Origin of the sequence: Allobosea psychrotolerans (assembly GCF_002917105.1) — a bacterium.
In the GTDB taxonomy this organism is placed as follows: Bacteria; Pseudomonadota; Alphaproteobacteria; order Rhizobiales; family Beijerinckiaceae; genus Allobosea; species Allobosea psychrotolerans.
Map to the genome: position 1 here is coordinate 56,012 of NZ_PQFZ01000007.1, position 81,652 is coordinate 137,663.

Annotated in this window: 73 protein-coding genes and 1 pseudogene; 34 read left to right on the forward strand and 40 right to left on the reverse strand. The window is 66.3% G+C overall.

Annotated elements, in window-relative coordinates; all coding sequences use genetic code 11:
* Positions 1-117: 117 nt before the first annotated feature.
* Positions 118-612, forward strand: coding sequence for an outer membrane protein assembly factor BamE (locus CYD53_RS13815; protein WP_103718674.1), 495 nt, complete (start codon positions 118-120; stop codon positions 610-612).
* Positions 613-690: 78 nt separating this feature from the next.
* Here CYD53_RS13815 and CYD53_RS13820 read toward each other — a convergent pair whose 3' ends face one another.
* The 14 genes from CYD53_RS13820 to CYD53_RS13885 form a co-directional block, all read right to left on the reverse strand.
* Complete coding sequence (locus CYD53_RS13820) at positions 691-1,617, reverse strand: DMT family transporter (protein ID WP_103718675.1); 927 nt, start codon at positions 1,615-1,617, stop codon at positions 691-693.
* Between the two features lie 202 nt (positions 1,618-1,819).
* A complete protein-coding gene (locus tag CYD53_RS13825; protein ID WP_103718676.1) occupies positions 1,820-3,976 on the reverse strand; it encodes a sodium-translocating pyrophosphatase in 2,157 nt (718 codons plus the stop codon).
* Between the two features lie 241 nt (positions 3,977-4,217).
* Positions 4,218-5,015 carry a (S)-ureidoglycine aminohydrolase gene (gene allE, locus CYD53_RS13830; protein ID WP_103718856.1) on the reverse strand — a complete coding sequence of 266 codons (798 nt, stop codon included), beginning with the start codon at positions 5,013-5,015 and terminating at the stop codon, positions 4,218-4,220.
* An 86-nt stretch (positions 5,016-5,101) separates the two neighbouring features.
* Positions 5,102-6,307 carry an MFS transporter gene (locus CYD53_RS13835; RefSeq protein WP_103718677.1) on the reverse strand — a complete coding sequence of 402 codons (1,206 nt, stop codon included), beginning with the start codon at positions 6,305-6,307 and terminating at the stop codon, positions 5,102-5,104.
* Between the two features lie 43 nt (positions 6,308-6,350).
* Positions 6,351-7,346, reverse strand: coding sequence for a thiamine-phosphate kinase (gene thiL / locus CYD53_RS13840; RefSeq protein ID WP_103718678.1), 996 nt, complete (start codon positions 7,344-7,346; stop codon positions 6,351-6,353).
* Positions 7,347-7,353: 7 nt separating this feature from the next.
* Positions 7,354-7,821 carry a transcription antitermination factor NusB gene (gene nusB, locus CYD53_RS13845; protein ID WP_103718679.1) on the reverse strand — a complete coding sequence of 156 codons (468 nt, stop codon included), beginning with the start codon at positions 7,819-7,821 and terminating at the stop codon, positions 7,354-7,356.
* Positions 7,818-8,327: a 6,7-dimethyl-8-ribityllumazine synthase gene (gene ribH / locus CYD53_RS13850; RefSeq protein WP_092164617.1), complete on the reverse strand. Its 510-nt coding sequence runs from the start codon at positions 8,325-8,327 to the stop codon at positions 7,818-7,820. Before ribH ends, nusB begins: the two co-directional genes overlap by 4 nt.
* A gap of 185 nt (positions 8,328-8,512) precedes the next feature.
* Complete coding sequence (locus CYD53_RS13855; RefSeq protein ID WP_103718680.1) at positions 8,513-9,160, reverse strand: riboflavin synthase; 648 nt, start codon at positions 9,158-9,160, stop codon at positions 8,513-8,515.
* Positions 9,160-10,293 (reverse strand): bifunctional diaminohydroxyphosphoribosylaminopyrimidine deaminase/5-amino-6-(5-phosphoribosylamino)uracil reductase RibD, encoded by a 1,134-nt coding sequence (gene ribD / locus CYD53_RS13860; protein ID WP_103718681.1) that lies wholly within the window; start codon positions 10,291-10,293, stop codon positions 9,160-9,162. Before ribD ends, CYD53_RS13855 begins: the two co-directional genes overlap by 1 nt.
* A complete protein-coding gene (gene nrdR / locus CYD53_RS13865; RefSeq protein WP_069691116.1) occupies positions 10,286-10,783 on the reverse strand; it encodes a transcriptional regulator NrdR in 498 nt (165 codons plus the stop codon). The genes ribD and nrdR overlap by 8 nt, the downstream gene beginning before the upstream one ends.
* Positions 10,784-10,792: 9 nt before the next feature.
* A complete protein-coding gene (locus tag CYD53_RS13870; protein ID WP_103718682.1) occupies positions 10,793-11,263 on the reverse strand; it encodes a PIN domain-containing protein in 471 nt (156 codons plus the stop codon).
* A complete protein-coding gene (locus tag CYD53_RS13875) occupies positions 11,263-11,484 on the reverse strand; it encodes a hypothetical protein (RefSeq protein ID WP_146055918.1) in 222 nt (73 codons plus the stop codon). Before CYD53_RS13875 ends, CYD53_RS13870 begins: the two co-directional genes overlap by 1 nt.
* 93 nt (positions 11,485-11,577) lie before the next feature.
* Positions 11,578-12,876, reverse strand: a complete 1,299-nt coding sequence (gene glyA / locus CYD53_RS13880; protein ID WP_103718684.1) for a serine hydroxymethyltransferase — start codon at positions 12,874-12,876, stop codon at positions 11,578-11,580.
* Positions 12,877-13,012: 136 nt separating this feature from the next.
* Entirely contained in the window at positions 13,013-13,468 is a 456-nt protein-coding gene (locus tag CYD53_RS13885) for a helix-turn-helix domain-containing protein (RefSeq protein WP_103718685.1), read from the reverse strand.
* A 69-nt stretch (positions 13,469-13,537) separates the two neighbouring features.
* On the opposite strand from CYD53_RS13885, the gene CYD53_RS13890 reads away from it, so the two are divergent.
* Together CYD53_RS13890 and nhaA are read left to right on the forward strand one after the other, a co-directional pair.
* Entirely contained in the window at positions 13,538-14,794 is a 1,257-nt protein-coding gene (locus CYD53_RS13890) for an MFS transporter (protein ID WP_103718686.1), read from the forward strand.
* Positions 14,795-14,930: 136 nt separating this feature from the next.
* Positions 14,931-16,130 (forward strand): Na+/H+ antiporter NhaA, encoded by a 1,200-nt coding sequence (nhaA, locus tag CYD53_RS13895; RefSeq protein WP_103718687.1) that lies wholly within the window; start codon positions 14,931-14,933, stop codon positions 16,128-16,130.
* A gap of 315 nt (positions 16,131-16,445) precedes the next feature.
* Here nhaA and CYD53_RS13900 read toward each other — a convergent pair whose 3' ends face one another.
* From CYD53_RS13900 to CYD53_RS13915, 4 genes are all read right to left on the reverse strand, one after another.
* Positions 16,446-17,687 carry a L,D-transpeptidase family protein gene (locus CYD53_RS13900; RefSeq protein ID WP_103718688.1) on the reverse strand — a complete coding sequence of 414 codons (1,242 nt, stop codon included), beginning with the start codon at positions 17,685-17,687 and terminating at the stop codon, positions 16,446-16,448.
* Positions 17,688-18,024: 337 nt separating this feature from the next.
* Positions 18,025-18,537 (reverse strand): transcriptional regulator LdtR, encoded by a 513-nt coding sequence (gene ldtR, locus CYD53_RS13905; RefSeq protein ID WP_103718689.1) that lies wholly within the window; start codon positions 18,535-18,537, stop codon positions 18,025-18,027.
* A 265-nt stretch (positions 18,538-18,802) separates the two neighbouring features.
* Complete coding sequence (locus tag CYD53_RS13910; RefSeq protein WP_103718690.1) at positions 18,803-19,246, reverse strand: DUF6163 family protein; 444 nt, start codon at positions 19,244-19,246, stop codon at positions 18,803-18,805.
* 2 nt (positions 19,247-19,248) lie between these two features.
* A complete protein-coding gene (locus CYD53_RS13915; protein WP_103718691.1) occupies positions 19,249-20,304 on the reverse strand; it encodes an enoyl-CoA hydratase/isomerase family protein in 1,056 nt (351 codons plus the stop codon).
* A gap of 182 nt (positions 20,305-20,486) precedes the next feature.
* On the opposite strand from CYD53_RS13915, the gene hemB reads away from it, so the two are divergent.
* The 4 genes from hemB (at position 20,487) to CYD53_RS13935 (ending at position 24,961) form a co-directional block, all read left to right on the forward strand.
* Entirely contained in the window at positions 20,487-21,551 is a 1,065-nt protein-coding gene (gene hemB, locus CYD53_RS13920; RefSeq protein WP_103718692.1) for a porphobilinogen synthase, read from the forward strand.
* 241 nt (positions 21,552-21,792) lie between these two features.
* Complete coding sequence (locus CYD53_RS13925) at positions 21,793-23,142, forward strand: branched-chain amino acid ABC transporter permease (RefSeq protein ID WP_103718693.1); 1,350 nt, start codon at positions 21,793-21,795, stop codon at positions 23,140-23,142.
* Positions 23,143-23,155: 13 nt separating this feature from the next.
* Entirely contained in the window at positions 23,156-24,418 is a 1,263-nt protein-coding gene (locus CYD53_RS13930) for a threonine ammonia-lyase (RefSeq protein ID WP_103718694.1), read from the forward strand.
* Between the two features lie 69 nt (positions 24,419-24,487).
* Entirely contained in the window at positions 24,488-24,961 is a 474-nt protein-coding gene (locus tag CYD53_RS13935; protein ID WP_103718695.1) for an RDD family protein, read from the forward strand.
* A 122-nt stretch (positions 24,962-25,083) separates the two neighbouring features.
* On the opposite strand, the gene CYD53_RS13940 is transcribed toward CYD53_RS13935, so the two are convergent.
* Positions 25,084-25,914 carry a class I SAM-dependent methyltransferase gene (locus tag CYD53_RS13940; protein ID WP_103718696.1) on the reverse strand — a complete coding sequence of 277 codons (831 nt, stop codon included), beginning with the start codon at positions 25,912-25,914 and terminating at the stop codon, positions 25,084-25,086.
* 264 nt (positions 25,915-26,178) lie between these two features.
* Here CYD53_RS13940 and CYD53_RS13945 point away from each other — a divergent pair, with 264 nt between their 5' ends.
* The 9 genes from CYD53_RS13945 to CYD53_RS13985 all read left to right on the forward strand — a co-directional run bounded on the left by CYD53_RS13945 (position 26,179) and on the right by CYD53_RS13985 (position 34,464).
* Entirely contained in the window at positions 26,179-26,925 is a 747-nt protein-coding gene (locus tag CYD53_RS13945) for an arginyltransferase (protein ID WP_103718697.1), read from the forward strand.
* A gap of 203 nt (positions 26,926-27,128) precedes the next feature.
* Positions 27,129-27,776 (forward strand): RraA family protein, encoded by a 648-nt coding sequence (locus CYD53_RS13950; RefSeq protein WP_103718698.1) that lies wholly within the window; start codon positions 27,129-27,131, stop codon positions 27,774-27,776.
* Entirely contained in the window at positions 27,776-28,126 is a 351-nt protein-coding gene (locus CYD53_RS13955; protein WP_103718699.1) for a UxaA family hydrolase, read from the forward strand. The genes CYD53_RS13950 and CYD53_RS13955 overlap by 1 nt, the downstream gene beginning before the upstream one ends.
* Positions 28,123-29,322 carry a UxaA family hydrolase gene (locus tag CYD53_RS13960; protein ID WP_103718700.1) on the forward strand — a complete coding sequence of 400 codons (1,200 nt, stop codon included), beginning with the start codon at positions 28,123-28,125 and terminating at the stop codon, positions 29,320-29,322. Before CYD53_RS13955 ends, CYD53_RS13960 begins: the two co-directional genes overlap by 4 nt.
* 196 nt (positions 29,323-29,518) lie before the next feature.
* A complete protein-coding gene (locus CYD53_RS13965) occupies positions 29,519-30,598 on the forward strand; it encodes a DUF2336 domain-containing protein (RefSeq protein WP_103718701.1) in 1,080 nt (359 codons plus the stop codon).
* A gap of 213 nt (positions 30,599-30,811) precedes the next feature.
* Positions 30,812-31,186 carry a hypothetical protein gene (locus CYD53_RS13970; RefSeq protein ID WP_146055919.1) on the forward strand — a complete coding sequence of 125 codons (375 nt, stop codon included), beginning with the start codon at positions 30,812-30,814 and terminating at the stop codon, positions 31,184-31,186.
* A gap of 35 nt (positions 31,187-31,221) precedes the next feature.
* The gene (locus CYD53_RS13975; protein WP_103718703.1) at positions 31,222-32,574 is read left to right on the forward strand and encodes a PepSY-associated TM helix domain-containing protein; all 1,353 of its coding nucleotides are present in this window, start codon (positions 31,222-31,224) and stop codon (positions 32,572-32,574) included.
* A 167-nt stretch (positions 32,575-32,741) separates the two neighbouring features.
* Complete coding sequence (locus tag CYD53_RS13980; RefSeq protein ID WP_103718704.1) at positions 32,742-33,767, forward strand: DUF2336 domain-containing protein; 1,026 nt, start codon at positions 32,742-32,744, stop codon at positions 33,765-33,767.
* Between the two features lie 91 nt (positions 33,768-33,858).
* Complete coding sequence (locus tag CYD53_RS13985; protein WP_146055920.1) at positions 33,859-34,464, forward strand: outer membrane protein; 606 nt, start codon at positions 33,859-33,861, stop codon at positions 34,462-34,464.
* A 321-nt stretch (positions 34,465-34,785) separates the two neighbouring features.
* On the opposite strand, the gene parC is transcribed toward CYD53_RS13985, so the two are convergent.
* A complete protein-coding gene (gene parC / locus CYD53_RS13990; RefSeq protein ID WP_103718706.1) occupies positions 34,786-37,032 on the reverse strand; it encodes a DNA topoisomerase IV subunit A in 2,247 nt (748 codons plus the stop codon).
* A gap of 237 nt (positions 37,033-37,269) precedes the next feature.
* Positions 37,270-37,998 (reverse strand): DNA repair protein RecO, encoded by a 729-nt coding sequence (gene recO / locus CYD53_RS13995; RefSeq protein WP_103718707.1) that lies wholly within the window; start codon positions 37,996-37,998, stop codon positions 37,270-37,272.
* Positions 37,999-38,194: 196 nt separating this feature from the next.
* Between recO and CYD53_RS14000 the strand changes: the two genes are divergently transcribed.
* Positions 38,195-38,953, forward strand: coding sequence for an SDR family oxidoreductase (locus CYD53_RS14000; protein WP_103718708.1), 759 nt, complete (start codon positions 38,195-38,197; stop codon positions 38,951-38,953).
* Between the two features lie 84 nt (positions 38,954-39,037).
* Here CYD53_RS14000 and CYD53_RS14005 read toward each other — a convergent pair whose 3' ends face one another.
* The 3 genes from CYD53_RS14005 to CYD53_RS14015 form a co-directional block, all read right to left on the reverse strand.
* Positions 39,038-41,263: a RelA/SpoT family protein gene (locus tag CYD53_RS14005; protein WP_103718857.1), complete on the reverse strand. Its 2,226-nt coding sequence runs from the start codon at positions 41,261-41,263 to the stop codon at positions 39,038-39,040.
* Positions 41,264-41,549: 286 nt separating this feature from the next.
* Entirely contained in the window at positions 41,550-41,942 is a 393-nt protein-coding gene (gene rpoZ / locus CYD53_RS14010) for a DNA-directed RNA polymerase subunit omega (RefSeq protein ID WP_103718709.1), read from the reverse strand.
* Positions 41,943-42,055: 113 nt separating this feature from the next.
* The gene (locus CYD53_RS14015; protein ID WP_245928228.1) at positions 42,056-43,765 is read right to left on the reverse strand and encodes an ATP-binding protein; all 1,710 of its coding nucleotides are present in this window, start codon (positions 43,763-43,765) and stop codon (positions 42,056-42,058) included.
* 235 nt (positions 43,766-44,000) lie between these two features.
* Here CYD53_RS14015 and CYD53_RS14020 point away from each other — a divergent pair, with 235 nt between their 5' ends.
* The 4 genes and pseudogenes from CYD53_RS14020 to CYD53_RS31010 all read left to right on the forward strand — a co-directional run.
* Positions 44,001-44,753 carry a pyridoxine 5'-phosphate synthase gene (locus CYD53_RS14020; RefSeq protein ID WP_103718710.1) on the forward strand — a complete coding sequence of 251 codons (753 nt, stop codon included), beginning with the start codon at positions 44,001-44,003 and terminating at the stop codon, positions 44,751-44,753.
* A gap of 62 nt (positions 44,754-44,815) precedes the next feature.
* On the forward strand, positions 44,816-46,078 hold the full coding sequence (locus CYD53_RS14025) for a 3-phosphoshikimate 1-carboxyvinyltransferase (protein ID WP_103718711.1): 1,263 nt from the start codon (positions 44,816-44,818) through the stop codon (positions 46,076-46,078).
* A gap of 135 nt (positions 46,079-46,213) precedes the next feature.
* Entirely contained in the window at positions 46,214-46,627 is a 414-nt protein-coding gene (gene acpS / locus CYD53_RS14030; RefSeq protein ID WP_103718712.1) for a holo-ACP synthase, read from the forward strand.
* Between the two features lie 24 nt (positions 46,628-46,651).
* Positions 46,652-46,744: pseudogene (locus CYD53_RS31010) on the forward strand (hypothetical protein); the annotation flags it as partial.
* 240 nt (positions 46,745-46,984) lie between these two features.
* Here the strand turns inward: CYD53_RS31010 and aqpZ are convergent.
* Complete coding sequence (gene aqpZ, locus CYD53_RS14035; RefSeq protein ID WP_103718713.1) at positions 46,985-47,677, reverse strand: aquaporin Z; 693 nt, start codon at positions 47,675-47,677, stop codon at positions 46,985-46,987.
* A gap of 187 nt (positions 47,678-47,864) precedes the next feature.
* Between aqpZ and CYD53_RS14040 the strand changes: the two genes are divergently transcribed.
* The 4 genes from CYD53_RS14040 (at position 47,865) to era (ending at position 51,677) form a co-directional block, all read left to right on the forward strand.
* Positions 47,865-49,001: a mechanosensitive ion channel family protein gene (locus CYD53_RS14040; RefSeq protein WP_103718714.1), complete on the forward strand. Its 1,137-nt coding sequence runs from the start codon at positions 47,865-47,867 to the stop codon at positions 48,999-49,001.
* Positions 49,002-49,247: 246 nt separating this feature from the next.
* Positions 49,248-50,012 (forward strand): signal peptidase I, encoded by a 765-nt coding sequence (gene lepB / locus CYD53_RS14045; RefSeq protein ID WP_245928245.1) that lies wholly within the window; start codon positions 49,248-49,250, stop codon positions 50,010-50,012.
* On the forward strand, positions 49,982-50,740 hold the full coding sequence (gene rnc / locus CYD53_RS14050) for a ribonuclease III (RefSeq protein ID WP_245928229.1): 759 nt from the start codon (positions 49,982-49,984) through the stop codon (positions 50,738-50,740). The genes lepB and rnc overlap by 31 nt, the downstream gene beginning before the upstream one ends.
* A complete protein-coding gene (gene era, locus CYD53_RS14055) occupies positions 50,733-51,677 on the forward strand; it encodes a GTPase Era (protein ID WP_103718717.1) in 945 nt (314 codons plus the stop codon). Before rnc ends, era begins: the two co-directional genes overlap by 8 nt.
* A 37-nt stretch (positions 51,678-51,714) precedes the next feature.
* Here the strand turns inward: era and CYD53_RS14060 are convergent, their stop codons facing one another.
* Complete coding sequence (locus CYD53_RS14060) at positions 51,715-52,554, reverse strand: LysR family transcriptional regulator (RefSeq protein WP_103718718.1); 840 nt, start codon at positions 52,552-52,554, stop codon at positions 51,715-51,717.
* 113 nt (positions 52,555-52,667) lie between these two features.
* Between CYD53_RS14060 and CYD53_RS14065 the strand changes: the two genes are divergently transcribed.
* The 3 genes from CYD53_RS14065 to CYD53_RS14075 all read left to right on the forward strand — a co-directional run bounded on the left by CYD53_RS14065 (position 52,668) and on the right by CYD53_RS14075 (position 54,478).
* Positions 52,668-53,048, forward strand: coding sequence for a tautomerase family protein (locus tag CYD53_RS14065; RefSeq protein WP_103718719.1), 381 nt, complete (start codon positions 52,668-52,670; stop codon positions 53,046-53,048).
* 77 nt (positions 53,049-53,125) lie between these two features.
* Positions 53,126-53,710, forward strand: coding sequence for an orotate phosphoribosyltransferase (gene pyrE, locus CYD53_RS14070; RefSeq protein ID WP_103718720.1), 585 nt, complete (start codon positions 53,126-53,128; stop codon positions 53,708-53,710).
* A 141-nt stretch (positions 53,711-53,851) separates the two neighbouring features.
* Positions 53,852-54,478 (forward strand): LabA-like NYN domain-containing protein, encoded by a 627-nt coding sequence (locus tag CYD53_RS14075; RefSeq protein ID WP_103718721.1) that lies wholly within the window; start codon positions 53,852-53,854, stop codon positions 54,476-54,478.
* 152 nt (positions 54,479-54,630) lie between these two features.
* On the opposite strand, the gene smpB is transcribed toward CYD53_RS14075, so the two are convergent.
* Positions 54,631-55,104, reverse strand: coding sequence for an SsrA-binding protein SmpB (smpB, locus tag CYD53_RS14080; protein ID WP_103718722.1), 474 nt, complete (start codon positions 55,102-55,104; stop codon positions 54,631-54,633).
* 88 nt (positions 55,105-55,192) lie between these two features.
* Positions 55,193-56,086 carry a 4-hydroxy-tetrahydrodipicolinate synthase gene (dapA, locus tag CYD53_RS14085; RefSeq protein ID WP_103718723.1) on the reverse strand — a complete coding sequence of 298 codons (894 nt, stop codon included), beginning with the start codon at positions 56,084-56,086 and terminating at the stop codon, positions 55,193-55,195.
* A 171-nt stretch (positions 56,087-56,257) separates the two neighbouring features.
* On the opposite strand from dapA, the gene CYD53_RS14090 reads away from it, so the two are divergent.
* On the forward strand, positions 56,258-58,354 hold the full coding sequence (locus CYD53_RS14090; RefSeq protein ID WP_103718724.1) for a lytic transglycosylase domain-containing protein: 2,097 nt from the start codon (positions 56,258-56,260) through the stop codon (positions 58,352-58,354).
* 111 nt (positions 58,355-58,465) lie between these two features.
* Here the strand turns inward: CYD53_RS14090 and CYD53_RS14095 are convergent, their stop codons facing one another.
* Complete coding sequence (locus CYD53_RS14095; protein WP_103718725.1) at positions 58,466-59,182, reverse strand: class I SAM-dependent methyltransferase; 717 nt, start codon at positions 59,180-59,182, stop codon at positions 58,466-58,468.
* Between the two features lie 146 nt (positions 59,183-59,328).
* Here CYD53_RS14095 and CYD53_RS14100 point away from each other — a divergent pair, with 146 nt between their 5' ends.
* A complete protein-coding gene (locus tag CYD53_RS14100) occupies positions 59,329-60,222 on the forward strand; it encodes an alpha/beta fold hydrolase (protein WP_103718726.1) in 894 nt (297 codons plus the stop codon).
* 6 nt (positions 60,223-60,228) lie between these two features.
* On the opposite strand, the gene CYD53_RS30290 is transcribed toward CYD53_RS14100, so the two are convergent.
* From CYD53_RS30290 to CYD53_RS14130, 6 genes are all read right to left on the reverse strand, one after another.
* Complete coding sequence (locus CYD53_RS30290) at positions 60,229-61,416, reverse strand: hypothetical protein (RefSeq protein WP_181011865.1); 1,188 nt, start codon at positions 61,414-61,416, stop codon at positions 60,229-60,231.
* Positions 61,417-61,431: 15 nt separating this feature from the next.
* Complete coding sequence (locus tag CYD53_RS14110) at positions 61,432-63,816, reverse strand: OmpA family protein (RefSeq protein ID WP_146055921.1); 2,385 nt, start codon at positions 63,814-63,816, stop codon at positions 61,432-61,434.
* A gap of 296 nt (positions 63,817-64,112) precedes the next feature.
* Positions 64,113-65,504 (reverse strand): porin, encoded by a 1,392-nt coding sequence (locus tag CYD53_RS14115; protein WP_103718728.1) that lies wholly within the window; start codon positions 65,502-65,504, stop codon positions 64,113-64,115.
* Positions 65,505-66,223: 719 nt separating this feature from the next.
* Entirely contained in the window at positions 66,224-70,564 is a 4,341-nt protein-coding gene (locus tag CYD53_RS14120; protein WP_210202341.1) for a translocation/assembly module TamB domain-containing protein, read from the reverse strand.
* Positions 70,565-70,713: 149 nt separating this feature from the next.
* Positions 70,714-72,705, reverse strand: coding sequence for an autotransporter assembly complex protein TamA (locus tag CYD53_RS14125; protein WP_181011867.1), 1,992 nt, complete (start codon positions 72,703-72,705; stop codon positions 70,714-70,716).
* Between the two features lie 259 nt (positions 72,706-72,964).
* Positions 72,965-73,717, reverse strand: coding sequence for a hypothetical protein (locus tag CYD53_RS14130; protein ID WP_103718731.1), 753 nt, complete (start codon positions 73,715-73,717; stop codon positions 72,965-72,967).
* 196 nt (positions 73,718-73,913) lie between these two features.
* Here CYD53_RS14130 and CYD53_RS14135 point away from each other — a divergent pair, with 196 nt between their 5' ends.
* Entirely contained in the window at positions 73,914-74,267 is a 354-nt protein-coding gene (locus tag CYD53_RS14135; protein ID WP_103718859.1) for a VOC family protein, read from the forward strand.
* A gap of 106 nt (positions 74,268-74,373) precedes the next feature.
* Positions 74,374-74,508, forward strand: a complete 135-nt coding sequence (locus CYD53_RS30885) for a hypothetical protein (RefSeq protein ID WP_281261263.1) — start codon at positions 74,374-74,376, stop codon at positions 74,506-74,508.
* A 208-nt stretch (positions 74,509-74,716) separates the two neighbouring features.
* Here CYD53_RS30885 and CYD53_RS14140 read toward each other — a convergent pair whose 3' ends face one another.
* The 5 genes from CYD53_RS14140 to CYD53_RS14160 form a co-directional block, all read right to left on the reverse strand.
* Entirely contained in the window at positions 74,717-75,268 is a 552-nt protein-coding gene (locus CYD53_RS14140; protein WP_103718732.1) for an O-acetyl-ADP-ribose deacetylase, read from the reverse strand.
* 36 nt (positions 75,269-75,304) lie between these two features.
* Positions 75,305-76,816 carry a tripartite tricarboxylate transporter permease gene (locus CYD53_RS14145; protein ID WP_103718733.1) on the reverse strand — a complete coding sequence of 504 codons (1,512 nt, stop codon included), beginning with the start codon at positions 76,814-76,816 and terminating at the stop codon, positions 75,305-75,307.
* Positions 76,817-76,848: 32 nt separating this feature from the next.
* Entirely contained in the window at positions 76,849-77,337 is a 489-nt protein-coding gene (locus tag CYD53_RS14150) for a tripartite tricarboxylate transporter TctB family protein (RefSeq protein ID WP_245928230.1), read from the reverse strand.
* 134 nt (positions 77,338-77,471) lie between these two features.
* Positions 77,472-78,467: a Bug family tripartite tricarboxylate transporter substrate binding protein gene (locus tag CYD53_RS14155; protein WP_103718734.1), complete on the reverse strand. Its 996-nt coding sequence runs from the start codon at positions 78,465-78,467 to the stop codon at positions 77,472-77,474.
* 119 nt (positions 78,468-78,586) lie between these two features.
* Entirely contained in the window at positions 78,587-79,624 is a 1,038-nt protein-coding gene (locus CYD53_RS14160; protein ID WP_103718735.1) for a 4-hydroxythreonine-4-phosphate dehydrogenase PdxA, read from the reverse strand.
* A 260-nt stretch (positions 79,625-79,884) separates the two neighbouring features.
* Here CYD53_RS14160 and CYD53_RS14165 point away from each other — a divergent pair, with 260 nt between their 5' ends.
* Both CYD53_RS14165 and CYD53_RS30295 read left to right on the forward strand, forming a co-directional pair.
* The gene (locus tag CYD53_RS14165) at positions 79,885-81,369 is read left to right on the forward strand and encodes a flagellar biosynthesis protein FlgA (protein ID WP_245928231.1); all 1,485 of its coding nucleotides are present in this window, start codon (positions 79,885-79,887) and stop codon (positions 81,367-81,369) included.
* On the forward strand, positions 81,366-81,652 hold a 287-nt coding region (locus CYD53_RS30295), incomplete at its 3' end, for a GntR family transcriptional regulator (protein ID WP_181011873.1). The genes CYD53_RS14165 and CYD53_RS30295, both read left to right, overlap by 4 nt.

Below are 81,652 nucleotides of genomic sequence, written 5' to 3' on the forward strand. Positions count from 1 at the left end.
TCCCAAGCGGGTCCTTGCCTTGCCAAAGCCATGCTCGGGCGTTACGCCAAGCCTTACCCATTTGACAAGCGGCTTGGGCCCTTCGCCCTTGACGCCACGGCCTGGATTTGAGTCCCAATGACCCTCACCAACCGCCGCGCCGCCCTGCTCGGCATCCTCGCGACATCGTCCCTGGCGTTGGCGGGCTGCGGCCCGGATGCCGGCGGCTTCAGGCTCCCGACCTCTGCGGGCCTCAATGAGGAATATAGCCGCGGCTTCGTCATGGACGACGCACTCATCGCCCAGATCAAACCGGGCATGGACGTGCAGGCCGTGCTGACGACCCTCGGAACGCCCTCGACCACCTCCACGGTCGGCAATCGGACCTTCTACTACATCAGCCAGACGGTGCGCCGGCGCTTCCAGTTCCAGGATCTGAGCGTGATCGACCAGAAGGTGCTGGCGATCTATTTCAACAAGGCGTTCAAGGTCGAGCGCGTCGCCAATTACGGTCTCCAGGACGGCGTGCCCTTCGACTTCATCAGCCGCACCACCCCGACCGGCGGCGAGGAGCAGAGCTTCCTGCGCAACCTCTTCAAGGGCGTCACCAAGTTCACGCCATTTGGTGCATGACCGTCCAGCACGGTCTGGCGAAACACAAAACCCGCGGCCCTCGCCGCGGGTTTTTCTTTGAGCGAGGGCTCGCTGTGCTCAGGCCCGCGCCGCCGGCTTTCGCTCGGGCAGAGTCATCGCGGCGACGCCGAGCACGACCAAAGCGAGCCCGGCCCAGGCTGTCGGGCTCAGGCTCTCGCCGAGGAACAGGATGCCGATGGCGACCCCGATCGGCACGCGCAGATAGGACACGGCCGTGGTCCCGACCGCGCCGAGCGTGCGGATCAGGCGGAAATAGATCGCGAAAGCGAGCGCCGTCGAGAATACCGCAAGCGCAAGCAATGCCATCAGCGAGTCCCGGGAGGGCGCCAGCGTCCAGGGCCGGTCGATGACAAGCGCGAATGGCAGCAGCACGGCAGCGCCCATCAGCATCGAGCCGGCGGCGGGCAGGAGCGGGTCCATGCCGCCGAAATTCCGGCCAAACAGCGCAGCGCAGGCGTAACACACTGTCGCCAGCACGATCGCCAATTGCGGCACGACGGCGCTGCCCAGCCCGGCAAAGGCCTGGACGCCGACGATCAGGCTGATCCCGGCCACGCCTGCCAGAACGCCGAGCGCCTTGCGCGCATCAGGGCGCTTGCCCGGCGCCAGCGCCAAGCCGATCAGGAAAACGAAGACGGGCGTGGTTCCGTTCAGGATCGAGGCGAGGCCGGCATCGACACTGCGCTCGGCCCAGGCGATCAGCGTGAAGGGCACGACGCTGTTGAGGCAGGCCTGCACCAGGAAACGCCGCCAGCTCGCGATATCGCGCGGCAGCGTCACGCCGCGCCAGCGGATGATGACGAGCAGGATCGCACCCGCAATCAGCGTGCGCGCCGCGATCAGGGTCAGGGGTGGGATCGTCTCCACGCCGATCTTGATGAAGCTGTAGGAGCCACCCCAGAGCGTGGCGAGAACCAGCAGCAAAGCGAGCTCGGTGGCGCGGTTCGCCTCGGCAGCAGGGGTGGTCAGGGCTTGTGTCGTCATGGCGCTCTCCTTGGTTGGAGGGACCATGTCACAGCCGGCATCCCAGAACTTGCAGGAACACTACGGTTGCGGCCGTAGCCTCGCAGGTCGATTCAAGGGATCCGCATCTTGATTCAACCGATGGCTGCAAGCCTTTGCCGGACAATGAAAAACCCCGCGGATCGGTCCGCGGGGTCGATCTCATTGCGTAACATGCAGCCGCTCAGGAATGCGCCAGGATCGCCAGCAGCAGCAATGCGATGATGTTGGTGATCTTGATCGCCGGGTTCACGGCGGGGCCCGCCGTGTCCTTGTAGGGGTCGCCGACGGTGTCGCCGGTCACCGAGGCCTTGTGCGCCTCGGAGCCCTTCATGTGACGCACGCCGTCCTTGTCGACGAAGCCGTCCTCGAAGGACTTCTTGGCGTTGTCCCAGGCGCCGCCGCCCGAGGTCATCGAGATGGCCACAAAAATGCCGGTGACGATGACGCCCATCAGCATGGCGCCGACGGAGGCAAACGCCTGGTTCTTTCCGGCGATGGCGTTGATGACGAAATAGGTCACGATCGGCGCCAGCACCGGCAGCAGCGAGGGCACGATCATTTCCTTGATCGCGGCCTTGGTCAGCATGTCGACGGCCCGGCCGTAATCGGGCCGCTCGGTGCCGTCCATGATGCCGGGCTTCTCCTTGAACTGACGCCTGACCTCCTCGACCACCGAGCCGGCGGCGCGGCCGACCGCGGTCATGCCCATGCCGGCGAAGAGGAAGGGAATCAGGCCGCCGAGCAGCAGGCCGACGACCACATAGGGGTTCGACAGCGAGAAATCGACGGTGACGCCTTTGAAGTACTGGAATGTCGTCGAGCCCGCCTTGTTGGCCTCGCCGATGAAGAAGTTGAGGTCGGAGGTGTAGGCGGCAAACAGCACCAGGGCGCCGAGGCCGGCGGAGCCGATCGCATAGCCCTTGGTGATCGCTTTGGTGGTGTTGCCGACAGCATCGAGCGCGTCGGTGGAGTGGCGCACCTCCTTGGGCAGGCCCGCCATTTCGGCGATGCCGCCGGCATTGTCGGTGACCGGGCCGAAGGCATCGAGCGCCACGACCACGCCCGCCAGGGCGAGCATGGCCGTGGTGGCGATGGCGATGCCGAACAAGCCGGCCAGGCCATAGGCGACGATGATGCCGGCGATGATCACGATGGTCGGCAGCGCGGTCGATTCCAGCGAGACCGCAAGGCCCTGGATGACGTTGGTGCCGTGGCCGGTCACCGAGGCCTGGGCGATCGAGACGACCGGGCGCTTGCCGGTGCCGGTGTAGTATTCGGTGATGACGACGATGAGCAGCGTCACCGCGAGGCCGACCAGCGCGCAGGCGAAGAGGCCGCCGGAGGTGAAGGTGACGCCCTGCACCGTGGTGAAGGAGGCCGAGAAGCCACCGAACATCAGATAGTTGACCGCCGCAATCGCGCCGATCGAGAGCACGCCGGCGGCGATGAAGCCCTTGTAGAGCGCGCCCATGATCGACTGGTTGGCGCCGAGCTTGACGAAGAAGGTGCCGATGATCGAGGTGACGATGCAGGCGGCGCCGATCGCCATCGGGTAGAGCATCATCGTGCCGAGCGTGGCCTGGCCGGCGAAGAAGATGGCGGCGAGAACCATGGTGGCGACCAGCGTCACCGCATAGGTCTCGAACAGGTCTGCCGCCATGCCGGCGCAGTCCCCGACATTGTCGCCGACATTGTCGGCAATGGTGGCGGGGTTGCGCGGATCGTCCTCGGGGATTCCAGCCTCGACCTTGCCGACGAGATCGGCGCCGACATCGGCGCCCTTGGTGAAGATGCCGCCGCCGAGACGAGCGAAGATCGAAATCAGCGAGGCGCCGAAACCGAGCGCGACGAGCGAGTCGATGACGGTGCGGCTGGATGGGGTGAAGCCAAGGAACGAGGTCAGGACGCCGTAATAGACCGCGACGCCGAGCAGCGCGAGGCCCGCCACCAGCATGCCGGTGACGGCGCCCGCCTTGAAGGCGACATCGAGACCGTCGCCCAGCGACTGCATCGCCGCCTGCGCCGTGCGGACATTGGCCCGGACGGAGACGTTCATGCCGATGAAGCCGGCGAGGCCCGAAAGCACCGCGCCGATCAGGAAGCCGATCGCGACCCATTGTCCGAGCAGATAGGCGAGCGCCGCGAAGAGCACGGCGCCGACGAGCGCGATGGTCATGTATTGGCGCTTGAGATAGGCCTGCGCGCCCTCGGCCACCGCAGCGGAAATCTCCTGCATGCGCTGGTTGCCGGCGTCGCGCTTCATCACGTCGCCATAGGCCCAGACGCCATATGCGATCGACAGCGCACTTAAGACTATGATTGTAAGCAGAGCTGACATTGGTTTCCTGACCTTGAGCTTCTCGACCCGCGGAGAGGCTTTGCGCTCCCCTTAACGTTCTTGGACGCCTGACTCATGAAAATGCGGGCCCGCGAAAATCGCGCCCGCATGCGCCTCGTCAGTGTCAGCCAAATTTGTGCCAAGTTTCGAACAGAATCGCAAACACGGCGATAGGACTTTGGTCAGGTTCGACCGTGACGAAGCAAAGATAGGGAACGGCCATGCTTCGACGGCCTTTCCCTCACAGCGCGACGTCGCGGTTGACGTTCTTGTAGAGCAGGTAGCAGGCGTCGCCGAAGCCGGCCGGGTAGAATTGCTGCGGGCAGTAACCGCCCATCCAGATGAAGTCCTGCGCCCAGATCTCGTGCCACTCCGTGCCGAGGAAATAGAGCCCCTGCCCTTCCAGCATGTAGAGCCCGTGTTCCATCACATGGGTCTCGACATCGGGGAAGCATGTGCCCGGCTTGAACCACATCAGGTTCATCTCGAAGTCGAAGCGCATGTCGCCATAGGGCAGCAGGAACTGGAAGCCGCGCCCCTCGAGCCCGGTATGGTTGGTGACCGGCACGGCGTCGTGATGCGAGATGATCGGCTCCGGCGCCGGCAGGTCGATCGCTTCATAGCGCTTGCGCAAGGCCAGCACGCGCGCCGGCTCCGGCCCCTCATTCCGCAACGAGAAGGCCGTGCCGGCCGGGACATAGGCGAAGCCGCCTAGTGTCAGCGCCTGGGCGGGCCCGCTCTCGACCGCAAACCGCGCCTGCCCGGACAGGACATAGTAGAAATGCTGGATACCGTCCTCGCGGAAGGGCTGGCGCGTGCCGCCGCCGGGCTCGATCTCCAGCACATATTGCGCGAAGCGCGCACCCATGACGGGGGCGGTCAGGATGCGGCCGATGGTGCGCTCGAATTGCGGCAGGCGGCTGACCAGCACGCCCTCGGGCGGCATGAAGGCATAGTTCGGACGGACCACACCGCGATTTTGGCCGATCGCTCCGGGAGGAATATGACCGGCGGCGACGGGAAACTGGTGGGGGCGCATCATTCTTCTCCAAATCGACAGCTGTCGCGCAACTGCGAGGATCTGACGGGCAAGGATCTGACCGGCAAGGATCAGACCCGCATGGATCAGGCCGGCACAGCCCGGCGCGACAGCCCCTGCCAGGTGACCAGCACCAGCGCGATCGCGACCGGCGGGAAGACGAGCCAGTTGACGCTGTCCCAACCACCGGCGTTGAGCAGGCCGCCCGACGAGAAGGAGGCGATCGCGACTGAGCCGAAGACCAGGAAGTCGTTGGCAGCCTGGACCTTCACCCGTTCCTCCGGCCGGTAGCAGTCGGTGACCAGCGCAGTCGCGCCGATGAAGCCGAAATTCCAGCCGAGACCAAGCAGGATCAGCGCGAGCCAGAAATGCGCGACGCTCAGGCCGGTCAGCCCGACGATCGCGGCCAGCGCCGTCAGCAGGAGCCCGATCGCGGTGATCTTCTCCTTGCCGAAGCGCGCGATCAGCCGGCCGGTAAAGAAGCTCGGCCCGAACATCGAGAGCACATGCCACTGGATGCCGAGTGCGGCATCGCCGACCGAGTGGCCGCAGGCGACCATGGCGAGCGGCGCCGCCGTCATCACGAAGCTCATCAGGCCGTAGGCGACGAGCGCGGCCGTGACCGAGGCGATGAAGCGCGGCTGGCGCATGATCTCACCGAGCGGGCGGCCGCCGGTCCTGGCGGCGGCGACGACAGGCGGTGCGCGCAGCCGCATCACCACCAGCATGGCGAGCAGCGCCAGACAGCCCTGCGCCAGGAAACTCGCGGCGAATGGTGCTGATGGCGTCAGGTCGCGCGTCCAATAGACCGATTGCGGGCCGATGACGCCCGCCGCGATACCGCCGACCATCACCCAGGAGATGGCGCGCGGCTTGAAGCTGTCGCTCGCCGTGTCGGCGGCGGCGAAGCGGTAGCTCTGGACGAAGGAGCCGTAGAGACCGCAGGTGAAGGTGCCCAAGCAGAACAGCCAGAACAGGCGTTCGGTCGCCCCTGCAGCCGCAAGGCTTCCACCCGTCGCGCCGATCAGCGTGCCGATGAGGTAGCCGCCGCGCCGGCCGAGCCGGCGCATCAGCATGGCGGCTGGAATGACGCCGGTTGCGATGCCGAGCTGCAACAGGCTGACCGGCACGGTGGCGAAGGTCTTGTCGGCGACGAGGCTTGCCCCGACGATGCCGCCCAGCGAGACCACGATCGCCGGATTGGCGCCACCGAGCGCCTGCGCGCAGGCCAGCACCAGGGTATTGCGCTTGGCGAGAGCATCGCCGTCGCTGAGGGGAACGTGCTGGTTCATCGATGCGCCGCCCTGACCGAGGCGGCGCTTGCAACGGCCGCCCTTAAAAATGAACGAAGGAGCCCTGCGCGAAGCTTCGCGCCCTGCCCTTTTCGCGATAGTTCACCGCGCCTTCGTCCGTCACCCGGCCGATCGCGACGAGCGCGACGCCCGCAGCCTCAGCCGCAACGATCAGGGAAAGATATTCTCTTTCAGAAGCAGTGCAGAGAATTTCGTAATCGTCCCCGCCCGTCCACGCCAGTTCCACCAGAGCGGGATCGGCCATGATCGCGGCGCGGGCCGCAGCCGAGAGCGGGATCGTGTCGAGATCGATCTCGGCGCCTGCTTTCGAGGCTTTGAGCAGCTTGGCGAGGTCGCCGACGAGCCCATCGGACACATCCATCGCGGCCGAAGCATGGCGCTGCAGCGCTGCAGCCAGCGCCAGCCGCGGTTGCGGATGCAGATAGCGGTCCGCGAGAAAATGGCGATCCTGCTCGCTGAGGCGGGCAACCCAGGCAGGCTTGCCTGGACCATGAACCTTTAGCCCGAGCGCCCCGTCACCGATCGTGCCGGAGACCAGGATGACGTCTCCAGGCCTGGCGCCCGAGCGCGGCACCATCCGGCCGGCGGGAACGCTGCCGAAGGCGGTGATCGAGAGGATCAAGGGACCAGGCGTCGAGACCGTATCGCCGCCGATGAGCGGGCAAGCCCCCTCTCCCGCGATCAGGGCGAGCCCCTGCGCGAAGTCCGCGAGCCAGGCCTCGGTCCAGCCATGCGGCAAAACCAGGCTCAGCACGAAGCCTTCGGGCCTGGCGCCCTTGGCTGCGAGGTCGGACAGGTTCACGGCGAGTGCCTTGCGCGCGATCGAGGCCGCGCGGTCGTCGGCGAAGAAATGCACGCCGGCGACCAACGCGTCGGTCGTCACCACCGTCTCATAGCCGCGCGCCGGCCTGAGCAATCCGGCATCGTCGACGAGGCCGAGCCCGCCCGCCCCCGCGATGGGCGCGAAATAGCGGGCGATCAATTCGAATTCGCCGGGGCGTTCGGGTGCGCCGGCCATTGCGGGCTCAGGCCGTCGCCGTGTCGAATTCGTCGGCGCGGAAGTCGCGGGCCATCTTGTCGAGCACGGCGTTGATCATGCCGATCTCCTCGCCCTCATAGAAGGCGCGCGCGACAGCGACATATTCCGAGATCACGGCGCGCGCCGGCACATCCTTGCGGAAGGCGAGCTCATAGGCGCCGGCGCGCAGCACGGCGCGCACCACCGCCTCGACGCGCTTCAGCGGCCAGCCGGCGGCAAGCACATCGTCGACCGAGCGATCGACCAGCCGCTGCTCGCGGACCACGCCGCCGAGCAGATCGCGGAAGAAGGCGAGCTCGGCCTTGGGCAATTCGATCTCCTCGACCTCCTTGCCGATCCAGAAGGCCTCGAACTCGGCCATGGCCTCGATCACGCCGCGCCCGCCAATCTCCATCTCGTAGAGCGCCTGCACGACGGAAAGCCGCGCGCCGCGTCGCATCTCGGCCCGGCTCATTTGGATTGCTCCGCCAGGGAGCGCTTGTAGCGCAGCACGGCAAGCGCGGCTTCCGCCGCTCCGCCGCCCTTGTCCATCTCGGAGCGGTTGGCGCGCGCCCAGGCCTGCGCCTCGTTCTCGACGGTCAGGATGCCGTTGCCGAGCGGCAGGGCGAAGGCCACGGAGATGTCCATCAAGGCACGCGAGCTTTCGCCGGCGACGATGTCGTAATGGCCGGTCTCGCCGCGAATGACGGTGCCCAGCGCCACGACCGCCTCATAGGGGTCGACGGCTTCATCGGCTGCGCGCAGGCCGATGATGATGGCGGAGGGAATTTCGAGCGCGCCCGGCACGGTGACGACATCGACGCGGCAATCGGCCTTGTCGAGCACGGCAAGGGCGCCTTCGAGCAATTCGTCTGCGAGCTTGTCGTAGAAGCGCGCCTCGATCACGAGCACGCGCGCACCGTCCAGCGAGACGGCAGGAGTTGCGGCCTTGTCGGCCGAGATTTGCCGGGGTCCGGCCATGGTTCTTGATCCTCTTGAAGGCGAAGAGCGCCTGGCGCGAAACGCCCGAAGCACTCACAGCCCCCAACCTGAGGAGCCGTTTCGTCAGAAAGGGCGTCTCGAAGGATGGTCCAGTACGCTCTGGAACATCCTGCGAGACGCCGCTGCGCGGCTCCTCAGGATGAGGGCTGTATTGAGACCGGCTCTTAGCCCTGCGGGCGCGCCTCTGCAAGCCGCGCGGCATAGCGCGCCATCAGATCGACCTCGAGATGGATGGGGTCGCCCGCCTTGCGCTGCCCCCAGGTGGTGACGCTGAAGGAGTGGGGAATCAGCAGCACGGTGAAGACATCGTCCTCGACGCTGTTGACGGTGAGCGAGGTGCCGTCGAGGCAGATCGAGCCCTTGGTCGCGATGAAGGGCGCGAGCCCCTGCGGCGCGCGGATATGGAAACGCGCGGTCGCGCCCCATTGTTCGTCGGGATCGGCCTCGATCGGGTCGATCTTCAGGATCGTGGCGACGCCATCGACATGGCCGGTGACGAGGTGGCCGCCGAGCTCGTCGCCGACCTTGAGCGAGCGCTCGAGATTGATCCGCGTGCCCGGCGCCCAGTTGCCGACCAGCGTCTTGGAGAGCGTCTCCGCCGCAGCCTCGACCTGGAAGATGCAGCCGGGCTCGCCGTCGCTGCGCGGCCGCAGGCCCGTGACCGTCAGGCAGACGCCGGCGCAGGCGATCGAAGCACCGATCTCGATGCCTCCAGCATCATAGGGGCAGGCGATGGCAAGCCGTTTCAGGCTGGGGCCCTTGGCCTCGGCTTCCACGACGGTGCCGATGGCGGTGACGATGCCGGTGAACATCAGAAAACCCTCGCGAAATGCTCGAAATGGTCGTGGCCGATCAGGCCGCTATCGACAAGGCGATAGAGATCGGGATTTGCCAGCATTGCCGCAAGGGCCGGGCGCACGGCGACAATGCCGGGGTGGCCCAGCGATTTCGGAGAGGTCGAAACGATGACCTCATCGGCAAAACCGGCAAGGGCGAGTTTCTCGCCGATGGTCGGCCCACCCTCGGAAAAGACGCGGTTGATGCCGCGCGCTCCCAGCAGCTGGAGCATCTCAGCCAGATCGAGATGGCCGTCAGCACTGGCCGAGACGCGCATGACCTCGACCCCGGCCGCGACCAGCGCCTGCTCACGCTCGACGGGGGCGGCCTCCGTCGCCACGACCCAGACCGGCACCTCGCCCACTGTGGCGACGAGCTGGGAGGACAGCGGCAGCCGAAGCTGCGAATCCAGCACGACCCTGATCGGCGAGCGTCCGGCCATGCCGGGCAGGCGCACGGTCAGCAGCGGATCGTCGATGAGCACCGAGCCGATGCCGAGCATGATCGCGTCGTAATGCGCCCGCTGGAGATGAACCCAGGCCGACGCCGCAGGACAGGACACAGCGATGCGCGTGCCCGCCGCCCCGCCGGCATAGCCATCCCTGGTGCGGGCGACCTTGAACGTCACCATGGGGCGTCCCTGCGTCACCCGCAGCACATAGCCGCGATGGGTCCGTTGAGCCTCGGCCTCCAGCACGTCCGTGGTGACGCTGATGCCCGCTGTCCGCAGCAATGCGAAACCAAGCCCGCGAAAACGCGGATTGGGATCGGCCATGGCTGCCACGACGCGCTTTACGCCGGCCAGGATCGTACGCTCGACGCAAGGCGTCGCGGCGCGGATGGTGCGATGCGAACAGGGTTCGAGCGTGACATAGAGCGTGCCGCCCGCCGCGGCGTTCGGCCCGGCGCGGTCGAAGGCATTCGCCTCGCCATGCGGCCGGCCGCCGGGCTGGGTGTGGCCGCGGGCCACGATCACGGGACCATCCGCGGTATCCTGCGTGACGATGGCGCCGACGCAAGGATTGGTCGCTGTCGTGCCCTGCCCGCGCGCGCCGAAATCCAGCGCCTGACGCATGAAGGCGCGGTCGATCGCAGCCTGGTCAGTCATCGTTGCGGGCAGGCGGCGGCGCGCTCGCGCCGTCCTCGTCATCGGCGCTGAGCTGGCCCAGGATTTCCTCGAAATCGCGGGCCTCACGGAAATTGCGATAGACCGAGGCGAAGCGGACATAGGCGACGTCGTCGAGCGATTTCAGTCCTTCCATCACCAGTTCGCCGACGGTCGAGCTCGGGATTTCGCCCTCGCCGGAGCTTTCGAGCTGGCGCACGATGCCGTTGACCATGCGCTCGATCCGCTCCGGCGCGACCGGACGCTTGCGCAGCGCGACCTCGATCGAGGTCTGCAATTTGTCACGGTCGAAGGCGGTGCGCCGGCCCGAACGCTTGACCACGACGAGCTCGCGCAGTTGCACGCGCTCGAAGGTGGTGAAGCGCCCGCCGCAATCGGGGCAGACGCGACGACGGCGAATCGAGGCGTGATCGTCGGTGGGACGGGAGTCCTTCACCTGCGTGTCGAGAGAGCCGCAATAGGGACAGCGCATGGCGTGCTTTCAAATCGGTTGAGCGTCGGAGGCGGTCGCCTCTTCGCTCAGGGCTACGGCGAGATTGGCGCTCGACCATGAAGGCCAACCCGTACCGGCGAAATCGCGGTCATGCGACCAGATATCGGCATCATAGGTCCAGGCCAGCGCGAGGACATGAGCGTCGTTCACCCCGCCATTCCGCGAGGCGACAGCTTGTCGAAGGCTCTGCTCAGCCGGTGCCAAACTATCGTCATAGCGAACCGTCTCGACCACCTCGATTGATTCGAGAACCTCATCCGCGATCTCAATCAGGACGGGCGCGTGGGGGTCGAGCCGCGACAACACATGCCTGACTTCCAGCGAGGCCTCCGAGGATATGATCAGCGCGCGCTGGGCACTGACGCGCTCGAATAACGGCCGCGACTGGAAGCCCAGCACCGCGCTCAAGATGATGTTCGCGTCAACGACGAGCGTTTCCGAGGGCCCGCGAAGTCGCATCAATCGTCACGTTCGCCGAGAAAGCGCTCGAGCCGCAGCTTTGTCTCGGGAGAAAGCGCCGCATGATAGTCGTCGCTGCGCTTCAACGCTGCGGCGATCCGCGTTGTATCCGGCTTTCTGACCGGCACCAGAAGTCCGACCGTAGCCGAGCCGCTCTTGATCGAAACCGGATACGGCAAGGCCTGGATGGCCCCCGCCGACATCTTCTGAAGCTCGCGCATCGTCACGCTCTGACGGCTCATATCGGACTCCTTGCCGACATGTATGTAACCCCGTAGGGCGGCAATATCAAACCGCTCGACGAGACGCGATCTTCAATAGATCGGGAAGCGCGCCGTCAGCTCGTGCGCCTTTGCCTTGACGGCCTCTTCGACCGCGCCGTTGCCGGCTTCGCCGTTGACGGCCAGACCGTCCAGCACCTCGGCGATCAGCTCGCCGACGCGCTGGAATTCGGCAACGCCGAAGCCGCGCGAGGTCGCAGCCGGCGTGCCCAGGCGGATGCCCGAAGTCACCATCGGCTTCTCCGGATCGAAGGGGATGCCGTTCTTGTTGCAGGTGATGTGGGCGCGGCCGAGAGCGGCCTCGGCCGCCTTGCCGGTGATCTTCTTGGAGCGCAGATCGACCAGCATCAGATGGTTGTCGGTGCCGCCGGTGACGAGGTCGAAGCCCTTGCTCTTCAGCGTCTCGGCCAGCGCCTTGGCGTTGGCGACGACGGCGCGGGCGTAGATCTTGAACTCGGGCTGCAGCGCCTCCTGGAAGGAGACCGCCTTGGCGGCGATGACATGCATCAAGGGGCCGCCCTGGATGCCGGGGAAGACGGCCGAGTTGATCTTTTTGGCGATCGCCTCGTCATTGGTCAGCACCATGCCGCCGCGCGGGCCGCGCAGGGTCTTGTGCGTGGTGGTGGTGACGACATGGGCGTGCGGGAATGGCGAGGGATGTGCGCCACCCGCCACCAGCCCGGCGAAATGCGCGATATCGACCATGAAATAGGCGCCGACCTTGTCGGCGATCTCGCGGAAGCGGGCGAAGTCCCAGTGCCGGGCATAGGCCGAGCCGCCGGCGATGATCAGCTTCGGCTTGTTCTCGACGGCGAGGCGCTCCATCGCATCGTAATCGATGGTCTGGTCGACGACGCAGACGCCATAGGGCACGACCTTGAACCACTTGCCGGACTGGTTGACCGGGGCGCCATGGGTCAGGTGACCGCCGGCAGCGAGGTCGAGCCCCATGAAGGTGTCGCCGGGCTGCATCAGCGCCATGAACACGGCCTGGTTGGCCTGGCTGCCGGAGTTGGGCTGGACATTGGCGAACCCGCAGTCGAACAGCCGGCAGGCGCGCTCGATCGCGAGCTTCTCGGCGATGTCGACGAACTGGCAGCCGCCGTAATAGCGCCGGCCGACATAGCCCTCGGCGTATTTGTTGGTCATCACCGAGCCCTGCGCTTCCAGCACGGCGCGCGAGACGATGTTCTCGGAGGCGATGAGCTCGATCTCGTCGCGCTGGCGACCGAGTTCGAGCTCGATGGCGCGGGCGATCTCGGGGTCGCTATCGGCAAGCGAGGCAGCGAAGAAGGAGTTCGAGAGATGCTTGTCGCTCGCGGCTTCGGTCATATCCGGCTCCTGCTGTAAAAGGTGGCCGCTCACGGCCCGGTCCCGTTGCGGCGTCCCGTATCATGGGGTGGAACTCTGTCCAAGCGATAGATGGTGCGGCCAGCATGATGGGCGATCGCCGTGCGCGCCCGCGATGTCAGCGCCGCCGCGACCGCTTCCCCCCTGTCCTGGCCGCCTCGACGGAAGGGTGGGTGACGAGCGTTCCCCGCGAGGCCGATTTCAGGAGCCCACGGAAGGTCGGGCATTCCAGATGCGTCGGCGCCGGGCAATCAGCGATATGGCGCAGCATGTCGCGCAGAGCGCCGAGATCGGCGATCTGGCGCTGCAATTCGTCCGCCTTTGCATGAAACCGGGCCCGGGGGAGATCGGGCCGGCCATTCTGTCCGAACATGCCCGCGATCTCGACCAGCGAGAAGCCCGCCGCCTTGCCGAGGCCGATGAGCGACAACTTCAGGAGCACGTCGGCATCGAATTGCCGGCGCAATCCGCGCCGCCCGAGCGAACCGATCAGGCCGATCTCTTCGTAATAGCGCAGCGTCGAGGCCGGCACGCCCGAACGTTGCGCCACCTCCCCGATATCCAGAATCGGCATGCTTGACCTCAAGTTGACTTGAACTTGTAGGCTCTCCCGAACGCAGGATTTCAACAAGAGGAAAAAGCCATGCAGGATTTTCGTGCCACGCCGTCGAACCCGATATGGCGGGACCGGCGCACTGTTGCGCTGCTGATGGCGGCATCGCTCACCACGATGGCCAATGCCACGATCAGCCCGGCCCTGCCCGGGCTCGAGCGGCTGTTCTCGGGCGATCCGAACGCCGCGATACTGACGCGGCTGCTGGTGCCGGCGCCGTCGCTCAGCGTCGCCCTCTGCGCGCCGCTCGCCGGGCTGGTGGCCGACCGGTTCGGACGGCGCGCGATGCTGCTCTGCGGCACGATCCTGTTCGTGATCGCCGGATGCGCCGGCCTCGTCCTGCCCGATCTCCCGACGATCTTCGCCAGCCGCCTCGTGCTCGGCGTCGCGGTCGCCCTGATCATGACGGCGCAAACCGCCCTGGTCGGAGACTATTTCACGGGAAAGGACCGCAACGCGCTGACGGGCCTGCAGATTTCGGCGCGCAATTTCGGCGGCCTGATCTTCATCTCGCTTGCGGGCTGGGTAGCAGTGCTCTCGCCGCGCCTGCCTTTCGCCATCTATGGCCTCGCCGCCGCCTTCCTGCCGCTGATGTGGATCGCGATCGTCGATCCGCCGCGACCAGCGCAGTCCCCCAGCACCAAGCCGGCGGATGGCGCGGCGGGGCATGCGCCCTGGCGTGCGCGCCTGGCCTTGCTGGTTCTCTTGCAGGCGCTGACCAACATGATCTTCTTCGTCATGCCGACCCAATTGTCGTTCTTCCTGGAAGAGCGAGGCTACAACAGCGCGGCCATGACCGGCGCGGCGCTGGGCGTCCTGATGCTGTCGGGCGGCGGTTTTGCGCTGCTCTACCCGCGGATTCAGCACGCAATCGGCCATCTCGGCATATTCGCCATGGGCTACGCCGCGATGGCGCTCGGCTTCCTGCTGCTGCCCTTCGCCACGACAGCCTCCCCTTCCTTCGCGGCGACCGCGGCGATCGGCGCGGGCTACGCTCTGGTCTCGCCCGGCTTCATCGCGCTGGCGCTGGGTCTCGCGCCACTCCGGCGCAGAGGGCTGGCAGGCGGGCTGCTGACCGCCTCCGTCTTCATCGGCCAGTTCTGTTCGCCGCTCCTGAGCACGCCGCTGATCGCGCGCTACGGCTTTGACGGGCTGCTCCACGGCGCCGCCTGGCTCCTCCTGGCAATGACGGTCGCGGCCGGAGCGGCAGGCGTGCTGAGCCGGCTGCGCCTGCGGTCGGCTCTCACATCGCAGCGGATGCCGGTTTCGCCGCGATCCTTGCCGTGAGGAGCGCGGTCGACGATCGGCCGGCGCGCGGCGGACCTGTACCGTGGCGGAGACGCGATTGAACCGCGGTGTGGGGTGACATGAGCGCGCCCACCCTTCAGAAAGGCTGACGCCGCAGCTGAGGAGCCGCCCGACCGTGCCCCCTGATACAGCCCACAACCCTTCCGCGCCCGCTCGGCGCTCCCCGCTGAGCGCCTTTCTGGCGAGCGAAGCGGCAGGCGGCGTCCTGCTGATGGTGGTGGCCGCGCTTGCCGTCGTCATCGCGAATTCCCCGGCCGCGCCGGCTTATTTCGGCGTGCTCTCCGCCTATGTCGGGGGCTTGAGCGTGCTGCACTGGGTCAATGACGCGCTGATGGCCGTGTTCTTCCTGCTCGTCGGGCTGGAGATCAAGCGCGAGTTCCTGGAGGGGCAGCTCTCCTCCTGGTCGCGCAGGGCCCTGCCCGGCATCGCGGCGCTGGGCGGCATGGTCGTCCCGGCTCTGATCTATCTCGCTTTGACGCGCGGCGATGCGGTCGCGATGCGCGGCTGGGCCATTCCCGCCGCGACCGACATCGCCTTTGCGCTCGGCGTCCTGGCCCTGCTCGGCTCGCGCGTGCCGGTCTCGCTCAAGGTCTTCCTCACGGCGCTGGCGATCCTCGATGATCTCGGCGCGGTCGCGATCATCGCACTGTTCTACACCAGCGGCCTGTCGCTGCCGATGCTGGGGCTGGCGGCCCTCTGCATCGCCGGGCTCATCGTCCTCAACCGCCTGAACGTGACGCGCCTGCCGGTCTATCTCACTATTGGCGCCCTGCTCTGGTTCTTCGTGCTGAAATCGGGCATCCACGCCACGCTGGCCGGCGTCGCCCTGGCGCTCACGATCCCGATCGGCGACGGCTCCGACAGCGACGAGCCCGAGCATTCGCCGCTGCATAGGCTCGAGCACGGCCTGCACCCCTGGGTGTCCTATCTGATCGTGCCGATCTTCGGCTTCACCAATGCCGGGGTCTCGTTCGCGGGGATGACGCCGGCGAGCGCGCTGGCCCCGGTGCCGCTGGGCATCGCGCTCGGCCTGTTCCTCGGCAAGCAGATCGGCGTCTTCGGCTTCGCCTGGGCGGCCGTGAAGGCCGGGCTCGGCGCGATGCCGGCCAAGGCGAATTTCGCGCAGCTCTACGGCGTCGCCCTGCTCTGCGGGATCGGCTTCACGATGAGCCTGTTCATCGGGGCGCTGGCCTTCCCCGGCAATCCCGGACTCGGCGACGCCACCAAGATCGGCGTGCTGCTCGGCTCGGTCATCTCGGCGCTGGCGGGAGCCGTCGTGCTCAAGCTCGCGGGGCCGGGTAAGGCAGCCAGCTAAACGACCGCTCGAGCCTCACACAGCCCTCATCCTGAGGAGCCATTCCGTTGGGAATGGCGTCTCGAAGGATGCTCCAGGAGGCTCCCGAACCATCTGGAACATCCTTCGAGACGCCGCTGCGCGGCTCCTCAGGATGAGGGCTGGAGTTTCAAGAGGGCTCTAAGATCACGCACGGAACACGTCGTCATTCCGGTGCTCCACTCGCAGCAGCGAGCCCGGAATGACAGACGAAAAAGCCCCGGACTGTTCGGTCCGGGGCTTTTCAGATCAGGAAAGGCGATCACTCAGGCGCTGTGACCTTCGGATATCCTGGCCTCAGATGTCCTTGTCGCCGCTAAGCTGCGCCACCGGGGCCGGTGCGAGACCATCCTTGTTGTAGATGTCGTCGCGGAACTGCACGCCGCCATCGGGCGTCGCCCAGGCGGTGACATAGACCCAGTAGCACGGCACCGGGTTGCTGATCCGCGCATTGATGCGCTCGCCGGACTGAATCACCTGATCGATCTTGGCGCGATCCCAGCCGGGGGTGTCCTTGAGCAGCCAGGCAACATAGTCGCGCACGTTCTGGACGCGCATGCAGCCGGATGAGACGAAGCGGAAATCGTCGCCGAAGATGCCCTTCGCCGGCGTGTCATGCATATAGACGCCGTAGGGGCTTGGAATGTTGATGCGGACGACTCCGAGCGAATTGAAGTCGCCGCCTGGGTCCTGCCGGAAGGTGTAGCGCGTCGCCTCGTCGGAGTTCCAGTTGACCTGCGAGGGCTGGATCTCGCCATTGGGGCCGATGATGCGGATCTTGTTCTCGGTCAGATAGCCCGGCTCCTTGCGCATCTTCGGGATCAGGTCCTTGCGGATGATCGAAGCCGGCACGGTCCAGGTCGGGTTGAAGTTGACCTCGGGGATCTTGGTCTGGAGCAAAGGCGACTGCCGGTCGATCTTGCCGACGCCGGCGGCATGGCGGGTCGCAACGACGCCGTTCTCGACCGTCTCGACCAGCGCGGCAGGGATATTGGCCACGACATAGCGGTTGCCCAGATTGCCCGACCAGGTACGCAGCCGGACCACATTGGTCTCGAGCTGGCGGATGCGCCGGTCGATCGGCACGTTGAGCGCCGCCACCGTGGCGCGGTTGAGGGCGCCGGTGGTGGAAAGACCGACCCGCGACTGGAAGTTGCGCACGCCGGCCTCGACATAGGAATCATAGACGTTGCTGGTGCCCGCATTTGCGTCGAGATCGCCGGTGACCACCAGGCGCTGCCGCAGCGCGACGACGCCGGGACCGCTCGAGCCGACGCTCATCTTGTCGCCGATCTGGAGCGTCGGCCAGCCGCCGCGGGATGCGAGATCGCGATAGGCGACGATCGCAGCTTCAGTCGCCTGCAGCGATTCCGGCGAGAGCATCGGGGTATGGGAACGGGCGACCGCATTGCGCGCCCCGGAATCATAGCTCTGACGCCATTCAGCCTGCTGGGCGAAGGCTGGCAAGGCTGCGGTCGTCGCAGCGCCCGAAAGCAACGCGAGCACGGTCTCGCGGCGGGTCAGGCTCAAATTCGACATCGTATCCCTCATCCTCATCACGGTCCGGACCAAACGCTGGACACAGCGCGAGCGCAACACAGAAGCCGCCCGCCATCAGCGAGCGCCGGTTCCATGAACTACGCTCTCTTACCACGGTTAACGTCTTGTGATGAGCGAGGCATTTTTAGGGCATGGCCACGTTCCGCGGCATGCATGACCAGTATTCGGCGAAGAGGATCAAACGCCGTGTCTCTGGCGCAACAGATTGGGCGCAACGGATCGGGTTGCGCCGGGACGCTCCGGCGCGGTCGAGGCCGGAGCGATCGAGGCGATCAGCTGCGGAAACGGCCCCGGAAGGGCCGTCTGGCCGCGTTTTTCAGAGCTTGTAGCGGATCTGGTCGGTCCAGAACCGCTCCAGCCGGAGCAGCGCGTTGTTCATGCGCTCGAAGTCGTCAGAGGCGATGCCGCCGATCTGCTCGACCGTCTGAACATGCTTGTCGTAGACGCCCTTCACGAGATTGTGCACTTCCGTGCCCTTCTCGGTGAGGCTGATCCGGACCGAGCGTCGGTCGATCCGCGAGCGGGCATGGTGCAGATAGCCCAGCTCGACCAGCTTCTTGACGTTGTAGGAGACGTTCGAACCGAGATAGTAGCCGCGCGTCCTGAGCTCGCTGGCGCTCAGCTCGGCATCGCCGATATTGTAGAGCAGCAGTGCCTGGACGCTGTTGACGTCGTCACGGTTGCGGCGCTCGAACTCATCCTTGATGACGTCGAGCAGGCGGCGATGCAGCCGCTCCACCAGGGTGAGGGACTCAAGGTAGAGAGGCTTCACCTTGAGATCAACATCGCCAGCCGCGGCAACAGCCGCAGTCTTTACGCTCGCTTTCATGGTATATCTCGCCTGTTGTCTATCGGCCGAGATTTTTCTCCCGGTCCGCTTCTGAAGAACACCATAGGCGGCGCGAATGAAAACGAGTTTAAATATCAGGATGAATCAGAGATTTAGCCGTTTCGGTGAATCCAAAGTGAAGCCAGAAACGCTTAAGCTAAAGCGTTTGTTACCATGACTCGACGGAGTCGATCGGTTGGCCCGACCTCGCCCCGAAAAGTTGGAGCCGGTTTTCAGGGCAAGCCGATGCGGGATCAAAGCGGTGTCAGGAGTTCTCGCTCTCGGCGAGCCAGGTCGCCAGGAAATAGGCCAGGACCAGCGCGACATAGGTGCCGATCATCGGCGTCGTCATCGGCAGGAGCCGAGGGAAGACGAAGCCGAGCAGCAGTTGGCTGATGGCTGCCAACAGCCAGAGCACGCCCCCCCATGTGCTGGTCAGCCAGAGGCCGACGGCAGCGACGAGGTCGATCACCGCGAAATAGACGATGATCGCCTGGAAGCTGAGCAGTCTCGCTTCGAACGGCACCTCCTCGATGCCCACGCCGAAGATCACGGCCCAGGCGAGCAACCCCTTGGCCATCCAGGCGACCGAAAGCAGGCGCAGGAGCCAGACCAGCACGAGGCGCCAGCGCGTAGGCCGGGCGCGCACGCCCGACACCGACGTCGCTTGCGCGCCGAGCATCGGCTCGCCATCGCCGCCCAAACCCATCCTCAGGATTCCAGCACGAGTTCGTCCGCGCCGAGCGGCGCGAAATAGGCCTCGATCGCAGATGGCGAGACCGCCTCCAGCGAAGCCGGCTCCCAGACCGGCGCATGGTCCTTGTCGACCACGACCGCGCGCACGCCTTCATAGAAGTCATGGCCGCGCACGATCCGCGAGACGATGCGGAACTCGGTCTGCATCGCCTGGGCGAAATCGAGATCAGCCCCGCGCCGCATCTGCTCGAAGGCGAGCGCGATGCTGGTCGGCGATTTGGTGGCGAGCGTCTGCTGGACCTTGGCGGCGAATGCGCTGCCGCCCGCGGCGGCGGCAGACAGCTTCGCGCGGATCGCGGCGAGGTCCGGGGCGCCGAAGCAGTCGGCGATGACCGCCCGGTCAGCAGCGAGCCTGGCGGGCCCCGGATCGGAGGCGAAGCCGGCGAGGATCTCATCGAGCGCGCCGGGCTTGGTCAGCGCATCCGCCAATTCGGCCATCCCCGCGCTCGGCACGGCGTGGGTGGCGAGGCCGAGCGCCAGCGCATCGGCCGCGCCAACGCGATCTCCCGTCAGCGCCAGATAGATGCCGCTCGCGCCCGGCAGTCGCGGCAGCGCATAGGTCGCTCCGACATCGGGGAAGAAGCCGATGCCGACCTCCGGCATGGCGAAGAGATAGCGTTCGCCGGCGATGCGGTGGCTGCCATGCAGCGAGATGCCGACACCGCCGCCCATGACGATACCGTCGATCAGGGAGACATAGGCCTTCGGATAGCTCTTGATGCGGGCGTTGAGGATGTATTCCTCGCGCCAGAAGGTCAGCATCTCGGCATGGCGCCCTTCACGGCCGAGGTCGTGCAGATGCCTGATATCGCCGCCGGCGGAGAAGGCCTTCTCGCTGACGCTCGTCACCACGACGCGCGTCACCTGCGGATCGCGCTCCCAGGCATCCAGCGCATGAGCAAGCTTGCGCACCATGCCGAGGCTCAGCGCGTTCAGCGCCTTGGGGCGATTGAGGACAACGACGCCGGCCGCGCCGCGCACCTCGCAGATGATCTCGGCGTCCTGCGACATGCGGCAGTCATCCCTTGCGCGTTTCGCGGCGGTTCTGGGCTGTGCCGGGCGGGCTTGTCAACGCGCAGCCGCGCCCGGCGCATCCAGGTCTTGCGGCCACCACTCTGTTTTGGAACCGTTCCGATGTGCTAAAGTGGATTGAAATAGAATATCCCGTGATCGGCGGGACGGAGAGAATTTCCATGGCATTCCGGGTTGTGCAGCCGTTTCCCGCTCCCCAGGCACGGCAGGACGAGGCGTCCGTGCAAAGGGCCGACTCGCTTGGGCTGACACGGCGCATGCGGCGCAATCGCAAGGCGGATTGGTCGCGCCGGCTGGTGCGCGAAACCGTGCTCACCACCAACGACCTGATCTGGCCGCTGTTCCTGATCGATTCGTCGCAGGCGCGCAGCGCGATCGCCTGGATGCCGGGTGTCGACCGGCTCAACATCGAGGAGGCGGTGCGCCAGGCCGCTCACGCGGCAAGCCTCGGCATTCCCGCAATCGCGCCCTTCCCCTTCGTCGAGAAGAGCCTGCGCGACGCGACCGCGACCGAGGCGCTGAACACACGCAACCTGATGTGCCGCGCCGTGCGCGCGATCAAGGCGGAGGTGCCGCAGATCGGCATCATCTGCGATGCGGCGCTGGACCCCTACACCTCCCACGGCCATGACGGCGTGATGGAGGGCGAGAGGATCCTGAACGACGCCAGCGTCCATATCCTGACGCAGCAGGCGCTGGCGCTGGCCGATGCCGGCGCCGATGTGATCGCCCCCTCCGACATGATGGATGGACGCGTCGCCGCGATCCGCGCCGCACTCGACGCCTCCGGCCATGAGGAGGTGCAGATCATGGCCTATGCGGCGAAATACGCCTCGGCCTATTACGGGCCCTTCCGCGACGCGATCGGCACCAACGCCACGCTGATCGGCGACAAGCGCACCTATCAGATGGACCCGGCCAATTCCGACGAGGCGATCGCCGAAGTCGCGCTCGATCTCGAAGAGGGCGCCGACATGGTGATGATCAAGCCGGGCCTGCCCTATCTCGACATCATCGCAAGGGTGAAGGACCATTTCCGCGTACCGACCTTCGCCTATCAGGTGTCGGGCGAGTACGCGATGATCATGGCCGCCTCGCTTAATGGCTGGCTCGACGGCGACAAGGCGATGCTGGAGAGCCTGACGGCCTTCAAGCGCGCAGGGGCCGATGGGGTGCTGACCTATTTCGCGCCGCGGGTGGCGGAGATCCTGAGGGCCGGCGCCTGAGCGGGCGCAGGGTGTCATCCCGCACGCGCTGCGGCACGCAGTGCTGCTGCGCAGATGCGGGACCGCGTGGCGGGAAGGTGCCCGGTTCTGCTGGCGGTCCCGTGTCTGCATCGCGGCACTTCGCGCCGCAATGCGCACGGGATGACATCGGCAGTTGGCCCGCTTACACCTTTGTTTTGATGCGTTTTCTTCACGCGAACCGGTTTCCACTTCACTTGAAAACGCTCTAGCGTGGCGCGACATGCGCCCTTTCCTCCTGCCGATTCTGCTCGTCCCGATTCTGCTCGTTCTGGCCCTCGGCGGCTGCAGCGAGAGCTTCGACACCGACCAGCAGCGCCTCTGCCGTGAGGCGATCCCGCCGCTGAACCCGCCGGGCACGGAGATCGCGATCGACGGCACTGCCGCAGGCCCGCGCCCCAACGCGCTACGCATCCTCTACCGGGCTCAGACCGGGAGCGGCGCCGCGCGGCGCCGCAGCATCGACTGTCTCTTCGCCGGCGAAGGCGCGGGCCTCCGGCGCGGCGCCCTGATCGGCATCGCCTCCGACGGCCGGCCGATGAGCGACGCCAGCTTCTATCTGCTGCGGCGCTTCTATCTCGAGGACCGGGCCGAGCCGCCTATCGACCCCGGAGCGCCGCGCGCGGAGGATCTGCCGCAGGTCGCGCCCGCTTTGGCCTATGGCCTGCAGCAGGGCCTGAGCGCCCTGCCCTCGGCCGCGATCTACACGCTGCTCGCTTCGGCCTATGCGCTGATCTACGGGCTGACCGGGCGCATCATCCTGAGCTTCGGCGAATTCGCGGCGCTGGGGGCATTGGCGAGCGTGGTCGGGGTCGCGCTGATCCTGTCATTGTCGGTGTCGACGCCGGCCTCGGGGCTCGCCATCGCCTTTGCGGTCGCGATCGCCGTCTGCGCCTTTCATGGCTTCGCGATGGGGCGTTTCATCCTGCGCCCGCTCGCACGCGCCACGGGTCAGCAGATGCTGATCGCCACGATCGGGCTCGCCATCGCGCTGTCGGAATATCTGCGGCTTGCGCAGGGGCCGGAACTGCGCTGGCTGCCACCGGTCTTCAACGAACCCTGGTCGCTGGCCAGGGCGGGCAGCTTCATCGTCACGGTGACGCCGCTGGGACTCGTCCTGGCCGTGATCGGCTTGGCGGCCGCGCTGGGCCTCGTGCTGCTGATCAGGCTCTCGGCCTATGGCCGGGCCTGGCGGGCGGTCTCGGACGACGCGCGCACGGCTGCCCTGTTCGGGGTCGATGCGCGCGCCGTCCACGACAAGGCCCTGATCCTGGCCTGCGCCGCTTGCGGCATCGCCGGCGTGACGGTGACCGCCGTCTATGGCGGCATGGGTTTTGCCGGCGGTTTCACCCTGGGGCTCAAGGCGCTGGTCGCGGCTATTCTCGGCGGCATCGGCTCCGTCGCGGGCGCGGCGCTTGGCGGAATTTGCATCGCGATCTTCGAGGTGGTCTGGTCCTCGACCATGCCGCTCGAACAACGCGACATCGCCGTCTACGCCCTGCTCGCCGTCGTGCTGATCCTGCGGCCCGGCGGCTTTTTCGGCGATGGCGCGCTGGCGCCACGAGATGTCTGAACGGAGCACGCGCATGACCCAGCAGGCAAAGCCGAACGAGCCCTTCGCGATCACGCCCGAGGATATAGAGGCGGCGGCAAGGCGCATCGAGGGGCATGTCCTGCGCACGCCGCTGGTGCCGGCGCCGCGCCTCTCCGAGCTCACCGGCGCGACCATCCTGGTCAAGCACGAGAACATGCAGGCGACGGCCTCCTTCAAGGAGCGCGGCGCGGTCAACAAGCTGCTCAGCCTCGACGAGGACGAGACTACGCGCGGCGTCATCGCCATGTCGGCGGGCAACCACGCCCAGGCGGTGGCCTATCATGCCCGCCGCTTCGGCATCCCGGCGACGATCGTGATGCCCGAGACGACGCCTCTGGTGAAGGTCGAGAACACACGCTCGCATGGCGCGCGCGTCGTGCTCTTCGGCGAGACGCTCTACGAATCCGCGCAAAGGGCGCGCGAACTGGCAAATGCCGAGGGCCTCGTCTTCGTCCACCCCTATGACGACCCCGCGGTGATGGCAGGCCAGGGCACGATCGCCCAGGAGATGCTCGACGACGACCCTGATCTCGACGTGCTGATCATCCCGCTCGGCGGCGGCGGGCTGATGGCGGGCAATGCGGTGGCCGCCAAGGCGCTCAAGCCCGAGATCGAACTGATCGGCGTGGAAGCGGCGCTCTACCCCTCCTTCTTCAACGCCGTGAACGCCGAGGATCTGGCAATCGGCGGCGCGACATTGGCCGAGGGCATCGCGGTCAAGACGGTGGGCGTGCAGACGCTGCCGATCGTCTCCAGCCTGGTTTCCGACATCGTCCTGGTCGGCGAGGACCTGATCGAGCGTGCCGTCAATGCCTATGCCTGCCTCCAGCACACGCTGGCCGAGGGTGCAGGCGCAGCCGGCCTCGCCGCCATGCTGAAGGAGCCGCAGCGCTATGCCGGCCGCAAGGTCGGGCTCGTGCTCTGCGGCGGCAATATCGACACCCGCCTGCTGGCGGCGATCATGGTGCGCGAACTGGAGCGCGAGGACCGCATCGTCGCCTTCCGCCTCACCACCAGCGACCGGCCGGGCCTGCTCGGCAGGGTCGCGAGCCTGCTCGGCGACCAGGGCGCCAATATCCTGGAGGTCAGCCATGGCCGGCTCTTCCTCGACGTTCCCGCCAAAGGCGTGACACTCGACGTCACCGTGGAGACGCGCGGACCCGCACATTCGCAGGCGATCGAAGCGATGCTGCGCGCCAACGGCTTCGCGCCGCATCGGGTTTTGCCGCGTGGTCTTGCGGAACCAGGACGCTGATCAAACATTGTGGGGAACGGCGCGGCTTTTTCGGCTTCCCTCCGCGCCGAAGCAGGACGACCCTTTTCGATGAGCGACCCGCGCTACGGCCAATCCCCGATCACGCCGATCGATCCGCGCCCGTTCCAGGACGTCAGCGGCGTGCTGAGTTCGCGGCTCTTCGCCTGGATCGGCGATATCATCATCCTGTTCTTCCTGGGCTGGCTGATCATCGTGCTGCTCGGGATCCTGGGCATCGTCACCTTCGGCGCAACCTGGCTCCTGATCCCGATCGCGACCGTCGCAACCGCGCTCGGCTACGCCGCGCTGACGATCGGCGGCCCACGCCAGGCGACCTGGGGCATGCGCATGGCGGGCCTCAAGGTCGAGACCGTCAATGGTGGGCGCCCCGATGGGGTGGCCGCAGCGGTGCATGCGCTGCTGTTTTATGTCGCGGCCGGAACGGTCGCGCTGTGGCTGCTCGATATCGGCTGCGGCTTCGTGCGCGCCGACCGGCGCTTCGGGCATGACCTGCTGACGGGGCTGGTCGTGGTACGCGGCTGAGCGCGCTTCACAGCGTTTTCGAGCGAAGTGGGCACCGGTTCGCGTGAAGAAAACGCGCTAAAACAAAGATCTGGAGCAATTGAACGATCCAACCGGGTCGGAAATTGCTCTAGAAGCGGTGGTCAGAAGCGGTAGCGCACGAGCCGGCCCAGTCTCGCCAGGGGCGCAATCGCGGCGAAGACGCTGACCGCCAGGCGTGCCGGCCATGACATCCGCGCGACCTGCTTTGGATCGTAGCCGTCTGGATCATAGGCCATCAAGTCAGTCATCAGCCTCAGGCGGGGAACCTGCGTCTCGAGTGCTTGGGGGTTGTCGAGCGTCCAATGCAGCGTCGCGCCGGTCGCCCGGACCGAAGGCTGGTTCCTGATGAACCAGAGACCAAGCCAGCTATAGCCGTCGAAGGCCAGTTCGCCGCTTGCGACATGCTCCGTCAGCCTGCGGAGCAGACGCGGCACCTCGTCCTCGGCGATATAGGGTAGAAGCCCTTCGGCGAGGATCAGCGCCGGGCGGTCCGTCGGCACCTCGCCGAGCCAAGCCGGGTCCGTCACCGAGGCGCCGATCAGGCTGTAGCCGTCGCGCTCCGGATAGAGGCGCCGGCGCAATGCGACGACCTCGGGATAATCGACATCGAACCAGCCGATGCCCGGCGGCGGATCGATCCGGAAGATCCGGCTGTCCAGCCCGCAGCCGAGATGCAGCACGGTGGCGTCGGGATGGTGCGCGATGAATTCTCGGGTCCAGCCGTCGAGGATATGGGCGCGCATCGCCACGCCGATCATCAGGTCGCGGTCGATCTGCAGCTTCGCGAAGTCATAATCGATCTTGCTGACGGCCTCGGCGGCGAAACGGTCCTGCAGCAGGGAATCCGGCAGAAGGCTCTCTCCGGCCTTGCAGTAGAGCGTGATGAGGAGGGTTTCCCTTTCCTCGGTCAGCGTGACTTTTTCGATTGGCATCGCGATCACCTCGCGGTCGGGGCGGCCCGCATGGGGCCGAGGGCGAAGATGACCCTCTGCCAGGCGCGACGCAACCGTGACGCGAGCAGAACAGACGGCCTCCGAGCGGGCTCGAACCAAGTTCGGCCCAAGCTTTTAAGCGAAAACGCCCCGCGCTTGGCGAACGGCCCGGCCAGGCGCCTTGTTCACCCGACGTTCCCATTTCCATAGGGAGGGAACATGATCTAGAGTTTGCAGGCAGCAGCAGGTTCGAAGGTTCGAGACGTGACGCGCCCGTTGCGGGATGCCCCGCAATTTTACCTGACGTCGCCGACCACGTGCCCCTATTTGCCAGGGCGCGAGGAGCGCAAGGTGTTCACGCATCTCGTGGGCGCGCGCGCGCGCGACCTCAACGACGTGCTGAGCCAGGGCGGCTTCCGGCGCTCGCAGAGCATCGCCTATCGCCCGGCTTGCGAAACCTGCCGGGCCTGCGTCTCCGTGCGGGTCTGCGTCGACGACTTCCGTCCGTCGCGCGGCTTCCGCAAGGTGGCCTCGCGCAACAGCGACCTGGTCGGCCAGGTGCTGCCGCCGCAGCCGCGCTCCGAGCACTATTCCCTGTTCCGCTCCTATCTCGACGAACGCCACCCCGAAGGCGGCATGGCGACGATGTCGGCGCTCGACTTCGCGATGATGGTCGAGGACAGCCATGTCGAGACCTCGCTGATCGAGTACCGTCGGCGTGGTCCCGATAGCGGCTTCACCGGCCGCGGCCAGGGCGACCTCTTCGCGATGGCGCTGACCGACACGCTGAGCGACGGGCTCTCGATGGTCTATTCGGTGTTCGACCCCAATCTGGAGGCGCGTTCGCTCGGCACCTTCATGGTGCTCGACCATATCGAGCGCGCCCGCAAGCTCGGCCTGCCTTATGTCTATCTCGGCTACTGGGTCGAGGGCTCGCCCAAGATGGCCTACAAGGCCCGCTTCCTGCCACAGGAGCGACTGACGCCCTTGGGCTGGGAACGCGTCGGCTAGCTAGAGCGTTTTGAGCGAAGTGGGCACCGCTTCGCGTGAAGAAAACGCGTCGAAACAAATAGCCCCAATCCTGATTAAACCGATTGAAACGCATTCGCGTCGCGCAAAAAACGCGCTTGCGGCAGCCCTGCCCTGCCCGCACTCTGACGCCAACCGGTCCGGGCGACGCCAACGTCGCATCCAGAGACCAGCGCGGAGGAAACATGAGCGAAGACCTGACCCAGCGGCTCGAGCGCTGCTATACCGGCATCATCCATGACGTGATGCGCGCCGTGGGACTGACCGACTTCACCTTGCCGCCGGAACTGCGCCCGCTCCTGCCCGGAACCAAGCTGGCGGGGCCCGCCTTCACCGTGGAGGGCAAGACCGGCGAGTTCGACGCGCATGAGACCCTGCTCGGCTGGACCGGCCTGCTCTCGGCCGCCAGGCCCGGCCATGTCTGGGTCTGCCAGCCCAATACCGAGGAGGTTGCGCTGATGGGCGAGCTCTCGGCCGAGACGCTGAAGAACAAGGGCGTGCGCGGCTGCGTCATCGACGGCCTCTCGCGCGACACCGAATTCATGATCGAGATGGGCTTCCAGGCCTATTTCAAGGCCTATACGCCGCGCGACATCGTCGGTGTCTGGCTGCCCAAGACGATCGACGAACCGATCAAGATCGGCGCAGTCTGGATCCGGCCGGGCGACTATGTCCTCGGCGACCGCGACGGCGTGGTGCGGATTCCCATCGAGGTGATCGAGGAGGTTCTGGACAAGGCCGAAGCCGCGATCTCGACCGAGAACAAGGTCCGCACCGCGATCCTGGCCGGCACCGACCCGCAAGCCGCCTATCTGCAGTTTGGCAAATTCTGATGAGCGCGCCAGTTCCAGCGAGCACCCATGATCCGCGCCTGATCCTGCTCGACCCGCGCGACAACGTCTTCGTCGCGCGGATGCGGCTGCCCGCTGGCGAGGCGATCGAGACCGGCGCCGGCAAGGCCGCCCTCGACCGCGACATCCCGCTCGCCCACAAGATCGCGCGGCGGGCGATCGCGCCCGGCGAGAAGATCCTGAAATATGGCGCGCCGATCGGCGTCGCCACGGTCGCGATCGCAGCGGGTTGCCATGTCCATGTCCAGAACATGAAGAGCGACTACACGCCGACCTATCATCTGGAAGACGAGCGCAAGGAAGACGAACGCAAGACGGGGATGAACGCATGACCGAGCTTGCCGGCTATCTGCGCTCCGACGGGCGCAAGGGCATCCGCAACATCGTCGCGGTCGCCTATCTCGTCGAATGCGCCCACCATGTCGCCCGCGAGATCGCCCAGCCCTGGCGCGAGAACGACGTCCACGTCATCGGCTTTCCCGGCTGCTATCCCAACGCCTATGCCGAAAAGATGATGGAGCGGCTCTGCACCCACCCCAATGTCGGGGCGGTGCTGATGGTCTCGCTCGGCTGCGAGAGCTTCAACAAATATGCGCTGGAGCGTATCGTCGCGGCCTCGGGCCGGCCCGTGAAGACGATCGTCATCCAGGGCACCGGCGGCACCCGCGCCTCGATCAAGGAGGGGCGCGCCTGGGTCGAGACGCAGCGCGCCGGGCTCGACCGGCAGGAAACGGTGCCGATGGCAGTCTCCGAGCTCATTGTCGGCACGGTCTGCGGCGGTTCCGACGGCACCTCCGGCATCACCGGAAACCCGGCTGCGGGGCGCGCCTTCGATCAGCTCATCAGCGAGGGCGCTGCCTGTATTTTTGAGGAAACCGGCGAATTGATCGGCTGCGAGCACATCATGGCGGCGCGCGCGATCACGCCCGAGCTCGGCCGGATCCTGGAGCAGTCCGTCGCCAAGGCGGCGCGCTATTACGCCACGCTGGGTTATGGCTCCTTCGCCGCCGGCAATGCCGAGGGCGGGCTTTCGACCATCGAAGAGAAATCGATGGGCGCCTATGCCAAATCCGGAGCCTCCGCCATTTCCGGCCTGCTCAAGCCCGGCGACATCCCGCCGCGCGGCGGACTCTATCTGCTCGATGTCGTTCCCGATGGCGAGGTGCGCTTCGGCTTCCCCAACATCAACGACAATGCCGAGATCGCGGAGCTGATCGCCTGCGGCGCGCATTGCGTGCTGTTCGTGACGGGACGCGGCTCGGTCGTCGGCTCGGCGATTTCGCCGGTGGTGAAGATCTGCGCCAATCCCGAGACCTATCGGCGCATGGCAGAGGACATGGATGTCGATGCCGGGCGCATTCTCGAGGGGCGAGCCGGGCTCGATCAGGTCGGCACGGAAATCCGCGACCTCGTGGTCTCATTGGGCCAGGGCGCGCGGACCAAGTCCGAGGAACTCGGGCATCAGGAATTCATCCTGACCTATAAGAGCTTCGAGCCGCTCGGTCCGTCCTGCCTGCCGGCCGGCTGACAGCGGCTGCCTTTGATTTTAACGCGTTTTCTTCACGCGAACCGGAGTCCACTTCGCTCGAAAACGCTCGGACCGCCGGCCCGACAGGTTTTGTTCACGCCAATATCGGGCAATTGTTGCACGGCGGACGCCCTGAGCCACAATGAGGCAAGCTTCGCGCAAGCTTGGCATGCTCTGGTAACGGCTTGGGGGCGTCATGCTGGACACCTTGTACAAACTTGCTGGCGAGACCTCGGCGGAGTCGCGCCGTCGCCTGCTCCACGTGGTCACGAAGCTGTTTTTCTACGATCCCGACCCGACGGTGACGTCGAAATATCACTATGGCGAGATCGCGCTCTCGTCGCTGGGGCATATCGACAGGCGAGCACGCCAGACCTATGCGGACGAGGTCGCGGCGGAGCCGAACCTGCCGCGCAGCGTCGCCAACGCCCTGGCAGGCGACCCCGACAGCGAGGTTGCGCGCCTCGTCCTGCGGCTTTCGCCGGCCCTGACCGATCGCGACCTTGCCGCCATCGCCCTGAATCAATCGCAGGAGCATCTCACCGCGATCGCCGAACGCGCGCGCCTGTCGGAGAAGGTGACCGATATCCTGGTCGAGCGGGGCGACAACGGCGTGCTTAAGACGGTCGGCGGCAATGAAGGTGCGCAATTCTCCGACAACGGCTTCAATCATCTGCTGGAGCGCGGCCGCGAGGAGCCGGAGATCCACCGGACGGTCGCGGTCCGCTCGGATCTCACGCAGGAACGGGCCGAGCGCGTGATGCGCATTCTCGCCGAGCTCGGCGGTGAAGACGCGGGCGGCGCCAATGCTGATGACGAGGCCGGCGCCATCGCGCAGCAGGCTCGCCAGCAGCGGCTCGAAGTGACCGGCCTGCTGACGGATCTGGCGGCGAAGACGCGCCTTCTGGACGACGTGCTGTTCATGCTCGCGGAGGAAGACCGCGCCTATCATCTTGCCCAGGTCATCGCCCGGGAATCCGAGATCGCGGTCGAGCACGCGCTTCGAACTCTGTTGCGCCGGGACGCCAACGGCATCGCCCTGGCCTGCCGTGCCCTGGATGTCGGCTATCCCGCCTTTGCGGCGATCCTGGCCCTGCGGGCGAGACGGTTGATGTTCGCCAACAAGCGCGTCGAGGACGATCTGCGCAACTACGCCCAGATCGATTCGGCTGCGGCCGAGCGCGGCATGCGCTTCACCCGCATGAAGGCCAAGCTCTCGGGGGACGCGCCGGGCAAGGCGATCGAGCTTCAAGCCGATCCCCGGCGGCGGCCCTGAAGCGGGTCATGGTCGGGCTTGACTGACCATCTCGCAAACCAGAGCACTCCGTCATGGGATTCTCAGGGCGCAAGCCCCGGAATGGCGCTCAACGATGGATCCCTGAGCGTCGCCGCCGATGCGGGGAATGATAGCGCGAATGATGGCAGGCGGTCGCCCGGATTGGCGATTGACCGGGGCGGCGCCCCGCCTTAGCCGGTGAATATGGGCGAGATGATCGACAGGATCAGGCTGGGACGCGGCGCGGTTGCGCTGGTCCTGGCCTATGCGCTCATCCTGCAAGGCGTGCTCTATGCGATCGGGGCGGGCCTCGCCGCTTCGCCCGCGAACCGGTTGACCCACGTGCTCTGCACGCCAGGCGTCACGGTCACGCAGGACATCCCGGGCAACCCGGTCCCGACGCCCGATTGCTGCGTCATGGGTTGCGCCTCGATCGCGGGTGCACTGCCTGCGCCCGATGCTATCACCCTGCCCGCACGCACCAGCCGCTTGGCTGCGGTGGAAACGGCAGAGCGCCACCAGAGCGCGCCGTTGCGCGCAACGCTCTTCTACCCCCTGGGCGCACGCGCCCCGCCCGTCCCGAGCTGAACCCGCCCGTTCTTCTCCAGCTCAGGACCCTTGCCATGACCACCGTTTCCACGGCGGAGGCCGCGCCCATGCGCGCCGCCGACCGCGCCATATCCTTCTATCGTGCCGTCTGGCGCTGGCATTTCTATGCCGGGCTGATGACGCTGCCCTTCCTCATCCTGCTCGCGGTGACCGGCGGGCTCTATCTCTTCCACCATGATCTCGACCGGCTGATCCATCGCGATCTGAAGCAGGTCGAGCGCCGCGCGGAGGCGCCGCGCAAACCGAGCGAGATCGTCGCCAGCGCCGTAGCGAGCGTTCCGGGCCGGGCGGTCAAATACGTTCCCCCTGAGTCTTCCTCCGCCTCGGCCGAGGTGACGATCCGCGATGCGGCCGGCGCGCGGCAGGTCGTCTATGTCGACCCCTACGACGCCCGCGTGCTCGGCACATTCAGCGACCGGGGAACCGCGATGTGGGTGGTGCGACAGCTGCACAGCCTGGCCTATTTCGGGCCGGTCGCGAATGGCGCGATCGAGATCGTCGGCGGCTGGTCGATCCTGCTGGTCGCGACCGGCATCTATCTGTGGTGGCCGCGCAGAGGCGGCGGAGGCGTGGTCACGGTAAGGGGACAGCCGCGCCAGCGCGTGTTCTGGCGCGATCTCCACGCCGTCACCGGCATCTTCGCCGGGGTCTTCATCCTCTTTCTCGCGATCTCAGGCATGCCCTGGTCGGTGTTCTGGGGCGCCAAGGTCAATGAATGGGCCAATGGCAACAATTTCGGTTATCCGGCCGGCGTACGCGTCGCGGTGCCGATGTCGGAGGATCCCCTGCATCTGCATGGCCCGACGGCCTGGTCGCTCGAACAGGCGAAGATGCCGGAATCGAATGCAAATCCCGGGCAGGCGATTGGCCTCGACGCTGCCATCGCGCGCTTCGATGCGCTTCGCCTCACACCCGGATATGCCGTGAACCTGCCCGCCGGCCCCAAGGGCGTCTATACCGGCTCGGTTTATCCCAACGATCTCGCGCGCCAGCGCGTGGTCCATCTCGACCAGTATAGCGGCGAGCCGTTGATCGATATGGGCTATGCCGATTACGGCACCTTCGGCAAGGCATTGGAATGGGGCATCAATGTCCATATGGGCCAGGAATTCGGGCTGGCGAACCAGCTCCTGATGCTCGCGGCTTGCGTCGCGATCATCCTGCTGTCGGTCTCGGCCGGTGTGATGTGGTGGAAGCGCCGCCCTGCGGGGCGCCTCGGCGTGCCGCCGCTGCCGGCCCGGCCGGGAACGCTCTACGGCGTCTTCGCAATCCTGGCGATCGGCGGCGCGATCTTCCCGCTCGTCGGCGCATCGCTGATCGCGATGCTGCTTCTCGACCGCCTGATTTCAAGAAGAACAACAACCTGAAGTTGCATTCCCGCTCTTCTCGCGACGTTTTCGCGAGAAGAGCTTTGCAGACGCACGGAGAGCGCATCGAATTCTCGGCAATACTCGGGAAAAGTGTGATCCATTTTAAGAGTGCAGCAAGTGCTGGTGCAGCATTTTGCGAAAACATCCATTGCCCCGAGGCTCCGATGCTGCGTGCCCTGACCCAGATGCCGGCCGACATGTCGTCGGATTCGCGCCGGCAACTGCTGAACGCCGTCACCGACCTCTTCCTCCTCGACAACGAGCCGACCGAGCTCGCCAAGGAGCATTACGGCAAGATCGCATTGCACGCGCTGCCCCGGCTCGAAGACGATCACCGCAGGGACTATGCCGAGCAGGTCGCGGAGATGGAGACCTTGCCGCGCGAGGTCGCGACCTCGCTGGCCGGCGACCCCGACAGCGAGGTTGCGCGCCTCGTACTGAAGCTCTCGCCGGTGCTGACCGACGCCGACCTCGCCGCCATCGCCGTCAGCCAGTCGCAGCGCCATCTCGCCGCCATCGCCGAACGCAGCCGGCTGTCGGAGAGCGTGACAGACATCCTGGTTGAACGCGGCGACCGGATCGTGCTCGAGACCGTCAGCGGTAATGAAGGCGCCGACCTCTCCGATCACGGCTTCGAGCGCCTGATCGAACGCAGCGTCGGCGATGCCGGCATCGGCCTTGCCCTCTCGACGCGCTCCAATCTCACCCCGGGCCGGGCTGACCGTGTGATGCGCATCGTCGAGGAGCTCAGCGGCGAGAACGGGCTCTGGTCCAAGCCCAATGACGAGGCCGTGACGCTTGCGCGGCAGGCGCGCCAGCACCGGCTGGAGGTGAAGCTGCTGCTGGTCGATCTCGCCGCCAACAAGCGCACGCTCGACGATGTCGTTACCATGCTCGCCGAGGAGGACCGCGCCTATCACCTGGCACAGGTCTTCGCGCAGATCGGCGAGATCAGCATCGAGCAGGCCTTGCGAATCCTGATGCAGCGCGACGTCAGCGGTATCGCCGTGCTGAGCCGCGCCCTGAACCTCGGCGCGGCCGCCTTCGAGGCGATCCTGACCCTGCGCGCGCAGCGCCTGCTCTTCGCCAGGAAATCCGCCGAAGACGATCTGAAGAGCTATATGCAGCTCGATTTGGCGACGGCGGAACGCACGCTGCGCTTCCTCAAGATGAAGCTGAAACTGGCCTGAGCGCGGCCGGCAGGCGACCCGCCACAAAACCGCGACAATCGCCACCCTTTCTGCTAGCTGTTGCACGGTTGGTCGCAAGGATGCCTTCGACGTGAGATGTTCGCTTCTCTCCGGCGCGTTATGCGCGGTCACCTTGAGCGCGGCGAACGCCCAGGCGCAGGTCTTCCTGCCCTACAGCACGTTCGACTCCCTGCCCTCCTTCGCCTGGTCGGAGCCGACGCTCGCGCCCGGCGGCGTGAAGTGGGAGGGCAACTATGCCCGCATCTCCAGCGGCTTCCAGGTAACGAGCTCTAAGCGGCTTGGCACCTCCGCCGGCCCGACCTTCGGACTCGAAGCCGGGACGATGCGGCGCGAGGGCAATTTCGTCTATGGCATCGTCGGTGCGCTGCAATACATGCCCGCGATCGGCGGCTACGGCACGCCCAGCTTCGGCAATGTCGCCTATACCCGCGACTTCGCCGGCGCCTTCCAGATCAAGGCCGGCGTGCTCGCGACGCCCGACGTCCTGCTCTACACCAAGGTCGGCATGTCGGCGGCCAACGAGACGCTGCGCTTCGGAGGCTCGCCCTGGTCGGCACCGTTCTCGCGCTCGGATATCGCCCTCAGGCCCGAGGCCTATGTCGGCGCCGAATGGGCGGTGACGAACAATCTGACACTGGGGCTCGAAGTCGGCGTCGTCGGACAGGCGATCCGCTGAGGTTTTGATTCAAGCGGTTGCGGAGCTGATTCCGCAGACGACTGTAAACGCTTGAAAGATTTGAGATCTCCAAAAAGGGCGCGGGGAACCCCTCTCCTGCATCGAAGTCGGGTATACCCGACTTCGACACTCTGAGTACTGAACCCGGGTATACCCGGGTTCAGTGAGAGGGGCAGGGGTGAGGTGTAGGCCCCTGGACCAGTAAGGCGCCCGCCTCACAGCGAGACAGCGGTGAGGTCGCAGTCAAAACGTCAAACGGCCGACCCCTCACCCTGCTCTCTCCCTACGGGAGAGGCTCCCCGCGGTTCCTCGCGTCGTCTTCTACCCCCCGAACTTGTTGTTCTTGGCGAAGCCTTTCGGCGGCAGGCGGCCGGATTCCCCGCGGTGGCCGAGCCACTCCATCAGCTCGCTCTGCGCCACCGTCCAGGTCCGGCCCGAGGTGTCGCGCCAGGTCAGACCGTCCGCCAGCTTGAAGACCTTGGCGTCGGAGACGCCGCCGTCCTTGTAGCGCTGCAGGCGCACGCCCTTGCCGCGCGCCATCTCGGCCACTTCCGAAATCGGGAAGCAGTTGAGCTTGCGGTTCTCGCCGATGATCGCGACATGGTCGCCCTCCGCCGGCACGGCAAGCAAGGCGGAAACCGGCGCCTCGACATTGAGCACCTGCCGACCCTTGCGGGTGTTGGCCACGACATCGTCGGTCGAGGCGACGAAGCCGCGCCCATCCGTCGTCACCATCAGGAGCTTCAGCCCCGGCCGATACGGGAAGGCCGAGACGATCTCGGCGGTCTCCTCAAGCTCGATCATCAGGCGGATCGGATCACCGAAGCCGCGCCCTCCGGGCAGCTTGGATGCCTCCAGCGTGAAGACCTTGCCGTTCGAGGCCAGCACCAGGAGCTTGGCCGTCGTCTCCGTGAAGAAGGCCGTCTTCAGCCCGTCATCACCCTTGAAGGTCAGCGTCGACTGGTCCTGGACATGGCCCTTCAGCGCCCGGATCCAGCCCTTCTTCGAAATCACCACCGTCACCGGCTCGCGCTCGACCATGGCCTGGGTCAGGTCGACATCGGTCGTGTCGGGCATGTCGGCGAAAGAGGTGCGGCGCTTTCCGATCGCGGTTTCGGGGCCGAAGAGCTTCTTCACCTCGCGGATGTCGTGCTGGATGAGTTTCCACTGGACCGGCTCGGATTCCAGCAGCTCCTCGATCTGGCCCTTCTCCTTGGTCAATTCGTCGAGCTCGGTCTTGAGCTGCATCTCCTCCAGCTTGCGCAGCGAACGCAGCCGGGTGTCGAGAATAGCGTTGGCCTGAAGCTCGGTGAGCTCGAAGAAACGCATCAGCTCGACCTTCGGCTCATCCTCCTCGCGGATGATCTTGATGACGCGATCGAGGTCGAGATAGACGATCAGGAGGCCGCGCAGGATCTCCAGCCGCTTGTCGATCTGACCGAGCCGGAAGCGCGAACGGCGCAGCAGCACCTCGCGGCGATGGTCGAGCCAGGCGCGCAGGGCCTCGTTGAGGCCGAGCACGCGCGGCACCAGCCCGCCGGTCAGCACGTTCATGTTCATCGAGATGCGCGCCTCCAGCTCCGAGAGCCGGAAGAGCGATTCCATCATCAGATTGGGATCGACATTGCGGGCGCGCGGCTCGATGACGACGCGGATGTCCTCCGCCGACTCGTCGCGCAGGTCGGCCACCAATGGCAGCTTCTTGTCGTTGAGCAGCTCGGCGATCTTCTCGATCAGCCGGCCCTTCTGGACCATGTAGGGAATCTCGGTGACCACGACTTGCCAGGCGCCGCGCTCCAGATCCTCCTTGACCCAGCGCGCCCGGGTGCGGAAGGCGCCGCGGCCGGTGCGATACGTCTCGGCCATCGAGGCTCGGGTCTCGACGATGATGCCGCCCGTGGGGAAATCCGGCCCCTGCACGAAGGTCATCAGCTGTTCGGAGGTCGTCTGCGGGTGCTGGATCAGATAGAGCGCCGCGTCGCAGAGTTCGGCGGCATTATGCGGCGGGATCGAGGTCGCCATGCCGACCGCGATGCCTTGCGAACCATTGGCGAGCAGGTTCGGGAAGGCGGCGGGGAGGACGATGGGCTCCTCGTCCTCGCCGTTGTAAGTCTCGCGGAAATCGACCGCGTCCTCCTCGATGCCGTCGAGCAGGAGGCGCGCGACCTCGGTCATGCGCGCTTCGGTGTAGCGATAGGCGGCGGCGTTATCGCCGTCGATATTGCCGAAATTGCCCTGGCCATCGACGAGCGGATAACGCTGGGCGAAATCCTGGGCGAGACGCACCAGCGCGTCATAGACCGACTGGTCGCCATGCGGGTGGAACTTACCGATGACGTCGCCGACGATGCGGGCGCATTTCTTATGGACCTGGCCGGGGTCGAGCCTGAGCAATCGCATGGCGTGCAGGATGCGACGATGGACCGGCTTCAGGCCGTCGCGCGCATCCGGCAGGGCGCGATGCATGATGGTGGAGAGCGCATAGGCGAGATAGCGCTCTTCCAGCGCGGTCTTCAGATCGATGCGCTCGGATTCATCCTCCGGCGGCGGCTCGACAGGCTTGCCCATGGGAATACCTTACCAACTCTCAGTGCAGTCCATTCCACAGCCCTCATCCTGAGGAGCCGCGCAAGCGGCGTCTCGCAGGATGTTCCAGAAGGCGCTGGCTGGAGCATCCTTCGAGGCGCACTCCTGCGGAGCGCTCCTCAGGATGAGGGCTGAGGGAGACGGCGCGAATCACTTCGCACAACGATGCCGGCTGCGTACAGGCTTCGCCAAGCGCGCAGGCCCACAAACGCGGAAAAATCAGTGGATTTTCGTCGCCAGCTCGATCAATCGCGCCCGTTCGGCCGGCTCGGCCAAGCCGCGCGGCTCGTAGAGATGGCGGCGCAGGAAGAAGCCGGTCAGCGCGAAGCCCGCCGCAATGTCGGCCGCAGTCGGCGCGCGAGCGCCCTGCCCCTCCCAGAGGAAGGCCGGAAGCGCGAGCAGGCGATCGCGATAAGGCTCGGCCGCCCGGCTGCTGACCGCCTTGCCGGATTTCGGCGAGACATGGCTGAGATCCTCCATCGCCCCCGTCACCGCGCAGCGAGAGAGATCCAGGCCAAATCCCAGCTCCGACAACATCGCCACCTCGAAGCGCACCACCAGCGCCGGCGCCAGGCGTGGTTCGTCGAGATGCTGGATCAGGACGGCGAGCCCCTCATGCAGCGCCGGGTGAGGATCGCGCTCCGGCAGCAGGCGCAGCAGCGCCGCGACCGTCGCCAGCCCATAGAGCGCGACCGGCGCCTCGATCAGGCGCGCCGCATGCGATTTCAGCAGTTCGACCTTGTACTCGCCGAGATGTTCGTCGAGCCGCGCCCGCCAGGTCAGCGAGACGGCGTTGCCGGGCTGGAGCGAGGCCTGCACCTTCGACGAGCGGCCGCCGCGCACGAGGCCGAGATGGCGGCCATGAGCGAGCGTCATCACCTCTAGGATCACGGAGCTTTCGCCATGCTGGCGCTGCCCGATGATCGTGCCTTCGTCGGTCCATTCCATCGGCGCAGTTAGAGCAGGATGCGCGAGAGTTTCCAGCATTTCCGTAGGCAGCCCTGGCCATGACAGGAGCCGGCGCCTTGCGCCTTGGGCTCGACGCCATCGCCGCAACGCATGCCCGGCCAATTGCCCGTGATCGGCACCTCAGGCATTGCGGATGGTCAATCGGCTGACGCCGTCACAAGCCTGAGGACCGGCCATGGATCTCGATCTCGCTTCACGAACCGCTCTCGTCACCGGGGCAAGCTCGGGCATCGGCGCCGGTATCGCCCGCGTGCTCGCCGGGGAAGGCGCCCATGTCACTGTCACGGCACGGCGCGGCGAGCTTCTGGACAAGCTCGTGCAGGAGATCACCGCGGCCGGCGGGCGGCCTCCAGCGATCGTGCTCGGCGACATCACCGATGCCGGCGATGTCGCCCGCATCGCCAGCGAGGCGACGGCCGCGCTCGGCCGGATCGACATCCTCGTCAACGCGGCCGGCGGCTCGCGCCCGATCGCCACGGACGCAGCCGACGCGGCCTGGGACGAGGCCTTCGCGTTGAATTTCACGGCAGCCCGCCGCTTGACCGAGGCCGTGCTGCCGGCCATGCGGGCGCGGCGCTGGGGCCGGATCGTCAATATCAGCGGTTCGATGGAGCCGCGCAGCCTGAACGCGGCGAGCGCGGCCAAGGCTGCTCTGCATCTCTGGGCGAAGGGGCTGTCCTGCGACGTGGCCGCCGAGGGCGTCACCATCAACACGATCCCGCCCGGCCGGATCAACAGCGAGCAGATTCTCAACAGGCTGCACCCCACGGAGGAATCCCGCCAGGCCTTCATCGCCCGCAACATCCCGGCCGGCTATTTCGGCGAGCCCGAGGATATCGGGCATCTCGTGGCCTTCCTGGCCTCGCCGCAGGCGCGCTACATCACCGGCGCCGTCATCCCCGTCGATGGCGGCATGCATTTCTTCGCGCATTGAGTCTTCGTGTATCGAGACTTGGCGCAACAAGACTTGGCGTAATGAGACTTGGCGAATCGAGGCCCGGGACAGAGCCTCCCCACCCTAGCCCACCACGCGCTCGACCCGGCTGATCACGCGCTTCTCGCGCAATTCGCTGATGATGGCGCTGAGATGCTTCAGGTCCCAGACCGTCAGGTCGATCGTCACATCGGTGAAGTCCGGGTTCGGACGCACCATCGAGACCGCGTCGATATTGCCGTCATGCTCGGCGATCGTCGTGGTGATCTGGGCGAGCGAGCCCGGCTCGTTGATCGAGTTCAGCTTGATGCGGGCCGGAAAGCGCTGCGGCGCCTTGTCGTCGAGATCCCAGCGCACATCGAGCCAGCGCTCGGGCTCGTTGTCGAAGGCCGCGAGCGCGGTCGACTGGATCGGGTAGATCGTCACCCCCTCGCCCGGCGTCAGGATGCCGACGATGCGGTCTCCCGGCACGGCGCCGCCATCGGGCGCGAAACGCACCGGCAGGTCGCCGCCGAGCCCACGGATCGGGATGGCGGTGCTGTCGGCGTCGGGCGTCTCGCCCGGCAGCTTGAATTTGAGGTTGTCGCCCTTGCGCAGCTCGAACCAGCCCTTGCCGTTGCCAGTGGTCGCGCCGGCCGATTTCGCCTCGGGCGCGCCGCGCTTTTCGAGCTCGAGATCGGGATAGACCGCCTTGACCACATCGCCGGAATACATTTCGCCGCGCCCGACGGCCGCCAGCACATCATCGACCGCGGTGCGGGCAAGCCGCTTCAGCGAGGCTTTCAGCTTGTCGTCGGAGAACGGCCGCTCGGCGCGGGTGAAAGCACGCTCCAGGATCTGGCGCCCAAGCCCGGCATATTGCCGACGCACGGCCGCGCGCGTGGCACGGCGGATGGCGGCGCGGGCCTTGCCGGTCACGACGAGCGATTCCCAGGCAGCCGGCGGCGCCTGCCCCTCGGCGCGGGTGATCTCGACCTCGTCGCCATTCTGCAGCTCGGTCAGGAGCGGAGCGATGCGGCCATTGATCTTGGCCCCGACCGCGCTGTTGCCGACATCGGTGTGGACGGCATAGGCGAAATCGATCGGCGTCGCGCCGCGCGGCAAAGCGATCAGGCGGCCCTTGGGCGTGAAGCAGAAGACCTGGTCGTGGAAGAGCTCAAGCTTCGTGTGCTCGAGGAACTCCTCCGGGCTGTCGCCCTCGGCCAGCAGATCGACCGTGCGCCGGAGCCATTGATAGGCCCGGCTCTCATCGGCGAACTGGGTCAATTCGGTGGTGCGGCCGTCCTTGTAATGCGCATGCGCGGCGATGCCGAATTCGGCGATGCGATCCATGGTGTCGGTGCGGATCTGCAGTTCGACGCGGCTATGGCCCGGCCCGACCACGGTGGTGTGGATCGAGCGGTAATCGTTCTGCTTGGGTGTCGAGATGTAGTCCTTGTAGCGGCCGGGCACCATCGGCCAGGTCATGTGCACGATGCCGAGCACGCGGTAGCAATCCTCCGGCGAATCCACGATCACGCGAAAGCCGAAAATGTCGGAGAGCTGCTCGAAGGAGACGGATTTGCGCTCCATCTTCTTCCAGATCGAATAGGGTCGCTTGCGCCGCCCTGAGACCTGCGCCTGGATGCCGCGCGCGGCGAGCTTCTCCTTCAGATCCTTCTCGATGATGCCGATGACCTTGCCCTCGCGCTCGGTCACCTCCTCCAGCCGCTTGGTGACGGTGGCGTGCGCCTCGGGCTTGATGTGGCGGAAAGCCAGCTCCTCGAGCTCCTCGCGCAGCTCCTGCATGCCCATGCGCCCGGCAAGCGGAGCATAGATCTCGGCGGTTTCCTCGGCGATGCGCAGGCGCTTCTCGGGCGCGACGAAGTGCAAGGTGCGCATGTTGTGGAGCCGGTCGGCGAGCTTGACCAGCAGCACGCGGACATCATCGACGATGGCGAGCAGGAGCTTGCGGAAATTCTCGCCCTGCGCCGCCTTCTTGGAGACGAGGTCGAGCTTCTTGATCTTGGTCAACCCGTCCACCAGCCGGCGGATATCGGGCCCGAACATGCTCTCGATCTCTTCGAGCGTGGCGGCGGTATCCTCGACCGTGTCGTGCAGGACGGCCGCGACGATGGTCGCATCGTCGAGCTTGAGATCGGTCAGGAGGGCTGCGACTTCCAGCGGATGGGCGAAGAACGGGTCGCCTGAGGCGCGTTTCTGCGTGCCATGCGCCCGCATGGCGTAGACATAGGCCCGGTTGAGCAGGTCTTCGTCGGTATTGGGGTTGTAGCTCCTGACCCGGTCAACGAGCTCGTATTGCCGCATCATGCCCATGCGGGCCCTCTATATCTGCCTAGAGCATTGCGCGAAAAAGTGGGTGCCGGTTTTTCGCAGGGGCAATGCTCTAAACTTTTTGAATCGATCACGGTTTTCGCATTCGGACGTTTCCGTCCGAATGCGACGTGATCTCGCGACACTGCCTGCCTGCTTCTCATTCGATCAATCAATATCGGCGCGGGCGGTGAAGGCGGCAAGGCGGATTCCTGTGTGGCGGGCATGAAAAAGCCCGGCAAGGCCGGGCTTTAGCAAACGCAATGAAGATTTTGCGTGACGATCAGTCCTCGTCGTCGGCGCTCTCGGTCGGCGGCACGAGCCCGTCGAGGCCGCGCAGCAGGTCGTCCTCGCTCATGCGGTCGAACTGGATCTCGGAATCGGGCGCCGAGGCGTTCGGCACCGACGTCGTCAGCAGCGGTACGGTCTCGGCCTCGGGCTCGTCGACCTCGACATGCTTCTGCAGCGAGTGGATCAGGTCTTCCTTCAGATCCTCGGGCTTCAGCTTCTCGTCGGCGATCTCGCGCAGCGCGACGACCGGGTTCTTGTCGTTGTCGCGGGGAACCAGGATCGACGATCCGGACTGGATCATCCGCGCGCGGTGGCTGGCGAGCAGCACCAGCTCGAAGCGGTTGTCGACCTTGTCGATGCAGTCTTCAACGGTTACGCGAGCCATGGCGCGGCTCCTTCTGATCTTAGCGATGCAGGGGAAGATGATGTGGCCCGGCCATACAGCCAATGCGCGCCGATTGCAAGATTTTGCTCACACCTACTCGTCCGGCTTTCGCCTCAGCCGCCGCGCATCCGCCTGACCATGTCATCGAGGCTGGGCTCGCGCGCATCAGCGCCAAGCGCATGCCCGCCCGCCATCGTCGGCAATTCATGCTTGTCGAGCTGGGCGAAGCGCAGCCGCATCGTCGTGGCGACGCCTTCGCCGAAGGCAATCGCCTCGCGATTGCCGATCGAGGACAGGAAGTTGATCGTGCTCGCTGAAGCGTCCGAGATCGCCGAGCGGATGATCTGCTGGTCGCGCTCGTTCGACAGGCGCATTGCGAAGATCGTCGAGCACTGCGACAGGATCGTCGGATCGAGTTCGCCGGGCCGCTGCGTCACGACGCCGAGATAGCAGCCATATTTGCGGCCTTCCTTGGCGATGCGGGCGATGGCCTGCCGTGTCGGCGCGAAGCCGAGCGCCGGGTCGGACGGCACATAGCGATGCGCCTCCTCGCACAGAACGAGGACTTCATAGGCGCCGTGGCTCGCCACCGCGAGGTCGAAGGCCAGGCGCGACAGCACCGAAGCGACGGCATTGACGACCTCGGACGGCAAGCCGGCAAGCTGGAAAGCGGTGATCGGCCGCCCGTGATGCGGCACGCGGAAGATCTGGCTGACGATCGGCGCCATGGTCTCGATCATGTTGGCGCGGGCGAACATGAAACGGTAGCGCGGATCCTTGTGGAGCGCCTCGAGGCGCACTCTCAGCGAGCGCAGCGAGGCCCGCGGCCAGCGCAATTCATGCAGGCCGATCAGTTCGTCGATGACCGCGAAGGCGTCCTTCATCCGGTAGGGCGTCGGCGAGTCGAAGCTGTTGCCCGTCGCCTCCCCCGGGTCTCGCGGGCCGCCCATGTCGAGCGGGCGCTTGAGCAGCGTCGTGCCGAGATCTCGCGCGATATCCAGTGCGGTGGGGGCACGGTAACGTTCGCGCGCGGTGGCGATGACCTCGCGCAGGATGTCGGCTTCCTCATCGAGCTGCGGGCGGCCGCGGAAGACGACGTCGCCGAGCTCTTCCAGCCTGAACATCCAGAACGGCAGATCGAGCCCCTCGCTGTCGATCGTCAGCGCCTTGTCGGGAAAGGCATGGGCGTATTCGTTGTGCGGATCGAGGATCAGCACGCGCAGGCGCGGACGGGCGGCCACCGCCTTGCGCAGCAAGAGGGAAACTGCGCTCGACTTGCCGACGCCGGTCGTGCCGAGGACGGCGAAATGGCGCGACAGCATGTCCTCGATGCAAACAGTCGCGGGGATGCTCGCATCCTGTGTCAGATGGCCGATCGACACGCCCGAGCGCGCGCCGAGATCGTGGACCAGGGCGAGATCGCCCGCGCGGATGCGATGGGCGATGGCGCCGATCGGCGGGTAGCTGCTGATGCCGCTCTGGAAGCGCGGCGCCTCGCCATCGATGTCCGAGACTTCGCCCAAGAGCTCGACCTGGACGTGAATGGCGTTGTCGGAGGTCTCATCCCAGACCGTCTTGACCGCCGACATCTCGTAGACGAGCCCGACAATGCGGGTATGCCCCAGGCTGATCGAGATCATCTTGCCGATCGTCCAGGAATCGGGCCCGACCGCGCTCTCTCCGGAAACCATGCTCGCGATCGTCGCGCGCGAGCCGTCGCAGGACACGACGCGGCCCAGCGCGCGATCGGGCGGCTGGTTGGCGTCGCGCCGGTCGGCCACGACATCGGTTCCGAATTGCGCGGTCTTTACTGCAAACTGCACGCCCACGGCTGCCTTTTCGCTGGTCTGATTGGATTTGGACCGTAATCCCGGCCCTTTACGATTGCCTTTAACGGGCCACGGCGTGCGAGCTGCGCTTGCGGATGCGGTTACCAAATCGCCAACAAGAGCAGCGGCATCGGACTCATCAGCGAAACTGGCCGCGCCGATCACATTCCTTGCCTTGAGCCCCAGGCCCCTCGCGTCTATGCACGCGCGATAAGAGCGAGGGACGGCGATGACGACGAACCGACTGCGGCTGGGCGTGAACATCGATCACGTTGCGACGGTGCGCAATGCCCGCGGCGGCGCCCTGCCCGATCCGGTGCGCGCCGCGCATCTCGCCATTGCCGCCGGAGCCGACGGGATCACCGCGCATCTGCGCGAGGACCGCCGCCATATCCGCGACGCCGACATCGAACGGCTGATGGCAGAGCTGACCAAGCCGTTGAATTTCGAAATGGCGGCGACCGACGAGATGGTCGCGCTGGCGGAACGCCTGAAGCCGCATGCGGCCTGTCTCGTGCCGGAGAAGCGCGAGGAGCGCACCACCGAGGGCGGGCTCGACGTTGTCGGCCAGCGCGCCGCGCTGACCCCGCAGATCGCTCGCCTCAAGGCGGCGGGCTGCCGCGTCTCGCTCTTCATCGAGGCCGATGAGGCGCCGATCGCGATGGCCGCCGAGCTCGGCGCGCCGGTCGTCGAGCTGCATACCGGCAGCTGGTGCCATGCCGTCCAGGATGGCGAGACGGCCAAGGCGGAAGCCGAGTTCCAGCGCCTCGCCAAGGGGGCTGCCCTTGCCGCAAAGCTCGGGCTCGAAGTCCATGCCGGGCATGGGCTCGACTATGAGACCGCCCGCATTCTCGCCGGCGTGCCCGGCTTCCTCGAATTCAACATCGGCCATTTCCTCGTCGGCGAAGCGATCTTCATCGGCTTCGAACAGGCGATCGCGCGGATGCGGCAGGCGATGGACCAGGGTCGCGCCGGGATCTGAGCCACGCGACGCCGCGACACAGAGCGCCCTGACATCTTTCGGGGATTGAGAAAGCGAAAACGATGAGCGACCGGGACCGGCAGAACCTCACGATCATCCCGCCGAGCCATCCCTTGCGCGGTCGCGTCGCCCCGCCGGGTTCGAAGTCGATCACGAATCGCGCCTTGCTGCTGGCCGCCCTGGCGAAGGGGACCAGCCATCTCACAGGCGCGCTCAAGAGCGACGACACACGCTACATGGCCGAAGCCTTGCGCGCGATGGGGGTCACGATCGCGGAGCCCGACGAGACGAGCTTCACCGTGACCGGAGACGGCCGGTTGCGGGAGCCTGCCGCGCCGCTCTTCCTCGGCAATGCCGGCACGGCGACGCGTTTTCTGGCAGCGGCCGCGGCCCTGGTCGACGGGCAGGTCGTGATCGACGGCGACGAGCATATGCGCAAGCGGCCGATCAAGCCGCTCCTGACCGCACTGCGCTCACTGGGGATCGACGCGACCTCCGAGACCGGCTGCCCGCCCGTCACGATTCGCGGCACGGGCGGTTTCGAGGCTGGTCGCGTCGAGATCGATGGCGGCCTTTCCAGCCAGTATGTCTCCGCGCTGCTGATGCTGGCCGCCTGCGGCTCCGGCCCTGTCGATGTCGTGCTTGCCGGCGACGACATCGGCGCACGCGGCTATATCGAGCTGACGCTCGCGGCGATGGAGGCCTTCGGCGCGCATATCGACCGCCCCAGCGCCTCCAGCTGGCGGGTCGCGCCGACCGGCTACCGCGCGGCGGATTTCGCGATCGAACCCGATGCCTCGGCGGCAACCTATCTCTGGGCAGCCGAAGCGCTGACCGGCGGTGCGATAGACCTCGGAATGACAGCGGCAGCCTTCACGCAGCCCGATGCCCGGGCCTATGACGTCATCGCCAAATTCCCACACCTGCCCGCGATCATCGACGGATCGCAGATGCAGGATGCCGTGCCGACGCTGGCGGTGCTCGCCGCTTTCAACGAGACGCCGGTGCGCTTCACCGGCATCGGCAATCTGCGCGTCAAGGAATGCGACCGGGTGGCGGCGCTCGCCGCCGGCCTGTCCCGGATCTTGCCCGGCCTCGGCCGCGAAGAGGGCGACGACCTGCTCGTGGCGTCCGATCCGACACTGGCCGGGCGGACCTTGCCGGCATCGATCGACACTTATGCCGATCACCGCATCGCGATGAGCTTTGCCCTGGCCGGATTGAAGCTGCACGGCATCACCATTCTGGATGCGGGCTGCGTCGCCAAGACCTATCCCGATTATTGGCAGGCTCTCGGTTCGCTCGGCGTAACCTTTGACGGCTAGGGCCGGACGATTTCAGACGGGGTCACGAAGTGATCCCATCTTAAATCTGAATCGGTCTCTCATCCAAGGAGGGAAAGCCGGATCAAAGCGAAAAACCGGTTTCCCCTTTCTCGCATCCTGCTCTAAATCCGGGACATGATCCTCGGTATCGGCTCCGACCTCTGCGACATCACCCGCATCGAGAACTCGCTTGCGCGGTTCGGCGAGCGTTTCACCCATCGCGTCTTCACCGAGGGCGAGCGCCAGAAATCGGATCGGCGCGCGACGCGGGCGGCCTCCTATGCGCGCCGCTTCGCCGCGAAGGAAGCCTGCTCCAAGGCGCTTGGAACCGGGATACGCGCCGGCGTGTTCTGGCGCGACATGGAGGTCATCAATCTCCCCGGCGGGCGGCCGACATTGCGCCTGACCGGCGGCGCGGCCGAGCGGCTCCTGGCGATGATGCCGCCGGGCCATGAGGCGGTCATCCATGTCTCGCTGACCGACGATCCGCCGATGGCCCAGGCCTTCGTGGTGATCGAGGCCCGTGCGAAGGCCGTGAACTCTGCCTGAAAGGGCGCCGATGGCGGGAAGGAGGGCGCCGCCGTGACGCTGACCACCTGGCCCAACGGCACGGAACGCGAGATCGCCCGGGCCGATGTCCACGGCCGCTGGGTGGCGTGGTCCTGAAGCAGAGCATTGAGCGAAAAAGTGGGTACCGGTTCTTCGCTGGAGCAATGCTCAACTTTTAGGATCGGTCACGTTTTTCGTATTCGGACGGTTCCGTCCGAATACGACGTGACCGAGTGCATCGGCCCGAACAGTGGGAACCGGTTTTCGGAACAAGCCGATGCAGAATCAAAACCCTACAGCATCAGACCGATCCGATACTCGGTCTGATGCTGTAGGGGCGTCAGGACCAGCCGTTCCTCACGCCTCGTCGTTCAGCCAGCGATAGAGGATGCCGCCGAAGGCGCCGCCGAGGATCGGAGCGACCCAGAACAGCCACAGCTGGGACAAGGCCCATCCGCCGACGAACAGGGCCGGCCCCGTGCTGCGCGCCGGGTTCACCGAGGTGTTGGTCACCGGGATGCTGACCAGATGGATCAGCGTCAGCGCCAGGCCGATCGCGAGCGGGGCGAAACCGGCGGGGGCCTGCTTGCTGGTCGCGCCGAAGATCACGAAGAGGAAGACCGCCGTCAGCACGAATTCCGCCACCAGAGCCGCGACCAGGCTGTATTTGCCGGGCGAGTGGTCGCCATAGCCGTTCGAGGCAAAGCCCTTCGAGAGATCGAAGCCCGGCGCGCCGCTGGCGATCACGTAGAGAAGGGCTGCCGCCGCGATCGCGCCGATGACCTGGGCTATGACATAGGGCGGAATCTGGCTTGCCGGGAAACGCCCGCCAGCCGCGAGCCCGACCGTGACAGCGGGGTTGAAATGGCCGCCGGAGATGTGGCCGACGGCATAGGCCATGGTGACGACCGTGAGGCCGAAGGCCAGCGAGACACCGAGCAGCCCGATGCCGACCTGTGGAAATCCGGCGGCGATGACGGCGCTGCCGCAGCCCGCGAATGTCAGCCAGAAAGTGCCTATCGCCTCGGCGACGTATTTCTTCGTGTTCATGGCATTTCCCCCCGAGAATCAATCCACGGCATGCTGCATCCTGGGGTTGGTGCGGTCAATCGACGCAGCCATAGCGTTGTCCTGCTTCCAGCGCAGAGATTGAACTTCCTCAGCCGTGCTGCGTTGCAGCAAGAGCCGACCCGCAATTTGCCGCTTCGCAGGGGGGTGAATGGACCTAGCCGCGACAATGAACCAAGCAGCGCCTTGGAGCCAGGCCGCGACTTGGCTCAGCATGCCGCTTTCGCTTCTGCCGCCCTGGCTGATCAGCCTGGGCGCCTTCGCCCTTGCGGTGGCCCTTGCCCTGCTGGCGCATAGGACCGCATTCGCCATCGTGACGCGGCTCGTCAGCGGGATGGACCTGTTCTGGCGCTCCCTCGTCTCGCGCACGCATGGACCAACACGTTTCGCCGTGATCACGGTCGCGCTCGGCTTTGCCGCGAGCGTCTCCCCGCTAAGCGAGGGGCAGGCGGTCCTGATCCGCCAGGTCCTGCTGGTCTGCTTCGTGGCGCTGGTGGGCTGGATCGCCAAGACCGCGCTGCATGTCTGGACGACGGTCTATCTGCGCCGCTTCAAGCTCGATGCCGACGACAATCTCCTGGCGCGCAAGCATGTGACGCAGACCCGCATCCTCCAGCGTGTCGGCGACATCGCGATCGTGATCGTGGCGCTCTCGGCCGCGCTGATGACCTTCGACGGCGTCAGGCAATACGGGGTCAGCCTGCTCGCCTCGGCGGGCGCTGCCGGCATCGTCGTCGGCCTGGCGCTGCAACCCGTCCTGAAGAACATCTTCGCCGGCATCCAGCTCGCCGTGACGCAGCCGATCCGCATCGACGATGCGCTGCTGGTCGAGGGCGAATGGGGCAATGTCGAAGAGATCACCTCGACCTATGTCGTCATGCGGCTCTGGGACTGGCGCCGGATGATCCTGCCGCTGAGCTATTTCATCGAGAAGCCGTTCCAGAACTGGACGCGCGACAATGCCGCACTGATCGGCACCGTGATGCTCTATCTCGACTATGAGACGCCGATCGACGTGCTGCGCGCCAAGGTCGAGGAGATCGCCAACGGCTCGAAGCTGTGGGACCGGCGCGTGGTCAATGTGCAGGTGACGGACTTCCGGCAATCGACGATGGAGGTCCGCATCCTCGTCAGCGCCGGCACCTCGCCACGCGCTTTCGATCTGCGCTGCGAGGTGCGCGAGAAGCTGATCGCCTTCCTGCAGCGCGAGCATCCCCGCTCGCTGCCGCGCCTGCGCGCCGAGACCAGATCGAGCGAACCAACTGGTCCCGCCAATGCAGCAATCGCGAGGCACGCCGCCGAATAGCCGTTATTGGCTCTCAATGCGCACTAGAGCATTGCGCGAAAAAGTGGGTACCGGTTTTTCGTGGGAGCAATGCTCTAGACTTTTAGAATCGATCACGTTTTTCGCATTCGGACGTTCCGTCCGAATGCGACGTGATCTTGCCGACTTGCAGAGCCCTGGTGGCCGCCGTTGTCCGCAGCGCAACATTCCGCTAGACCGCGCATTGCAAGCCGAACCAGGAGCGCCCGCGTGGCCAACGACGCCGACATCAAGAGCAAAGCGGCCCGAGACAAGGGCGCCAAGGAGGAAGGCGGCGTTCTCGAGACGATCAAGGTCGTCGTCCAGGCGCTGCTGATCGCGCTCGTCATCCGCACGCTGCTGTTCCAGCCCTTCAACATTCCGTCGGGCTCGTTGATCCCGACCTTGCTGATCGGCGACTACCTGTTCGTCTCGAAATATACCTATGGCTACTCCAAGCATTCGGTTCCGTTCAGCCCGCCGCTGTTCGACGGACGCGTCTGGGCAGCCGAGCCCAAGCGCGGCGACATCGCCGTGTTCAAGCTGCCGAGCGACAATTCCACCGACTATATCAAGCGCGTCATCGGCCTGCCGGGCGACCGCATCCAGATGATCAACGGCATTCTGCACATCAACAATGTGCCGGTGAAGCGCGAGCGCATTGCCGACTACGTCACCACCGATAATTGGGGCCGCAGCACACCGGTCATCCAGTATCGCGAGACCTTGCCCAACGGGGTCAGCCACGAGATCATCGAGCGCGAGGGCGACACCGGCACCTTCGACAACACCCCCGTCTTCCTGGTGCCGCCGGGGCATTTCTTCATGATGGGCGACAACCGCGACAATTCGCTCGACTCGCGCGACCGCAGCGTCGGCTTCGTGCCTTTCGAGAACTTCGTCGGCCGCGCCGAGATCATCTTCTTCTCGATCGAGGACGGCGCCTCGGCCTGGCGCGTCTGGGAATGGCCCTGGACGGTTCGGTGGAACCGCCTGTTCAGCGCGATCAAGTGAGCAAGCCGGGAGAAGGCGGGCGCAAGACGCCGGACCTGGCGAAGCTGGAGACGGCGCTCGGCCACGTCTTCGCCGATCGCGCCCTGCTGACCACGGCGCTGACCCATATGAGCGCCGACGGGCCGCGCCTGGGCAGCTATCAGCGCCTGGAGTTCCTCGGCGACCGCGTGCTGGGCCTGAGCGTAGCCGACATGCTGTTTCGGCGTTATCCTCTCGCTGAGGAAGGCGACATGTCGCGCCGGCTGGCCGATCTCGTGCGCAAGGAGACCTGCGCCGAGGTGGCGCTGGCCTGGGATCTGGGCCAGTTCATGCGGCTCGGCGACGGTGAGATCCTCGGCGGAGCGCGCAAGAACAAGGCGATCCTCGCCGATGCCTGCGAGGCGATCATCGGAGCGGTGTTCATCGATGGCGGCTACGAGGCGGCGCGCGGCCTCGTCGAGCGCGCCTTCGGCGAACGCCTGCTGAAGCCGGTGCGCCCCTTGCGCGACGCCAAGACGGCGCTGCAGGAATGGGCGCAGGGCCAGGGCTACCCGACGCCGACCTATAGCGAACGCGGCCGCACGGGACCGGACCACGCCCCCGTCTTCCGCGTCGCCGTACGCATCACCGGCCTGGACGACGCCGAAGCGCAGGGCCCGTCCAAGCGGCTGGCCGAGCAGGCGGCGGCAGAGGCCTTCCTGAGGCGCGAAGGCCTCTGGAGCGAAACCATGGAGAGCGACAATGGCTGAGGTGGGACCATCCCCCCAGGAGAAATCTCTCCAAGAGACTCGGCCCACGCGCTGCGGGTTCGTCGCGCTGATCGGCGCGCCCAATGCCGGCAAGTCGACGCTGCTCAACCAGCTCGTCGGCGCAAAGGTCTCGATCGTCTCGCGCAAGGTGCAGACGACGCGCACGCAGGTGCGCGGCATCGCGCTGTCGGGCGTCGCGCAGATAATCTTCGTCGACACGCCCGGCATCTTCGCACCCAAGCGCCGGCTCGACCGCGCCATGGTGACGAGCGCCTGGGGCGGCGCGACCGATGCCGACCTGATCGGCGTGCTGATCGATGTCGAGCGCTTCGACAATGAGGAGAACACCCGCCTGCTGGAGAAGCTCGCCGAGCTGAAACAGCCGAAGTTCCTGATCCTCAACAAGATCGACCTGGTGGCGAAGGAAAAGCTGCTCCAGATCACCACCCAGGTGAACGAGCAGGGCCGGTTCGAGGCCACCTTCATGATCGCGGCGCTGACCGGCTACGGCGTCAAGGACGTCCTGGCCTGGTTGGAAACGCGGCTGCCGCTCGGCCCCTGGCTCTACCCGGAAGACCAGATCTCGGATGCGCCCTTGCGCTTCCTCGCCGCCGAAATCACGCGCGAGAAGATCTTCGAGCGGCTGCATGACGAACTGCCCTATCGCTCCACGGTCGAGACCGAGAGCTGGCAGCAGAGGCCCGACGGTTCTGTGCGCATCGAGCAGACGATCTATGTCGAGCGCGAGGGCCAGCGGAAGATCGTGCTCGGCGAAGGCGGCCAGACCATCAAGGCGATCGGCCAGAAGGCGCGCGTCGAGATTTCCGAAGCCGCCGAGGCCAAGGTGCATCTCTTCCTGTTCGTGAAGGTGCGCGAGAACTGGAGCGACGACCCGGAGCGCTATCGCGAGATGGGGCTGGAGTTTCCCAAGGGCTGAGGTTTTCCAAGAGCCGTTTCCGATCCGATTGGATCGTTTACCGCCCGCGAAAGGCCGCCGCCAGCTCCCTGACGAAGGCGTGCCCCTTCGGCGTCGCGACGTTGCTGCGCAGGATCACCTCGGAACCGCCGAGTTCGGGCAGCCCCCACAGCGGCCCGACATCGACCGCGCCTTGCGGCGCGATCCGCGCGGCCAGGGGCGATACGCCGAGCCCGCCCATGACGGCGGCGAACACAGCCGCCATCCCGCCGCCGATGAAAGCCTCGCGCCAGGCGATGCCGGCACGGTCGAGCACCTCGGTCCCGTGCCGCCGCAAGCCGCATTCCGCCATCAGCGAGACGACCGGCAAGGGCTCGCCCAGCTGGCGCCTCAATGTGGGCGCGGCGAACCAGCCGAAGGTGTCGCGCCGCAGCACCTCCCCCGTCCGGCCCGGGCCGAAGCGGCGCAGCACCACGACATCGAGCTCGCCGCGCTCGAAAGCGTCCTCCATTACGGCCGAGGCCTCGATGCGCAGGCTGATCAACCAGCGCGGATCATGGCCGGCAAGCCTGGCGAGCAGGGTCGGCACATCGGGGCCGACCGCCTGCTCGCTGATGCCGATCGCGATACGCTCGCGCGCATCCGAGAAGGCCTCGCGCGCCCGCTCATGCGCCGCCATCAGCTCGCGGGCGGCCGGCAGGAAGCGCTCGCCCTCGGCGGTCAACCGCACCAGGCGCGGATGCCGCTGCAGCAAAAGGCGGCCCAGCATCTCCTCCAGGCGCTTCACCCGGACGCTGACAAGGGATTGCGTGGTGCCGAGCGCTTGCGCCGCGCGGGTGAAACTGCGGAATTCGGCGGCGCCGAGAAAGGCGGCAACGGCATCGATATCGAGACTCATATCATCATAAATCCGTATCTTTGAAATACATAATGATACGGTTTTCTGATTTGATCGACAAGCCTAGTGTCCTGTCACGGCGCAACCGCGCCGCCAGCACAGGAACCCGCGCCATGCCCCTGATCCGCATTTCCATGAGACGCGGCCGCCCGGCCCCCGAGCCCTCCGCCATTGTCGACGGCGTCTACCGAGCCTTGCGCGAAACCTTCGAGGTCCCCGAGAACGATCTCTTCGCCCTGATCCATCAGCATGAGGGTGATGAATTCGTCTACAATGCGAATTATTTCGGCTTTGCGCGCTCGGATGCGCTGGTGATCATCCAGATCACCGTGAACAACTCGCGCGGCGTCACGCAGAAGAAGGCTCTGTTCGCCAAAATCGCCGAAAACCTGCGCCGCGAGCCGGGGCTGCGCCCCGACGACATCTTCATCAACCTGGTCGAAACGGCGCGCGAGAACTGGTCGTTCGGAGCCGGCATCGCGCAATATGTGTGAAGACAGCGCGGCGCGCCTTGCAACCACGCCCGATCCGACGCAAAGACGCGCGGGGTTTTTTCAGCGAGGCGCGAGCGATGACCGACGACGACGTTCTGGCCGAATTCCGTGATGCCGGCGCGCTGCTCGACGGGCATTTCATCCTGTCCTCGGGCCGGCGCAGCGCGGTCTACCTGCAGAAGATGTTCATCTTCCAGGATCCGGTGCGGACGGAGCGGCTGTGCAAGGCGCTCGCCGCCAAGATCGAAGCCGCTTTCGGGACGGTCGACTATGTCGTCTCGCCGGCGGTGGGTGGCATCGTGCCGGGTTACGAGACAGCGCGCCATTTGAAGGCGAAGGCGATCTTCGTCGAGCGCGAGGACGGCCAGTTCAAGCTGCGCCGGAGCTTCTCGATCCCGAAGGGCGCGCGCGTCGTCATGGTCGAGGACATCGTCACGACCGGCCTGTCCTCGCGCGAATGCCTGGCCTCGATCGCCAATGAACCCGGCACGATCCTGGGCGCGGCCTGTCTCGTCGATCGCTCGGCCGGTCGCGCCGATCTCGGCGTCCCGCTGGTCAGCCTGATGAAGCTCGATGTGCCCGACTATGCGCCCGACGCGCTGCCGCCGGAGCTTGCCGCCATTCCCCCGGTGAAGCCAGGAAGCCGCGGCCTGAGCGCCTGATATTGCGCCTCGCCGGGCTGCGGCGAGACGCCACATGGCAGATTATAAATTGCCGGCAAATCAGCCCTTATTAGACATTGTTAGACCGCGATTTATTTCGATTCTGAGCGTTCAAAGATATTTCAGGCAGGAGTGATTGCCATGGCAGCCGACCCGCGTATCGCGCTTTTCATCGACGGCGCCAATCTCTACGCAACTTCCAAGCAGCTCGGCTTCGACATGGATTATCGCCGCCTGCTCAAGGAGTTCCAGGGGCGCGGCAATCTGATCCGCGCCTTCTATTTCACCACGCTCGTGGAGAGCGAGGAGTATTCCTCGATCCGCCCGCTGGTCGACTGGCTCGACTATAATGGCTACCGCGTCATCACCAAGGCGGCCAAGGAATTCACCGACGCCACTGGCCGCCGCCGGGTCAAGGGCAATATGGACATCGAGCTGGCGATCGAGATGCTCGAACTCGCGCCGCATCTCGACCAGATCTACCTCTTCTCGGGCGATGGCGATTTCCGGCCCCTGGTCGAGGCAGTGCAGCGCAAGGGCGTGAAGGTCTCCGTGGTCTCCACGATCGCGACCAACCCGCCGATGGTCTCCGACGAACTGCGCCGGCAATGCGACGATTTCCTCGATCTTGCTCAGTTGATGCAGAAGATCGGGCGCGACCCGTCGGAGCGCGCCGCGCGCGGGCCAGGCGGGCCTGGAACCCCGGGGAATCCCAGCCTGGAGCGACGCTACGGCATCCGCCAGGGCGACGAGACGGTCGATGGGTAATGTCCCGCTCCCGTCATTCCCGGGCGAAGCCCTCGGGTCCGATCTTCGATCGGCCCAAGGATAAACTCCGCGCAGACCCAGGAATCTCGTGACGAGAAGGCACTGGTTTCCGAGATGCCCGGGTCAAGCCCGAGCATGACGGCCAAACGGCTTCACCCACCCGTCTTCATGATCCGGGCCTTGTCGCGGTTCCAGTCGCGGGCCTTTTCGGTCTCGCGCTTGTCGTGCAGCTTCTTGCCGCGCCCCAGTCCGAGCTCGACCTTCGCCCGGCCCTTCTCGTTGAAATAGACCTTCAGCGGAATGACCGTGTAGCCGTCGCGCTGGATCGCGCCCATCAGCTTGTTGATCTGGCGACGATGCAACAACAGCTTACGCGGCCGGCGGACGTTGTGGTTGAAGCGATTGGCTTCGAGATATTCCGGGATATGGGCGTTGAACAGGAAGAGTTCGGTGCCCATCGGCCCGGCATAGCTCTCGCCGATCGTCGCCCTGCCGCCACGCAGCGATTTGATCTCGGTGCCCTGCAAGGCGATGCCGGCCTCGAGCGTCTCGATGATCTCGTAATTATAGCGCGCCTTGCGGTTGTCGGCGGCGAGCTTGTAGCGATCGGGATCGGGCTTGTTCATGGGTAACTCCGGCAAGCGGCAGTCGGCAGGAGGCAGCAGGGTTCGCGAAGGCCCACGACTGCCGACTGCCTACTGCCGATTGCCCTACTTAAGCATTCAGGAGCCCGGCGAACACCATGGCGTCGCGAATGATCTTGCCCGTCGGGGCCGTCACAGGCAGCAGCGGCAGGCGCAGCTCTTCCTCGATGCGGCCGAGCAGCTTGAGCCCGTGCTTGGCGCCGGCCAGACCCGGCTCCTTGAAGACGGCGTCGTGAAGCGGCACGAGCCGGTCCTGGAGCTTCAGCGCACCGGAATAATCGCCCTTGAGCGCCGCCGCCATCAGATCGGCGCAGAGCCTGGGCGCGACATTGGCGACGACCGAGATGCAGCCATGGCCGCCGGCCGCCATATAGGCCAGCGCCGTCATGTCCTCGCCCGAGAGCTGGATGAAGTCGGCCCCCATGGCGTGGCGCTGCTGCGAGACGCGCGCGAGATTGGCGGTCGCGTCCTTGACCCCGGCGATGTTCTTCAGCTCGTAGAGCCGCGTCATGGTCTCGACCGACATGTCGACCACCGAGCGCGGCGGGATGTTGTAGATGATGATCGGGATGCCGACCGCATCGTTCACCGCCTTGAAGTGCTGATACATGCCCTCCTGGGTCGGCTTGTTGTAATAGGGCGTCACCACCAGCACCGCGTCGGCGCCGGCCTTCTCGGCATGGACGGCGAGGTCGATCGCCTCATGCGTGTTGTTGGAGCCCGCACCGGCAATCACCGGCACACGGCGCTTGGCTTGCGCGACCACGATCTCGACGACGCGCTTATGCTCGTCATGGGAGAGCGTCGGGCTCTCGCCGGTCGTGCCGACGGGCACGAGACCCGAGCTGCCGCTCTCGATTTGCCATTCGACCAGTGCGCGCAGCGCCTCCTCGTCGATCTTGCCGGCTTTGAACGGCGTCACCAGCGCGGGCAGCGAACCGGTGAAGGCAGTGTGCTTGGTCATGAGCGCGGCGTCCTGACGCGGAAGTCCAATCGAAGGGCCGACAGACATAAACCCTCAGCCGCCGCAGGCAAAGCCGGCAACCCATCAAAAAGCGTGGCCCTCATGGTTAAGGCTTCATAAACCGCCTGCGCCCACCATTGCGGGTCAAGTGCCCCTTTCAAGGAGCCTGCGATGGCCTCGCCTTTTGCCTGCCAGCGCTCTGTCCGCAAGCGGCTGGCCTGGCTGATCCTTCCGGCCCTGTTCCCCGCGACAGCGGTGCTGGCCGGCGACGATGGCGGGCAGCGCGCGCAACAGCCGCGCCTGCTTGCGATCGATGTCGAGACCACGGCCGCGCTGCCGCCGTACCCCGATACGCAATTGCGGTTAGAGGCCACCACGGGCCTGGATGCCGTGAAGGCGGCTGTCGCCGCCTATCGGCGCGGCGCCTTGTCCGAAGGCGACGCGATCGCAGCCGCAATCGACGACGGCGCGGCAAAGGCCCTGCTCGAATGGGTCGCTATCCGCTCAGGCGCCAACGCGATCCCGTTCTCGCGGCTCAACGCCTTTCTGCAGGCCAACCCCAACTATCCCGCCACGACGCTGTTCCGCCGCCGCGCGGAGGAGGCGCTGATCGCGGAGAAGAAGGACGCGGCCACGATCCGCACCTTCTTCTATGCGCAGCGGCCCGTCGCGCCGGCCGGGCGCGTGGCCCTGGCGCTGGCACTCAAGGCGGAAGGACGGATGGATGAGGCGGCCGCGCTGATCCGCCAGGCCTGGCGGCAGGACCATCTCGGCCAGCCGCTGGAGACCGTGGTGCTCGCCGAATTCGGCGACATCCTCACCCGCGACGACCACAGGCTGCGCACGGAACGCTATCTCTTCCGCGAGAACACCATGGCGGCGATGCGCAACGCCGCCCGCGTATCGGCTGATTACGTCACACTTGCCCGGGTCAGGCTCGCCAGTGCCCGGGAAAGACGCCCGCTCCCCGCATCCCTGATCGCCTCCGTGCCTGCTTCGCTGAAGGGCGACATCTCCTTTGCCTTCCTGCAGGCGCAACAGGCAAGACGAGCCGACAAGCCGGTGGAGGCCGCCAAGGCACTGGCCAAGGTTCCGCGCGACCCCAATCTGCTCGGCGACGGCGACGAATGGTGGACGGAGCGCCGCTTGATCGCACGCAAGCTGCTCGATGCCGGCGATGCCGCGACGGCTTACGAGGTCGTGGCCGGACACGGCGCCGAAGGCCCGGTCGCGCGCATCGACGCCGAATGGCATGCCGGCTTCATCGCCCTGCGCTTCCGCAACGATGCCGCAACTGCGCTGACGCATTTCGTCGAGGCCGGCAAGCTGGCGGAGACGCCGATCTCGGTTGCGCGCGCCGCCTATTGGGAGGGCCGCGCCGCCGAGACACTGGGCAAGCAGGATGCATCGCGCATTGCCTATGAGCGCGCCGCCGAACAGCCCATCGCCTATTACGGCCAGCTTGCCCGCGCCCGACTCGGCCTGCCCGATCTGCCGCTGCGCCGCTCGGCTTCAGCGGCGCTCGGCACCCTGCCGGGCCATCAGGGCGTACAATTGCTCTATCGGATCGGCGCGCGCGACCTCGCCACGATCATGCTCGGCGACCTCGCGCAACGGCTCTACACCACCCCGGCGCTGGAGGCCGTGGCGGCGATCGCGAGGCGCGAGGGCGATGCGAAATCGCTGCTCGCCATCGGCAAGCAGGCCCTGCAGCGTGGCTTTCCGCTCGATAGCGCGGCGTTTCCGACCTTCGGCGTGCCGGATTTTCCGGTGCTGGGCGATCCGATGGAGCGCGCCATCGTCCACGCCATCGCCCGCCAGGAGAGTGCCTTCGACCCAGCGGCGGAATCGCATGCCGGCGCGCGCGGACTGATGCAGATGATGCCTGCGACCGCGCGCGAAACGGCAAGGCGAGCCAACCTGCCTTTCGACTGGCCGCGCCTGGGGCGCGACGCGCTCTATTCGGCCCGGATGGGCGCGGCCCATCTCAACGACCTGCTCAAGGACTGGCGCGGCTCCTATATCCTGACCTTCGCGGCCTACAATGCCGGTTCGGGCAATGTGAAGAAATGGATCGCCGCCTATGGCGATCCGCGCGATCCGCAGGTCGACGCCGTCGACTGGGTCGAGCGCATCCCCTTCTACGAGACGCGCAACTATGTGCAGCGGGTCATGGAGAACCTCCAAGTCTATCGCCAGCGGCTCGACCAGCGCACCGCCTATCTGATCGATCACGACCTGAAGCGCGGCGGCAAGCGCAGCGACTAGAGCGTTTTCCGATCCGATTGGATCGTTCAATTGCTCTAGATCTTTGTTTTAGCGCGATTTCTTCACGCGAACCGGTATGCACTTCGCTCGAAAACGCTCTCGCAGCGCCGCCTATACCCGCCTGCGCGCGATGCAGGCGCCCCAGAACAGGCTGGAGAAAAACCAGCTCGGCGCGTCGAAGCCCGCCCCGTCGAGCAGACCAGCGACTTCGGCCTCCGAGCGCGGCGGGTCGGCGCCCTGCAGGATCTTGCCGAGCTTCGCCTGGACCTCTTCGGGGGCTGCGCCAAACATGCGCCAGCGCTCGCCCCAGGCTGCCAGCAGAAGCGGCTCGCTCGCATAGGCATAGCGATTTCCCGCGAGGATCAGGGGCGCGCCCGGCTTCAGCCGCGTGGCGACAGCATCGAGGATGGCTCGCTTCGCGGCATCGCCCGGCAGATGGTGCAGCACGCCGATCAGCGTAGCGGCGTCGAAGCGCGGCTCCAGAGGCAGGTCCTCGACATAGCCGAGACGCATCTCGGTCCGCTCCAGCAATTCGTGCTCGCGCAACCTCTCCAGCGCCAGATCCAGCATGGGCTGCGAAGGATCGACGGCGGTGAAGCGCCATTGCGGCTCCAGCGCGCCGGCAGAAACGATCTCCTGAGCCCCGCCGCCCGCACCCACGACAAGCACTTGCGCCGGCCTGCCCGGTCCCAGCGTCGCGGCGAGCATGCAGGCGGAGAGTTCATGGCAGGCATCGTAGCCGGCCAGCGCGATGCGGCTCTGGACCTGATATTCAGCGGCCCGGCTGGGATCGAATTTTTGCGTCGACTCGGGCGGTGGCGTCGTCATCGTCTCGTCCGGCAGGGTGGAGCGGCACCCGGCATCGCGCGCCTGCCGAACCGGCGCAAGACCGGGCGACGCATGTCTCCCGAGCGTTTGAGCGCGAGGGAATCCGTGATTAGCTGGCGTGACGATCAGGCCCGCCGAGAGACTACATGACCACCCCAGTCGATTTCTCATCGCTGTTCATCAGCGCCCGCGACGGGCTCAGGCTGCATGCGCGCGATTACGGCCCCCTCGCCTCGCGGGCTTTGCCGGTGGTCTGCCTGCCGGGCTTTGCCCGCACCGCCGCCGACTTCCATGAGCTTGCTCTGGCCCTGTCGCAGGCTGCGGACAAACCCCGGCGCGTGCTGGCGCTCGATTATCGTGGGCGTGGCCTGTCGGCTTACGACAAGAACTGGAAGAACTACGACATCCGCGTCGAGCTCGACGATCTGATGCAGGTGCTGACGGCGGCAGGCATCGAGAGCGCCGTCTTCGTCGGAACCTCGCGCGGCGGGCTCCTGACGATGGCGCTTGCGGCAGCGCGGCCGGCTGCGATCAAGGGCGCGGTCCTCAACGATGTCGGCCCGGTGATCGACGCGGGCGGCCTGCTCAGGATCCGGGGCTATGTCGGAAAGCTGCCGCGGCCGCGCAGCTTCAGCGAGGGAGCGGAGATCCTCAAGCGCCTCTCGGACCAGCAGTTTCCGCTCTTCGGCGAGGCGGAGTGGGAGATGATGGCGCGCCGTACCTGGACCGAGCGCGACGGCCGGCTCGTCCCGGACTACGACCCCAATCTGATGAAGGTCCTGGAGGAGCTCGACCTCGAAGCACCGCTGCCGGTTCTGTGGAATTATTTCGCCGGGCTGAACGGCGTGCCGCTGCTGGCGATCCGTGGCGAAAATTCGGACCTTCTGGCCGAAAAGACCCTGAAGGAGATGGGCGAGCGCCATCCCGACTGCGAGACCTTCGTCGCGCCGGGACAGGGCCATGCCCCGCTGCTTGGCCCCAGGGACATGGTTCGTCGGATCGGGAAACTGATCAACCGGGCCGAGCGGCTGGCGGCCTGAGTGCGATCAGGTCCCGGGCGACGTCCGCCCGGCCTTCACCGCACGCGAATGCGCGGTCTCGCCACCATGGCTGAGGATATCGGCATCCTCGCGCCAGTTCTCTGCGAGCCCCTTGCCCGGGACACCGGCGAAGGCCGAGATATAGCGCATCTCCGGATCGCGCAGCGCCGCGATCTGGTCGAAATGCCAGATGCCGAGGCGGTTGAGATCAGCCGTGATGGCGGGGCCGATCCCCTTGATCAGCGTCAGATCGTCGGCCTTGCCGTCGCGAGCCTGTGTCAGGAGGTTCTTCGGCCGCTCGCCTTCGAACCCGTCATCGGACAGCGGCGCGACATTGCCCTGACCCAGCGAGCCGTCGTCGCGGGAGGAGGAGACCTCGCCCGCCTTGACGCGCTTGGCGAAGGCGGTCTCGGCGCCCTGCGCCAGCGCCTTGGCCTGTGCGACCCAGTCCTCGCGCTCGATCCGGCCGGGAAAGGCGAGATAGCTGCCGACCCATTCGATGTTCTGCGCGCTCCAGGCGGCGACCTGGTCGAAATGCCAGATGCCGAGGCCGTGCAGCCGGCCCTCGTTCTGCCGGCCGATGCCCTTGATCAGCTTGAGGTCATCGGGGCTCTCGTTGCGCGCGGCGGCCAGCCCGACGGGACGCTCTCCGGGAATGGCATCCTCGCCCTCGACCTTCGGCACGCCCTTATTGGCCTCGCCGACCGATTTGATGCCCTTCAGGACCGTCTTGCCATTGTCAGTCTTGCCGTCATCCGCCTTGCCGTCATCGACGACCGATTTCGCGGGCAAGGCAAGCGCGGCGTCGGCCGGCATCGGCGCAGGCGCGACATTCGCGCCGCCGAGCTTGGGCATGTCGAACTTGGGCATGTCCAGCTTGGGCATCTCGCCAGGAACGCGCGTCGCTGCCGCAACGGCAGCTCGCGGCTCCCGTGGCGAGCGCAGCACGCTGGCGAGCGCGCAACCCGCGACATAGATCGCGACGAAGAGCAGCGCGCTCTCGAGCCACAGTGCCGGTACGCCGTTCAGCGTCTGCGACCAGGTCAAGGCGGCAATCACGAGCCAGAGGCCCAGGAGATAGCTCAGCTTGCGGTTCCAGAGCTTGCCGCCGTCATAGCTGATCCAGCCCATGACGAGGCCGAGCGCGAAGGCCGCGAGCAGGAACCAGGCGAATTGCGTGGCGAGATACAGCATAGCCCCTGACAGCCTCTATTTCGCGACCGTGAACTGAACGCGCCGGTTCATCACCCGCGCATCGGGGGCGCCGTGCGGCACCAGCGGTCTGTCGGTGCCGAAGCCGGCAACGGTCAGTTGAGCCGGGTCGATGCCGCGCCGGACGAGTTCGTCACGCACGCGCAGGGCGCGCCGCTCGGACAGGTCGAGATTGTTGAAGCCACGCCATTCGCCGTCCCTATTGGCGTGCCCCTCGATAACGACGCGCGAGGCCGGGCACTGCTTCAGGATGGCGAAGGCCTCTGCGATGACCCGCTCGGTCGTAGGATCGAGCGGAACCACCGCCGTGCCCTGGGCGAACAGCACGGTGTTGCGCTTGGTCAAAGCGTCCAGATCGTTCTGGCAGGTGTTGGGCGGGTCGATGACACAGCCCGTCTGGCGCAAGCCGACGGATGCGGAAACCTTGAGCGGCCCAGGCGCGGTGGCCGCGCTGGTCTCGACCTCGCTCTTGATCAGGTCGCGGCAGGTCAAACCCTGGATCACGGCGCCGTCTTCGCTGAGGCTGGCCGAGCCGAGATCGAGCCTGAGCAGGTTGACCAGCGCGACATGCGCCGCGGCAGCGAAGCCCGCTGGCGCGCCCGGCAGGAGCGTGCTCGAGTCGCTGACCTTGCCGCGCAGCGACGATGCCTCGACCAGCGCCAGCAGATCCTCGCGGGCGCGCGCATCAGGCAGATATCCCGTCATCGAGACGCCGGATTTGTCCACGGTAAGCCGCAGCCCATAGGGCCGGACCGCAACCTGGCCAGCAGCGGTCCCGGGCTTGAGGCTGAGGCCGGCAGGCATCGGTTGCCGGGCCAGCGCCGCCTCCAGGGCACGCAAGCCCGCCTCATCCGCGACCTCGCCGGACACAGCCAGCTCCGAACGGTCGAGCGAGACCGTGCCGCGCGTCATGCTGCCCAGAAGCTCGAAGGCGAAGCGCGTCGCGGACGCGTAGTCCGGCGTCGCCATGAGGTTTGGTTCCTCTGTCGTGCGATCATCGAGCGGGCCCGCATTCGCCAGGTCGGACGCCGCGCGCAAGGCCGCGCGGTTGGCCTCATCGCGCACCAGGCCGGAGACGACCAGGCCCTGCTCGGACTTCTCAGCCTGCCAGCGCAATATGACGGGAGCCGGAGCCACCACGGCAGGCGGCACAGCGGTCGCAGGCTGAGCCGATCCTTGGGCCGGCCCTTGGCCCGCCCCTTGGGCCGATCCTTGTGCCGGCCCTTGTGCCGCGTCGGCGGCCGAGCCCGCTGGCGCGCTTGCCGGCGGCACGCTGGTCGTCTCGGGCGTCGGTGCGGGCTCGGCCGGAGCGGGAAGCACCGGGGCCGGAAGTGGCGCAGGCGGCGGCGCAGCTGGGCACGCGATCGTCGCCTTGGCGACGGAATCGGGTCCATCAAGCTGGGCGACGAGCAATCGCAAGGCCTGGCAGGTCTCGAAATTGTCGGGACCGGCACCGGTCAATTCATAAGCGTCGCCAATGAGTTCGGCCTTTCCGTTGCGCAGACGGGCGAGATCGCCGATCGCGCGCGTCACCTTGGCGAGAAAGGCGGCGGGCGCGCCGAGCGCCGGCTTGGTCAGGTCGTTGAGCGGCGTCGGTTCGGGAAAATTGCGGCGCAGCAGCGCCTGGAACTGACGCCGGATATCCTCGGACGGATAAGACCCGGTGACCGTCACAGAACCGTCAACCACGCGTTCCGCGCTCCAGCGATACGGCGCGACCACCGGCGGCTCGAGCGCGCAATCGACGGGCTGGAAGCCTGCCTTCGCCAGATTGGGCAATGCGCTCTTCAAGGCCAGGAAGGCGTCAGGCGTAGCGGCGCTGCCCTCGATGCAGAAGCGGCCATCATCCAGCGCAACCTTGCCGGAAGACAGCTTCGGCAACTCCGCAAGCACGGTCCTGGTCATCTCGGCAAAGCCAACGGGAGCACCGAAGGCGAGGCTCTGTCGATCCTCGACCCGCACACCGGGCAGAGCAGCGCCGGCCGCCGCGACATTGGCCGTGGCCGTGGCTTCATCGGGCACGGAACCGCTGAGCGTGACCACGCCACCCTGGCGCGTCGCAGACCAGCTATAGGGTCGCTGCGCCACGGCCTGCGACAGGCCGCCCAGCGCGCGGCGCACGCCGAATTCCGAACGAAGCTGCGCCATGGCCTTGGCAGCGCCATCGGCAGAGAGCGCCTCGCCACTGACTGAGACATCGCGGCCGACGACCTGGGCCACGATCGGCCGCGCGCCCGGCGCTTGCCCCGCTGCCGAACTTGCGGCCAGCATCGCGCGGTTGCCGACATCGCTCTGAATTGCGTCGTCGAGAGCGAGGTTGCCCATGCCCCAGAGCAAGGCGAGCGGCGCCAAACCCCAAAGCCAACGCAGCGGTTGCCCCATCCTCGAAATCCCCGCAGCCAGCCCGGCCCCGCACGCTTCAGTTGCGCACGATCCACCTTGTCCTGAAGTCAGGCCGGATCATGGGGGCCTGTCAAGCATCTTGCCGTAACCTACGATAGATCATGTTCTTTCGCATTCGGACAGAAGCGTCCGAATGCGAAAGAACATGATCGTTCCCTGGAGTTGAGAGCGGGATCAATGCGAAAAACCGGTGCCCAGTTTTTCGCATCCTGCTCTGGCAAACAAAAAAAGCCCCGGGTTTCCCCGGGGCTTCTCGACTAAGATCGGAGAGCCGATCAGAAGTCGCGCTGGATGCGCAGACGACCCTGGAAGGTGTCGTCGGACTTGATCGTGCGACCCAGAGACTGGTCGGCAGTGTAAGCCGTGACGCGCTTGGCAGCTTCGACGCGGGCGTAGAGAACTTCCACACCGATGTCGAGGCCGGCGACCGGCGACCAGATCAGGTTGGTACCGACGCGGATTTCGCGCGGGTCGAGGGTCGAAACAGCCGCGCTGTAGTCCAGCTTGGAGTACGAACCATAGATGCCCTGGCGGATCGTGGGGGTCCAGTAGTGCAGCAGACCTGCGGTCAGGGCATAGCCCTTGGTCAGGTGAGCCTTGCCGAGCGAGTCGAGCGCGACATCCGAGTTGGAGATCGAGATACGGCCAGCGCGGCTGGTCGAGCCCCAGGTCGAACCGGTGCCAGCGCCGCCGTAGCCGAGGTAGGAGAGACCACCCTCGGAGTAGGCAGCCTGCAACCAGAGATAATCGCCAGCGGCGAGCATCGGCAGGTTGATCTTGACACCGCCCTGAACGGCGAAGCCGTACTGGTCGTCGTTCGACAGGTTGGTGCCGGTACCGAAGCCGGTGGTGCCGATCGGGCCAGTCGTGTTGCGCTGGATGAAAGCGCCCGACAGCTGAGCCGAGCCCCAGCCCTGCGTCACGTTGATGTTACCAACAACGTCCGGGATGGTCTGGCCACCGAGGGTCGCGGTGGAAACGCCAGCGATGTTGGTGGTGATGCCACCGACCTGCTCACGCTCCGAGCGATCTTCCAGCGACACCGTCGCCGAGATGCCCGAACCGAAGGTCGCGGTGTAGGCCAACAGGTTCAGAGCCTGGTCCGAACCACGGATGACGCCGTAGTTCAGGTCGTCGGCGTAGAAGTCGAAGAACGACTGGGCGCGACCAGCGGTGATCGGGCCGAACTGGATGAAGGCCTTGTCGAGGCTGAAGTTCGCCTGGCCGTTGCTCGAGGTGCTGGTGCCAGTGTTGTACGTGGAGCTGGAACCGCCGCGAGCAGCACCGGCGGACACGCCGTTGCCATTGAAGGACTGGCCGTAGACGCCGTTCGAGTTGGTCATCTCGAAGCGGATGAAGGTGCGCAGCGTGCCATAGGCGGTCGCGGTGCGGGCGTCGATGTTCAGACGACCACGAGCGCGGAAGCCGTAGCCATCCTGAGCGCGGGTCCAACGCTCGGCAGTGCCGTATTCAGCGCGAACACGACCACCGACGCGCAGGCAGGTTTCCGTGCCCGGGATGTAGAAGAAGCCCGCGCCGTAGGTGGAGCAGACACGAACGTATTCGACCGGAGCGGCCTTCCGCGAGGGAAGATCGGCGGCCTGAGCCCCGGCAACCGCGGCGATACCGGCGGCAGAACCGAGGAGGAGGCTCTTAACGAGCTTCATTGGTAACCTCCAAAATGAGTTTCGAGACCCTCGGGCTTCGGTTCGCGTTCTCGGCAGCAGGGCCCCAGGAGACCAAACCGCCAGCTTACCTATTCCCGGCCTTTCGCCCGCGTCCCTGAACCATTCAGAGGCGAAGACGAAAAACAGCGACCGGGAATGTCCCGACGCAGGTTCACCATACGAATGCCGGATTGCCGATCAACCTCGATCACGCCGCCGGGAGCTCCGGGGGGGTGCTTTGGAACCCGGTGTTGCAGGAGCGCCACGCTTTGAGGGCCGAAATTTACCGGCTCTTAACCGTAGCCGCCCGGATCGGTCTTTCAGCGGGTCGTCGCGGGTAGAATCGCAGTCCCGGCAGCGGCGTGGCTCTTCGGAGAGGGCTGGCGGTGATTCCCGGTCGCCCTCTTCCCTTCTCCGCTGGAGTCTTGTTGGCCGAGACAAGCGCGGGGAACCCTCTCCCGGAGGGAGAGGGCAGGGTGAGGGGTCGGCCGTTTGACACTTCGGGTGAGGCCTCACCGGTGCTTCGCTGTGAGGCTGGCGCTTGACTGGTCCAGGGGCCGACACCTCGCCCCTGCCCCTCTCCTTACAGGAGAGGGGTTCCCCGCGCCCTTCTCGTCATGCGCAGGCGCAGCGAAGCGCAGACCCGAGAATCTCTTGGTCGGAAGACCTTGGCTTCAGAGATGCTCGGATCAAGCCCGAGCATAACGGGCCCCCGCGCCTCAATATTCCCATTCCGCGCCGACGCCGACCGCGGCCGAGCCGTCTGCCCCGGTCTCGGCCTGGACCTTCAGGCGGCGGGTGACGTCGATTCCGATCGAGACGCCGCTATCTTCCGGCTTGGCCCCGGCCTTCACGCCGATCGTGACGTTGTTGCCGATATAGCGGGAGGCGCCCACCGTCGGCCCGCCCGCCCCGACCTGGATGTCGAGATTGTCGACGCCGAGCGACTTGCGCAGCCGCTCGAAGGAATCGTCGCCGCCGCCTCCGGCGAACTGGGCTGCCGTCTGCGCAAGCTGCAGCGCCTGGAAGGCCGAGAGCGAGCCCGAGGCGCGGGCGAACAGGATGCGCGACAAGACCTCGTCCTGCGGCAGTTCGGGCTGCGAGGTGAAGGCGAAGGCCGGCTGGTCGGCCGGGCCCGTGATGAGGATCTTGGCCGTGACGTCGGATGCGCGCGTCTCGGCGACGAAATCGAGTTCGGGAATCGTACCGCCGGTGAAGTTCAAGCGGCCACGGCTGAAATCGAGGCGCTGGCTCAGCACGCTGAGGCGGCCGCGCCTGAGATCGAAGCCGCCATCGAGCGCGGGAGCGGCCAGCGTGCCACTGAGGCGAATCTCGCCGCCGAGTTCGGCGTCGATGCCGCGCCCCCGGATGAAGACGCGATTCGGCGCGGAGACCACGAGCGCCAGCGCAGCGTCAAAAGCGGGCGCCGGCCGGCCCCTGCCCTTCGCGACCGGCTTGGCCTTGCGAGCAGCGGCGAGGCGCGCCGCCGCCGTGCCCGTCGCCTTGATGTGCCTGATGCCGTCCACCGGCCGCAACGAGGCCGGCAAACGATCCGGCACGGCGACATCGAGCGAGACGACATCGACACGCCCTCCAATGCGCGGGCGCTGCGCCAGCGGCCCGGCGATATCCAGTCCGAGATCGGCGACGGCCGTGACGATGCCGTTGGCGACGAGCTGGGCGCGCTTGCCCTGGATGCGCAATTGGCCGGGGAAGCCGGCCGCCGGATCGAGCCTGACCTGCCCGCTCGCCGAAAGCGTGCCGCCATTGGCGGTGCCGGCGACGGCGCGCTCGATCGTCAGGTTCTCGCCGGTCGCCGCGATGCGCGCCTCGATCCCGGTCAGGCGCATGCCCTGCAACGCGTCGGTGAAGCTGCCCTTGGCAAAGGTCGCCGTGCCGCTGAGGCGCGGGGCCGCGGCCGTTCCGGCGGCGCGCATATCGAGTGTCATCGCCCCGGTCAGCCTCTGACCCTGCGCCGCGATCATCGGATTGGCGAGCGCTGCGTCGACCGTGCCCTGCGCCGCGAGATCGAGCGCACCAGTGCTGCCTAGCGGCGCGGAGCCACGCAGGCTCAGATTCGCGAGCTTCCCGGCGTTGAGCGTCGCATTGACGCTGGTGCGATTGCCATCGAACTGGCCATTGCCGTCAATCGCGATCGGCGGCAGGCCGGCGCTGCGGGTTTCCGGCGTCGCCAGTCCCGCGATGCGCAGCTGCCAGGGGCCTGCCAGCGCACCCGGCCGGCCTTTCACCTGTGCCTGCGCATTGAGCGTTCCCGCCAGATCCAGATTGGGAGCAGCGATGCGGGCAGCCGAAAGCGGCACATCACGGGCTGTCAGGCGTAGATCGAGCGTCTCGCCGGCGCGGCCATCGAGCGTCAGGCGGCCGCGATCGATCGCCAGCGCCAGGCCGGCAATCTCGACGCCGCCTGCCGGGAAGCTGACTGTGGCCGGCTGGCTGAGCGCGATGCGCCGCCCGTCGCGGCGCGCCTCGAAGGAGGCCAACTCCAATCGCAGCGGCTCGGCCGGTACAAGCCGGCCCGCCCCATTCAAGGCAAAGCCGCGTGCAGCGGCGCTCAGGGTGAAGGCGCTGGCCTCGGGCGCGCCCTTCGAATCGAAACGGATCGAACTCACCGGTTCACCGGCCAGGACGGCCCGGTCGATCGCGAGCGCGGCATCGAGCTGCGGTTTGCCGAAAACGTCGCGGGCGGCAGCCGTCGCATCCAGCTTGTCGATCATGACCGAAGGGCCGGCGAGCTTCGCAGCCCGCGCGGTCAGATCGAGATTCTGCCGGCCCTCGACCACTGCCAGCGCGATATCGGCATCGAGCTGGCCGCCGAGCTTGGTCAGGGCGAGCGCCGAAAGATCGTCGAGATTGCCCGCGGCAAGCGTCAGCCGACCGGCGGCTCGGCTGGCGGGATCGAGCGTCAGCGCGCCGTTCAGCCGGACCGAGCCGATGCCGAGATCGAGGCTCGAGAGGTTCCAGCCATCGTCTGGGCCCCGCGCGAGCCGGACGCGGCCGGTGGCGGGCTTGTTGTCGACTTCGCCATCGAGCGCGAGCGTCGTGTCGCGTGCGCCTTGCAGATCGCGGATCGTGGCGTCGATCACCAGGCGCGGGATCGGCCGGGCGAGCGCAGTGGCGTTGGTGACGGCGATGCGGGCCGTGGCGTCGAATTTGTCGAGCGGGCCGGTCAGTTGCGCGCTCGCCTCGCCGCGCCCGGACAGGCGTGGATCGGCGCGCTTCAGATCGGGCAGCGCCAGGGCGATGCGCAGATCCGAGCGCTCGCGCCCGACCCCGCCATCTGCGGTCACGGCCGCATGTTGCCCGGTGATGCGCAGGCCCGTAACCGTGACATCGGAGGCCAGCGCCCTGATCTGGCCGGCGAGCGCCAGCTTGCCCGCGAGCAAGCGGTCGAGCACGGCCTCGCCGGTGGCGAGCGCATCGGCATGGCCGTTCAGCGCCACGCCATAGGCATTGCTGCGCGGCGTCGCGTCGAGATCGGCCGTGACGTCGGCGCGGCCCGCCAAGGCCCGCCCGGCAAACCCGCTCAGGCGGGACAAATCGGGCAGGAGCAGCTTCGCCTGTCCGAGCATGCGGGCCTGGCCGAGCTTGCCCTTGTAATCGACCTCGACGCCCGACATGGCCAGCCGCAGCGTCTCGAAATCGGCGGTGGCATCGTCATTGCCGGCGCCGCGCAAACTGAAGCTGACACGCTCGCCGACGATGCGCGCCAGCTTCGGATCGCTCAGCGCGACGCCCGTCGCCTCGCCATCGGAGACCAGCGCAACTTTGGTCCCCGCTTCGCCAATCGTGCCGGTCGGCGTCGCGGTGAAACTGGCGGCGAGCTTGCCGAGCGTGCCCATTGGAAGCTTCGCGTCCTCAGCATCCAATGTCGCGACGATGCGCGGGCCCGCGACCGGGCCTTTGACCGTCGCCTCGAAAGCGAGCTTGCCGATCTCCGCGCCCGAGGACACCGTGCGGCTGCCGGCATTGGGGCGGGCAGTGGCGGTCAGGCGCAGGTCGACCGTCCGGTCCGGAGCATAGCGCCCGAGCACATCGAGCCGGGCCAACGCCGAGACCAGGGCCAGATTGCGGATATCGACACCGCCATCGTCGCTGAAGCCGACCGCACCGTCGAGCCGTGTCGAACCGGCGAAGACCGGCGCAGCCAAGGCCGGCATCAGCCCTTCGATGCGCGCATCGAGCGCCAGCGTGAGGTCACGTCCCGCGCCGACACGGGAAAGATTGGCCGAGCCTTGCGCGCCGATGGTCTCGCCGGCGGTGAACACCAGATTGGAGCGGAAGGCGTCGAGCGGGCCGTCGCCATTGAGATCGAGCTTGACCGGCGGCTGGCCCGGCAGCCCCGCGACATGCGCGATCAGCCCGCCTTCGGGCTCGTCGATCTTCGCCGCGAGCTGGAGGCGGGTCGATTGCGGGATGAAGCCGAGCCGCACGGTGAATTCACCAGCCCGGTCGAGTCGGCGCGCCTCCAGCCTGAGATCGAGCCCCTCCGCCGGCGCGCCCAGCGTCGCCGAGCCGGTCGCGCCAAGGCGTGCCGCCGTGCCGAGGACCGGCTCGCCAAGCGAAAGTTCGCCGAGCTGAAAAGCGGTGACGATGACCTTGAGCGGCAGTTCCGGCAGGATCGGCTGGTCGTTGGCGGGAGCCGCTCCCGGCTGCGGGACCGGCTTGCGCAGGATCTCGAGCTTGCCGATCTCGAGCCGGTTGACCTCGAGCCTGCGCAGCAGCAACGCCGTTCGAGTCCAGATCAAGCGGGCGCGGTCGAGCCGGAGCCAGGGGCCGTCACGATCCGACAGCACGATGTCGCGGATCGTGACGTCGGAGGAGAGCGCGCCTTCGACCGCGCCGATCGAGACCTGGCTGGTGTCGCTCGACAGCGCCCGCGAGATCAGGTCGGCGACGACGCCGCGATCGCTCTGGGCGTTCTGGGCGAAGCCGGCGAAATGCGCCGAGGCGAGCAGGACCACGCCAAGGACGAGGGCCGAGAGCGCCAGGCGGGATCGCGAAAGCGTACCCTTGAGCAAAGCACCACCCCGAGCCCTCATCCTGAGGAGCCATTCCCTTGGGAATGGCGTCTCGAAGGATGCTCCAGGAGGCTCCCGAACCATCTGGAGCATCCTTCGAGACGCCGCTGCGCGGCTCCTCAGGATGAGGACTGTGAGGTGGCTCAGCCGTGCTGGCAGGACCGTGCGCATCAGAAGGCCTGCCCGATGCTGATATAGACCGCAACCGGCTTGTCGCCCTTGCGCGGATTGAGGGGGGCTGCCACGTCGAGCCTGATCGGGCCGATCGGCGTGTAATAGCGCAGGCCGAGGCCGGCCGAATATTGCAGCTCCTGCTTGAAGTTCGGGAGGCTGGATTCGAAGGCCATGCCGGCGTCGAAGAAGGGCACGAGGCCGATCGTGTCGGTGACCTTGATGCGGGCCTCTACCGAGGCCTCGAACAGGCTGCGCCCGCCGGTCAATTGCCCGAGCGGCCCGAGCGGCGAGAGCGAGCGATAGGCATAGCCGCGTACCGAGCCGCCGCCGCCGGCGTAGAAGCGCCGCGTCGCGGGAATCTCGTCGAGCTTCTCGCCGGCGATCGAGCCCAGCCCGATGCGGCCGGCGAGCACATAGCGGGCGTCTTCGTCGAGCGCGTAATAGCCGGAGACCGCGGCCTTCGACTGCACGACATTGACGGTGGAGCCGAGGAAGCTCGGATAGGGCGTGACCGAGGCGGTGGCGCGGATGCCGCGCGTCGCGTCGAGCAGGCTGTCGGTCGAATCGTATTTCACCGAGAGCGGAATGCCGACCAGCGTGTAGTCGACCTGGCCCAGCACATCGCTGGTCTGGCCGCGCTCGACCTCCAGCCCAGCCTGAATCGAGAAGGTGTCGCTGAAGCGCCGCCGGATCGCGGTCGTCACATTGGCGTAACGCGCGGTGTAGCCGCCATAGCGGTTGGTGCCGACGCGCTCGCGTGCGCCGGTGCCGTCGACGAGCCAGTCATAGCGCGTGCCCCACAGCGCCGGTTTCATGAAGCTGACCGTGAAGCGCCCGCCGAGATCGGAGCGCTCGAAATCGTCGAAGCTGCTGATCTTGGTGCCGTTGATGCGCGGCGCCAGGAAGATGTCGCCTTCAAGACGCAGCTTCTCGGCCCCGCCGAACAGATTGCGATGCTCCCAATAGGTCTTCACCGCCGGGCCATCGATGGTGGAGTAGCGGGCGGAGAAACCGATCAGGCGCTTGGGCCGTTCGGTGACATCGACGAAAACAGGCAGATTGCCGGCAGCATCGAGCTTGTCCGCCTCGCGGATGCGCACCGAACCGATGGCGGGGATGGTCGCGACGGATTTGCGCGTATCCGCCAGCGCCTTGGGCGAATAAGGGTCGCCCGGTTCGAGATAGATGAAGGAGCGCACCACGGCGGGCGGGATATCTCCGGTCTCGCCGAGCGTGACCGCGCCAAAGCCGGCAAGCGGGCCTGGATCGACGACATAGGTCACATCCATGATCCGTGCGGCATGGTCGACCACAGGCCGCATCTCGACCACCTTGGCGAGCGGGCGCGACTGGTTGCGCAGATGGTCGACGAGCGCGGCTTGCGCCGCGCGCAGCGAGGCCGAGGTCGCGGCATCGCCGGGCTTGAGCCTGGAGATCCTGGCCGGGTCGGCGATGACCGGCGCGCCCTCCCCGCGCTCGACGACGACGACATTGCGCAGGCCGAAGACCGGGCCGGGCTGGACACGGACCGTGATCGGAACCGGCTCGCGGTTGCGATGCGCCTCGGCAGCGCGCACCAGGGCCGCGCCAGGTTCGCCATCGGGCTTCAGCGCGACACCGTCGACGGCAAGCGCGATCTCGGCGTTGAAATAGCCCTGCGACCAGAGCGCATCGACGAGCGGGTTGAGATCGGCGGCCATGCGCCGCGCCAGGGTCTCGCCATCGGGCGGCGCGTCCTGGCGCAAGCGATAAAGCAGCGAAGCGTCCTGAAGCGCGCGCGTCAGGGCCTTGGCGTCGGCGGCGTCGCCGAGATCGAAGCTGAGCTGATAGGGCAGCGTGCTCGTGCTGACCGCGGGAGGCTGATCCCTGGAGCCGAACAGGCCGAAGATATCCAGCGAGGAGATATCGAAGGCTTCGGCCGGCGTGGGTTGTCCACCAAGCATCGCGGCGAAAGCGCAAACGCCTCCACCCGCAACATTGCGGGACATTCTCCGCCACAACCGCATCCGCCCTCCGAACCACGCCACCAGCACGCAACGAATAAGGTCGAACTGTGTTCCGAACATGATGGACACATTGCCGATGATCTGGCGCTCATCGGCAATGTCTTGAGCTTAAAGCCTAGAGCCGGATGATTTCAGATGGAATCACGAAGTGTTTCCATCTGAAATCTGAATCCGTCTCTCATCAAAGAGTTAGAGCAGGATCGATTGCGAAAAACCGGTGCCCACTCTTTCGCATCCTGCTCTAGCGCAGCGTCAGAGATACTGTCGCCAGAGGGCTCAACTTCGTCACGATTTCGCCCTTTCCGGGCGAGAGCACGCCGCCGCAGAGGCTGCCGGTGGTGACGATCTGGCCAGCGCGCAAACCGCCCATGAAATCCTGCTTGCGGTTGGCCCAGGCGAGGAAGGGCGCCATCGGATCGCCATTCGCATGCACCGCCGGCTTGTCATAGATCGTGACGCCGTTGAGCGAGATGAAGCAGCCGAGCGCGGTCGGGTCATCGAGCGTCTTGATGTCGAGCTCGGGACCGATCAGGTAACCGCCATGACCGAGCGCATCGGCGAGCCAGAGCGCGAAGGGAACACCCGTCCAGTTGGCGAGGCGGCTCTCGACGATCTCGATGCCGAGATAGGCCTTGTCGCAATGGCCGAGCAGTTCGGCGCGCGAATAGGGCTGGTTCGGACGCAACGGCACGTCGCTGGCGAGACGCAGGGCGATCTCGATCTCGACGCGCAGTTCAGCGCCGATCGCGCCCTCATAGGTGTCGCCGGGCTTGAGATAGGGGCCGGGCATGATGCCCGCGACCGGCAGGCCGTCCTCGGCGATGGCGACCTTCCAGCCGGCTTCCGGCTGCTTCAGCACCTTGGCGATCTCGGCCTGCACGCCCAACCCCTCGCTGAAGGAGGCCGGCACGGGCTGGCTTGCCATCTCGATCAGGCTCTTGCCACGGCGGGCGGCGACCAGCGCATCGCGCAAGGTTTCGGTCGTGGTCGGCATTGTGTCTCTTCCCTGTCGGCGTCTTGACGATCATGTCGCGCCCATGGTGCACGGGCGGCAGCGCGCTTGCCAAGCTGCTACAGCAGCAGAAGCCTCCTGGACAACCCGCATGGCGGCATCACCGTCCTGCCATGCGCTGACGGGCCGCCATGGCGGTGCTGATCTCCGCCCTGCCGAAAGGAACGAGGAAACGACCATGAGTGCTTCGCAGAACGACCGACGCATCGACTATGTCGAGTTCAACGTCGCCGACCTCGCGCGGGCGCGCGCCTTCTACGAGAAGGCCTTCGGCTGGAAAATGACCGATTACGGGCCGGAGTACTGCGCCTTCACTGACGGCCGGCTCGAAGGCGGCTTCACCACGCAAGGGACGCCGAATCCGGGCGGGCCGCTGGTCATCCTCTATGCCGACGACCTTGCCGCGACGCAGGCCGGCATCGAGGCGGCGGGCGGGCGCATCGTCAAGCCGGTGTTCGATTTCCCCGGCGGCAGGCGTTTCCATTTCGCCGATCCCGACGGCTATGAGCTGGCGGTGTGGTCGAAGGCATGAGGCAGCCGCTCTTCCCATGCGTCACGCAATGCAGACCTGTCGAAATTTCAAGGGCATAAGACCAGCTTCGTGATAAATTCGCTTCCGTGAACAAGGGAGGCGGTCGATGCGCATGATCGTGCAGTTGATTTCAGCCTATGTTGCCTGGCTCAGCAAGGAGCTTCTGGTGACGCCGGATCTCATCACGAAAGACCGGCGCGGCAACCTGCCCCCGCCCTCCGGCGGTATCGGGGCGTTCTGAATTCGCCTCGGCGAGGCCATCGTCGTCATTGCGAGCGTAGCGAAGCAATCCAGGGGACGTCGAACGAGCCCCCCTGGATTGCTTCGTCGCTGACGCTCGTCGCAATGACGGGAACAGCGGCGCCCCCACTTCCCCCAGCACAGAGCCTGCCGGTTCAACTCGCGCGCCAGTTCGATCAGGCCCTTGCGGGCCTCGGGGTGTAGCGTTGTCACCGGATGCGCGGTCGCGGCGCGGCCGAGAGACGTTCGTAGACTTGCAGGTCCTCCTGCGAGAAGCAGCAGAAGATGACCTCCCGCAGTTGGGTTTTCCCGCGAAGCTCCGAGCCGACGACCTCGATTGCCAGCTGCGCGGCAAGCTCGATCGGATAGCCGTAGATGCCTGTGCTGATACTCGGGAACGCGATCGTCCGAATATCGTTCATCGCCGCGATCGCCAGGGAACGACGATAGCAGGACGCGAGAAGATCCGGTTCGCCATGCGCGCCGCCGCGCCAGACCGGCCCAACAGTATGAATGATGAACTTTGCCGGTAGATTGTAGCCTCTGGTCAGCTTGGCATCCCCGGTCCTGCAGCCCCCGAGCAACCGGCATTCGTGGACAAGATCGGGGCCGGCAGCCCTGTGAATGGCTCCGTCCACGCCACCACCGCCAAGCAATGACGAGTTGGCTGCGTTCACGATCGCATCGACGTGGAGCGTGGTTATGTCTGCGCGAACGGCGCGGAGCCCGACAGGACTTTCGGAGCCTTCCGATTCAGGCATGACGGCCGTTGCCCCTCCGACGAAGATAGCCCCTCTTCATACGGTGCGCGGAGCGCCTCTGCCGCGCAAGCGGCGGACGAGACCGCCGATCAGCGGCATGAACAACAGTGCGAGACCGAGCGTCATCAGCGTCGCGACCAGCGGGTTCGACCAGAAAATCCGGAGCGAGCCCTGGCTGAAGATCATCGACTGGCGGAAGGCGTCCTCGGCCTTGTCGCCGATGACCATGGCGAGCACGAGCGGCGCGATCGGGTAATCGAGCTTCTTGAAGACATAGCCGACGAGGCCGAAGACCAGCGCCAGCCAGATGTCGAACTCCTTGCTCGCGGCGGTGTAGGCGCCGATGAAGCAGATCACCACGATCACCGGCCCGATGATCGAGAACGGGATGCGCAGGATCGAGGCGAAGAGCGGAACCGTCGCCAGCACCACGATGACCGCAACGACATTGCCGAGATACATCGAGGCGATCAGGCCCCAGACGAAATCCGGCCGATCGGTGAACAGCGTCGGGCCGGGGTTGAGCCCCCAGATCATCAGACCGCCCATCATCACGGCGGCCGTCGCGGAGCCGGGAATGCCGAGCGCCAGCATCGGCAGCATCGCCGCCGAGCCCGCCGCATGGTCTGCCGTTTCGGGCGCGATCACGCCCTCGGGATCGCCCTTGCCGAAGGTCTCGGGATGGCGCGAAGAGCGTTTGGCCATGGCGTAGCTCATGAAGGAGGCGGCTGTGGGCCCGCCCGGCGTGATGCCCATCCAGATGCCGATCAGGCTCGAACGCAGCAGCGCCAGCCAGTAGCGCGGCAGCCTGGCGGCGGTCGTCAGCACGTCGCCGATGCGCACCTTGGCGGCGACACCGTCGAATTTCAGCCCCTCCTCCATCGTCAGCAGCAATTCGCCGATGCCGAACAGGCCGATCACCGCAATCAGGAAACTGACGCCGGCGAGCAGCACGTCGAAATCATAGGTCAGCCGGACATTGCCGGAGACTGAATCCATGCCGATGGCCGCGAGCGTGAAGCCGATGCCCATCGAGACGATGGTCTTCAGCGGCGAGGCGCCGCCGAGCCCGATGAAACTGGCGAAGGTCATGAAATAGACGGCGAAATACTCCGGAGAGGAAAAGCGCAGCGCGAATTTCGCAACCCAGCCCGAAAGCAGCGTGATCAGGATGACGCCGGCAAGTGCCCCGAAGCCGGCCGAGAGGAAGGCGAAGGCAAGCGCCTCGGTCGCCTTGCCCTGCTTGGCCATGGGGTGGCCGTCGAAGGTCGTCGCCACGGAGGACGGTTCGCCTGGGATGTTGAACAGGATCGAGGTGGTCGAACCGCCAAACAGCGCGCCCCAATAGAGCGAGGTCAGAAGGATGATGGCCGAGACGGGATCCATCGAGAAGGTCAGCGGCAGCAGCAGCGACACGCCATTGGGCGCGCCCAGCCCCGGCAGGACGCCAACGAGCACGCCCAGCAGCACGCCCGCGAACATCAGCAGGATGTGGTGGGTCGTGAGCGCGACCGAAAAGCCGTGCATCAGGTTGGCGATGTTATCCATGGCTTACGGCACCGTTTTCCGTTGCGAGCCGATCACAGACCGATGAGGGGTTCGAGCGGGCCCTTGAGCAGGCCGATCTGGAAGAATTTCTCGAGCGCGAGATAGAAGAAGGCCGCGGTTCCCAGCGCCGTGACCAGCGTCGCCGGCCAGCCATAGCGGCCCTGGAAACGCATGGCGAAGACGAGATAGAGGATCGTCGCCGCATACATGCCGAGCGTGACGCTGAGGATGACGAAGCCCGCCATCGGCAGCAGGAACGAAGCGACGCGCCGGGCCTGTTCATGGTCAAGGACGCTCCTGCGCAGCGTGAGGTCCCCGGCGAATTGCCTGCCGATGGTCAGCCCGAGCGTGCCGAGGCTCGCCAGCGCGACGAGCCCGCCGACATAGAACGGAAACGCGCCCGGCTGCGGGCCCGAGGAATCCCAGCCGATGCCGAATTCGAGCGCGCCTTTGACGATGACGAGACCAAAAGCCATGGTCGCCAAAGCGGTGACGGTCTCGGCCCAGAAGCGGGTGATCATGCGAGTGATCCTTGGCGCGGGTGGAAGGGCGTCATGGTTGGGCGTGACCCGACCATCCGGCAAACCAGCGGCGACTGGTTCCGAGATTCTCGGGTCGACCCTTTGCGCCGACCGAGAATGACGATCGGGCCGCCCTACTTCACCACCCAGCCTTCGCTCTCGAAGACCTTGCGGCTGGCGGCGTCGTCCTTGGCGACGAAATCGGTGAGCTCCTTGCCCTTCATGAAGCGGCTGGTCTGCGCCGTGCGGCTGACGAATTCCTGCCATTCCGGCGTCTTGCTGACTTTCTCCAGGAGATCGGCATAGAAGGCGACGGCGTCGGCGGGAACCTCGGCCGGCAGCCAGACGGTGCGCGGCATCTGGAAGGTCTCCAGCGGCAGGCCGGATTCCTTGCAGGTCGGGATGTCGCCCCAGCCCTTGCCCTCGAAGACCGGGTCGCTCTTGGCGAGCCGCACCGGCGAGAAGACGCAAAGCGGCTTCACCTGGCCGGCCTTCCACTGGCCGATATTCTCATTGGGATTGTTGACGTTGGAATCGATATGGCCGCCGGCGAGCTGCACCGCCGCGGCGCTGCCGCCCTGGAACGGCACATAGATCCATTTCACGCCCGCCGCTTCCTGGATCATCGAGGTCAGCGTCTGGTCGGTATCCTTGGACTGGCTGCCGCCCATCTTGAAGCCCATGGGCTTGGCCTTGACCGCATCGAGATAGCTCTTGGCGTCGGCATAGGGCGCGCTGCCATTGACCCAGAGCAGGAACTCGTCGAGCGCCAGCGCCGCAACCGGCGTCAGGTCGCTGAATTTGTAACCGAGCTTGGCGACGTAAGGCAAAAGATAGGCGTTGTTGGTGCCGAAGATGACGCGGTTGGGATCGCCCTTGGCGCCCTTGCCGTAGACATAGCCTTCGGCGCCGGAGCCGCCGCCCTTGTTCACCACGACGATCGGCTGGTCGATCAGCTTGTGCTTGGTGATGATCGACTGGATGACGCGGGCGAAATTATCGGTGCCGCCGCCGGCGCCCGAGGTCACCACGAACTCGATGGGCTTGGTCGGCTGCCAGGCCTGGGCCGTGCCGATGCCGCCAAGCGCGAAGGCACCCACGAGCGCGGCCGTAATGCTGAACGATGTCATGCTCTTCTCCCTGATGTCTGGTTTTTCGGAGCGGCTCTTGAGGCGGCCGCCCTCAGTGGAATGCAGTTGTCTCAAGCCGCGGCCGCGACAGGCCGCGGTTCTATCAGGCCGCGGCCTCGTCAGGCCGCGGCCTTGTCCTTGGCTTTTCCGTCCTGCGCCATCTTGATGGCGAGCGAGAGCGCGGCGCGGGTGGCGCCGAGATTGGCGATGCCCTTGCCCGCGATCTCATAGGCCGTGCCATGGGCCGGCGTGCAGATCGGGAAGGGAAAGCCGCCGATCAGGGTGACGCCACGGTCGAAGCCGATCAGCTTCATCGCGATCTGGCCCTGGTCGTGATACATTGTCAGAACGGCGTCGAAATCGCCGTTCTTCGCACGCAGGAACACGGTGTCGGAGGGGAACGGCCCCTCGACGGTGAAGCCTTGCGCCTTGGCGGCCTTGACCGCCGGCTCGATCGTCTCGATCTCGTCGCGGCCGAAATTGCCGCCATCGCCGGCATGGGGATTGATGCCCGCGACCGCGATGCGCGGCGGATTGAAACCGGCGGCGCGCAGATTGGCGTCGGCCAGCGTCAAGGCCCTCAGGATACGCTCCTGGGTGATGTTCTGCGCGACCTCGGACAGCGGAATATGCGAGGTGACGCGGGCGTTCCAGAGCTTGTCCAGGATGTTGAACTCGCTCGCCGCGCCCTCGAAGCCGATCGCATCACGCACGAAGCGGATCTCGTCGTCATAGCCGGGATAGGCGAAGCGCATCGCCGCCTTGTTGAAGGGCGTGAAGAAGACCGCATCGGCCTGCCCCGAGGCCGCGAATTGCAGCGCGCGGCGGAAATTCTCGGTCGCGGCCTTGCCGCCGGCGAGCGTCGCCTTGCCGCGCTCCAGATCGGCCGGATCGTGATTGGCGAGATCGACGAAGACCGGGGCGTCCGAGCCCACGGGAATGGCGTCGCCGTCGCGGATCAGCTGGACGGCCGGATCGACCTTGCCGTCCTGGGCTCCGAGATCGAGCAGGCGCTTGTCGCCGAACACGACATAGCGGGCGGCATGACGCAGATCGGGCTCGACCAGGATACGGGCAGTGAGCTCGGGGCTGATGCCGGAGGGGTCCCCCATCGCGACCGCGATCACCGGCAGCGCGCCATTCGCACGGCTTTCCATGAGATAGTCTCCAGCTTCGTCTTGTTGGACTCTGGCTAGGGCAATTTTCGACCCAATAGGGTCGAAGATTGCCCTAGCCTTTTGTTTTGACGCGTTTTCTTCACGCGAACCGGCATCCACTTCGCTCAAAAACGCTCTAGCACGGCCCCTCTTTCGCAGCAAGTATGCTGTATGCAGCATATTCTCCTTGCTGTAGACAGACAGCGAAAGGCGCGAACCGGCCCGGCCGGATGACGGCGCCATGTTGGGAAGAGACGACGATGAATTTCCACGCGCATTACGCCGGCATCGCGCAGCCGATCGAGACTTGCCTGATCGGCAGCGGCGGCTTTGGCCGCAGCTACCTGGCCCAGGCGCGCCGTACCGCGCTGGTCAATGCGCGCATTGCCGTCGACATGACGGCGGAAGCGGCCGGGCGCGCTTTTGCCGCGGCCGGGATCGCGTCAAGCGAGATCGCGCTCTGCGAGACTGCGAGCGAAGCGCGCGCGGCCTGGGCAGCGGGCCGCCATGTCGCGGCGGGACGGCTGGAGAGCGTCATCGACCTGCCCTTCGCGATGCTGGTCGAGGCGACGGGCGGTCCCGAGGCTGCGACCCGCCACAGCCTGATGGCGATCGAGGCCGGCAAACATGTCGCGCTCGTCTCCAAGGAGGCCGACAGCGTCGTCGGACCCGGCCTTGCCCGCCTCGGCCGCGACAAGGGCGTGGTCGTCACCCCCGTCGATGGCGACCAGCCCAGCCTGTTGATCGCGCTGGTGAGCTGGGCCGAGGTTCTGGGGCTGGAGCTGATCGCGGCGGGCAAATCGAGCGAATACGACTTCGTCTTCGACGCAGCGACCGGCTCCGTCGCCTGCAATGGCGTGACCAGGCTGCTGCCGGAACTGCGCGAGCACTGGCTGCCGGGCGAGCGCTCCATCGTCGCCACCGCCGCGGAACGCGCGCGCATCCTCGGCCAGGCCTTTCCGCTACGGGCCGTGCCGGATCTCTGCGAGATGACGCTCGTCGCCAACGCGACCGATCTTGCCGCCGATACCGCCGCTTTCCATGCCCCGCCGGCGCGTATCCCGGAGATCGCCGACCTGTTTTCGCAGGCGACGCAGGGCGGCCTGCTTTCGGGTACGCGGCGAATCGACGTGTTCCATCATCTGCGCCTGGCCGAGGAGGCGAGCTTCGCCGGTGGCGTCTTCGTCGTCGTCGCCTGCGAGAATGCCGAGACCTGGGAGATGCTCGCCGGCAAGGGGCATGTCATCAGCCGTACGGGCAAGACGGCGATGCTGTATCTGCCGCGCCATCTGCTGGGGGTGGAGGTCGCCACCTCCATCCTCGATGCCGCAGGCCTCGGCCGCTCCGGCTATGGCGACGACTACCGCCCGCGCCAGGACCTGGTCGCCGTGGCGCAGCGCGATCTCGCCGCCGGCTCGGTGCTGACCATGGGCGGACACCATCACAGCATCGAGGGCGTGGGCGCGGAGGTCCGCCCTGCCGCCGCGCTTGCCGAGGACCGCCCTGCCCCGTTCTATCTGGCCGCCGACCGCAAGCTCCTGCGCTCCGTCAAGGCCGGCCAGGCGATTGCGCTGGGCGATGTCGAGATCGCCGCGGATTCAGGCTTGCTCGCGATGCGCCGGCGGCAGGACGCCCTGTTCGCGGACAAGGCAGATTTCGTGAACAAGGCAGCCGATGCCGGTTTGACAGCGCAGGGAGGCCATGCCGTAAACGGCGCGAGCACAGGAGCAATGGCAGCACGATGAGCGAAGCGGTGGCCGAGTATCCGAGGATCACGCGCCGCACCTTGCATGAGGAGGTGCTGGAGCGCCTTCGCGACATGATCATCGAAGGCAGGCTCGAACCCGGGCAGCGCATCAATGAGGGCCAGGTCGGCGCGCAGCTTGGGGTTTCGCGCACGCCCTTGCGCGAGGCGATCAAGACGCTCGCCAGCGAAGGGCTCGTCGAGATCCTGCCGGCCAAGGGCGCGATCGTGCGCAAATTCACCGCCAAGGATCTCGCGCAGATCCTGCAGGTGCTGAAGACGCT

What these genes read in the sequence shown, in the direction of transcription:
- smpB (WP_103718722.1), bottom strand. Translation starts at nt 55,104, where the DNA reads ATGAACAAGCCCGATCCCGATCGCTACAAGCTCGCCGCCGACAACCGC.
- CYD53_RS14145 (WP_103718733.1), bottom strand. Translation starts at nt 76,816, where the DNA reads ATGGATAACATCGCCAACCTGATGCACGGCTTTTCGGTCGCGCTCACG.
- acpS (WP_103718712.1), top strand. Translation starts at nt 46,214, where the DNA reads ATGATCCTCGGTATCGGCTCCGACCTCTGCGACATCACCCGCATCGAG.
- CYD53_RS14140 (WP_103718732.1), bottom strand. Translation starts at nt 75,268, where the DNA reads ATGCCTGAATCGGAAGGCTCCGAAAGTCCTGTCGGGCTCCGCGCCGTT.
- CYD53_RS13980 (WP_103718704.1), top strand. Translation starts at nt 32,742, where the DNA reads ATGCTGCGTGCCCTGACCCAGATGCCGGCCGACATGTCGTCGGATTCG.
- CYD53_RS14155 (WP_103718734.1), bottom strand. Translation starts at nt 78,467, where the DNA reads ATGACATCGTTCAGCATTACGGCCGCGCTCGTGGGTGCCTTCGCGCTT.
- CYD53_RS13855 (WP_103718680.1), bottom strand. Translation starts at nt 9,160, where the DNA reads ATGTTCACCGGCATCGTCACCGCCATCGGCACCGTCGTGGAAGCCGAG.
- nrdR (WP_069691116.1), bottom strand. Translation starts at nt 10,783, where the DNA reads ATGCGCTGTCCCTATTGCGGCTCTCTCGACACGCAGGTGAAGGACTCC.
- thiL (WP_103718678.1), bottom strand. Translation starts at nt 7,346, where the DNA reads ATGGCCGGCGCACCCGAACGCCCCGGCGAATTCGAATTGATCGCCCGC.
- CYD53_RS13960 (WP_103718700.1), top strand. Translation starts at nt 28,123, where the DNA reads ATGACCGAGCTTGCCGGCTATCTGCGCTCCGACGGGCGCAAGGGCATC.
- ldtR (WP_103718689.1), bottom strand. Translation starts at nt 18,537, where the DNA reads ATGAAAGCGAGCGTAAAGACTGCGGCTGTTGCCGCGGCTGGCGATGTT.
- CYD53_RS14120 (WP_210202341.1), bottom strand. Translation starts at nt 70,564, where the DNA reads ATGAGGGCTCGGGGTGGTGCTTTGCTCAAGGGTACGCTTTCGCGATCC.
- hemB (WP_103718692.1), top strand. Translation starts at nt 20,487, where the DNA reads ATGGCATTCCGGGTTGTGCAGCCGTTTCCCGCTCCCCAGGCACGGCAG.
- CYD53_RS13970 (WP_146055919.1), top strand. Translation starts at nt 30,812, where the DNA reads ATGATCGACAGGATCAGGCTGGGACGCGGCGCGGTTGCGCTGGTCCTG.
- CYD53_RS13835 (WP_103718677.1), bottom strand. Translation starts at nt 6,307, where the DNA reads ATGAACCAGCACGTTCCCCTCAGCGACGGCGATGCTCTCGCCAAGCGC.
- CYD53_RS14020 (WP_103718710.1), top strand. Translation starts at nt 44,001, where the DNA reads ATGACGACGAACCGACTGCGGCTGGGCGTGAACATCGATCACGTTGCG.
- CYD53_RS14025 (WP_103718711.1), top strand. Translation starts at nt 44,816, where the DNA reads ATGAGCGACCGGGACCGGCAGAACCTCACGATCATCCCGCCGAGCCAT.
- CYD53_RS30290 (WP_181011865.1), bottom strand. Translation starts at nt 61,416, where the DNA reads ATGCTGTATCTCGCCACGCAATTCGCCTGGTTCCTGCTCGCGGCCTTC.
- allE (WP_103718856.1), bottom strand. Translation starts at nt 5,015, where the DNA reads ATGCGCCCCCACCAGTTTCCCGTCGCCGCCGGTCATATTCCTCCCGGA.
- CYD53_RS14065 (WP_103718719.1), top strand. Translation starts at nt 52,668, where the DNA reads ATGCCCCTGATCCGCATTTCCATGAGACGCGGCCGCCCGGCCCCCGAG.
- CYD53_RS13910 (WP_103718690.1), bottom strand. Translation starts at nt 19,246, where the DNA reads ATGGGTTTGGGCGGCGATGGCGAGCCGATGCTCGGCGCGCAAGCGACG.
- CYD53_RS14095 (WP_103718725.1), bottom strand. Translation starts at nt 59,182, where the DNA reads ATGACGACGCCACCGCCCGAGTCGACGCAAAAATTCGATCCCAGCCGG.
- glyA (WP_103718684.1), bottom strand. Translation starts at nt 12,876, where the DNA reads ATGACCGAAGCCGCGAGCGACAAGCATCTCTCGAACTCCTTCTTCGCT.
- CYD53_RS13820 (WP_103718675.1), bottom strand. Translation starts at nt 1,617, where the DNA reads ATGACGACACAAGCCCTGACCACCCCTGCTGCCGAGGCGAACCGCGCC.
- CYD53_RS13870 (WP_103718682.1), bottom strand. Translation starts at nt 11,263, where the DNA reads ATGCGACTTCGCGGGCCCTCGGAAACGCTCGTCGTTGACGCGAACATC.
- CYD53_RS13975 (WP_103718703.1), top strand. Translation starts at nt 31,222, where the DNA reads ATGACCACCGTTTCCACGGCGGAGGCCGCGCCCATGCGCGCCGCCGAC.
- CYD53_RS14060 (WP_103718718.1), bottom strand. Translation starts at nt 52,554, where the DNA reads ATGAGTCTCGATATCGATGCCGTTGCCGCCTTTCTCGGCGCCGCCGAA.
- CYD53_RS14000 (WP_103718708.1), top strand. Translation starts at nt 38,195, where the DNA reads ATGGATCTCGATCTCGCTTCACGAACCGCTCTCGTCACCGGGGCAAGC.
- CYD53_RS14005 (WP_103718857.1), bottom strand. Translation starts at nt 41,263, where the DNA reads ATGATGCGGCAATACGAGCTCGTTGACCGGGTCAGGAGCTACAACCCC.
- CYD53_RS30885 (WP_281261263.1), top strand. Translation starts at nt 74,374, where the DNA reads ATGCGCATGATCGTGCAGTTGATTTCAGCCTATGTTGCCTGGCTCAGC.
- CYD53_RS14115 (WP_103718728.1), bottom strand. Translation starts at nt 65,504, where the DNA reads ATGAAGCTCGTTAAGAGCCTCCTCCTCGGTTCTGCCGCCGGTATCGCC.
- CYD53_RS14125 (WP_181011867.1), bottom strand. Translation starts at nt 72,705, where the DNA reads ATGTCCCGCAATGTTGCGGGTGGAGGCGTTTGCGCTTTCGCCGCGATG.
- CYD53_RS13930 (WP_103718694.1), top strand. Translation starts at nt 23,156, where the DNA reads ATGACCCAGCAGGCAAAGCCGAACGAGCCCTTCGCGATCACGCCCGAG.
- CYD53_RS14150 (WP_245928230.1), bottom strand. Translation starts at nt 77,337, where the DNA reads ATGATCACCCGCTTCTGGGCCGAGACCGTCACCGCTTTGGCGACCATG.
- CYD53_RS13955 (WP_103718699.1), top strand. Translation starts at nt 27,776, where the DNA reads ATGAGCGCGCCAGTTCCAGCGAGCACCCATGATCCGCGCCTGATCCTG.
- CYD53_RS13950 (WP_103718698.1), top strand. Translation starts at nt 27,129, where the DNA reads ATGAGCGAAGACCTGACCCAGCGGCTCGAGCGCTGCTATACCGGCATC.
- CYD53_RS14090 (WP_103718724.1), top strand. Translation starts at nt 56,258, where the DNA reads ATGGCCTCGCCTTTTGCCTGCCAGCGCTCTGTCCGCAAGCGGCTGGCC.
- ribH (WP_092164617.1), bottom strand. Translation starts at nt 8,327, where the DNA reads ATGGCCGGACCCCGGCAAATCTCGGCCGACAAGGCCGCAACTCCTGCC.
- CYD53_RS13900 (WP_103718688.1), bottom strand. Translation starts at nt 17,687, where the DNA reads ATGTCGAATTTGAGCCTGACCCGCCGCGAGACCGTGCTCGCGTTGCTT.
- parC (WP_103718706.1), bottom strand. Translation starts at nt 37,032, where the DNA reads ATGGGCAAGCCTGTCGAGCCGCCGCCGGAGGATGAATCCGAGCGCATC.
- CYD53_RS13940 (WP_103718696.1), bottom strand. Translation starts at nt 25,914, where the DNA reads ATGCCAATCGAAAAAGTCACGCTGACCGAGGAAAGGGAAACCCTCCTC.
- era (WP_103718717.1), top strand. Translation starts at nt 50,733, where the DNA reads ATGGCTGAGGTGGGACCATCCCCCCAGGAGAAATCTCTCCAAGAGACT.
- CYD53_RS13925 (WP_103718693.1), top strand. Translation starts at nt 21,793, where the DNA reads ATGCGCCCTTTCCTCCTGCCGATTCTGCTCGTCCCGATTCTGCTCGTT.
- CYD53_RS13815 (WP_103718674.1), top strand. Translation starts at nt 118, where the DNA reads ATGACCCTCACCAACCGCCGCGCCGCCCTGCTCGGCATCCTCGCGACA.
- CYD53_RS13890 (WP_103718686.1), top strand. Translation starts at nt 13,538, where the DNA reads ATGCAGGATTTTCGTGCCACGCCGTCGAACCCGATATGGCGGGACCGG.
- CYD53_RS14165 (WP_245928231.1), top strand. Translation starts at nt 79,885, where the DNA reads ATGAATTTCCACGCGCATTACGCCGGCATCGCGCAGCCGATCGAGACT.
- CYD53_RS13885 (WP_103718685.1), bottom strand. Translation starts at nt 13,468, where the DNA reads ATGCCGATTCTGGATATCGGGGAGGTGGCGCAACGTTCGGGCGTGCCG.
- CYD53_RS14135 (WP_103718859.1), top strand. Translation starts at nt 73,914, where the DNA reads ATGAGTGCTTCGCAGAACGACCGACGCATCGACTATGTCGAGTTCAAC.
- CYD53_RS14100 (WP_103718726.1), top strand. Translation starts at nt 59,329, where the DNA reads ATGACCACCCCAGTCGATTTCTCATCGCTGTTCATCAGCGCCCGCGAC.
- rpoZ (WP_103718709.1), bottom strand. Translation starts at nt 41,942, where the DNA reads ATGGCTCGCGTAACCGTTGAAGACTGCATCGACAAGGTCGACAACCGC.
- CYD53_RS14110 (WP_146055921.1), bottom strand. Translation starts at nt 63,816, where the DNA reads ATGGGGCAACCGCTGCGTTGGCTTTGGGGTTTGGCGCCGCTCGCCTTG.
- CYD53_RS13935 (WP_103718695.1), top strand. Translation starts at nt 24,488, where the DNA reads ATGAGCGACCCGCGCTACGGCCAATCCCCGATCACGCCGATCGATCCG.
- CYD53_RS13915 (WP_103718691.1), bottom strand. Translation starts at nt 20,304, where the DNA reads ATGTCGCAGGACGCCGAGATCATCTGCGAGGTGCGCGGCGCGGCCGGC.
- aqpZ (WP_103718713.1), bottom strand. Translation starts at nt 47,677, where the DNA reads ATGAACACGAAGAAATACGTCGCCGAGGCGATAGGCACTTTCTGGCTG.
- CYD53_RS13965 (WP_103718701.1), top strand. Translation starts at nt 29,519, where the DNA reads ATGCTGGACACCTTGTACAAACTTGCTGGCGAGACCTCGGCGGAGTCG.
- dapA (WP_103718723.1), bottom strand. Translation starts at nt 56,086, where the DNA reads ATGACCAAGCACACTGCCTTCACCGGTTCGCTGCCCGCGCTGGTGACG.
- recO (WP_103718707.1), bottom strand. Translation starts at nt 37,998, where the DNA reads ATGGAATGGACCGACGAAGGCACGATCATCGGGCAGCGCCAGCATGGC.
- CYD53_RS14130 (WP_103718731.1), bottom strand. Translation starts at nt 73,717, where the DNA reads ATGCCGACCACGACCGAAACCTTGCGCGATGCGCTGGTCGCCGCCCGC.
- CYD53_RS14160 (WP_103718735.1), bottom strand. Translation starts at nt 79,624, where the DNA reads ATGGAAAGCCGTGCGAATGGCGCGCTGCCGGTGATCGCGGTCGCGATG.
- CYD53_RS13875 (WP_146055918.1), bottom strand. Translation starts at nt 11,484, where the DNA reads ATGCGCGAGCTTCAGAAGATGTCGGCGGGGGCCATCCAGGCCTTGCCG.
- nusB (WP_103718679.1), bottom strand. Translation starts at nt 7,821, where the DNA reads ATGAGCCGGGCCGAGATGCGACGCGGCGCGCGGCTTTCCGTCGTGCAG.
- ribD (WP_103718681.1), bottom strand. Translation starts at nt 10,293, where the DNA reads ATGACTGACCAGGCTGCGATCGACCGCGCCTTCATGCGTCAGGCGCTG.
- CYD53_RS13825 (WP_103718676.1), bottom strand. Translation starts at nt 3,976, where the DNA reads ATGTCAGCTCTGCTTACAATCATAGTCTTAAGTGCGCTGTCGATCGCA.
- CYD53_RS14040 (WP_103718714.1), top strand. Translation starts at nt 47,865, where the DNA reads ATGAACCAAGCAGCGCCTTGGAGCCAGGCCGCGACTTGGCTCAGCATG.
- pyrE (WP_103718720.1), top strand. Translation starts at nt 53,126, where the DNA reads ATGACCGACGACGACGTTCTGGCCGAATTCCGTGATGCCGGCGCGCTG.
- CYD53_RS14075 (WP_103718721.1), top strand. Translation starts at nt 53,852, where the DNA reads ATGGCAGCCGACCCGCGTATCGCGCTTTTCATCGACGGCGCCAATCTC.